This window comes from Limosilactobacillus sp. (assembly GCF_040772465.1).
Lineage (GTDB): Bacteria > Bacillota > Bacilli > Lactobacillales > Lactobacillaceae > Limosilactobacillus.
On the sequence record NZ_JAXGYB010000006.1, the window covers coordinates 1 to 115,343 of the forward strand.

A 115,343-nucleotide genomic window follows, 5' to 3' on the forward strand; every position below is an offset into this window, starting at 1 on the left:
CCATTGTTGTACTGTGTGTTCACTTTTTATCTATGTAATAGGAGTTATGTCACAGCCCCTTTTTTGCTAATTGCTTGTTTTTCCCTTACTTTACTTCATTCTTTGGCTGTTCACCATTCAAGATGCTCATCACGTCATCAAGAGCAATGTCGACCATGTTTTCGACGGCGACGTTGGTGTAAAAGGCAATGTGTGGTGTCAGAATGACATTGTCCATCTTATTGAGCTCGTCCACCAACGGCAGCTGATCAGCAATGCCTTCTTTGGAATGGTCTTGGGCAAAGATGGCGGCTTCGCCTTCGACTGTATCCAGGGCGACGGCCTGAATTTCGTGCTGCTTCAGTGCAGCTACTAGGTCTTTAGTCACGACGACTGGACCCCGGCTGGCATTGACCAGCGAGGCTGTTGGCTTCATCAAAGCGAAGTCCTTAGCCGTCATCAAGCCCTTGGAAGTGGGGTTGAGGTCGACGTGCAGGGTGACCACGTCAGACCGCTTTAGCAGTTCTTCTTTGGAAACGTACTGGACGATCCCGTCGAGATCGGTCCGTGGCTTGACGTCGTAACCGAGGACGGTGGCATTTAAGGCATGGAGCAACTTAGCGAGTGTGCCACCGATCCGGCCTACACCGATGATACCGATAGTGGCAGAGTGAATTTCCTTGGATTGGAGACCATGCCAACTGAAGTCATTGCGGGCAACTTGGTGATCGAAAGCGTAGGTGTGACGCAGCATCCGGAAAATTTGCATCAAAGCAAATTCGGCCACGCTCCGTGGAGAATATGCGGGAACGTTGGTTACCGTCAGACCGTGCTTGTGGGCAGCCTCCAGGTCAATCGTGTCGACCCCGGCAGTCCGTGTCGTCAGTTGCTTAATACCGTTTTGTTCCAAGACACCGTAGACGTCATCACTGACCTTGCCACGCTGCTGAATGACAACGCCATCGTTGCCTGGCACCAGGTCGAGGGCGTCATTGATTAACTTAGGTGTCGTATTAATCGTGATGTGGTGTTGCTCAGCATAATCATGGATAGCCGCCTGTTCATCGTCACGGACGCTAGTCATTAAAATACTAGTCAAAATAAGACCTCCTTAGTCCTTCAGCAACTTCGTAATCCGTTTAACACTTTCTTGGATGTTGTCCATGCTGGCAGCGTAGCTGATCCGCAGGTGACCCTTACCACCGGCACCGAAGAAGGAACCAGGGGTCGTGGCAACGTGAGCTTCCTTGGCCAGTTTAGTAGCAAAAGCGACATCGTCCTGGTTTTGGTCAGCCGGGATCTTGGCGAAGATGTAGAAGGCACCGGTTGGTTTAGTGACACCAAAACCAAGTTTCTGCAATGCCGGAGCGAGGTAATCACGACGCCGCTTGTATTCTTCACGCATGTCAGCGGTAGCCTGACGACCAGCCTTGGTGTCCATTCCGGCTGCAGCAGCGGCCATCGATGGATCGGCAGCGGCGGTAACGTCGAGGCTGTGGGCTAAGAAGGCTGGCTTGACCAGGTCTGCCGGGCCGGCCATCACACCGATCCGGTAACCGGTCATAGCACTGGACTTGGAAACACCGTTGAGGACGATGGTTTGGTCAGGAATGTACTTAGCGATGGAAGTGTGCTTGCCGTCATAAACCAATTCGGAGTAAATTTCGTCGGCTATGACCAGGACGTCGGTGCCCTTCAGGACATCGGCTAAGGCCTTAATCTGGTCATCCGTGTAGGTAACACCGGTTGGGTTTGATGGGTAGTTCAGGACCAGAGCCTTAACCTTGTCGCCGTACTTATCCAGGGCAGCCTGCAGTTTTTCTGGCGTCAGGATGAAACCATCATCGCTGGTGTCGAGTTCAACAGCCTTGCCACCGAAGAACTGGGCAACAGCCATGTACATCGGGAAGGTCGGTGTTGGGATCAGGAAGACGTCGCCAGGGTTAGCGTAACCGCCGATGGCAGTGAAAATTCCTTCGCTGGCACCGATCGTGATGGCAATTTCGCTGTCGGGATCATAATCCAAACCATAACGGTCCTTCAGGAAGTGGCTGGCAGCGACCCGCATTTTTTCGGAACCGACAGCCGGAGCGTAGTGAGAATCATTGTTGTTAATGGCGTCGATGGCAGCCTTCTTCATGGCGTCTGGAACGTTGAAGTCGGGTTCACCAATGGTTAACTTAATGATGTTTGGAATAGAACTGCACTGGGCGTCAAATTCACGGATACCGGTTGGTTGAACGGACTTAATGTTTTGGTTGAAACGAGCAGCAACTGATGGTTTTGCTTTTGACATCAGAAAAACTTCCTTTCAGAATCATAAAACAGGCAACAAAAAACCGGGTGACTGAGACAAATTCAGCACCCGGGTCGATTTCAGTTATATTTGGTGAAATGCTCCCGGATGAATAGCGTCCGAAAGCCACACGAAAAGGGACTAACGGAACGTAGGCGCTAGCCACCAATAGAAAGAATTCACTTTGTTAATAATCGTGTTCATCTTTTCACCTTCTGTTAATATCATACGCGAATGAAACCGATTTGACAATATAATATTAAAAAATAATTAGAGAGGACTAAGCAGGAAATTAAGAGCAGCGAGTCCCTAATCACGTGCAATCATTTGCCGGCCTCTTTGTCTGGAGCAATTTGTGTTTCAATCTTTAAGTGTTGGCAAACTGCATCATTGACCAACGGCGTGACCGGTCCATTGCTGATCATCGTCAGTTCGTGCATGGCCCGGCTAGCCATCGTGTAGAGAATACCAGTGAAGTCTTTGTCAGGCATGGTCTGCTTGGACACGTCGGGGATGACGACAGCATCGAATTCCAACCCTTTTGCTAAGTAGATTGGCAGAACAGCGATACCATCAGGGAGTTCGCTGTCTTTGTTGCTGAGCAGGTGCGCCGTAATGCCGTGCTGGTGAAGCTGACGGGTCACCGCGTGTGCTTCTTTTGCATCAACGGTCAGGACAGCAACGGTCTGTTGGCCATTGTCGAGTCGACGGAGTTCCTTAGCCATTAGTTCAGCGCTCGCGGAATCACTGTCAGCGACCAACAGGCGTGGTTTGGCACCGTGACGGGTAAAGGAAATGACCCGATCGCCGTCCGGCAAAAGAGCCTTAGCAAAATCGGTGATTTCCGTCGTTGAACGATAGGCCCGTCGCAGGACGATTAAGTTAGGTCGTTTAGCTTCGAGGGCGTTGCCGAGATTTTGCAGCAGGGTTTCCGGCAACTCCAGCGGGTTAAAGAGGGCTTGTTCACTGTCGCCCAGGATGGTAAAGCGGGCCATCGGGAAGGCATGGTGCAGGTAGATCAGCATAGCCGACGAATAGTCCTGCATTTCATCGATAAAGACGTACTGGAGTGCCCGGTTTTGACCACTGCCAGTGATTAGATCACGAAGGTAAAGCAGGGGAGCTGCGTGCATCAACGCTAATTTGTGATATTCCAGCTGTTGGTCATACTGCAGCATCATGTTGGACCACTCGCGTTGACTGATGTTTGAAGGTAAGTCGACCTGTTGCAGGAAGTCACGGTATTGTTCGTAAATATCAATGAAGTAGTTGTTGTAGATGGCATCGGCCACCGGACGCAAACGGTTCTTCGTGTAGCGCCGGGCGATATAGCGCTGGGCCGCTTTTTCGTCCTTGAAATCATCTAAGTGGTGCTTGCCATACAGACGGTGTAGCTGCAGGGTTGTCATGTCATCCATTTCGGCGGCAATCCACTTGCTACCTGATTCCTCTGTCACACGGTGCTGGAGTTCACGGATTAACACGTTTTTGGTGCGCACCAGCCGGTTAGTAATTGTCATCGCAGTCGGCTGCTGAGCGAAGATAGCAGCGATGTGTTTGGCAGAGAAGAATTCGTTGCCGTTAAAGGGGATGCTGATAAACCGCAGAGCAGATTTACCCGCTTGTAAGGATTGGAGGTACTGATGAACCGCACTCATCAGGTTCGGTTGTTCCATCCAGTCGGCAATTGGGTGATTCTGGTCATTGTTGTGTCGTTGTTCATAGCGATCAAAGAGCGATTCAACTTCTAGCCCTTCAAAACGCTTGCTTAAGAAACCAGCGAGGGTCACTTGACGCATGTTCCGTTCGCCCAGGCTTGGCAGGACGTCCGCGATGTAACGGGAGAAGAGCAGGTTAGGACTAAAGAGGACAATTTGGTCCGCATTCAGTGACTCACGAGAGTGATAGAGCAGGTAGGCAATCCGTTGCAGAATGGCGGAAGTTTTACCGGAACCGGCCACCCCTTGAACTAGTAAGAGGTCGCTCTTGGTATCACGAATAATATCGTTTTGCTCATGCTGGATGGTGGCGACGATGTTGTGCATCTGCCGGTCGTCGTGTTCACTGAGGGCCTGTTTTAGCATTTCATCGCCGACGAGTTCGTTGGTGTCAAACATGTGGGTGATTTTGCCGTGTTGGATGGTGAATTGACGCTTCTTAATTAGTGTTGTTTGTCTAGTGCCCGACGGGGTGTCATAGCTGCAAGGACCAAGGGTACCGTTGTAGTAGACGGCGGAAATCGGAGCCCGCCAGTCATAGACCAAAAAGTCCGTTTCGTCTTCGTTCATCAGGGAAGCCGTCCCGATGTAAAGCGAATCCGCAGATTTTTCACCAGGATCTTGGATGTCAATCCGTCCGAAATATGGGGCCTGTTGAAGCTGTTTCAGTGTCCGCAATTGCCGTTTCAAAATGGCTTCGTTTTCGACAGCTTGGTTAACCAGCCGCCGCTGTTGTTCGATCATCGCCCGTGATTCAGCAATATCATCGACTTCGTAACGGTTGATCGAGGCGTTTTCGCCATAGTTCTTTTCGACCGCCCGGGTTTCGTGGTGGGCATCAGCCAGCATTTTCTCTGTCTTTTTGATGCGCTTGTTGATCGTCGCCAAGACCATGTCGACCCGTTTTTGTTCACGAACTGAAACTTGAAAGCACGAAAACTAGCCGGAGCTGCGTCAGCTTCGGCTTTTCTCAGCCTAAATTAGACTTTTAGATGCCAGTATTCAATGCTTTTTGGATCGTTATTGGCAACTGAGCTATGAATCGATTAATGATGTTATCAATGTGATCAGTTAGGCTGAGCTCAGCTCGACCCAGTTCATGAAATAAGTAGACCAATGCGTCCATAAAACGAATATCTGGCAGTGCTTGATTCATAATGTAAAAGAGTCCACCAATTGTGCGATCATCAGTATTAAGTCGTTCTTGCCAAGCCAATAAGTCATAAGTAATCATGGTGACGGCAATATAACCACATTGACCGTCGTAACTTTGAATTTGTGATCGATTAAGAGCTAAATACTGCTTAGCAGCTTTGAAATAGGTCTCAATTTGCCAGCGGCGTCCGTACAATTGAATGATTTCTTCTGGCCGCATAGCTAAGTTAGTGGTCGCTAAAACTAGGTAGTCCTGACGGTGCCCCTTTTTGGATACAAAAACCACTTTTAGCGGAAACTGATGGCCATGATATTGGGCTTGAATGACACTGCTGTAAAGATAGTGATGCCGACAATTCATTTTAGAAGCTGCTAAACGTTGATAAAGACCCTTAATGCTATAGTGACGACCACGATATCGATAATAGACTTTTGCGCTGCGTTTGAGCATACCCACACCAAAAAGCTGAAGCTGAGCGAGTTGCCAAAACATCTTCGGCGAACTGTACCAAGAATCAAAAAGGACGTATTTAGCTGACACGCCTAGTGTTTGCGCTTGTCTAATCAATTCTAGAGCCACTTGGTTCATTGGGCGTTGAGCTTGAGCCCTTCTTTGACCGGCAATTTGACGTTGGTCAGTAATCTGCGCTAAGCATCCAATCAGATTAGCAGGCTGGTGAGTTGACATTAAAGCAAAATTAATAGGCAAAAAAGTATTACCATCACTCCAACCGAGAGTTAAGCCACGGTAACCATTTACATACTCGTGCTTATCGTGGTCATAGGTCTTGGCTAATAATTCAGTCTTTTGGGACCAACGACGTGCTAACAGAGTATCATCAAGCACTAATGCCAAACGACGTCGACCATCAATAAACGGGGTTAAGATGCGAATTAATTGAATCGCTACTAAACAGACTAATTTCTGCCAGTTAATACGGCCATCATTCAAAACATTCCGTGCCGTTCTTGGGGTAAAATGGCAATCTGGATGAGCACGATTGATCGAAAGACGCTCAAAATGAGCTGTCATTAACCAAGCTACGATCATTTTCAATGAACATAATGAGTGACGCTTAAAATTCACCCTGTGAGTTAGCTTAGCTAGACCAATTAGGCTTAAGAAGTGAGAAATAATGTTTTGAGAATCGTTTTCAGTACTGAAATGGTTTATAATTTGCATAGCGCAAGACTCTTTTCTACTTTGATTTTGACACTTAAAGTATAGCGTAAGAGTTCTTGCGTTTTTTATTTTTTTCGTCCAAAAGCCCTGAACCACAATGATTTCATTGCAATTCAGGGCTTTCAAGTTTCAGTTCACGAATTAGTTCTGCTTGATCGTTTGCCACGTCATTTTCCCTCCCTAAATTTGCTGAACTATTGTAGCACAGAAGCAGTCAAATGACTTCCCGAAAGCTTTCCGGTTTGCCAATGCAAAAAAATCGCTCAAATGCTTGTCTTATCCAGTGTGCAACGATGGTAAAAATGGTAATATTGATGTGAGTTTTTTAAATCAACAAATATAGCGGAGGCATTAACGATGAAAAACCTCGCAATTGTTGACTTGGGATCGAATTCTGCACGGATGGCAGTTAACGAAATTTTCCCGGACGGACGTTTCCGGGAAATTAAGCGTGTTAAGGAAAATGCACGGCTGTCAGAAGGGATGGGACGCGAAAAAATTTTGCAACCGGCCGCCATGGACCGGGTTATGTCCGCCCTTCACCGCTTTAAAAAAATTTATGAGCAATACCCGGGAGTCGAAGTCCGGGCAATTACGACGGCAGCAGTCCGTCAAGCGCGTAACCGTCAGGAATTCTTGGACCGGGTCAAAAAAGAAACGGGCATTGAATTACGGGTTCTATCAGGTAAAAAAGAAGCATATTACGACTATTTGGGGGTTATTCGCACCCTCAAACTCAACCACTGTCTGATCTTAGACGTCGGGGGAGCTAGTTGTGAATTGATTCTCGTTGAACACCGGCGGGCTAGTCATTTGATTTCGGTACCGATTGGCGCCGTCAACTTATCAGAACAGTTCCAGCTAGGCGGGTACGTCCGGGCTAACGACCTCTTTCGGGCCGAGGCGTCCGTCAGTCAGCGCTTCAACAAAATCCCGTGGCTGCACTATGCGACGCGGGTCCCAATCGTCCTGTTGGGTGGTGCCAACCGTACTTTGGCGCGGATGAGTCAGGCCCATCGTCAACTTCACCACCGTTCTATTCACGGTTATAAATTGACCTCGCGGGTGGTTTTTGCTACTTATCGCGAGTTGCTTAGCCGTAACTTGCGGCAACGCAAGCATATGTTGGGACTTGAGACCGACCGGGCAGACATCATTATCGGTGGAATGCTGCCCTTGGTGATCTTGCTGATGCGCAACCGCGACGGCCGGGTAATCTTCTCGGAGAGTGGCGTCCGTGAAGGGATCATCACCGAATACATTCAGATGAGGCAACACCATGAACAATAATTGGCAACACGGTTTTTACCGGCGCTCTACTCAAGAACGCCAGGAGATCATCAGCCGACAGCTGCACTTGGATAATGACCATCAACGATTGATGGCTGATCACGCGACATCATTGGGTAACCAGCTGATTGAAAATTATCTGACCGACTACCAGCTACCGGAAGGGGTGGCAGTCGGTTTGGTCGTCAATGGACGTGACTACACCGTGCCGATGGTAGTGGAAGAACCGTCGGTGATTGCTGCGGCTAGCAACGGTGCTCAACGGGTAGCCCGTTCTGGCGGTTTCACGGCATCAAATGAAGAACGAATGATGATCGGTCAGGTGGTTTTCAAAGATGTCGATGATCCGGCAGAGCTGAAAAAATGGGTTCATGCTAATTACCAGAGAATTCTCAGTACTGCTAATGCCGCGCACCCGTCCATGCAAAAACGCGGTGGCGGCGCCAAGGGTTTGCGTTTGCGTGAGGAACCACCGTTCGTCAGCTTGGATCTCCAAATCGACGTCTGCGAAGCGATGGGCGCTAACTGTGTCAACACGATGGCCGAAGCAGCGGCTGAGCTAATGCGCCAACATGGTTGGGAAGTCAGTGCGGCCATCCTCTCTAACCTGGCAACGGAGAGCTGCCAAACCGTAACGGCAAGGGTTGACTTTGACAATCTCGGTGGTCACGGCTTCAGTGGTGCCGAGACGGCTCAGGGCATTGCAGACCTGAGCACCCTGGCTCAGGTTGATCCGTACCGGGCAGCTACCCATAATAAGGGGATTATGAACGGCATCGACGCCGTGATGATTGCTGCCGGCAATGACTGGCGGGCCATCGAAAGCGGTGCTCACGCCTATGCTGCGCGCAATGGTCAGTATCGTGGCCTCAGCACTTGGCAAATCGAAGGGCAACAATTAGTTGGCCGGATGACTTTGCCGATGCCGACGGGGGTGGTCGGCGGTTCCATCGGTTTGAACCCGCAGACCAGGATGAATTACCAAATCAGTGGCATCCAAACTGCTCAGCAGTTAGCTCAAGTGGCAGCTAGCGTGGGTTTAGCGCAAAACTTAGCTGCGTTACGGGCGCTGGCGACTAATGGTATCCAAGCGGGACACATGAAACTGCAGTACCGTTCGCTGGCTTTAAGCGTCGGGGCCACTCCCAAAGAAGCACCGCTAGTGGCTGCTCAGCTGGCTAAAATTGAACATCCCGACAAACAACAAGCAAAAGAGATTTTATCGAAAATACGAAAGGATTGATCAGATGAGTGAAGAAGAGGCAATCAAATTAAACGACGATACTCAGGAGCTGCTGGATGAGGTCAACCGCCTCTACCCAACCCACGTTTTCGTTCAGTTTCACGGTAAAAAATCAGGCTATGTTCGCCATGACCAAGCAGAACAGAAGGATTTACCGGGTGGGTTATTCATTATCGTAACCGACTTAACAGAACCTAACTACACGGCAAGTCACGAACTGTTACACCTGCTGATGGTCCTCCGCGGCTTTCCGGAAATTTTCTTCGAACTGTCACTGGGCAGCAAAGAATTAAACGAACAGATGATGATCATGGCAACCGACTTGTACAACGTCATTGCCCACCGGGTGGTTGTCAGTGAACAGCGCAAACACAACCTAATTAACGAACGGATCGAGCAGGAGTACATGAAGGGAATTCTCCACACCCTGACCGATGAGGGCAAAAAGGATGATGAAGAACGGACCCTGCGCCTGCTGACAATTTTGGACGCCTTGGTCTTCTATGGCGATCACCTGCCACAATACGAGGGCCAATTGCAAGAACACTACCCAGAAGCCTTGGCAGCAGCCAAGAAACTGTATGCAAAGATTACTGAAAAGCCAGTTGATTCGCCATTTGGGATGCGCCGGATGGTTGTCAAACTTTTCCGCATCTTTGATGAACAGATGGAAGATTGGGGCCTGCCAAAGTTAAACAATAACGAGTACACGACCCTGTCCCCAGTTTTGTCCAAACGTCAACTGCGGTTAAACGTGGACCAGATTTATGATATCTACCACTCGGGGATGACTTCTCGGGAGACGGGGCGGAAAGCCTACGTTGGTTTAGCTAAGGGTGACCACCAAAATTCCTTTGTCATCTCAGCTCCGAAGGGTGACTATTCATCAAATGACATGCTGAAGTTCTACCACGAACCGGTAGAAACGTTGTTGAAGTACCTGAACGTACCGTACATTGTAAGGGAGTAATCAGATGGAAGAAGAAATTCAACAGCTATTCGATCAAGCTCAACACATTGTCTTTTTGACCGGGGCAGGTGTTTCAACTGCTTCGGGGATTCCAGATTTCCGTTCAGCTAACGGTTTATACACGAAGAACAAAAATGCTGAATACTACCTGAGTCACCGCTTCTTTACGAGTGATCCCGATGGCTTTTACCAGTACTGCAAGGAAAACCTGTACTTCCCAGACGCAAAGCCCAACGTTATTCACGAAAAGCAAGCAGCTTTAACGCAACAGGACCGGGCAACCGTCATCACCCAAAACATCGACAACCTATACGAACGTGCTAACACCAAACACTTGGTAGATTTCCATGGTAACCTCTACCACGTCTACTGTGAAAAGTGTGGCAAGGATGTCGACTGGCACGACTACTTGAAGAACCGGATTCACCAAGGCTGCGGTGGCCCGCTGCGTCCAGACATCGTTCTCTACGATGAGGGCATTAAGCAAGACAGCATCAGTCGGTCATTAGCTGCTCTGCAGGCAGCCGACCTCGTTGTGATCGTCGGTACTTCGATGGTGGTTTACCCGTTTGCTGGTTTGCTCGATTACGCGAACCCCCAAGCCAAGATCTTGGCCGTTAACCAGCAAAAGCTGAATCTGCCGGTTAAATTCACGATGATTCAGGATGACGCTGTGAAGTTCTTCGATGAATTACAAGTGAAGCCGCAATAAATTTATAAAAAAGCAAGGATGTTAAACAATCTTTGCTTTTTTTAAAATAAAATTTCATACTTTTTGGCTAAAATAAATTGCAAACTCACTTGTGGAGCAGAGGGGGAATTGAAAATGAAAAAGAAGAAGCGTGGTTGGCTGATTGCGCTTGTCGTGGTCATTGTCATCGTAGTGGCTGCGGCAGGCGGACTCTATGCTCATCACCAGGCCATCGTTCGCCAACAACAGCGGCAACAGCGCAATGCGCAGATGTCCACTAGCCACTTTATCAAGGCTGTTGCACCTGCTGCTCAAAAAGAACAGAAACGAACCGGCATTCCGGCAAGCATCATCATTGCTCAGGCTGGTTTGGAATCCGAATGGGGACGCAGTTCGCTAGCCCGGAAGTATAACAACCTCTTCGGTGTTAAGGCCACGAATAAGCGCCACCGGGTGAAACTGCTGACTACTGAATACCTTAACGGCAAGAAGAAGCACGTAAAGGTTTACTTTGCTACTTACAGTAGCTGGTCTGAATCGATTAAACAGCACACGAAGCTGCTGTTAGAAGGGACGACGGATAATCCAAATCGTTACCAGAACGTTACCAAGGCAAAGAATTACAAGGAAGCCGCTCGTGATTTGCAACAAGATGGCTATGCGACCGATCCGGACTACGCCAATAAGTTGATCAATGCGATCAAGAAGTTTAACTTAAACCAATATGACAAGTAAGAATAAGACTCAGTTGAGCGTATCAGACGTACAACTGGGTCTTTTCTTAATGGTGTAGAATAGGGGCATAAAGTTTGAGGAAGGGGATGAACATGGTGAAAGTGACACTTGGGCTGACCACCTGGAGTGAGCACCCGGCCTTTATCGATGGTGCGAGCCGACCGGTTCGGCTGAGTGAATACGCCCAGTACTTGCCGACCGTTGAAGTAGACACTGCTTTCTATGCGATTCCCCGGCAGTCGACGGTCATCAAGTGGCTGGGTGAGGTGCCATCGTCGTTTCAGTTCATCATCAAGGCCCACCGGGCAATGACTAAGCATCTCACTGGTTTTTCTGACCAGGAACCGCCACTGGCTGATATCTTTGCCCAGTACCGGGAAGCCATCGCTCCACTAGTTGCCGCCGGTCAGCTCAAAGCGGTGCTCTTTCAGTTCCCACCGTATTTCACGGCGATGCCAGATAATATTGACTATTTACAGACGGTTCGCCGTTTGATGGGGCAGCTACCGGTAGCGGTCGAGTTTCGTCACGTCAGCTGGCTGGCACACGGGGTTGCGGGACCGACTGCTGCCTTTTGTCGCGACATGGATTTTACCTTAGTTGCGGCGGATGAGCCCCACACAACGGCGACGAGCGTGCCATTTTACTTGCGCACCACTAATCCCAACTTGGCGATGATTCGCTTGCATGGCCGCAATGTTGAAGGCTGGAACCATCCCGGTAAGGAATGGCGGAGCCGGCGCACACTTTACCGTTATTCCCAGCATGAGTTAACGGGATTGAGTAAGTTGATTCACAAGCTGGAGCCACAACCAAAGGAACTGACGGTGATTTTCAATAATAACTCAGCCAAGGATGCCGCACCGAACGCCCTACAGCTGCAGAAAATTATGGGCCTGCACTTTGAAGGACTGAACCGGCGCCCGCCGAAACAGCTGTCACTATTTTGATACGATACGGTCCTGCTTATGAAAAAAAGAATGTATTAACAGCAGGATTTGTTATACTAGTTTTAATTATGAGTTTTTAATGAAAGAGGGGCCTCATATGGCTGAACAAAAACCAACTTTTTACATTACTACACCAATCTACTACCCATCGGGCAAGCTGCATATCGGGAATTCATATACGACCGTTGCTTGTGACGCGATGGCACGGTACAAACGTCTGAGCGGCTTCGACGTCTTTTTCCTGACCGGGACCGATGAACACGGTCTGAAGATCGAACAAAAGGCTGAAGAACTGGGCATGAAGCCAAAGGAATACGTCGACAAGATGGCTGCCCAGATCAAAAAGCTGTGGAAACTCTTGGATATTTCTAATGATAAGTTCATTCGCACGACCGATGATTACCACGAAAAGGCTGTTCAGAAGATTTTTGAAAAACTGCTGAAGCAGGGTGACATCTACAAAGGTGAATACACTGGTTGGTATTCAGTCGACGATGAAGAGTACTTTACCGATAGCCAATTGGCCGAAGTTTACCGTGATAAGGACGGTAACGTTATCGGCGGAAAGGCTCCATCTGGTCACGAAGTCAAGCTGGTCAAAGAAGAATCATACTTCTTTAAGATGAGCAAGTATGCTGACTGGTTGATGAACTATTACAAGGAACACCCAGATTTCATCGAACCACATTCACGGATGAACGAAATGATCAACAACTTCTTAAAGCCGGGACTGGAAGACCTGTCCGTTTCCCGGACTTCATTCAACTGGGGTGTGAAGGTACCATCTGATCCGAAGCACGTGGTTTACGTTTGGATCGATGCGCTGTCTAACTATATTACTGCCCTCGGTTACGGCAGCGACGACGACTCTCTCTTCAAGAAGTACTGGCCAGCTGACATCCACATGGTCGGTAAGGAAATCGTGCGTTTCCACACCATCTACTGGCCAATCATCCTTCATGCACTGGGTCTGCCATTGCCGAAGCACGTTATCGGTCACGGCTGGTTAACGATGAAGGACGGCAAGATGTCCAAGTCCAAGGGTAATGTTATTTACCCAGAAACCCTGGTCGATCGTTATGGCCTGGACGCTACCCGTTACTACTTGCTACGGGCAATGCCATTTGGCAATGATGGTGTCTTCAGTCCAGAAGACTTCGTGGACAAGGTAAACTTTGACCTCGCTAACGACCTCGGCAACCTCTTAAACCGGACCATTGCCATGATCAACAAGTACCAGGACGGCAAGCTGAATGGCAACCCGTCTGCGACTACCGATTATGATGATGACCTGCGCCAGACTGCAGCTAACAGCATTAAGAACTACCGCACTTACATGGATAAGACGCGTTTTGCCGACGCTTTAGCTGCCGTTTGGGAACTGGTATCACGGGCTAATAAGTATATCGACGAAACCGAACCATGGCAGTTGGCCAAGGACGACAGCAAGGCTGATGAACTCAGTGACGTCCTGACTAACCTGGCCAAGAGTTTGCGGGTAATTGCCTCATTGTTACAGCCAATCATGACCCACACCCATTCAGCCATGATGAAGCAACTCGGCTTGAGCGACGCTCCCGTAACGATCAACGACTTGCAATTTGACGACTTCCCAGCTTCCGTCACGGTCGTTAAGAAGGGAACACCACTCTTCCCACGTCGTGACAACAAGGAAGAAGTCGAATTCCTGAAGAGCAAGATGAGCAAGAATACCAAGGCAAAGGGTCGTAAGGTGATGGAAGAAGCTAAGCAGGCTGCCCGTGACAAGGAAGCTGAAGCCAATGGTGGCAAGAAGCAGATCCGGATCGAAGCCTTCGATAAGGTTGAACTGATGGTCGCTACCATCACGGAAGCTGGTCACGTCAAGAACGCCGACAAGTTACTGAAATTCCACATGGATGACGGTTCTGCCACCGGCCGGCAGATTCTGTCCGGAATTGCTAAATGGTATCCAGACCCATCCGTCTTGGTTGGCAAGAAGGTTCTGATCGTTGCTAACTTGAAGCCGCGGAAGATGCGTGGCGAGGTCAGTCAAGGGATGCTGCTGTCATCAGAACATGATGGTAAGGTCCAGGTTGTCACGGTACCAGAGAATCTAGTTCCGGGGTCCCACGTTGAGTAAGGGCTTCGACTATCAGGCAGCGATCAGTCCCGTGCGGCCGGTGATGAAAATTTATGATTCTCACACCCACCTCAATGACGACGCCTTCTACGATGATGTTCCGGCCTGGATTAACCGGGCTGAACACTTGGGCGTCGTGGAGATGAACATGGTTGGTTCTAACGAGAAGTTAAACGTGCGGGCACTGCGCCTGGCACATGACTATCCCCAGCTCCATGCCATCATCGGTTGGCACCCGGAAGATTCTAAGAACTATGACCAAGCGACCCAGGATCAGTTGATCGCGGATCTGCATCGTCCTGAGGTGGTAGGACTGGGAGAAATTGGCCTGGATTACCACTGGGATAGTTCGCCCCGTGAAGTTCAGCAACGCGTATTTGCCGAGCAACTCGATATTGCCCGGGAAATGAAGATGCCAATTTCCGTGCATTGCCGGGATGCCCTGGCTGATTGCTACCGCCTGCTGAAGGAAGCCCATGTGGGTGACTTTGGCGGGGTGATGCACAGCTTCAATGGTGGTCCCCAGTGGCTGCACAAATTTCTCGGCCTGGGGATGCAAGTGTCATACAGTGGTGTGTCAACTTTCCATAACGCCGAAGATGTGCAGGCTTCCGTCAAGGAGACGCCACTGGATCGGCTGTTGGTCGAAACCGACGCGCCTTACCTGACACCGGAACCTTACCGGGGTCAGCGCAATGAGCCGGCTTATACCCGCTATGTCGTCATGGGTGTCGCTAAATTGAAGAATTGTCAACCGGAGGAAGTTGCACAAGCTAGCTTCCGTAACGCAAAAGAATTGTTTCCGGTGAGGGAGCAGAATGAAGAAGATTAAAGAAGTCATCGTTGTCGAAGGCAAAGATGATACGAAGCAAATTCAAAAAGCTGTCAACGCCGACACCTACGAAACGCGGGGGTCGGCCTTGTCGGCTGTCGACCTCAAACGCTTGAAAAAATTACAGCAACGGCGGGGATTGATTGTTTTTACCGATCCTGATTTTAATGGTGAACGGCTGCGTAAAATGATTAGTCAGGCTGTCCCAGGAGTGAAGCACGCCTTCATTCGTCGTGACCAGGGGGTGCCAACGGAGGCTCACGGGAGTCTCGGTGTTGAACACGCTAGTCCTGAGACAATCCGCCAGGCTTTGGCTAACGTCTACACGGAAGAAACGAAAACTGAGAAACCGTTGTTCACCTATGGCGACCTGGCGCGTGCCGATCTTGTCAACGGGCCGACTTCGCGTCGTCGTCGGGAACGCTTGGGACAAATCTTAGGAATCGGCTATGGCAACGGTAAGCAGTTTTTACACCGTCTCAACCTCTTCCGGGTAAGTCGCGATGACTTTACTCGGGCACTAGCACAAATCGATGGGGAGGACCAGCATGACTGAAGCAATCGGTAATTTGAAGCGTACCCGGGCCATTATGAAGAAGTATGGTCTGCGTGCTAAAAAGGGCTATGGCCAAAATTTCTTGACCGATGCCCACGTTTTACAACGGATTGTGGACGCTGCCGGAATTTGTAACCATGATAACGTAATTGAGATCGGTCCTGGCCTTGGAGCATTGACCGAACAACTGGCCAAGCGTGCGGGGCAGGTGCTCGCCCTTGAAATCGATGAATCGCTGATTCCGGTGTTGAAGGATGTCTTGGCAGAATACCACAACGTCACTATTAAAGAACAGGACGTGATGAAGGCCAACCTTCAGCAACTGGTTAGTGACGAGTTCGATGATCCCAGCAAACCGGTTAAAGTCGTGGCCAACTTGCCTTACTACATCACCAGCCCAATCCTGATCAATCTGCTTTCCTCTTCAGTTCCATGGGCTGCTATCTGTGTCATGATGCAGCGGGAAGTGGCCGATCGTTTGACGGCGGTTCCGGGAACCAAAGCCTACGGAACGTTGACGGTGGCGGTCCAATCCCAGATGGATGCTCAACTGGCATTTGGCGTGTCGCGGCACTCGTTTGTTCCACAACCAAATGTTGATTCGGCGATTGTTCTATTAAAGCCACGCAAGGAAAATCTGCAACCGCAGCCAGTGTCCAATAAACTGTTTTCACGCGTTGTCCGTGGCTGTTTTGCTCATCGTCGCAAGAGCTTGCGCAACAACCTGCGCAGTTTGCTGGGCAAGAAAACGGACTTCCTTCCGGTATTGACGCAGTTAGGCATTGACCCGCAGATACGGCCGGAGCAACTGACAATTGCCCAGTTCAGCGAATTAACGAATGCCTTGGCAGATGCTGAACTAATTAAATAAAAATGAACCGGAGCCGTGGATAAATCGACCATAGCTCCGGCTTTTCTGTGTTTTGCAAGGGAATTTCATCTTCCTGAGTTGAAAGCGAAGGCAGGCACTTAGTATAATTAACTAAAACTACGAGAGGGGGCCAACAAATTGATAATCCACGAAAAAGCACCGGCCAAGATCAACTTGGCGTTGGATACGCCGATGCGCTATTTGGATGGCCTCCCGAAATGGGATATGGTGATGGCTTCGGTGGATTTAGCCGATTACGTGACGGTAGAAACTCACGATCGCCCGCAGACGATTAAGGTCTATACCGATAGCTGCTATTTGCCGAACGACCAACGCAACCTGGCCTTTCAGGCAGCCCATATCCTCAAGTCACGCTTTCATATTGCTGAAGGGGTGACGATCAAGATCCGCAAACACATTCCGGTGGCTGCGGGTCTCGGCGGTGGATCGAGTGATGCAGCTGCGGTCTTGCGGGCCCTCAATAATGTTTGGCGCCTTGGTTTACGCCAAAATGAATTGGCTCAGTTGTCGCTGTCGATCGATTCGGACGTTCCTTACTGTGTCTACGGGACGACCGCACGGGTGACAGGTCACGGTGAACGGGTGGAGGTCTTACCATCTTTTCCTCATTACTGGGCCGTGATTGCCAAACAAAAGATCAGTGTCTCAACACCATCCATCTTGCGGCAGATCAACTACGAAGAGCTGCATCACTTGCAAACAGATGCGCTCGTGGAAGCTATTCGTCAAGGTGATTGGCCGGAAACATTCCATTACATGGGTAATGTCTTGGAACCGTTGACGGCCGCGGAATTTCCCCAGATCAAGCGTATTAAGCAGCAGATGATCAAACTGGGTGCCGATGCCGCGCAGATGAGCGGGACTGGACCGACAATGTTTGCTTTATGTCACAACGAATCACGGGCCCGCCGTATCGAAAACGGCTTGCGGGGCTTTTGCCGTGAAGTTTATCGGATTATGTTGCTATAACTGAACGAAAGCGCGGCGCTACCACCATCGTTGGCGGTGACGACTGGCGCTTTTTTCATGAGGGAGTGCCTTTTGAAAAATCGAAAATTCTTTATTGGTGTCACAACTTTAATAGCTATCCTTGCCATAATTTTGCTTTTGATGGTGACCGACTGGCAACCGCGCCGCCAAGCGTCACGTCCCATTCGGGTGGTTACTAGCCTCAATTTTTATGGTGAAACTGCTCGGGCGGTGGCCGGTAAATACGGTCACGTGACTTCGATCATCAACGGAACGGCTGTCGACCCTCACGATTATCAGCCGTCGTCGTCACAAGCGGAAAAAGTTGCTAGAGCCAACGTCGTGATCGTCAATGGCTTAGGTTATGACCAGTGGCTGAGTCAGCTAGTGGCAGGCAACGACGAAAAGCAGACGGTGGTCAACGTAGCTCAACAGGTAGCAGGCAAAAAGGCTGGGGCCAACGAACATGTTTGGTACCGGCCATCAACGATGCCCCAGCTAGCGGATTTGTTAGCTCGCCGTTACGCCAAATTAGATCCATCACACGCCCATTATTACTATCGACGAGCACGGTTGTATCGCCATTCGCTCGCTAGCCTAAAGCATCAAATTAAGCGGGCACACGCTAATGCCCAACGTTCTTCGCAAAAGCAGGTTGACGTAACAGAACCGGTTTTTGACTATGCCCTGGACCACATGGGTTATCAGATTAATGACCGTCATTTTGCCAAGGCCATCGAAGACGGTAATGATCCTTCGCCGGCTGACATCAAAAATTTGCGGGATGATTTACGGAACCACCGGGTAGCCTTTCTAGTGGAAAATGTCCAGACAAGCGACCGGATGATCACTAATTTAGTGCGATTAGCAAAGCAAGAAGGCGTCCCGGTGGTCAAGGTCAGCGAAGCTCAACCGGCTAACGAAGACTATGTTCAGTGGATGAGCCGACAGTATCGTCAATTAATCAAAATTCAAACGGAGGGGAACAACCATCTCAATCATTGATGTGGACAATTTAACACTACGTTATGGTCACCGCACAATTGTCAGTGATCTGAGTTTTGCCATTACCGAGGGTGATTTCCTGGTCCTGATTGGTGAAAATGGGGTTGGCAAGACAACACTTGTCAGGGCTTTGCTAGGATTAAAAAAGCCTGCAGAAGGGGAAATTCACCGTCAAGTCGGTTTGCAGATTGGTTATGTACCACAATTTCGCAACCTCGATGCGGAATACCCCCTCTCGGTAGCCGACTTTGTGGCCCTTAATTTGCCACGAACGATTCGACCGTGGATCAACCGGAAAGAACGGCAACAACTCCACAAAATCTTAGATGCGACGTCACTGACGGAAATTGCTGATCGACCGATGGGACTGGCATCTGGCGGTGAAAAACAACGGGCTTACTTAGCGCAAGCCTTGCTCAACGATCCTCAACTGCTGATCATGGATGAATCAACTGCGAGTTTGGATAATGATATGAAATTTGACTTGCTCGACCTGGTAGCTAAATTTCAGCAGAACAACCTTAGCGTCTTATTCGTTACCCACGACTGGGAATTAGCAAAACGCTACGGAACCCGCTATCTCCACCTGGAACGCGGCGGACGTTTCAGCCAGGGACCGATCAATGAATTACCGAGTGAGCTGGAGGAGGATGACTGATGTTTACCTTAAGCTTTATGCGACATGCTTTCGTGGCCAGCACCATGATTGCCATGGTGAGTGGCGTCATCGGCGTCTTTGTCGTTGCCCGCAACATGTCATTCTTGACCCATACTTTGTCGGAAATCGGCTTTGCCGGGGCGGCTTTTGCTACCTTTGCGGGCTGGTCGCCGCTATCGGGGATGTTGCTCTTTACGATGCTGAGCTCCGTTTTAGTTGGACAATTTAGTAGTGACGAGTCGCGTCGTGAATCGGTCATCAGCGCGGTCTCGGCGTTATTTATCGGTTTGGGGATTCTCTTCTTGTCATTGAGCAACCAGAGTGCCAGTTCGGCGACGAGCATTCTTTTTGGTAGCGTCGTTGGGATCAGCTTAGCTGAAGTTCACCAGCTGATCATCCTTTCACTGATAGTTTTGGGCATAGTCATGTTGATATATCGCTGGCTGAAATTTGACTCCTTCGATGCTATCGGCGCCCGGGTGAACGGGGTCAGTGCAACAGCTATTTCGATTATCTTTTTGCTGCTATTGGCCTTGTCAGTCAGTGTTGCCGCCCAGATCGTGGGTTCATTGTTGATTTTTATTCTGCTGACTTTGCCGGCCGCAAGTGCGAAATACTTTACGCACGGGGTTGCGAAGATGATGCTGGTTGCCGTTCTTTTTGCTTTAATCGGCACCTGGTTAGGTCTCTATCTTGGTTATTTGACGAATTGGCCAGTCAGTTTCTTCATTGCAGCGATTGAAGTTGCCATTTATGTGTCAGCATTGTGGTACCGCCACCAAGACAAAGAATAATTGCGATTTTGTGAGGGTTAGTAGTAAAAGACGAACGTTTATGTTATGATAAGGCGGTGATTGTTCATATATTCGGAAAAAGAGGTAAGAAGATGAAAGTTCGACGCAGTAATCGCTTAGTGGACATGACGCATTACTTGATGGAGCATCCGCGTAAGCTGGTGTCTCTCAAGTTTTTTGGTGAACGCTTTGATTCTGCTAAGTCATCGATTAGTGAAGATTTAAGCATTATCCGGCGGACCTTTGCGGAAAACGGAATTGGTCGGTTGGAAACCTTACCGGGTGCTTCTGGTGGGGCACGTTACACGCCGATGTATTCCAAGGAGAATGCCGAAAAGTTGATCACTCAGCTTGTAGCCGCCGTTGCAGATGACAGTCGCTTGCTGCCAGGCGGTTATGTTTACCTGTCTGATTTGCTGGGTCGGCCAGATATCTTGCGGGCCGTTGGGCAGTTGATTGCCACCCAGTATGTTGATACGGACGTGGACGTAGTGATGACTGTTGAAACCAAAGGAATTCCGATTGCCCAGAGTGTCGCTATGTATCTTAACCGGCCGTTTGTGATTGTCCGCAATAGTTCACACATTACGGAGGGGTCGACGGTCAGCGTTAACTACGTATCTGGTTCTTCCCAGCGCATCAAGAAGATGGAATTATCGCGGCGGACACTCTCGGCTGGTGCTAACGTGGTGGTAGTCGATGACTTCATGAAGGGTGGTGGCACCCTGAATGGCATGTGTTCGTTAATTAAAGAATTCGGTGCTCATTTGACTGGGATGACGGTCTTTGCGGAAGGTCAGTTTGATGGTCAGCGCTTAGTGGATGATTGCACATCGCTGATTAAGGTGCATACGCCGGAGACAAATGGTAAAACGCTAGTAGCAGAACCTGGTAGTTACATGACAACAGTATTTGATTAGGAAGAAGAGAAAATAAATGGCTAACAGAAATGCAATTGTATTAGCAGCTGGTAAGGGTACACGGATGAAGTCCAAGTTGTACAAGGTGCTTCACCAAGTTTGTGGTAAGACAATGGTTGAGCACGTTGTTAACCAATTGTCTAAAGCTAATATTGATAACATTGTAACGGTTGTAGGATTTGGTGCTGATACCGTTAAACAAACTTTGGGTTCACGGACCAGTTTTGCTTTACAGCAACAACAGCTCGGAACTGGTCATGCCGTCATGCAGACCAAAGATTTGCTGGGCGATGCCGAAGGGGAAACCTTGGTTGTCAGCGGGGACACGCCACTATTCACGGCTGAGACCTTTAACCACCTCTTTGAATACCACGAACAACGTCATGCGGCAGCTACTATTCTGACTTCGGTTGCACCAGATCCTACTGGTTATGGCCGGATTGTCCGCAATGATGTGGGGATCGTTGAGCGGATCGTGGAACAAAAGGATGCCACTAAAGAAGAACAAGCTATTAAGGAAATTAACACTGGTGTTTACTGCTTTGACAACGCTAAATTGTTCGAAGCTCTGAAGAAGATCAACAATGATAACGCCCAAGGTGAATACTACTTGACCGACGTCATCGCCATTCTGAAGCAACAGGGCGAAGTCGTCACCGCATATCGTGACAATGACTTTAATGAGACAATGGGTGTTAATGATCGTGTGGCTTTGGCTCGTGCCAACAAGATTATGCAGGCCCGGATCAACAAGCATTTGATGCAACAGGGTGTTTCCATGATTGACCCATCAACTACTTACATCGATGCTGATGTTAAGATTGGCCAGGATACAGTTATCGAAGGTGGCGTTGTTATCAAGGGCAACACGACAATCGGTAGCGATTGCTTTATCGGTTCTGGCTCCCGGATTATTGACACCACAATTCATGATGGTGTAAAGGTTATTTCATCAACCCTTGAATCATCTGAAATGCACACGGGCAGCGACATTGGTCCTAACAGTCACTTGCGTCCAAATGCAGAAATTGGTAAGAACGTCCACATTGGGAACTTCTGTGAAGTGAAGAAGGCCTACATTGGCGACGGTACTAAGGTTGGTCACCTGACTTACATTGGGAATGCAACCCTGGGCAAAAACATCAATGTTGGCTGTGGTGTTGTCTTCGTTAACTACGATGGTTCTAAAAAGCACCATACCAACGTCGGTGATCATGCCTTCATCGGTAGCAATTCCAACTTAGTGGCACCAGTCAACATTGCAGCAGACTCGTTTATTGCCGCAGGTTCGACGATTACCGATTCAACTGAACGTTTTGACATGGCCATTGCTCGTCAACGCCAGACCAATAAACCGAACTACGCTAAAAAACTTCCATGGTAGACATTGCTTTTTCGCTCGTTTATCCCTATCATTAGAGCTGTAGGCTTATGATTTTCTTTTGGAGGACCCGATGAAACAACGATACTTTGATGACCGTCTCAAGATTTTTGCGTTGAATTCCAACCGTCCCTTGGCTCAAAAAATTGCCGATGCCGTGGGGGTTCAGCTCGGCAAGGTTTCTGTGGACCGTTTTAGTGATGGTGAAATTCAGATTAACATTGAGGAGAGTATTCGTGGTGACAATGTTTACGTCATCCAATCCACGTCAGCACCAGTCAATGACAATCTGATGGAATTGCTGATCATGATCGACGCCCTGCGCCGTGCATCAGCACATTCGATCAATGTTGTGATGCCTTACTATGGCTATGCACGTCAGGATCGGAAGACCCGTTCACGTGAACCAATTACAGCTAAGTTAGTAGCCAACATGATTCAAAATGCTGGTGCTGACCGGGTTGTAGCTCTTGACCTGCATGCTGCCCAAATTCAAGGCTTCTTTGATATTCCAGTGGACCACCTGATGGGGGCACCACTGCTAGCTGATTACTTTATCGACCAGGGCGTGGCAAAGGACGCTGTGGTTATTTCACCAGACCACGGTGGTGTTACCCGTGCTCGTCGTCTTGCCGAATTCCTGAAGGCACCGATTGCTATTATCGACAAACGGCGTCCGAAAGCTAATGTTGCTCAAATTATGAACATCATCGGTGACGTTAAGGGTAAGAAATGTATCATGCTAGATGACATGATCGATACTGCTGGTACAATTACACTCGGCGCTCAGGCTTTAATTGACCAGGGTGCTCGTGAAGTTTATGCTGCGGCTACGCATGCAGTCTTCTCTGGTCCAGCGATCGAACGGCTCGACAAGTCACCATTGAAGGAAGTTGTCGTTACCGACTCGATCCAGTTGCCAAAAGAAAAGCAATTGCCAAAGATCAAGCAAGTGTCAGTTGGACCACTGTTGGGTTCAGCTATTAAGCGGATCAATGAGAACCGGCCGGTTAGCCCGCTTTTTAAGAACCGCTTTACGCAGATGTCGGATTAAAATTGAGCTGAAAAATTGGAAGCGCGGACTGACTCGTAAGAGAGCCCGTGGCGTAACCTAGACCAAGGGCTGGCATTGAAAATGTCGGCCCTTTGTTCGTAGTTAGGCACTAGGGTTCTGAGTCAGGTAGCACGTTATCGTTTGTGCATTGTAATGGCTCTTTTTCGCAATATAGGAAGTGCGGACCGACTCTTAAGAGAGCCCACATATCAATCTAACAACGGGAGTTGGCAAGGCCAGCTCCCGTTATTTTGTTAACTTATTAAGATCCCTTAATAATTAGTCTTTCGCAAGCGCCTCCATGATAAAATATAGCTAAGCAAAGGGGGAGCGGATAATGAAGATGAAATTACATCAACGCCTGTTAGCAGGGGCCTTAGTAATTGCTTTGACTTTAACGGCAACTGCTTGTGGCAAGCAGGCCCAGTCTGTTAGTTCGACTTCGAGTAGTCAGACTAAAACGAGCGCGGCAAGCCCATCTGCTAAGGCGTACCGCGACGCCAAAAAGTTAATTAAAGAGGGACGTTACCAAACGGCTATGGATCGTTTGAATGACGTTGCTAATCCGTCTCAGCGGGTGCAAAATTTAAAGGGTGACCTGCAGAGTTATTTAAAGGCCCAGAAGGCTTACGATGGTCATGATTATCAGGGAGCTGTGTCAGCACTGAATAATCGGCAATCTAATAACCAACGTCTTAATTCAGCCATGGACACTTTGTCAGCACGAGCATCCGGAGCTGCCAATGGTGGCCAGGTGGCAACAAGTAATAGTTCTCAGACAACGCCAAAAAATACAAAAGCTAACAGCTCTTCCAGCAGCAGTTCTTCGCAAAGTTCTCAAGTGTCGGAAGATCAAGCAGTGGTGGATTTTGCCACGAAGATGGGCTTTACTGGCAGTGATTACCAAATTATTACCCAGTCTTCTAGTGGACAGAATTTCCACTTTGAGGTACGGCGTAATAACTCAGACAACACCGTGGCTAATATGGTTGGCATTTACTCGTACAACAGCCAAACGGGTACAGTAAGCAAGATTAGTTAGAATTACATTTATAAACATAAAAGCAGGACCAGAATTTTCGTTCTAGCCCTGCTTTTTCGATTGTTTAAGATTAATTCAACGCATATTTTTTAATGGCTGCCGCCACACCGTCGTGATTATTGTCAGTGGTGACTTCATCGGCTGCATCCAGGACGTCGGGAATGGAATTGGCCATCGCTACTCCAAGACCGGCTGACTTGATCATCGAAAGGTCATTACCACCGTTGCCGAGGGCCATCGTTTCGTTCTGCTTAATGCCTAGCTTTTTGCTCAGCTCCATGAGCGCGTTGCCCTTGTTAGCTTGGGGGTTGATAAATTCGATGAAGTACTCTTCACTGCGAATGATGTGGAATTTATGTTTAAAATCTTCAGGGATCAACGGGGTTACGCGGTCCAGCTCTTCCTTATGTCCGTCGATCATCAATTTGTAGATAGTTAGCTGGTTGCGCATCTTCATCAACTGATCCATGCTGCGGTAATGAAGTCCTAAGTTGGCCAGGTAAGCTTCATGGACGGTATAGTGGTTGATATCTTGATTAGGGGTATAAGCGTCTGCGGCTGTGTCGATGTGTCCCTGGACCCCAACTTTTCTGATAAACAGTTCCCAATCGAGGAAATCCTCAAAATGCAATGTGTAATCGGCAAGTGGCTTGCCACTAGTAGTTTGGGCACTTGCCCCGTTGAAACAGATAACGTATTGGTCATCACGATCGTCTAAGCTCAGCGTTTGGAGATAAGGACGAACACCTGTCATCGGTCGTCCTGTGCAGAGAACTACTTTGATACCAGCTTGAGTAGCAGCGTTGATGGCTGCTTTGACGCCGGGAGTAATTTCGTGCTGGTCGTTGTTGAGGGTTTGGTCGATATCGATTGCGATCATCTTAATTGCCATTGTTAGTGATCCTTTCTGGGATTGACGAGTTGATTATTTTGCAAATAGGATTGAAATTCATCATAAAGCGGTTGGAATAGTTCATCACCCTGGTTGCTAAGCATTTCGCGTGGGAAGAAGAAACGTTGGTCTCCTGCTTCTTTGCCGGATACGCTAGCCACTAAAGTGGAGACTTGGGTCAGCTCAATTTCGGTGCCATCCGGCTGACGTAATTCAATTTGCGTCTGCGGTGCCGAAGCCTGGGGATGGTACGTGTCATATGGCAACTTGTAGCTAGAATTGACAGCAGTGTAGTATTGGCTATCAAAGCCCGCACGGGTTGTGATTTGCCGTAACCGTGGTAAGAGCTTTGCGGTTTGGCTGTCGTATTCTACGGACTTGAATGGTCGCCGGTCTAAAAAGCGGTGGGCGAGATCACGCAAAATATCATCGTGAGCCGTTTTCCAGTGAGTAAAGTACGTTGTTAGCGAACCGTCATCCAGTGCCAGGTAATCCTGAAGGCTGAAGTGACCGGTAAAGAACGGCATCAACAGGTGGGGTGTAAATTCAGGCTCAGCCATCCGGGGATGCTGGTAGAGGTACTTTGCTCGCATCAGTAAGTGATCCAAAATGACTTCCATCGACCGGGTGACGGGATGAAAGTAAACCTGGAGATACATCTGCAGGCGGCTGATAATGTAATCTTCAACGGCGTGCATGCCAGACATTGAGAAGGCAATTCCGTTCTTCGTTGGTTGCATGACTCGCAAAACCCGGTCCAAGTCGAATTTTCCATAATTTGTTCCCGTGTAGTAAGCATCGCGTTGGAGGTAGTCCATTCGGTCAGCGTCGACCTGACTGGAAATCATTTGAACCACTTGTTTATTAGGATAGGTGTGATCGATCACACTGGCCACTTTTTGGGGGAAGTCCTTACCACACCGTCTCAGAATGTGGTTGACGTTAGTTTGCGGACTGGTAATCAGTTGCCGGGTAATAGCTTCGTGGTCCGTCTTAAAAATGTGTTCGAACGTATGGGAAAACGGACCGTGGCCCAAGTCGTGAAGCAGGGCGGCACACAGGGCAACTGGCCGTTCACGGTCATCCCACAAGCCATCACCAGGATGCTGTGTTGGATAATTGCGCTGAAATTGGTTGCACATACGGCGAGCAATTTCGTAGACGCCTAGGCAGTGACCAAAGCGGGAGTGTTCGGCCCCGTGGAAGACGAGGGAAGTCGTCCCTAACTGTTTGACCCGGCGTAAACGCTGAAATTCAGGGGTATCGATGAGGTCCAGAATGACCTGGTTGTCTACCGTGATCGTTCCGTGAATGGGATCTCGAAAAACTTTCTCGCGTGTTAAGCGTTCATCAGAAAAACTCATTTGAATCCTCGCTTGCTTAAGTTGATATCTTATATTATATCAAGTATTATCCACATCGTTAGTTAGTAGGGCAAAGTTACTGCATTTTCCCGGCAGAGTCGGTATAATGTGTGCCTGGAGGACGAAAAGCAATGAAAGAAATTACACCAGTTAAAGTTCATCTAACAACGACCATTACCCAAGATGGTCAATCACAAAAATTTCACTTTGACGAAAGCGGCCAACTGGTTCGTTTCAACGAACACCAACGCTACCTGCGTTACGTTGAACACCAGCATGGCATTGCAACTCCGGTTCAATTTAAGCTGTTGGAAGATGCCCTGCAGCTGACCCGGGAAGGCGAGCCCAAGACAAACCTGACTTTTGATCAAAATAAAACGACCGCAAGCCAGTATCAGACCCAGTATGGTCAAATTGATTTGGAAGTAGTGACCAAGCAACTGGAAAAAGAAGTTGACTGGGAAGAACACTCGGGTAAACTAACGGTGGCTTACCAGTTGCACTCGCAAGGGATGCTGGTTGGTGACTACGAGCTGGCATTGCAATTCAATGCTTGATATTGTATTATAAAGTTTAGACTTTTTCGAAGGGATGTGCACCAGTTTGGATTTGAAGGTATTTGATGGCCAGGATAAGTCAGAGCTGTCAATGGTTGAGGTGGCCCACGCCATCCTTAATGAGCACGGTAAGGCGATGTCTTTTGTTGATTTGACCAACGAAATTCAACAATACCTAGGCAAAAGCGATGAAGAAATTCGTGAACGTTTGTCGCAATTCTACACTGACCTGAATATCGATGGCAGCTTCATTTCCCTCGGTGACAACACCTGGGGCCTTCGTTCATGGTACCCATACGAATCAATTGACGAAGCCACTGTCGGTGACAATGACGAAGATGATGAAGAACGTCCAAAGAAGAAGCGTCGCAAGGTCAACGCCTTCTTAGCTGGGACTGACGATGACGACGACGTGATCGACTACGACAACGACGACCCAGAAGATGACGACTTAGACGACACTGATACCGACACGGACAGCGACGACGATTATGACGAAGACAATCCAGATGATGATAACGACCTGGGTGACGACAACCTCGAGGATCAATTGACCGAGTTGCACAACGACGCCGATGATGACAGCCTCGATGATGGCGATGAAGAATAAATAAATTGATAAGTGCTGAAAAGGGTTGACTAATTGTCTCCCGGCTTGTACTATTTTCCAAGGGCGCCTAAGAATTCTTAGGCCTAGACCTTGTTTAAATGTTCCCCGTTTCTATTGGAAATGGGGATTTTTTGTTGATTGTAGACCGTTTTTGCATTAAAGGAGAGTGCACATGACCAAGTATATTTTTGTTACTGGTGGGGTTGTTTCTTCCCTGGGCAAGGGCATTGTTGCCGCATCACTGGGCCGACTGCTGAAGAACCGGGGCTTAAAAGTTGCCATTCAGAAGTTTGATCCATATATCAACGTTGACCCAGGAACGATGAGTCCATACCAGCACGGTGAAGTTTTCGTCACTAACGATGGTACTGAAACTGATTTGGACCTTGGTCACTATGAACGGTTTATTGACAACGACCTTAACAAATACAGTAACGTCACTACTGGTAAGATCTATTCCGAAGTTCTGCACAAAGAACGGCGTGGGGATTACCTCGGCCATACCGTCCAGGTTATTCCGCATATCACTAACGCCATCAAAGACAAGATCATGCGGGCGGGCCAAAGCACGGACGCCGAAGTTGTGATCACCGAAATCGGTGGGACCGTTGGTGACATCGAATCCCAGCCATTTATGGAAGCCATTCGGCAAATGAAGAAGGAAGCCGGTGCTGATAACGTCCTCTATATTCATGCTACCCTGGTTCCTTACCTGCGGGCTGCTGGTGAAATGAAGACGAAGCCGACCCAACACAGTGTCCGTGAACTTCGTGGACTTGGCATTCAACCTAACATTTTGGTTGTTCGGACTGAGAAGCCGATCACTGAAGAAATGCGTAAGAAGATTGCTCTGTTCTGTGACGTTGATCCAAAGGCCGTTATCGAATCACTCGATGTTCATACCTTGTACGAAATTCCGTTGAACTTGCAGAAGCAAGGCTTCGACCAACTGGTTTGTGACCACTTCGGTATCGATGCACCAGAAGCCGATATGCGGGAATGGACTGAAATGGTTCATCATATTGAAAACGACCTGACAAAGACTGTTCGGATTGCCATGGTCGGCAAGTACACTAACTTGCAAGACGCCTACATTTCTGTTAACGAAGCTTTGCGTCATGCCGGCTACCCTGTTAACGCCAACGTCAAGATTGATCACTTCAATTCCGAAACGATCAACGACGACAACGTTGCAGAAAAACTGGGCAAGTATGATGGAATCTTGGTTCCTGGTGGTTTTGGCTCTCGGGGAATCGAAGGCATGATCTCAGCTATCAAGTACGCCCGTGAAAACGACGTGCCGTACCTCGGCATCTGCTTGGGTATGCAGACGGCTTGCATCGAATTTGCCCGCGATGTTCTGGGCTACAAGGATGCCAACTCAACTGAATTTAACCCGAACACCAAGCACAATATCATTGACCTGATGGCTGACCAGGAAGATGTTGAGAACATGGGTGGAACCCAACGCCTGGGTGCTTACCCTTGCAAGTTGAAGCCAGGAACGGTTGCTGCCGCTGCTTATGGCAATAAGAAGCAGATTAGTGAACGCCACCGTCACCGTTACGAATTCAACAACAAATTCCGTGATGCGATGGCTAGCCACGGAATGGTATTCTCTGGTACTTCTCCTGATGACCACCTGGTTGAAGTTGTCGAATTGCCAGATAAGAAGTTCTTTGTTGCTTCCCAATACCACCCAGAATTCCTTTCTCGCCCGAACCGTCCCGAGGGGCTGTTTGCTGCCTTTATCAAGGCTGCAGCCCAAGGCAAGTAATCAGAAAGATTGCGAAACGATTTACCAAAGACGGTTGTAATTATCTAGGAAGTTAATTATCATGATTATGACTGTTTTTCACAGTGACGTGAAACTTTATTTTTTGAAACGAGGACGTTGAGCGATGAAAAAGATGATCATTAAAGGGGGAAACCGTTTAAGCGGTGAAGTTACTATTGGGGGCGCTAAAAATTCCACAGTGGCGCTAATTCCTGCTGCCATTCTCGCAGATACTCCGGTCCGTTTTGACACTGTTCCTGACATATTGGACGTCCATAACTTGATGATTATTCTGCAGTCGATGAACGTTAAATCATCTTTTAGTCACGGGGTCTTGGACATCGATCCTACCCAAATCGTAGAAGCTGAATTGCCAAGTAAGGCGATCAAGAGTTTACGTGCTTCATACTACTTTATGGGCGCTCTGCTTGGTCGCTTTCACCGGGCAACTTTGACTTTTCCTGGTGGGGATAATATCGGGCCGCGGCCAATTGACCAACACTTGAAAGCTTTTAAATCTCTAGGTGCAACGGTTTCCGAAAATAATGGGACCGTTCATCTTGAGGCGCCAGATGGGTTACATGGCAACCGTATTTTTCTCGATGTCGTTTCAGTTGGGGCAACGATTAACGCGATTTTGGCAGCAGTGCGTGCTGAGGGAACGACGATTATTGAAAATGCAGCACGTGAGCCAGAAATTATTGACCTGGCGACCTTCCTTAACAACATGGGTGCTGAAATTCGTGGTGCGGGGGCCACACAGATTCGAATTACTGGAGTCGATACGCTTCAGTCAATGAACACCCATACGGTAATTGCTGACCGCATTGAAACGGGAACTTATCTTTCTTTGGCTGCAGCAATGGGTGATGGGATAATGCTGAATAACGTTATTCCTGAGCACTTGGAAGCTTACACCAGTAAGATGATTGAAATGGGCGTCAAGCTCCAAATCGACAGTGATAAGATTTTTGTGCCAAAATCTGATAATTTACACGGCGTGAAAGTTAAGACCAACCCATATCCGGGTTTTGCAACCGATCTTCAGCAGCCACTGACACCACTGATGGCGAAGGCAGCTGGGCAGAGTACCATTCAGGATACGATCTATCCAAAGCGGGTAGGTCATATTCCGCAATTACAGAAGATGGGTGTTAATATCAGCGTTGACCACGGGATTATCACTGTTAAACACTCGCCTGAATTACATGGTGCTGACGTTGAAGCTGGTGAAATTCGTGCCGGGGCAGCGTTGATGATCGCGGCATTGATGGCTCATGGTACAACCGTGATTCATCATGCAGGCAATATCTTGCGCGGCTATGACCGGATCGTTTGGAAACTCAACCGCTTGAACGCCGACGTTGCGATCTCTGACGAAGACGAGAAAGTGGACATCCATTAATTGCGCTTGCATCGTAGCTGGAATTATGCTATCATGCAAAAGTTGACTAAACGAAGAAGAACTATGTTTCAGGCAATGATTCATGGCAAAGGAGAAATTATTATGAAGCAAGGAATTCATCCAGATTACCACCTGGTAGTGTTTGAAGATTCAGCTACCGGTTACAAGTTTATTTCCGGTTCTACCGCTACTTCTAAGGAAACGACGAAGTGGGAAGACGGTAACGAATACCCACTGATCCGGGTTGAAGTTACTTCTGACTCTCACCCGTTCTACACCGGCAAGCAAAAGTTCAACAAGGCCGATGGTGCGGTGGACAAATTCAACAAAAAATATGGTCTCAAGTAAGACTAATTCAGCAGTGGTTGTTGCCACTGCTTTTTTATTGTCTTGGTGCTTTTGGGCGGTTATACTGAAGGCTGATTAATAATTTTTGAGGGGATATTGTGATGAAGCAAAGACGTCCGTGGCTTCGTTGGATCACCATGGCCATTCTTTTAGTGGTTGGCTTAGTGTTGATCTTTAATCAGCCAATTAAGGAACAAATTGTAGCGACCTACCGGCCAAAGGTGACGCGGCAATCTATTGCAAACAATAACAAGAAAAAAGGCACCTATAATTTCAGCGATGTCAAAGATTTGAATCTGCAATCTGCTGCACGTGCTCGTGCCAGTCGACAGCAGATTAACATCATCGGAGAAATTTCAATGCCTGAAATTAATATGACCATTCCGGTTGCCAAGGGTGTAGACAACACAACGTTGGCTTTGGCTGCGGGAACGATGCGTCCAGGCATGAAGATGGGACAAGGCAACTATGCGTTAGCTGGTCATAATATGGCTAACGGAAGTAAAATTTTGTTCTCACCGTTGTATTACCACGCCAAGGTTGGTCAAATGGTGTATCTGACTGACTTAAAGCGGGTTTATGAATACAAGATCTATAAGCGTACCTTTATCGCGGCTACCCGCGTGGATGTAGTTAACAATACGAAGCAACCGATCATCACGATGGTTACCTGCGACGCAACTGGGGCGCGGCGTTTGTTAATTCGCGGTCATTTGGTAAAGTCAGAAGTGTTTAAGTCGGCACCGGCTAATGTTCAAAAGGCTTTTAGCTCGAAATACACAAATGGACGCTAATGAAAAATGAGGTTGAGCACTTGCTGCCCAACCTCATTTTTTTACTTATTCAAATATTCCTTGCACTTATCCAGCCAAGATGGCAAAGCGGTTTCCAGACTGTCATAAGTGTCACCAAAACGGTGCGTGTACCACGGGTCAGGAATGGCTTGGCCCTTTAAATCCGGCAGTAAGTCAAAGATAGCAAAGATTTGAGCATGACTACCTTTTGGCGCCATCATCTTTAAATCTTCCATGTTCATGTCGTCCATGCCGACGATGAAATCAGCTGTTTTAAAGTCTTGGCGGTTAACCTGGCGGGCATGATGACCGCGACCGTCCATGCCGTGCTTCTTCAGTTCGCGGCGAGCACCTGGATGCATCGGGTGACCGTGTTCTTCATCACTGGTTCCGGCGGAGTCCACCGTGATTTTGTCACTGAGTCCCGCGTCAGCGACCATTTTAGTGAACATGGTTTCCGCCATTGCGGACCGGCAGATATTGCCGAGACATACAAACAGAATTTTCATTGCTAAATCCCCCTATGGAGTTGATAGATTCATTTTACATTAAATTAGGCTCGAATGCAGGAGATGGGTCTTAGTGTCGGCAAGATAGTATCTTTTACGATTTAAAACTGGTAAAATTGTTGGTACCAATTCAAAGGAGTGAACCGATTTGAATACAACGACGATTGTTATTCTGGTAGTAATTGTCTTGCTTATCGTGTGGGGCGTTTTGATTTACAACAACTTAGTCAATCAACGGACCCACGTCCAAGAATCGTGGAGTCAGATTGATGTTCAGCTGCAACGGCGTAACGACTTGATTCCTAACTTAGTAGAAACTGTGAAGGGATACAGTAAGCACGAAGCTGATACTTTGGAAAAAGTAACGTCACTGCGTGCTGAATTGACCCATGTTCCGGCTGATGATCACCAGCAAAAGATGAACGTAGCTAACCAACTGACGGGTGCACTGCAATCCCTGATTGCCGTTTCTGAAAATTACCCGGACTTGAAAGCCAGCACGGAATACAGTCAACTGATGGAAGAGCTGAGCAATACCGAAAATAAAATTGCCTACTCCCGCCAGCTATACAACACGACGGCAGCTAACTACAATGCTAAGATTCAGACCTTCCCGGCTAACATTGTTGCCGGTTTTGGCCACTTCACTAAGATTGACTTCTTGAAGGCTCCTGAATCAGCTAAGCAGGCACCTAAAGTTTCTTTTAACGATGTGAAGTAAAATGCTCTACGAACAGATTGCACGCAATAAACGAAAAACAGTGTTGGTGATGGCAGGATTCTTCCTGTTGGTGGCCGTCATTGGGGCGGCACTTGGGTATTGGTTTGCTGGTTCAGCAGTTGCCGGTATCGTCGTCGCGGCAGTGCTAGCACTGGTCTACATGTCCGTGATGATCGGCCAGTCGACCGATGTGGTAATGAACATGAACCACGCTCACGAGATTCATTCGGCGCAGGAAGCACCCGAATTGTGGCACATCGTCGAAGACATGGCGATGGTTGCCCAGGTGCCGATGCCACGAGTTTTCATTATCGACGATCCCAGTCCCAATGCTTTCGCAACGGGTAATAACCCAGAACACGCTGCGGTAGCGGCGACATCAGGCTTGTTACAGATGATGAACCGGGAAGAACTAGAAGCGGTCATGGGCCATGAAATGAGCCACGTCCGCAATTACGATATTCGTTTGCAGACGATTGCCCTAGCTCTTTCGGCGGTGATCACGGCACTAGTTAACTTTGCCGGAAACTTTTGGTGGATTGGTGGATCCCGCAACCGTGATGACGACAATGATTCAGGCATTGGGATCTTTGCCGTCATCGGTTCCATTTTGCTGGTTATCTTGGCACCGTTGGCAGCAACGATTGCTCAGATGGCGCTGTCGCGTAATCGGGAATATCTGGCAGATGCCGGATCGGTTGAATTAACACGGAATCCCCAGGGAATGATCTCGGCATTACGGAAATTGGAAAATGTGCAGCCGATGAAACAGGCTGATCCGAACAGTTCAGCATTGTACATCACTGATCCGGAGAAAAACGCCAAACACCGCCGCTTTTTTGCCCACTTATTTGATACTCACCCGCCGCTAGAAGACCGAATTAAGCGAATTGAAGAAATGTAGAATTATAAGCTGAGAATTGCCTACTCGGAACTCCGGGAAGGTGGATTCTCAGCTTACGTTTGTTTTAGTGGCATGGATTAGCAGTGGTGATATAATAGGGTAGTTAAACTTAAGAAATGGTTAAGAAGAGGAAATCATGAAAATGAAAATAGGGGAGATTGCTAAGGCAATTTCCGTACAAAATGATGTGACCCCGTGGGCCGACCAAACGGTCACCAGCGTTGCCTTTGATACGCGGCAACTGGAAGCCGGGGCCCTCTTTGTTCCGCTTCAAGCGGCACATGATGGTCACCAATACGTTGACAATGCTTTTGCTAATGGGGCTGTTGCTACGTTGTGGGCCAGTGACCACCAGCCGGTACCTGAGGATAAGCCGGTTTTGGTTGTTGACGACCCCTTAGCAGCCCTTCAACGACTGAGTAAGTACTACTTGCATAAAATCAATCCGCTCGTCGTGGCTATTACGGGTAGTAATGGCAAGACGACGACGAAGGACTTAACAGCTTCTGTTCTGAGTACGCAATATAACGTGACGAAGACTCATGCTAATTTCAATAACGAAATTGGCGTTCCGGTTACCTTGCTCAACATGAATGCCAATACGGAGGCTGTTGTCGTTGAAATGGGGATGGATCGTTTCGGCCAGCTCGACAAACTTAGTAAGCTGGTCACCCCTGACGTAGCGGTCATTACGATGATCGGTGAAGCCCATATTGAATTCTTCGGTACCCGTGATAAGATTGCGGATGCTAAGATGGAGATCACTCATGGCCTGAAGGAAGATGGGACCCTGGTTTATAACGGGGATGAACCACTTCTCAGAGACCGGGTTCAGAAGGTTTCACAGGACACATTGACTTTTGGGCGCCAACTCAAAAATGATTTATATGCTACCAATGTGGATACGGATGATGATCACATTGAATTTACTGTTAATCAGTGGCCGGACATCAAGTTTACGGTACCGTTGGTTGGTGAATACAATGTTGATAACGCGATGGCAGCCATCCTCGTTGGCCAGCGTCTGCACATTACACCTAAGCATTTGGCAGCCGGATTAGCTCATCCTCAACTGACGGCTAACCGGGCCGAATGGGTAGATGGTAAAGCTGGCGAAAAGATCCTGAGTGATGTTTATAATTCAAACCCGACTGCGGTCAAGGATGTTTTATTAACGATGAAGACTTTGCCAGTTCATGGACGCCGGATTGTAGTGCTTGGCGATATGCTCGAACTGGGTAAGGCTGCGCCGCGTCTTCACGCGGGTTTGGCCGCTTACTTAGACCACAATGCTTTTAGCGAAGTTTACCTGGTTGGTAGTGAAATGAAATCGCTGTTGGATAAGCTTAAGGATAATGGCTTCCCAACAGATGATTTGCATTACTACCAAGCGGACCAGTTAGATCAGTTGGCAAACGACCTGAATGCTGACGTTCAACCAGATGATGTGGTTCTTCTAAAGGCAAGTCATGGTATTCATCTCGAAAATGTGTTGGCACAACTGACCACACAAGAAAAATAGAAATACACTGGCGGTTGAGTGCCGCCAAGGAGGATTTTTTTGAAGTTTAGTGAATTAGGCTTATCCAAAAGCCTGTTAAAAGCGGTACAACGTAGTGGTTATGAAGAAGCTACGCCAATTCAAGAACAGACCATTCCGATGGTGCTGGCTGGTGAAGATGTGATCGGTCAGGCTCAAACGGGGACTGGGAAGACGGCCGCTTTTGGTTTACCGATTATCGAACACGTTGATAAACAAAATCCCGCTGTCCAAGCTCTTGTTATTTCCCCTACTCGGGAATTAGCTATCCAAACTCAAGAAGAATTGTATCGCTTAGGTCGTGATAAGCACGTCAAAGTGCAGGTAGTATATGGCGGAGCTGATATCAAGCGCCAAATTCGCAGTTTGAAGAAGGACCCGCAAATTGTTGTCGGCACGCCAGGACGTCTGCGTGACCATTTACGGCGTCACACTCTGAAAATCGACCACATCCAAACTTTGGTATTGGATGAAGCTGATGACATGCTAGATATGGGATTCTTAGACGATATCGAAGCAATTATCAGTGAAACGCCAAAGGATCGGCAGACCTTGCTCTTTAGTGCTACCATGCCGGATTCCATTCGCAAGATCGGGGTTCAGTTTATGAAGGATCCCCACACCGTGCGAATCAAGGCTAAGGAATTGACGACGGACTTAGTGGATCAATACTACGTGCGGGCTAAGGAAAGCGAAAAATTTGATATGATGACCCGTTTGATCGACGTGCAGGATCCAGATCTAACGATCGTGTTTGGGCGGACCAAACGGCGGGTCGATGAACTGTCGCGTGGCTTAATTGCCCGTGGTTACAACGCAGCCGGGATCCATGGCGACCTTAGTCAGGAACGGCGTTCTAAGATTATGCGGCGCTTCAAGGATGGCAAACTCGATATCTTGGTTGCCACCGATGTCGCAGCACGTGGCCTGGATATCTCCGGTGTTACTCACGTTTATAACTACGACATTCCATCGGATCCTGACAGCTATGTTCACCGAATTGGCCGGACGGGTCGTGCTGGACATCATGGTGTATCGCTGACTTTTGTCACGCCTAACGAGATGGACTACCTGCACGAAATTGAGAAGCTGACCCACGTCCGGATGTTGCCACTGAAGCCACCGACGGCCGAAGAAGCCTTTCGGGGACAAGTGGCCAGCGCCTTTAACGACATCAACGAAATGCTGGCAGATGAGAATAACGCCCGCTATGAAGAGGCAGCGGAAAAGTTGTTGCAAAAGCACGACGCAACTGAGTTAGTAGCAGCGCTGCTCAATACGATCACCAAGGATGATGCTTCCTCCGTGCCAGTTAAGATTACGCCCGAGAAACCATTGCCTAGACGGCGTCGTTATGGAAATCACCACCGTAATAGTGGTTACCGCCACCACTCACCTCGTGATTACCGTGGGCGTGGAAAGCGGGGATTCAATGGCCGTCACCATCGTCGTCATGACCACGACAACAATGATCGTCATCGCCACACCAAGCGCCATGCTTTTAGCATTCACCATACTCATCACGAATAAAAAAAGCTGCCCTTGCAAGGCAGCTTTTTTCACGTTATGCTTAAGGTTCTGAAAAGGGAGTGGAAATGTGATTGCTGGAATCGGAATTGATGTGACTGAGCTGGGGCGCATTAAGGATGCCATTGCCAAGCATCCGCAATTTGCTCAGCATGTGTTAACACCTGTTGAATTAAAACAGTACCAGCAGTTTCACGGGCAACGGGCCATCGAGTATCTCGGTGGTCGTTGGTCACTGAAAGAATCCTTCAGCAAGGCGATGGGGACCGGCATTGGTCGAACGGTCAATTTTCAAAACGTTGAGATCATTGACCAAGCTAATGGCCGTCCCGTTGTCACCAAGTCACCTTTTGATGGCCGGGTTCACGTTTCCGTCAGCCATACGGATAAAATTGTGATGACAGAAGTTTTATTAGAGGAGAAAATAGACAGATGACAGTTGGGAGTTTACGTGATGCACACCTACGGATTGATCTAGGTGCTCTGCAGCATAATATTCGTGCCCAAAAAGCACAGTTGCCAGAAAATAGCCATATCTTAGCGGTCGTCAAGGCTAATGCTTATGGTTGTGGTTTGGACCAAGTTGCCCACGCAGCTTTGAAAGCCGGAGTCGATGGTTTTTGTGTTGCCATTTTGGATGAGGCACTAGACTTACGCAACCAGGGCATCAATGACCTAGCCCTTGTTTTGGGTATCACGCCGGTTAAGTTTGCTCGTCGTGCTGCTGAAAATGGGGTATCTTTGGCCGTCGGTTCTGTCCAGTGGTTAAAGGATTACCAGGCACTAGCTCAGCGCAGCCACATCAAGCAGCCGTTGCGTATCCACCTGGCGCTCGATACCGGAATGGGACGAATCGGCTTTACGGACGTTGATGAATTTGCAGAAGCGGTCAAGCTGGCTGAAGCACCAGAATTTGACTTTGAAGGGATCTTTACCCACTTTGCGACGGCTGATAGTGCTGATGAGACTTACTTCCATCAGCAATACAAGCGTTGGCAGGAATTTATGGCAGTGGTACCGAAGAAGCCTAAGTATTGCCACGTTGCAAACTCGGCTGTCGGCATGTGGCACCACAAAGAAGTCGTCGGCAATACCGTCCGGATGGGCATGTCAATGTACGGTGGTAACCCTTCTGGACGGGCACTCCAACCGACCCTGGATCTGCGTCCCGTCATGAGTCTGGCTGCCCGCATTACCTTTGTTAAAAAACTTCATGCAGGTCAGTCCATCGGTTACGGCAAGACCTACACGGCCAAACATGATGAGTGGATCGGCACTTTGCCGATTGGCTATGCCGATGGTTATGCCCGGGCTATGCAGGGCTTTTACGTCTTGATCAATGGCCAGCGCTGCGAAATCGTCGGCCGCATCTGTATGGACGAGATGATGGTTCGTTTGCCAAAGAAGATGCCGGAAGGTACTTTGGCGGTCTTCTTAGGACGGTCGGGTGACGAAACGATCACGACCAATGACATTGCTGATTATTCTGGAACGATTAACTATGAAGTGATGACCCGGATGAGTCGTCGCCTTCACCGTCAATACATTACGGAAAACCAAGGTTTTCGTTATTAAAAGCAAATCAGGGGTTGGAGAACTGGTCTCCAACCCCTGATTTTTTCATTGACGCTTAATTAAAGTTGGTTGGGTGCAGGTCTTCGACCTCCTGCACCTTGAAATTCTTCTTGGCCAAACGTTTTTTAATGCGTTCGATTAAGGCTTCATCGACACCATCCGGTAGCGTGAACATCATCACCTTAGAGGAACGCCCCGGTTCAGGGATGTCCAACGAGATGACATTGGCAATCGCAGAGTAGTGGGTGATTTCCTTAGCTGCAGCGACGAGGTTACCTCGTTCGTCGTGTTCAGCAGTAACACTCAAGACATAACTGCCGTTCTTGACGTTCCAACCTTCTGCCAGCATTTTCAGCAGGCGGGAGTGGGTCAAGATGCCATAGAAGTGATTATCCTCGTCTAGAACGGTGATGTATGGCAAATCTTTAATCGTAAAGAAGACCTTGAAGAAAGCGTCGTTGATTGAGATAAATTTAGTCGCGTTCTTCAAGAGAGTGGTAACGGGCAAGTTCATGTTACCATTGCGTGACTTGTGACGGTAGATATGCAGTTTGTAGATGTTGCCCCGAAAGATCTTGCCAGACGGATCTAAAACCGGAATACAACGGTAGCCGGTCTTTTCAAGGAGGTCGAGGGCCTCGTTTAAAGTGGCACTTTCTGGTAAAGTGGTGAGTTGATCTTTTGTTTTAATTAAGGTTTTAAAAATCATTGTTTTATCCCCAATAAATATTGAAACTTGTTTATGACCTCAACAATGATAGCATACTTTTAAATAAGATTGTTAGAATTAGATTAGAAAATTCGTGAATCTCCTTACCGATGCCTTTAGGTTGGGTTTGATTCTAAACTACGGTATAATAATAGCGGTTTGCTGGACGGGTGAAAGCCCCGTGCAGCCTTTTTGCGTTCTCATGGAAGGGAGAAATTTTAGATGAAGATGATTGTAGGTCTTGGTAATGTTGGCACCCGTTATGATGGGACTCGCCATAATACCGGCTTTATGGTGGTTGAACAGTTGGCACGTGATTACCATCTCGGCGCTTTCACTCATGCCAAGGTGGAGGCCGTCACCGTCAGTGGCATTATCCACGGTCAAAAAGTGATGCTGGTTAAGCCGACGACCTTTATGAACGATTCCGGCCGGGCCGTCAAGCCACTGGTTGATTATTACAAAGTAGGTTTAGACGACCTAGTCATCGTCAATGATGACCTAGACATGCCAGTAGGCAAAGTACGTTTAAAGACCCATGGCGCTTCGGGTGGTCACAATGGTTTGAAGAGCATTATTCACTACCTGGGGACCAAAGACTTTAACCGGATTAAGCTGGGTATTGACCATCCTAAACAGGGGACTGTTGTTTCCCACGTTTTGGGACGCTTTACGACTGAAGAACGACCGAAACAAGACGCAGCTATCGAACGGGCAGAACATGCCCTAGAAGATTGGATTCAGGGGTCAAACTTTGCGGAATTGATGAACAAGTACAACTAGGAGGCGATCAAGGTGCGGTTAACTACTTTGTTAGAGCAAAGCAGTCAGTTTAAACAGATCCTGTCTAGCTTGCAAAAGGGTCAACATCAACTGGTGACGGGGAGCGAAGGCGCTGCCCAGACTTTATTGTTCGTGGCCCTGCACCAGCACCTGCGTCACACCCAGTTAGTCCTTGTTGACAGCATGTTTCATCTGGAGGAGCTCAGCAACGACCTAACTAACCTCCTGCCTGAGGACCAGGTCTTGCCATTCCCGGTGGAAGAAAATTTGGCAACGGAAATCGCGACAAGCTCGCCTAACTACCGTTTGCAACGTGTACAAGCTCTTGACGCGCTGATTCACGATCGTCCAGCCATTGTCATTGCGACAGCTGCAGGATTGCGACGCAACCTTGTCGATCCGCAGGTGTTCGGTCAGGCGGCTGTCACGATTAAGCGCGACGGTGAAGTCGATCCGGAAAAAATGCGCTCCCAACTGAGTCTGATGGGCTATACCCGGCAAAAGATGGTATTGCGACCAGGTGACTTTGCAATCCGTGGTTCAATTATCGATGTTTACGCTTTGAACACTGACAATCCGGTGCGCATCGACCTCTTTGATACCGAAGTCGATTCGTTGAAGTACTTTGATGCCAGCAGCCAGCGTAGCATCAACAACGTGGACGAAGTGACAATTTTGCCGGCTACTGATTTGCTGATGGCAGCTGACGATACCAAGCGTTTGAGCAAAGATCTGCAAGACGAATATCAGCAGGTCGTTGCCGGCCTGACCGATCAAGATGACCAGCAGGCACATGACTTAAAGACTCGTTTTGACGACTTGATCAGTGCAGTTAACAAGCACGAACTGCCAAATGATCTGCTGGCTTATAGTAACTTACTATATCCCCACCATCATTCATTAATCGATTACCTGTCCGATAAAGGCTGTCTCTACATTAACAACTGGCAGCGCATCGGTGAAGCATTGAAGCGGATTGATGGGGACGAGCATGATTGGTTGACGGCTAAGGTTGAGGACCACCAGGTTAGCTCCACCAAGAGTCTTGGTAACGACGTCGAAGCTATTCTAGAAAGGGCTCCTCAGGCACAGATGTTTCTGGCCCTCTTCAAAAAGGGGATGGGCCGGCAGCGCTTTGACCAGCTTGTTGACTTGACAAGCCGGACAATGCAGCGCTTCTTCGGCCAGATGAAGTTGTTGCAGACGGAACTGCAACGCTGGCACGAGCAGAAGCAGACGGTAGTGCTAATGGCTAATAGTCAGGAGCGCCGTGATAAAATTGCTCAAACGCTGGCTGATTTTAAAATTCCGGTCGTCGAAACGAGCCTTGATAAGTTGCAGCCTGGTCAAACTCAACTGGTGGCTGCTAACTTGGCTAATGGCTTTGAATTGCCGGCCGCTAAGCTCGTTATCATTACCGAAGGCGAGATGTTTAAACAGGTTAAGAAGCGTCATCACCGCCAGCAGAAGTTAGCCAACGCCGAACGGATTAAGTCTTATACAGATTTGAAGCCTGGTGATTATGTCGTGCACGTTAACCACGGTATCGGTCTCTTCAGTGGTATTAAGACGATGGAAGTCGACGGTGTTCACCAGGACTACATTGTCATTAATTACCGTAATAATGCCCAGGTCTACGTCCCGGTTACCCAGCTGCACCTCGTCCAAAAATACGTGGCCAGCGAAGGTCGCCGCCCACGGCTAAACAAACTGGGCGGTAACGAATGGGCCAAGACAAAGCGGCGGGTCTCTGCTAAATTGGAAAACATCGCCGGCGAGTTGGTCGATCTCTACGCTAAGCGGCAAACGGAAAAGGGTTATGCCTTCCCCAAGGACGACTATCTGCAGGATAAGTTTGACAACGAGTTCCCGTATTCGGAAACCCGTGACCAGCTGCGGAGCATCAAAGAAGTCAAGACCGATATGGAAAAGCCCCAACCAATGGACCGCTTGCTCGTTGGTGACGTCGGTTTTGGTAAGACTGAAGTGGCTTTACGGGCGGCCTTTAAAGCCGTCACGGGCGGTAAGCAGGTGGCTTTCCTGGTGCCCACGACGATTTTAGCCCAGCAGCACTTTGACACGATGAGCGCTCGTTTTGCTGATTTTCCGATCAAGATCGCGCTGATGTCACGGTTCAAGACCAATGCGGAAATGAAGCAGACGGAAAAAGGTTTGGCGGACGGCTCAATTGACATTGTCGTCGGTACCCACCGAATTTTGTCCAAGGACATTCATTTTCACGATCTTGGTTTGCTGATCGTCGATGAGGAGCAACGCTTCGGGGTCAAACATAAGGAACGCTTGAAGCAGATGAAAGCCAACGTGGATGTGCTGACCCTGACGGCGACGCCAATTCCGCGGACGTTGAACATGTCGATGCTCGGTGTTCGTGATTTGTCCGTCATCGAAACCCCGCCTGCCGGGCGTTACCCGATTCAGACCTACGTGATGGAAGAAAATGCGGGTGCCATCCGTGATGGGATCATGCGTGAAATCCAGCGTGGCGGCCAAGTCTACTATCTTCACAACCGGGTTCAGGATATTGAACGAACGGTTAGTGACCTGAAGAAATTGGTGCCAGAAGCGCGGGTTGGTTACATTCATGGTCAGATGACCGAACAGGAGCTGGAAGGTGTGCTCTACGAATTTATCCGTGGGGACTATGACGTTCTGGTAACGACGTCGATCATCGAAACCGGGGTGGACATACCTAACGTCAACACCCTCTTCGTGGAAAATGCTGACCGGATGGGTCTCGCCCAGTTATACCAGATTCGGGGACGGATCGGCCGGTCTAACCGGGTGGCATACGCCTACTTCATGTACCAGCGGAATAAGGTCTTGACCGAGCAGGGTGAAAAACGTTTGGCTGCTATCCGGGACTTCACGGAGTTAGGCAGCGGTTTTAAGATCGCAATGCGTGACCTGTCGATCCGTGGTGCCGGCAATTTGCTTGGCAAACAACAACACGGCTTTATCGATTCGGTAGGCTACGACCTCTATTCCGACATGCTGGCTGAAGCTGTCGCTAAGAAGCGTGGTAAGAAAGTGGCAGCCCACACTAACTCTGAAATTGAATTGGGCGTTGAAGCTTACTTGCCCGATGACTACGTCGATGACCCCCGTCAAAAGATTGAACTCTACAAACAGATCCGTAAGGCACGAACTGATGATGAAGTGATGGACATCGAAGATGATCTGATGGACCGCTTCGGTGACTACGGACCGGCGGTGGCCAACCTATTGAAGATTTCTCAGATTAAGAACTCTGCAGATAGCGCGATGATCGATAAAATCAACCGGCAACGCGACCAGATCCACTTACTGTTTAGTAAGACAGGCAGTACGTTGATCAGTGGACGCGACGTGATCAAGGCAATCAGCGAGACCGGTTTTAAAGCAACACTGGGTGAAGGTAAAGATGGCGCCATGAAGGTGCGCTTAGTTATCCAACCCAAGATGAAGCAGGACGACTGGCTGGATCAATTGCAACAGTTGGTAGACAGCTTAGCCGAGAAGGTACAGGGTGCAAGTAATGAAAAAGAAGCAAGTCCTGCCTAAGGTATTAACGGGCACACTAATTTTATCGATAGCCGGATTGATCAGTAAGATCCTGAGTGCCGTCTACCGGGTTCCTTTCCAAAACTTGGTTGGCGATGTCGGTTTTTATACCTACCAACAGGTTTATCCCTTTTACGGTCTGGAAGTGACTTTAGCATTAAGCGGTCTGCCAGTCTTCATCTCAAGGCTGATCGCGGAACAGGAAAGTGAAGAGCGACAGCGTGCAGTGGCCCAGCGGTGTTGGTGGATCTTAGCAGTTGTAGGCGTTATTTTGACGCTTCTTTTAGCATTAGGCGCACCATGGCTGGCTGTGGCTATGGGTGATCCAAATTTAAAAATGGTTATCCGTGGCGTCGCTCCGGTGTTCTTATTGATGCCATGGCTGGCAGTGGGTCGTGGCTTTGCTCAGGGACAATTGGAGATGCGTCCCACTGCTTTTTCACAGGTCGGTGAGCAAGTGGTCAGGGTGACGATTATCATTGCTGTAGCCATTTTAGCTTGGCAGAACCACTGGAACGTTTACCGGATGGGGATGCTAGCGATGAGCAGTGCACCGGTTGCTGCCGTGGTGGCATTACTGATATTAATCCCAATCTGGCGACAGATTTGGCAACCAGTTGATAATAAATGGCGCCCGGCTTGGCAGCCACTGGTCAGTCGACTCTTGCGTGAAGGCGTGCTTTTGTGTTGGCTGGCTTCGATCATGGTAGTCTTACAGCTAGTGGATTCTTTTACCGTTAAGCGTGGTTTAGTAGCTGATGGTTTTAGTATTGTCACTGCTAATGCTTTAAAGGGAATCTTTGACCGGGGACAGCCATTGGTGCAACTAGGAATGGTGGTGGCAACATCATTTTCAGCAGCCCTATTGCCGACTTTGGCAGAACACTGGCAAAAACACGAGTTCACAGCTTTTAGCACGACTTACCACGTCTTAAATCACGTTGCTATCGTGATGGCAAGTCTAGCGACTGCTGGCTTAGTCTTTTTAATGCCGCAGATCAACCAATTGCTGTTTGTATCGCGTCGTGGCAGTGGTGCTTTAGCAATCATGATGCTGAGTATTCCGCTGGTCACAGTGATTTCGATGGATTGCAGTGTTTTGCAAAGTACCAATCGCTTGCGTCCGATGGCGATCTCTTTGCTAGCGGGTCTGGTTAGCAAATGCCTGATCAACTTTATTTTGGTTGATCATTTGGGTATTGTTGGTGCTAGTTTAGGAACTGTGATCAGTCTAGGAATTACTGCTGTCATCACACGAATGTCATTGCCTGAAATTTTGAAACAACAACGTCAAAGCAGATTTGACGGGATGGTGTTAATGATTGCTCTCGTCATGGGAATCATTGTCTATGGACTAGCTCATCTGCTGGGACTTTGGCTGGGGACTAGTCGTCTTGCGATGATTGCAATACTGGTGATCACTATTCCGATGGGCGTTGTTATTGCGGGCTTTTTGACGTTGAAAACTAACTTGTTGTCCCCAGAAGAATGGATGGTTCTTCCTGGAGGGCATCAGGTTATGTCAATGAAAAAGAAATGAGGTTAAATTAATGAGATTAGATAAGTTTTTGAAGGTTTCGCGGATCATCAAACGGCGGACGGTTGCTAAGTCAATTGCCGACCAAGGACGGATTTTAATCAATGATAAGCAAGCTAAGTCCAGTAGTAGCGTGGCTGCTGGGGATGTGCTCACTATCAAGTTTGGTAATAAGACTGAAAAGGTTAAGATCAACAAAGTGGTCGAAACGACGAAAAAAGCTGAAGCTGAGCAGATGTACTCGATTATCGATGAACAATATGCTCACGATTACAGCAATCCTTTCTAAAAGATTGTTACATTTGTGTAATACCTGTCTAGAAGCTCTAGACAAAAGATCTGGCGGGTTGTTATACTGCCATTAGTGCAATTTTTTAGGAACGGAGGAACGATTGATGGCACGTTCATTGGGGCACGTTTCACAAATTAATACGCCTTATTCTCAACAAAAACAGGCTCAGGCGGCTGTGAATGCCCGCTACGCGGCACGAGTTCATGCCAAAAGGCGGCGGGTTATTGTCGGTGTTACTTTGCTTTTGGTGCTGATTTTTGGTTTTCAAATTATTAGTACCCGACATTCATTAGCACAAGTCAATAGCCAGATTACGCAAACTCAGCGTAGCCTCAAGCAAAAACAATCCACCAATCGCCAGTTAAAGGGACAGGTTAAATCACTGCATAACCCTGATTATCTCCAACAAGTATTACGTTCTAAGTACAATTATGCTAAAAAGGGTGAAACCTTATATAACTTAGGCAACTAAAATTGAATGATTTAAAAGAAGCTGGGAAGATGAATTCTGGGCTTCTTTTCTTTTTACACAACGTTTTCGTATCATTTGAGATAATTGTTATGTTATACTCAATGTATTATCAATTAGTTAAGAAAAAGGATTAGGAGGACCTTGTAAGTTCATGGCAGTAGAAGTTGGCGAGAAAGTAAGTGGCAAGGTTTCGGGTATCACAAACTTTGGTGCCTTTGTCGATTTAGATGACAATCAGACCGGACTTGTTCACATTAGTCAGATCTCAGATAGTTTTGTTAAGGATATCCACGACGTGTTATCTGTCGGTGACACAGTAACGGTTAAAGTAATGAAAATCGGCGACGACGGAAAAATTGCCTTGTCGATGAAGGAAGCTTTGCCAAAAGAAGAACGGCATCATGAAGGCCATGGTCATGAACATGGTTTCCACCACGAGCGGCGGAATGATTTCCATCATGATCACGAATATCATTCGCATGGCCGCTTCCATGACAACCATGGACCACGGGGTGGTTTTGGTGGTCGGCAACACCACCAGCAAAACGAAGACTTTAACGACATGTTAGGCGATTACATGAAAGAAAGCGAAACACGTTTGTCGACTTTGAAGCGACAAACAGATGGCAAGCGTGGTGGCCGTGGCGGTCGGCGTCGTTAATGACAGATATTTTTAATAGAATGAAGCGGGACCTTTTAGGGGACCGCTTTTTTAATAGGACGCCAGTCGTGATTGTTGCCGTGTCGACAGGTGTCGATTCGATGGTTCTTTTAACGATGCTGCAAAAAATGGGGACGGCTTGTCCCAGGATAGTCGTCGCTCACGTCAACCACGAGTTGCGGGACCAAAGCCGGGAAGAGGAGTCATTTCTAAAAGATTATTGTCGGCAGCACCATTTGGTTTGTGAGGTGCGTCATTGGCCTCGAGGCGAACACCCGCAGCACGGGATTGAAGCTGCTGGCCGGCATATCCGTTACCATTTTTTTGCCGAATTGATGAAGAAATATGGTGCATCGGTCGTCATGACTGCTCACCATGCCAATGACCAAGCTGAGACTATTTTGATGAAGCTGACACGTGGTGGTGAATTGGACCAAATGCTGGGATTACGTTATCGACGTCCCTTTGCCAGTGGTTACCTGATTCGTCCGCTGCTAAATATCACAAAGGCTGAATTGCGCAATTATGCAGAGCATCACCAGATCAAATGGTATGAAGATGCCACCAACGCTGATTTGACGATTCAACGCAACCGCTATCGTCACAAGATTTTGCCGGCTTTACAACGCGAAAATCCACAAGTGATTGAACACCTTGGCCAATTTCATAGCCAACTCAGTCTCTTAATGCAATTTCGTGATGAACAAGTGGGACGCTTGTTAAAGGAATGCACTTGTGAGAAGGGTTTGCAGCTGGGAAATTATTTAAAATTAAGTGGTAGTGCCCAACAGTTAGTCTTATTAGCTTGGTTGAAGCAGATGGGAATAGTAGATTTAAAAGAAGGACTGGTCACTGAAATTACGCGTTTAATCCGTAATGATGGTAAACCACAAGCCCGCCTATCCTTACCAGTTGGCCGAGTGCTGGTCAAAGACTATTCACACTTGATGGTGGTTGTCGCTGATAAACCAGAAAAAAGGACCCAACAAAGGGAAGGGGCTGTGGTAAAATTAGGCCAATGGTTTTCCACGAGGAAAGGTCAGGTGGCCGTTTCACCTGGTGTTCAACCTGGTGAAAATACGGAACTAGTAGCGAAAATGTGGCTGCGTGATTCGCAATTTCCACTGCGATTAAGGATCTGGCACAGCGGCGATCGCTTGCGTTTGCGCAGCGGACATCATCAACGGGTTAACCGCATCTTGATTGATGAGCACGTTCCGTTAAAAGAACGTGCTAGGCAGTTGGTATTGGTAGATAGTCACGGCGCTGTGCTATGGGTTATTGGCCGCAAAACTGCTTGGTACGATTATCCCAGTGCGGGCACTGTGGGTGGTCACAACTATTTCCTTGTGAGACGATCGAACAAACGGGAGGATCAAAGACAGAATGAATAACGACATTGAACGCGTCATTTACAGCGCGTCGGCAATTCAAAAACGGGAAAAAGAACTAGCTGCTCAACTGAGTGATGAATACCGTGGCAAGAAACCGGTCATCGTTTCGGTTCTGACGGGGGCTATTCTTTTTACCGTCGATGTTTTTGATAATATGGACATCTTTGCCCAACTTGATTTCATTGATGTGTCTAGCTATGGTGGTGGCACCCAATCCAGTGGCCATGTCAAGCTTGTACATGATTTAAAGAATGATATTAAGGGCCGGGATGTTCTCGTGATGGAAGACATCGTGGATACTGGTAGGACTCTTAAGTTCCTCGTCGATTTGTTGAAGGATCGCGGTGCCAATAGCATCAAGGTTTGTTCGATGTTGGATAAGCCTGAGGGACGTGTTGTGGACGTGAAGGCTGACTATGTCGGTTTTAACGTGCCGAATGAGTTCTTAGTTGGCTATGGCTTAGACTACGATGGTTATTATCGGAACCTACCATACGTAGGTGTTTTAAAGCCATCAGTTTACCAAAAATAAGCTAGGTAAATTATTGGTCAACGTTGGTCAGGTATGCTATTATAATGAGCGTTCAACTGATTTGAACGACGTTTGCTGATAGGAGGTTGTTATGAACAACAATCGCAGAAATAATGGATTTACTCATAACGTCCTTTTCTATTCAGTGATCTTCTTGTGCATCATGGGAATTGCCTACTTCTTCTTTGGTGGCAATAACAATTCGGGTCAAACTAAGACCGTATCCCAAAGCGAGTTCATCACCGAATTAAAAGACAATAAAGTTAAGAGTTTCCAAGTTCAACCAAACGGCGGAGTTTACAAGATCACTGGGACTTATCGTAAGGCTCAGACGATGAATAACAGCTCTAATACCGGTATTTCATTAACTGGCAATCGGGGCAGCAGTACCACCCAGTTCCAAAGCTCTGTTTTGCAGAGTGACGTAACGGTGGGTCAACTGCAGCGTTATGCAAATCGTGACAATGTCAGAATTACGACACGGGCCGAAGAATCGAACAGTGTCTGGATGAACCTGCTTCTGACGGTCGTTCCACTGGTCATCATGATTTTCTTCTTCTACATGATGATGGGCCAGGCGGGACAAGGCGGCCGTGGTGGCGGTGGTGTGATGAACTTTGGTAAGTCACACGTTAAACCTTCAAACGCTAAGAAGAATAAGGTTCGTTTTTCCGACGTCGCTGGTGAAGAGGAAGAAAAACAAGAACTGGTCGAAGTTGTTGAGTTTTTAAAGAATCCGAAGAAATTCTCCCGTTTGGGTGCGCGGATTCCATCTGGTGTTCTGTTAGAGGGGCCTCCGGGCACTGGTAAGACCTTGCTTGCTAAGGCCGTTGCTGGTGAAGCCGGTGTGCCATTCTATTCCATCTCTGGTTCTGACTTTGTCGAAATGTTCGTCGGTGTCGGTGCCAGTCGTGTACGTGATTTGTTTGATCAGGCCAAAAAGACCGCTCCATCGATTATCTTTATCGATGAAATCGATGCGGTTGGTCGGCGGCGTGGTTCTGGCGTCGGTGGCGGTCATGATGAACGTGAACAAACGCTGAACCAATTGCTGGTTGAAATGGATGGTTTCAATGGTGATGAAGGCGTCATTGTCATGGCGGCCACTAACCGTTCTGACGTTTTGGACCCGGCTTTGCTGCGTCCAGGTCGTTTTGACCGGAAGATCTTAGTTGGTCGTCCTGATGTTAAGGGCCGTGAAGCTATTCTGCGTGTTCACGCTAAGAATAAGCCACTCGCTTCTAATGTTGATTTGAAGGAAATTGCTAAGCAAACGCCGGGCTTTGTCGGTGCCGACTTGGCTAACTTGCTGAACGAAGCTGCCTTATTGGCTGCTCGTCGTAATAAGGATCAAATTGATGCAGCCGACTTGGATGAAGCTGAAGACCGGGTTATCGCTGGTCCTGCTAAGCATGATCGTGTTGTTAGCCCACAAGAACGGGAAACCGTCGCTTACCACGAAGCTGGACATACGATTGTTGGTTTGGTCTTGAACGATGCTCGGGTTGTTCACAAGGTAACCATTGTTCCGCGTGGTCGTGCTGGTGGGTATGCGATTATGCTGCCACGTGAAGACCAAATGCTGATGTCAAAGAAGAATGCGGAAGAGCAAATTGCCGGCCTGATGGGTGGGCGTGCTGCCGAAGAAATCATCTTTGGCTCACAGTCTTCCGGTGCATCGAACGACTTTGAACAAGCTACACAGATTGCGCGTGCCATGGTTACCCAGTACGGGATGAGTGACAAGATTGGACCGGTAGAACTTGTTTCTAGCGGTGGTATCACTCCAGAACAGTCCTATGGTCAACAGCCGTACTCTGAGCACACTCAGGCCATTGTCGATGAAGAAATTAAGCGAATTCTGAACGAAGGCCACATGCGGGCTTACAAGATCATTCAGGCGCACCGTGAACAACACAAGTTGATTGCGGAAGCACTGCTTAAGTACGAAACCCTGGATGAGAAGCAGATTCTTTCACTGTACAATACTGGCAAGATGCCAGCAGGTGATGAAAAGGCGGCGGACGACGAACACCGTGCTGCTACCTTTGAAGAATCAAAACGTGAGCTGGAGCGAAAAGAAAACGCTCGTCACGATGAGACCGTTAATGAAGAAGACGCACATCGTCATGATGAATCTGACTCTAATAACAGCCATTCCGACCAAGACCATCATGATGATGAAGATTAATAAGATAAAGCAGTGTGGCGAATGCCCGCTGCTTTTTTTGAAGGAGAGCTAATATGAAATCAACTGACTATTTAGTAAAAAGCATGACCAAGGACGGCCAATTTCGGGCATACGCTGTTAATGCAACACAACTGGTCAATCATGCCCACCACGTTCAAGATACCTGGAGTACTGCGTCAGCAGCCTTTGGTAGGTCGTTGATTGGCACCCTATTACTTGCAACCTCTGGTTTGGATAAAACTCAAGCTATGACAGTTAAGATTCAGGGTGATGGACCTTGTGGAGCAATTGTATGTGATGGAACTGCCAATGGGGATGTCAAAGGCTATCTACAAAATCCTCATGTTAACTTACCTGCTAATGCGAAAGGCAAATTAGACGTTAGTGGCGCAGTGGGCAAACACGGGACGTTAACAGTCACAAAGATGAGTCCAGATGATAAGGCTCCTTATAGCGGGGAGGTTAACTTAGTTTCAGGTGAATTAGGTGATGACTTTACATACTATTTGGCGCAATCTGAACAGATTCCATCGGCAGTAGGACTTTCTGTTTTTGTCGATACTAAGGATGAAGTGACGGCTGCTGGTGGATTTTTAGTGCAAGTCATGCCGGGAACTAAGGATGATGCTATTGCTAAATTGGAGAAGTCCATTAAAGATTTGCCACTAGTATCGAAGATGCTACGTGAGGATTTGACACCTGAGCAGATTTTGGAAAAGATCTTTGGCAAAGGCAAGCTGGACTTTTTGCAGACAATGCCAGTTAACTACCGTTGCGATTGCAGCCGTGATCGTTTTGCTAAGGCGTTAGAAGGGTTGCCATTGAAACAGCTTAAGACGCTTTATGACGAGGATCATCACGCTGAAGCAGTATGTCGTTTTTGCGGAAAAAAATATGAGTTTAGTGCTGAAGATTTGAAGATGATGATCGATTCAAAAGAAAATCAAAAAAATTGAAATAAATATTTTGTACGGAATCACTTGGTGTAGACCACGCCAAGTGGTTTTTCATTATGATTTATGTTTGAATACGCGAACTAATTTGAGAAACATACTTTTTCTTGTTCGTAATTTAGCTAAAACTGTGACAAAAATTTGCAAAAATAGATTTGACTTCAACTGGTTTTGTCTGTATATTTAATACCGTTGTCACGGAGGTTAGTTAATCGCCGCTGATGACAAACAAGAAATAAAAAAAGTTCTTGACAGCTTAAATTGTTCTTGTTATAATTTTAAATGCTGTCGCTGCTAAAACGATAGCATTTAAATGGTAGACCTTTGAAAACTGAACAAAGTTTCGACAAAACAAATGTGCAGGGTCCTTGATCACTTCGGAGATCAAGGCAAAAACATTTGCGAAGTCAATTCGCTTAATTACTTTAAATTAGAGCTATTCAAAAGCTCATATTTAATATGAGAGTTTGATCCTGGCTCAGGATGAACGCCGGCGGTGTGCCTAATACATGCAAGTCGAGCGCACTGGCCCAACTGATATGACGTGCTTGCACTGATTTGACGATGGATTACCAGTGAGCGGCGGACGGGTGAGTAACACGTGGGCAACCTGCCCTAAAGCGGGGGATAACATTTGGAAACAGGTGCTAATACCGCATAACAATCAAAACCACATGGTTTTGATTTCAAAGATGGTTTCGGCTATCACTTTAGGATGGGCCCGCGGTGCATTAGCTAGTTGGTAAGGTAACGGCTTACCAAGGCGATGATGCATAGCCGAGTTGAGAGACTGATCGGCCACAATGGAACTGAGACACGGTCCATACTCCTACGGGAGGCAGCAGTAGGGAATCTTCCACAATGGGCGCAAGCCTGATGGAGCAACACCGCGTGAGTGAAGAAGGGTTTCGGCTCGTAAAACTCTGTTGTTGAAGAAGAACGTGCGTGAGAGTAACTGTTCATGCAGTGACGGTATTCAACCAGAAAGTCACGGCTAACTACGTGCCAGCAGCCGCGGTAATACGTAGGTGGCAAGCGTTATCCGGATTTATTGGGCGTAAAGCGAGCGCAGGCGGTTGCTTAGGTCTGATGTGAAAGCCTTCGGCTTAACCGAAGAAGTGCATCGGAAACCGGGCGACTTGAGTGCAGAAGAGGACAGTGGAACTCCATGTGTAGCGGTGGAATGCGTAGATATATGGAAGAACACCAGTGGCGAAGGCGGCTGTCTGGTCTGCAACTGACGCTGAGGCTCGAAAGCATGGGTAGCGAACAGGATTAGATACCCTGGTAGTCCATGCCGTAAACGATGAGTGCTAGGTGTTGGAGGGTTTCCGCCCTTCAGTGCCGCAGCTAACGCATTAAGCACTCCGCCTGGGGAGTACGACCGCAAGGTTGAAACTCAAAGGAATTGACGGGGGCCCGCACAAGCGGTGGAGCATGTGGTTTAATTCGAAGCTACGCGAAGAACCTTACCAGGTCTTGACATCTTGCGCTAACCTAAGAGATTAGGCGTTCCCTTCGGGGACGCAATGACAGGTGGTGCATGGTCGTCGTCAGCTCGTGTCGTGAGATGTTGGGTTAAGTCCCGCAACGAGCGCAACCCTTGTTACTAGTTGCCAGCATTCAGTTGGGCACTCTAGTGAGACTGCCGGTGACAAACCGGAGGAAGGTGGGGACGACGTCAGATCATCATGCCCCTTATGACCTGGGCTACACACGTGCTACAATGGCCGGTACAACGAGCAGCTAACCCGCGAGGGTGTGCAAATCTCTTAAAGCCGGTCTCAGTTCGGACTGCAGTCTGCAACTCGACTGCACGAAGTCGGAATCGCTAGTAATCGCGGATCAGCATGCCGCGGTGAATACGTTCCCGGGCCTTGTACACACCGCCCGTCACACCATGGAAGTTTGCAATGCCCAAAGTCAGTGGCCTAACCATTTTGGAGGGAGCTGCCTAAGGCAGGGCAGATGACTGGGGTGAAGTCGTAACAAGGTAGCCGTAGGAGAACCTGCGGCTGGATCACCTCCTTTCTAAGGATTTAATCGGAACCTGCACATTGGTTGAAACTTTATTCAGTTTTGAGGGGTTTACCATCCCAAGAGCTTATCTGGGCCTATAGCTCAGCTGGTTTAGAGCGCACGCCTGATAAGCGTGAGGTCGATGGTTCAAGTCCATTTAGGCCCATTTGGGGAATTAGCTCAGTTGGGAGAGCACCTGCTTTGCAAGCAGGAGGTCAACGGTTCGAACCCGTTATTCTCCATTGTTAACCGCAAGGTTAACAAACTTGTACTTTGAAAACTAAACAATATCAATTATTTTCTTTATTCACAAATAAACCGAGAACACCGCGTTATTTGAGTTTTTTAATGGAAACATCGCATACTCAATTAACTTGGTGAACAACGAAGTTGTTCATCTAGGTTAAGTTATGAAGGGCGCATGGTGAATGCCTTGGTACTAGGAGCCGATGAAGGACGGGACTAACACCGATATGCTTCGGGGAGTGGTAAGTACATTTTGATCCGGAGATTTCCGAATGGGGAAACCCAATCAGCTTAGTCGCTGATTACTTGGCCAGTGAATTCATAGCTGGCAAGTGGCATACGCAGTGAACTGAAACATCTAAGTAGCTGCAGGAAGAGAAAACAATAGTGATTCCCTCAGTAGCGGCGAGCGAACGGGGAAGAGCCCAAACCAACGAGCTTGCTTGTTGGGGTTGTAGGACTGAACATTTGAGTTACCAAAGTTCGACGTAGTCGAAATAGCTGGGAAGCTATGGCAGAGAGGGTGATACCCCCGTAGACGAAACGTCAGAACCCTCAGTTCAGGATCCTGAGTACGGCGGAACACGTGAAACTCCGTCGGAAACCGCGAGGACCATCTCGCAAGGCTAAATACTACCTAGTGACCGATAGTGAACCAGTACCGTGAGGGAAAGGTGAAAAGCACCCCGGAAGGGGAGTGAAATAGTTCCTGAAACCATGTGCCTACAAGCAGTCGGAGCCCGTTAATGGGTGACGGCGTGCCTCTTGCAGAATGAACCGGCGAGTTATGATTGCATGCAAGGTTAAGGTAGAAAAACCGGAGCCGTAGCGAAAGCGAGTCTTAAATGGGCGTAAGAAGTATGTAGTTATAGACCCGAAACCAGGTGACCTACCCATGTCCAGGTTGAAGGTGCGGTAAAGCGCACTGGAGGACCGAACCCGTGTCAGTTGAAAATGGCTGGGATGAGGTGTGGGTAGCGGTGAAATTCCAAACGAACTTGGAGATAGCTGGTTCTCTCCGAAATCTCTTTAGGGGGAGCCTTGAGGAAAAGAATCGTGGAGGTAGAGCTACTGTTTGGACAAGGGGCCCGTCATGGGTTACCAACTTCAGATAAACTCCGAATGCCATCGATTTATCCTCAGGAGTCAGACGATGAGTGATAAGATCCACCGTCGAAAGGGGAACAGCCCAGATCACCAGTTAAGGTCCCTAAATATATGCTAAGTGGAAAAGGATGTGGAGTTGCATAGACAACTAGGATGTTGGCTCAGAAGCAGCCACCATTTAAAGAGTGCGTAATAGCTCACTAGTCGAGTGATCCTGCGCCGAAAATGTACCGGGGCTAAGCATATTACCGAAACTGTGGATGTGCACTACGTGCACGTGGTAGGAGAGCGTTCTAAGGGCGGCGAAGTCAGACCGTGAGGACTGGTGGAGCGCTTAGAAGTGAGAATGCCGGTATGAGTAGCGAAAGACAGGTGAGAATCCTGTCCACCGAATGACTAAGGTTTCCTGGGGAAGGCTCGTCCTCCCAGGGTAAGTCGGGACCTAAGCTGAGGCCGAGAGGCGTAGGCGATGGATAACAGGTTGAGATTCCTGTACCAGTTGAATGCGTTTGAATGATGGAGGGACGCAGGAGGCTAAGCGAACCGCATGATTGGAAGAGTGCGGCCAAGCAATGAGTCAGTAACTGAGTCAAATGCTTAGTTGCGGGTTGACGAGTTGTGATGGGGAGTGAAATTATAGTAACGAAGTCGCTGATGTCACACTGCCGAGAAAAACTTCTAGTGAGTATTCAACTGCCCGTACCGCAAACCGACACAGGTAGTCGAGGAGAGAATCCTAAGGTGAGCGAGAGAACTCTCGTTAAGGAACTCGGCAAAATGACCCCGTAACTTCGGAAGAAGGGGTGCTGGCCGCAAGGCCAGCCGCAGTGAAAAGGCCCAGGCGACTGTTTATCAAAAACACAGGTTTCTGCAAAATCGTAAGATGAAGTATAGGGGCTGACGCCTGCCCGGTGCTGGAAGGTTAAAAGGATGGGTTAGCTTCGGCGAAGCTCAGAATTGAAGCCCCAGTAAACGGCGGCCGTAACTATAACGGTCCTAAGGTAGCGAAATTCCTTGTCGGGTAAGTTCCGACCCGCACGAAAGGCGTAACGATCTGGGCACTGTCTCAACGAGAGACTCGGTGAAATTGAAATCCCTGTGAAGATGCAGGGTACCCGCGACAGGACGGAAAGACCCCATGGAGCTTTACTGTAGCTTGATATTGAGTGTTTGTACTGCTTGTACAGGATAGGTAGGAGCCATAGAAAGCGGAACGCTAGTTTCGCTGGAGGCGTTGGTGGGATACTACCCTTGCATTATGACCACTCTAACCCGCAGCACTAAGCGTGCTGGGAGACAGTGTCAGGTGGGCAGTTTGACTGGGGCGGTCGCCTCCCAAAAGGTAACGGAGGCGCCCAAAGGTTCGCTCAGAATGGTTGGAAATCATTCGCAGAGTGTAAAGGCACAAGCGAGCTTGACTGCGAGACAGACAGGTCGAGCAGGGACGAAAGTCGGGCTTAGTGATCCGGTGGTTCCGCATGGAAGGGCCATCGCTCAACGGATAAAAGCTACCCTGGGGATAACAGGCTTATCTCCCCCAAGAGTCCACATCGACGGGGAGGTTTGGCACCTCGATGTCGGCTCATCGCATCCTGGGGCTGTAGTCGGTCCCAAGGGTTGGGCTGTTCGCCCATTAAAGCGGTACGCGAGCTGGGTTCAGAACGTCGTGAGACAGTTCGGTCCCTATCCGTCGCGGGCGTAGGAAATTTGAGAGGACCTGTCCTTAGTACGAGAGGACCGGGATGGACATACCGCTGGTGTACCAGTTGTTCCGCCAGGAGCACCGCTGGGTAGCTATGTATGGATGAGATAAACGCTGAAAGCATCTAAGTGTGAAACTCACCTCAAGATGAGATTTCCCATTCCTTTATGGAAGTAAGACCCCTTATAGACGATGAGGTAGATAGGGTGGAAGTAGAAGCGCCGTGAGGCGTGGAGCGGACCACTACTAATCGGTCGAGGACTTAACCAAGGAAAAAGCTGGTGAGTCCGGTTGAAAATGGATGGAGGATATGATATTGTTTAGTTTTGAGAGCGCAAGTTCTCAGTCCGAGAGGACGAAGTGCGGTGGCGATGGCCTGAAGGATACACCTGTTCCCATGCCGAACACAGCAGTTAAGCTTCAGCGCGCCAAAAGTAGTTGGGGGATCGCTCCCTGCGAGGATAGGGCACTGCCGCGCTTTATTATTCCGGCATAGCTCAGTCGGTAGAGCACCTGACTGTTAATCAGGTTGTCGTCAGTTCGAGTCTGACTGCCGGAGTTATTAAGGGATAGGTATTGGCATTCGCTAGTATCTGTCCTGTTCTTTTTGCCGACATAGCTCAGTTGGTAGAGCAGCGCCTTCGTAAGGCGAAGGTCGGAGGTTCGAATCCTCTTGTCGGCACTATTTAAGTGTGAAAAGCCGTTGAAAAGCGAAAGCTTTCAACGGCTTTATTTTTAATATTTATAAGATTAGTTTGAAATAACGCGCGCAAATGTAAGAATGCAGTGTATAATAATAACTATAAACACTATATTTATGCAGAAAGAAGCGTTTACATTGAACGACGAATCAGAGCCAAAAATTGATACAAAGATCGGTCTTGGCAGTCTTGTCTTGATGATCTTTTCAGCTATTTTTGGCTTTAGTAACTCTCTGAATGCATATTACCAGATGGGATATGCAAGTATTATTTGGTATGTATTGACTGCCATTCTCTTTTTCCTTCCCTCAGCGATGATGTTTGCTGAATATGGATCTACTTTTAAAGCAGCCAAAGGTGGTATTTTCTCTTGGTTACGAGGTTCTGTTGGTGAGAAGACGGCTTTTATTGGTACCTTTATTTGGTTAGCCGCTTGGGTTGTTTGGTTAGTTTCATCAACACAGTTCTTTTTTGTTTCAGTTTCGACGATGATCTTCGGATCTGATAAAACACAAGGATTGCATCTTTTTGGACTGAGTTCCAAACCAATCACTCGGTTTATGTGAAATTATCTTTTTATTCTTAGTAACCTTAATTGCAACGCACGGTGTTGGTAAGATCGCCAAAGTTGCTTCGGTTGGTGGAATCTTTGTTTTAGGAATTTGTGCCCTATTTATTCTTTTTAGTATCATTTTATTAGTAATGGATCATGGCCAACTTGCTCAGCCTTTGACGGGTGCGAGCCTGATTCACTCACCTAATAAAGCCTTTGTATCGCCGATAGCCGTTGTTTCCTTTATTGTTTATGCTTTGTTTGCCTATGGTGGTTTGGAAACCATGGCTGGCATTACCGACTCACTGAAGAAGCCAGAAAAGACCTTCCCGCGTGGCATTATCATTTCCATGGTGATTATGACCATCCTCTATGTCTTGCTAATTTTCCTCTGTGGTTTTGCTGCTAACTGGTACTCAGTCCTGGGTGGCAAGAGCGTTAATATTGCCAACTGTGAATATGTTTTGATCAACAACTTGGGTGTTAAATTAGGACAACACTTTGGTGCGTCCCATGCAACCGCAATTGTTATCGGTCAGTGGTTTGCCCGCTTTAGTGGTTTAACCGATGTTCTTTCCGGTTTAGGTGCGGCCTTCGTTATGGTTTATTCACCAGTGAAGTCATTCATCGAAGGCTGTGATCCACGTCTGTTGCCAAAGCGGATGACTAAGCTGAACAAGGCTCAAATGCCTGCATTTGCAATGTGGATCCAGTGCCTGATTGTCTGCATCATCGTGGTATTTATTTCATTTGGTGGCGACGCTGCCAATCGCTTCTACACTATTTTGATGGATATGATGAATGTTTCATCATCAGCTCCGTATCTATTCCTGATCGGTGCTTTCCCATTCTTTAAGATGAAACAAGGCTTGGATCGGCCGTTTGTCTTCTACCATAGTCAACGGACTTCATGGATTGTTTCCATCATCTTATGGCTCGTCATTGCGATTGGGATTCTGTTTACCGTTATCGAACCATGCTTGACTGGTGATTACATGACCGCCTTCTGGACGGCCTTTGGTCCAATCTTCTTCGGAATCGTAGCTTGGGTCTTCTACACGATTGCAGAACACAACCACGTTCTGGACGACTAAGTTGGGAAGTACGATTATGAAAACAAAACAGTATGAAGTTACCAGCAAAGATTTTGACCTCAGCCAGATGCCGACGGCGCCTGATCAGGATCTCGGTGACGACAGTCAACTGAAAAAGAAGCTGCAGGCTAACATCAAGCCACTGAAGAATCTCCAAAAGAAATTATTTGCTAACCACACTTATGGTGTGCTGATGATTTTACAAGGGATGGACGCAGCAGGTAAAGACAGTTTAGTTGCTCATATGTTTGCTGGTATTAATCCGGCTGGCTTTCAGGTGGCTAGCTTTAAGCACCCATCGCATCGCGAATTGGCTCATGATTATCTCTGGCGGGTCAATTTAGAATTGCCCCGTCGGGGTGTTCTGGGTATTTTCAACCGTTCTTACTATGAGGACCTTTTAGTTCCCCAGGTTCACCCAGAAATTCTGCTTGGTGAAAACTTGCCAAACATCAATCAAGTGAGCGATGTTACTGACGACTTCTTTAAGCAGCGTTTTCACGATGTGGTGCACTATGAACATTATCTGAATCACTGTGGCTATCTGGTATTAAAATTCTTCCTTCATATGTCGAAGGCAGAACAAAAAAAGCGTTTCTTAGCACGTATTGAACGTCCAGAAAAGAACTGGAAGTTTTCGCCTGATGACATTAAGGAACGGCAGTACTGGGATCGATATCAAGCGGCCTATGAAAAGATGATTCGTCATACGGCCACTAATGCTGACCCGTGGTACATCATACCTGGTGATGATAAGTGGTACGAACGTTTGACGGTGTCTAACATCTTGATTAAAAAGCTAGACGAATTAAAGCTGACATATCCGAAAATGAATGCTGAACAGACGGCCCGCTTGAACGAAGCGATGAATCGTCTGGACGAAGAAAAAAAGTAAATGAAAAGGAGCTCCATCGGTTTGGCCGATTTAGGAGCTCCTTTTGCTGTGTTCTAAAAATTAATTAATTTCTAGTTGTTGAGTCTTCGGATTCAGTGCGTCTTTGAAGCGTTGAAAGTCGATGTTGACTTGCTTAGCATATTCGAAACACCAGTCGGTTAAAGCACTGTCCAGTTGCTTTTGACCCTTGACGTAGCCATAAATAATCGGTGCGGTGGGACTCTGGAAGTGTGCTTTGGCGAGCAGCAAAGCACACGTTTCGGTGTAAAGAGCGAAGCCGTCAAGGTCGAGCTTAGCAGTGTTGATGGATTCTTTCATGTCCCGGAATTGACGAATGTAATAAGAACGATTGCCAAAACGAGTAGAACCTAGGAAGGGGTCAGACGCAGACTGCAAAACTTTTTGGGCGGTCACAATCCGTTCACCGGCATTGCGACTGCGTTTAACTGCCTCCACGATTGGCAGTGACAGCAAGTTATAACGCAGTGGCATCGATTCCTTGATCTGCAAGACAAGGTGCGAGCCATCGACACCAGTTAATAGCATCAGGTAACACCGCGTTCCGAAACTGCCGACACCGACACTGTAACGAATAATATCAGAGATGTTGAAGTTGGCAAGAAAGACGCGCACGTCGGAACGAACTTGGGAACGGTAACTGTAGTAGCCGTTAACGATTTCCTGGTAAATATGTGGAGTTACGTGGCGGGCACGTGGTGGATTGTCCACAAAGACCCGTTTGCCATTCTTATCCAGCTTGGTCATCTTATTAGTGATGGTTTCTGAATTAGACTTGCTGCTCTTGACCAAGATCTTGTTCAAAATTTTGTTAAAGCTGGAATTGCTGACGTGACCATCAGCTGAGTCCTTTAACTCCTGCATCATGTCGTTAATTTCAAACGATGAGTAGAAGTTGCTAGCTAGACTTTGGTGATAATCATATTTCACACTGCGTCTGTATACTTTGACGACTTTTTTCAATATTTTTCGTAGGTCATCATCGTCAAAGCCGTTGACGCGGCCGGCAAGAATGATGCTGACCATCAGACGCTTCAGGTCGCTTTCCCAGTTACCGATACGGGCTTCATCGAAATCGTTAAGATCAAAGAGCAACTTACGTTCAGGGGATGCGTAAAAACCATAATTATTGACGTGGGCATCACCACAGATGATTGCAAGAATACCACTTTGGTTTTGCTGACGGAGATCGGCCTCCATCAATTCAGCGGTTCCGCGGAAAAACGTAAAGGCATTGACGCCCATCCGTTGGTGACGCAGTGGTAGCAATTCCGGTATCATATTACCTTCCGTCAGTTTAATCATTTCGATGGCGTCACGACGCACCGGTGTATATGTACCTAGTAGTTCTGGCTTAACTTTTTGACGCTGCATCTTACCGACTTTTTTCAGCTCGTGCTGGGACTGATGGATACTGATCCGATCCAGGTTAAAGAAATCTAGTGGTAATCTATTCATAACAAATTCCCTTCCTTACGTAATCAGGTTAATTGTATTGGAAGACAGTCTAAAGTTCAAATGAACTCTTGTGTGTTGGATGTGCATAGCATAAAAGTTGGTTATAATGGGGAAGTAAGCGCTTGTTCGCCATTTTATATCGTCGAGGAGCTAACAAAATGAAAAAGTCAAAGCAGTTTCAAATGCCATCTTTTGGTGAATTTGTTGATGAAGCCACTTTGGGGGAATGGCACTGTAAAACAGGTGACCACGTTCAAAAAGGACAGGATTTGGTTCAAGTAGAAACAGGAAAAGCGGTGGAAGAATTAGCTGCTCCGTGGAGTGGAACACTAAAAAAAGTCTTGGTAGCTAGCGGAGATACTGCAAAAGTGGGTCAAGATCTAGCAGTCATTGAAGTCGATGCCGCGGCCCAGACGGAAGAGGCAAAATCTCAAGATGAGGAAAAGAAGCGTCAGCAGCCGGTTAATAATTCAGCTGCTCCTGCTCAGGATAGTCATACAAATCTTGTTGAGCCGGGAGATGAAACGATCGAGGATTTGCTCAACGGCGGTCAACCGCAAAGCACCCCTTCGACTACTTCTTCTGACCACTTAGATACAGTGGTGATCGGTGCAGGCCCTGGTGGCTATGTCGCAGCCATCCGGGCAGCGGAGCTGGGACAAAAGGTAACGGTAGTTGAAGAGCAATATTTGGGTGGTGTTTGCCTGAATGTCGGTTGTATTCCTTCTAAGGCCCTCGTCCAAGCGGGCCATAACCTGCAAACGGCATTTCATTCCCGCAAAATGGGGATCCACGCTGATGACGTCACGTTAGACATGGGACAGTTGCACCAGTTTAAGAACCAAACGGTCAAAACAATGACCGATGGAGTGGCATCACTTTTTCGTAAGCACCATATTCAGGTGATTTGGGGGAAGGCTGCTTTTCAAAGTTCGCACCACATTATTGTCAGTCACGATGGTAAGCAGCAAAGCTACAGTTTCAATCACGCCATCATCGCAACGGGAAGTCGACCAGTAGCACTGCCTGATATTCCGATTAAAGGCCACGTCTTGGACTCCAGCGGTGCCCTGGACCTTGAAGAAGTTCCGGCAAGTATGGTTATCGTCGGCGGTGGTTATATCGGCTGTGAATTAGCGGGAGCCTATGCCAACTTTGGTACCCGGGTCACGATTTTAGAGGCTCAGTCGCGGATTATGGCCAACTTTGGAGACGATTTGGTTCAAACGGTCCTCGATGACTTTGCCCACCATGGTGTTAACATCATGACCAATGCCCGATTGAAGCAGGTTTCTGAGAAGGCAGGCAATGTTGAAATTGGCTACACCATCGACGGCCAGCTGCATTCAATGACGGTGGATGATGTGGTCATTGCTGTTGGAAGACAACCGAACACGGATCAACTCGGTTTGCAGCATGCTGGCGTGATGAAAGATGATCATGGCTTGATCGAAGTCAATAATCAATGTCAGACTAATGTCCACAATATTTACGCCATCGGGGATGTCGTCGCTGGACCTGCTCTTGCTCACAAAGCCTCGTACGAAGGAAAAATCGCGGCGGCAGCAATCGCCGGACACGTGGTTAAGCGTCAACCAGCGACGATCCCTGCTGTTTGCTATGTCAATACGCCGATCGCAACGACTGGATTAACGGCTCAGCAGGCACGTCAACAGGGCTTCAAAGATGTTGAAACGGCTAAGTTCCCGTTCCGTGCTAATGGACGAGCAGTCACGATGCAGGCTACGCAAGGTTTTGTCCGTTTAGTCTATCACGGGCAGGCTAAGTGGCTGGTCGGGGCCCAAATTGTTGGCGCGGCTGCTGCTGATTTGGTTGGTGAATTAACGTTAGCGATTAATAGTGGTCAGACAGTGGAAGACGTCGCAGATACAATTGCACCGCACCCGAGCCTGGGCGAAGCAGTGATGGACTGTGCTGACCTCGCCTTGGGATTGCCAATTAACATTTGAAAGAGTGATTATGGTGCAGTACTACATCATGAAAAGTCGGGACATTCGGGATAACTTAGCCACAGAGCAGTATTTGATGAATAGTCCCAAGATAAAACTGCCGATGATGCTTTTTTATATTGAAAAACCGTGTATTATCGTCGGGCGTAACCAAAATACCGTCGAAGAGATCAACCAAGCTTATTGCCAGGAGCATGACATTACAGTGACGCGTCGTCTGTCCGGTGGCGGGGCGATGTACCAGGATTTAGGAAATCTTTGTTTCAGCATGATTATGCCGGCAGACCAAGCGCGCTTTGGCAACTTTGCGCAGTTGGTCCAACCAGTGCTGCTTGCCCTTCACCGGATGGGCGCGAAGAAAGCGACTGTCACCGGGCGCAATGACATTGAAATTGCTGGCAAGAAGTTCTCAGGTAATTCGATGTACACGCGCCAAGGACGAACCTTTTCACACGGAACCTTGATGTACCGCGTAGATACGACGGCAGTGGCTCAAGCCTTACGGGTGCCCCACGATAAAATTGCTTCTAAGGGCATCAAATCAGTGCGTTCACGAGTAACGAATATTGAACCTTATCTTGACCGACAGTACCGGGGGCTCAGCACGGATCAATTTCGCGATGAATTAGTGAAGCAAATTTGGCAGGTCGGTGATCTAGGACAAATTAAAAAGGCTGCTTATGAATTAAGTGCGGCTGATAGAAACGCTATCGCGGAGTTGCGGCGGCGTTTCTATGACAACTGGGACTGGGTTTATGGTCGATCACCTATGTTTACCGTCCAAAAGCGGCGGCACTTTACTGCCGGCACCATCGATGCACGCTTTTTAGTGGAAGATGGGTATATTCAATCCGTGAAAATTTATGGTGATTTCTTTGGCACCAGAGATGTCGTTGAAGTGGCCGAAGCTTTAAAGGACGTTCCTTACCAGCCCGCAGCTATTAGCCGAACTTTGCAACAGTTGAAACTGAATGATTATTTCATGGGTATTCCACAGAATGAGGTCATTGAATTACTTGCCCAGCAGCATTAGTGAACCTAACTTGGCATTCAGAATAATGATATAATGACGCTATTATCACTGAATTTTGGCGGAAAACCGCAGAAGGGTGAACATCATGGCAAATTTAGCAGATAGTTACGACGTAGTGGTCATCGGTGCAGGCGGTGCTGGTATGACGGCGGCTCTGCAGACTGCAGAACTCGGTGCCTCTGTTGCGGTGGTCGAGAAAGAAGATCAGATCGGTGGCAATACCAGCCGCGCATCATCAGGGATGAACGCCGCTGAAACAATGGTTCAGCTTAACCACGGCGTGATCGATTCGATGGCTAACTTTTATTGGGAAACCATGAAGGGTGGTGGCCGATTGAATGACCCCCAGTTGTTGAACTTCTTCGTCCATCACGCCAACCTGGCAATTGACTGGTTGGCGAGTCACGATATGCCATTAACTGGTTTGACAATTACCGGTGGTATGAGTCGGCAACGGACCCATCGGCCAGCTTCGACCGCACCAGTGGGTGGCTACCTTGTTAAGGGCCTGGCTCAGCAGCTGCGCAAACATAACATTCCGGTGTTTACCGGATGCAAAGTGACGCAGTTGCAGTCAGAAATCATCAACGGTCGTCATCGGGTCAATGGATTGACGGTCCAGACGGGATCAAGTTCCCAGCAAGTTGAGGCTAAGGTTGTCATCATCGCGACGGGTGGTTTTGGTGCTAATGCCCAGTTGATCAGCAAATTACGTCCTGACTTGACCGGCTATGCCACGACTAACCAGGCTGGTGCGCAGGGCGATGGCCTGAAGCTCGGCCAAGCTGTTGGTGCCGCCACGCGGGACTTGTCATGGATTCAGGTGCACCCAACGGTCCAGCAAGATGGTTCCCATGCTTACCTGATTGCAGAAGCAGTGCGTGGTGAAGGGGCTATTCTGGTCAATAAGAAGGCTCAGCGCTTTGTTAATGAGCTGACGACGCGGCGGGTGGTCAGCAATGCTATCACGGCTTTGCCCGAACACAGTGCTTACTTGATCTTTGACCAAGGAGTTCGTTCGCGTGCCAAGGCGATCGACTTTTACGACAAAGCCGGGCTGGTGCAGAGCGGTTTATCCATTGAAGAATTGGCAAAGAAGGTAGAGCTGCCGGTTGAGAATCTCCAAAATTGTCTTCAAGGCTGGAACAAAGCTGTTGATGCTGGGACTGATGCGGACTTTGGTCGTCAGTTGACGATCAAACATCGTTTGGACCAGGGACCCTTCTACGCTATTCACGTGGCGCCAGCCGTTCATTACACGATGGGTGGTCTGCACATTGATCCCCAAACGCGGGTGCTCGATGCAAATGGCAATATTATCCAGGGGCTTTTAGCTGCTGGTGAAGTAACCGGTGGGTTGCATGGTAACAACCGGATCGGTGGAAATTCCATTGCTGAGACGGTGGTCTTTGGCCGCCAGGCAGGTATCCAGGCTGTCAAGATAACGCGTAAATAACTACCAACTATAAAACTCCATTCGGCTCACAAGGCTGAATGGAGTTTTTATTTAGATTAAGTGTCCCGGATTACCAACGACCGTGCGGTATGGCGGGACATCATTGAGCACTACCGCTGCAGCACCTACTTTAGCGTGATCGCCAACGTGAACGTTGCCAAGCAGTTGGGCATGAGCACCGATAAAAACGTGATTTCCGATTTGGGGATGACGCGGCTCTCCCGGATTGCTCGATGGGCGTCTACTACCGAGAGTGACACCGTGCAGGATAGTGACATAATCACCAATGACGGCAGTTTCGCCAATCACCGTTCCGTAGCCGTGGTCAATGAAGACGTGGTGACCAATCTGTGCTCCTGGGTGGATCTCGACTTTGGTGAAAAATTTACCAAAGTTAGCCACGATGGCAGCTAAGAGGTGGAGGTTGTGCTGATATAGCCAGTGGCTAATTCGGTACCATCCGAGAGCGTGAAACCCAGCATAGGTCAGGATAACTTCCCACGGACTGTGGGCTGCTGGATCGACTGTTTGAATATATTTAGCTGCGTTGTACATCTTGATCACTACTTTCATTTTAATTATTCCAGCTTAGCTAGTGCTTGTTTCAGGTCGTCCAGAAGGTCTTCCGGATCTTCCAAACCGACGGACAGGCGAATTAATTCGTCTTTGATTCCGTCCTTCAAACGAATATCCCGTGGGATCGAACCGTGAGTCATCACGGCAGGAACTTCGATCAGGCTTTCAATGCCGCCTAAACTTTCGGCGAGACTGATCAGTTGTAGACTATCGACAAATTTCTTAGCGGATAGCCCTGGCTGCAGTTCAAATGAAATCATTGCGCCGTAATGTTTCATCTGCTTTTTTGCAATCTCATGACCAGGAAAATCTGCTAGGCCGGGGTAGTAAACTTTAGCAACTTCGGGAGACTTCGTCAGAAAATCGACAACCGCTTGGGTGTTTTCCAGGTGGACACGCATCCGGGCGGCTAGTGTCTTGATGCCCCGTTGAAGAAGCCAGCTGTCATCAGGACCGAGTTGACTGCCGATGGAATTCTGCAAGAAGGCAAATTGGTCGGCCAATTCCTTACTGTTGACGACGGCTAGGCCAGCGACCAGGTCAGAGTGACCGCCCAGGTACTTGGTTGCTGAGTGCAAGACAATGTCAGCCCCAAGTTTTAATGGCTGTTGGTTATATGGGGAAGCAAAGGTGTTGTCGACAATGGTCAGTAAGTCGTGACTCTTGGCAATCTCTGAAATGGCTTGGATGTCGGCAATTTGGAGCAGAGGGTTTGTTGGTGTTTCAAAGTAAATAGCCTTGGTGTTGTCTTGGATGGCATTCTTAACGGCGTCTAAATCGCCCATGTCGACGGTCGTGAACTCAAGACCAAAGCGCTTCAGTACTTTATTGATTAGTCGGAAGGTTCCGCCATAGACGTCCTTGCCGACGACGATATGATCACCAGCGGAGAAGAGGGTAAAGGCTGCGTGAATTGCAGCGGAACCGGAAGCAAAAGCAAAACCAGCCACCCCGCCTTCGAGTTGGGCAATCAGCTTTTCGAGGGCTAAACGTGTCGGGTTACCTGTCCGTGAGTATTCCCACTTTGGATTGCCACCGAGTTCTTTTTGGTGGAACGTTGATGCCCGGTAGATTGGCATGGAAACTGCGCCGGTTGCTGGATCTTCACTGATGCCGCCATGAATGAGTTGAGTGTTGAATTTCATAATTGATTTCCTCCTATTATTGGTTAATTCTGTTTATTTATTGAAATGATTAGTGTGAAATTTAGTTGTAAATACCTTCGCCAAGGTAGCGGTCGCTACCGTCAGGGAAGATGGTCACGATAGTAGACTTCGCTGGCAGATGTTGGGCTACGTTGAGGCTGGCTTGCAGAGCTGCACCACTAGAACTGCCAATTAGTAATCCTAAGTCGCTAGCTGCCCGTTTGACTTGTGCAAAGGCGTCATCATCAGAAATGGTTTGCACTTCGTTAATCTTTAATCCCTTAAAGAATGGCGGAATCATTTCCACCCCGATTCCTTCAGTTCGGTGCTGGTGCTCAGGACCACCATTGAGAATTGATCCTTCAGGTTCCACTGCCACGGCTTGGACATCAGGGTAGGCAGCTCGTAAAGCCCGTGCTGTTCCGGCAAAGGTACCACCGGTTCCGGCCCCAGCGACGAAGGCAGTCAGTGGTTGGCCAGCTAAGTCTGCGATGATTTCTGGACCGAGTGTTCGTTCGTAAGTCAGCGGGTTGACTGGATTGGTGAACTGCATCGGAACGTAAGAATCAGGAGTTTGGTCAGCCAGTTCCTTAGCTTTAGCTGAGGCACCTTTCATTCCTCCGTTTGCAGGGGTGTTAACGATTTTGGCACCGAGTGCTTTCATAATCATTTGTTTCTCCGGGCTGAACTTGTCAGGAACGACAAAGACAACCGGTAGGTGATATTTTTGGGCAGCTAAGGCAATGCCAATTCCCGTGTTACCTGCAGTTGGTTCGATTAATGTGGTTTTTTCGGGGATGATGTGACCTTGGCGAATTCCTTCTTCGACCATTTCAAGACCGAGACGATCCTTGACACTGCCACCAGGGTTTTTCATTTCAAGTTTGGCGAGAATGCGACTGCCGTTTGGGACATCGATGTCCAGGTCCAACAGGGGCGTGTGTCCGATTAATTGGTAAACTGAATGGTAAATCATGAGCTGATCCTTTCTGTGTACGTGCGATGAATGAGAAAATGAGTAAACAAAAAGACGCATCTTTCGCGATTAACGAAATCTGCGTCTTATTTGATCCACTGTCTTTGGCGTGGTTAATTAAATTTATTTAGCCCGCTGGGGGCACGCCAAAATGATGGGTCGCGTAAGACGCGATCCACAACAACAGTAGCTGTTAAGTTTGACGTTGTTGTTAGTCATTTGACTGCCTCCTCTGTGAAATTGATTTTATTTTAGACAAACAATTAAAAACTGTCAAGGATAAAATTTGAATTTTCTCATAATCACTATGACTCCATTTTTGAACAGCATTAACGTGTGGTAAGATTAAGTCACTAAGTTTAGTAAAGGAGCTGTCGACCATGCTAAAGATTTACAATACCCTCACGCGCAAAGAGGAAGAATTTCACCCACTAGTTCCCGGAAAGGTATCGATGTATGTCTGTGGTCCGACAGTCTACAACTACATTCATATCGGTAATGCCCGCAGCGCCATCGCATTTGATACGGTGCGCCGTTATCTCGAATTCTTGGGTTACGAAGTTCGTTACGTCTCTAATTTTACTGATGTTGACGATAAAATGATCCGGGAAGCTCACGAAGAAAACACAACGGTTCCGGCATTGGCCGAAAAATACATTGCGGCTTTCATGGAAGACACCAAGGCTTTGAATATCGAGCCGGCTACCATGCATCCACGAGCAACGCAAAATATTCCGGAGATCATCAATTTTGTTAAAACATTGATTGAGAAGGGATATGCCTATGAAGTTGATGGAGACGTGTACTACCGTGCCCGGAAATTCAAGCACTACGGTGAGCTTTCTGGTCAGTCGCTCGATGATCTCGAAACTGGGGCCAGTGAACACGTCAGTGCTGATGAAGTGCAGAAGAAGGAAGATCCGCTGGACTTTGCTCTGTGGAAGGCAGCCAAGCCCGGCGAGATCTCATGGGAATCACCATGGGGTAAGGGCCGTCCCGGCTGGCACATTGAATGTTCGGTGATGAGTACGCGCTATCTTGGTAAAACCATTGATATCCACGGTGGCGGGCAAGACCTGGAATTCCCACACCACGAAAACGAAATAGCTCAGTCAGAGGCAGCAACGGGGCAGAAGTTTGTTCGTTACTGGATGCATAACGGCTTTGTGACCATTGGTAAGGATAACGAAAAGATGAGTAAGTCCTTGCACAACTTCATTACGGTGCACGAAATTATTCAGCACGTTGATCCTCAGGTACTACGTTTCTGCATGTCAACCACCCAGTACCGCCGGCCAATTCAGTATAGCGATGATACGTTGGAAGATGCGGCTAATAACCTGCGTCATATTAAGACTGCTTTGCAAAATCTGACTTACCGGCAAAGTGACGCTGTCGATGGTGCTGATAAAGAAGTTAGTCAAAAAGTGAAAGATTTTGACCAGCAGTTTCGTGATGCGATGGACGACGACTTTAACGTCCAAAACGGGATTGCCGTAGTTTATGAACTGGTTAAGTACGCTAACGTTTATGCGCAGCAAGGCACGGTCTACCGAGCAGGCTTAGTTGCGTTGACGAATAAAATCGAACAATTGATGAGCATCTTTGGGATTGATCTGGACGCAGCTAGTCAGGAGACTAGCATTGACGATGAGCACATCCAAAAATTGATTGCGGAACGCGACCAAGCACGAAAAGACCGCAACTTTAAACGAAGCGATGAAATTCGTGACGAATTGAAGAAGAAAGGGATTATCCTGGAGGATACCCCTCAGGGAACCCGTTACAGAAAGGCTTAAGATGACAGTTTTTGATTACCAGCAGCTTAATGGTATTGCCCTCGCTTACCTGGGCGACGCCGTGTACGAACCATTTGTCCGCCAGCACCTTCTTGAAAAGGGGTTAACGCGACCAAATAAACTTCAACACGCGGCAACTCATTTTGTGTCGGCCAAGGCCCAAGCAGCTTTAATTGCGTTGATGGAGGAAGACGACTTGCTTGATGAGACTGAGTGGTCCTACTTTAAACGCGGGCGGAATGCGAAGAGCTACACCCACGCTAAGCACACGAGTGTTTTGACATACCGGATTTCAACTGGTTTTGAAGCACTCTTTGGCTATCTTCAGTTGGCAGGTAAAAATGATCGTTTAGCGCAGTTGGCACACTGGTGCATTGACCAAGTAGAAGCGGGGCGGACACAACATGAAGAATAATCAACAGACGGAACACGAACATGACTTTATCATTGGACGCCACCCGGCCGTGGCCGCTCTGAAAGCTAAAGATCAAGAAATTAACAAGGTCTTTATTCAGGAGGGACTTCGTTCAGACGCAATCGGTGAAATTATCCAGTTGGCAAAACGCCGTCGCTTGGTAATTTCAACCGTTCCGAAGACCAAGCTGGACCAGATGAGTGATCACCAAAACCACCAGGGTGTCATCCTGGCGGTGGCTGCTTATCATTACGCTTCGCTCGACGACTTATTTGACCGTGCAGAGGAACGTAACGAAGCGCCATTCTTCTTGATTCTCGATCAGTTAGCGGATCCTCACAACTTGGGTTCCATCTTACGAACGGCGGACGCCGCCGGAGTTCATGGTGTGATTATTCCTAAACGTCGCGCAGTGGGTTTGACGGAAGTGGTTGCTAAAACTGCTGCTGGTGCCATTGAACACGTGCCTGTAGCCCGGGTCACTAACCTGGTACAAACAGCTAAAGAGCTGAAAACCCGTGGTGTGTGGCTATTCGGAACCGATATGAAGGGGACGGATTACCGGCACTGGGATGCTAAGGGAGCTGTAGCTTTGGTGATTGGCAATGAAGGCAAGGGCATTTCAAAGCTGTTGAAACAAAGCTGCGATGAGATGCTGACGATTCCAATGATTGGTCACGTCCAAAGCTTGAATGCCAGTGTGGCAGCTAGTTTGCTGATTTACCAAGGATTTAATTCTCGTCACCCTCTTTGAAAAATAATTCCATAATTAGTTTCCAAAATGACCGCAAGTTATCTTGCGGTTTTTATTTATGGATCGTTGGAAATTGTTTTTAAAATACCTTGATTCTGTTAAAACGTTTTGATAATCTATGAATTAAGCAATTGTAAAGTATTTGTGCCAACAAAATAAATATACGCAATTTGCTGGCATAGCCATTGAAATTTGTTTGCATTTTTTTAAAACAATAACGGCTAATGCTGCAAGGCTATTTTGGGGGACTTGTAACATGGAGCTTGAAAAATTTATCCGTGAAAATCAAGAAGAATTAACGTTAATTACTGGTGCTAAGTTTGGTGACAATGATTGTCTAGAGAAGCTTTTTAACAAATACGTGCCCTTGATAAAGAATATTTGGGCACTTTACTTTATTCCGGGTTTAGAATACGAGGACTGGTCACAAGAAGCGATGCTGACACTTATTCGATCCATTGCTTCCTACCGTGCTGAAACACGGGTGCATTTTTGCTGGTTTTACAAACGGGCGCTGGGTAATCGGTTGCGTGACTTATACCGCATCCAGTCAGCAGACAAACGTATTCCAGTAAATCAAATGTCGGAACTCAGTAAGGTGCATGAAGAGACTTTGCCGGATGTCAATGTTAGGGCGGCAGTCCATGAGCAAGCAGAATGTCTCAGTATATATCGACAATTACAGGATGATTGCTCGGTTTTTGAGAACCAAGTTTTTTCCCGACAGACGCAGGGATTTAAGATCAATGAGATCGCTGATGCTCTGCAATGCTCGCCTAAAAAAGTGATGGGCGGCTTGGAACGCGCGCACCGTAAATTGGCACGTTTGGCGGAATGATCAACTTGCATTTAACTGCTATTTCACTTAAATTGATCATGCGTGATTAAGTTATGCGGCAATTGGCAGATTAGTTGACCAATTCACCACCTTAGTTCATATTATTTTTACAAAAGACAAATTTATGTGATTTGAGGCTGGAGATAAATTCTGGCCTTTTTCTTTTGGAGGTTTGAGGTATGGAAGAAAGATATACGCACGAAAATGTCACAACAACGCCACCATTTCCCGTTCAGGTGGGTTCTTGGGATAGTTATGCCGGCAATTATTATGTTGCTCCACATTGGCATCAGGCAATTGAAGTGAATTATATTCGGCAGGGGACGATTCAGGAATTTACGGTAATGGACCAGCATTATTGCCTTAGAAGTGGAGATATCTTTATCGTTAATTCGCGTGAACTTCATTCGGTGCGTAGCGTAATGAAAAAAGAAGATCATGGATTAGTGATTCTTTATCCATACACTTACGTTAGAGGTCTTTTTCCGGAGATTGATAAATATCAAATAGATTTGAATTTGACAGAAAAGCTTAACCAGCTTCAAAAACAAAAATACATTGATTTACAAACAAATCTAGCTAAGTTAGATTTAAGTTTGAATGAAGATGGAGCTTATCAGAATTTGCAAAAATCTATGTATATTTCAACGATTTTGTTACTATTGTTAAAATACTTCACAGTGAAACGGGAAATGCACAATGTTAATGCAAAAAAAGATTATCAAATAGAACGTCTTTTAATTCTTACTCAAGCAATTAGTATGAATTATCAAGAAAAAATGACTTTAGATGAACTTTCTCAAAAAGTCGGGGTAACTAAACAATATTTAACACGTTTCTTTAAACATATGATGGGCATTACAGTCGGTGAATATATTGGCAATGTCCGTGCTCAGCATGCTTATCAAGAAATATGTGAAGGCAAAGGGAATTTGACTGAACTTGCTTTAGATAATGGTTTTAGTGGTATTCGGACGATGAATCGTGCAGTCAAAAAGGTTTATGGAAAAACCGCTTCAGAAATTTATCATCATACAAAAAATAATCAAGAAAATTAGTTTTATTTACGCCAATATTAGATTAATCAATAATGCTAATTCATATGATACATATTACTAAATAGCTTTTTAGACACACTAATGCGAACAAAAACGGGATCGAACAAGTGGCTAATTAACGCCACTTTTTTGTTTTTATCGATATTGTAAGCGCTATCTCCCAATCATATTATTATTCATGTAAGGTAATCGTCATTGATTGGAGGAAGCTAAAATGCAATATAACAATGTAGGACAAAAAATGAGCCTAGGATTTTCTAAAATTGATCGTTTGCGATTTGCGTTATCGTATTTTATTTGTTCATTGCTTTGGATGAGTGGACTTGGCATGATTGGCTCTGTCTTGCTCCCGCAGCATTTGAAGGATATAGTTGGTGGAACTAAAGCTACAGCTATTTTTGGTTTAATTAACGCCATTTCTGCAGTGGTGTCTTTGATTGCTAATTTGGTTTTTGGTAATTTATCCGATCGTACACGTTCACGTTTTGGACAGCGTACACCGTGGATTATCGGTGGCGGATTAGTTGGTGGTATTTCGTTGTTCTTGAGTGGTGTATTCACTAACATTTGGGCAATGGGAATTTTTTATTGCATTTGTATGTTAGGACTTAACGCCATAGTTGCACCAGTAATTGCAACTATGTCTGACCGAATTCCTAAAGATGCCCGAGCAACGATGTCGGCTTTTAATTCGGCTGGTATCACTATTGGAACATCAGTGGGAACGTTGCTCGGTGCACATTTTATCTCTGTGCAGATTCCGGGATTTGCTGCTGCTGGTATTTTGATGGCTTTTGCCGGTATTGCCACAATTATTGTTTGGCCAAGTGAACAATCATCAGAAAATATGCAGCCTGTTGAAGGCGGCTTAAAAGAATTTGTATTTTCTTTTCGTCCTCCAATTAAAGGCGCCCGAGATTTTTGGTTAGCTTTCGTTGGCCGCAGTTTATTGCTATTTAGCTATTACATGATTCTGAATTATCAACTTTATATTTTGGAAATGTATATTGGACAAAGCAAACAAGCCGCAGCTAAAACAATTTCTATCATGTCCGTTATTATCATGGTTGTTGGATTAGTTGGTTCACTAGCTTCAGGTGCAATTTCTGACAAAATAGGTCGACGCAAATTACCAGTAATCTGTGCTTCATGCTTATTGGCTATTGGTTATTTAATCCCATGGGTATTTAGAACTGCTACGTCAATGCTGTTCTTTGCAGGTTTTGCTGGTTTAGGGTTTGCTGTGTATGGTGCAGTTGACCAAGCTTTAAACGTGGATGTCCTGCCTTCTAGGAGTAATGCTGGCAAGGATTTAGCAATCTTGAATATTGCCACTACTCTTGGACAAACAGCTGGACCAATTGTAGCTAGTGCTTTGGTTAGTGTTGCGGGATATAAATTAGTTTTCCCAGTTGCTATTATCTTTGCAATCATTGCTTGTGCTTTTATCCAATTGATTCGTTCTATAAAGTAAACGACATAGTGTGTTGGAAGAGGATAGGTGATTGCAGTGAAGTATTCACAAATAAAAATTCAACAATTACGGCAAGAATGGAAGAAGGGCGATGATTTAAGGGATGCAGGATTAGACAAACATCCCATGAATGTTCATCGTTTAGATAATCTGAGTTATGGATCTCATGGCAAATATAATTTATTAGATCTCTATCTCCCAAATAAGTTAAAGGGGCCTTTGCCAGTAATTATTAATATTCATGGTGGTGGTTATTTTTATGCCACTAAGGAAACTTATCAATTTTATGGGTTAATGATGGCTCAAAAAGGGTTTGCTTTTGTTAATTTTAATTATCAATTAGCACCTGATGTTCAGTACCCAAGTGAAATTAACGAGGTCAATCAGGTATTTCAGTGGGTAGCAATGCATGGTAAAGAATATAATCTGGACCTTAATAACGTTTTTGTTGTTGGAGATAGTGCCGGTGGTCAAATGGCTGAGCAATATCTCGTTGCTTATTCCAACCCGGTTTATAGAGGGATGATGAGATTCTCTAAGCCTAATCTGACTATTCGTGCGGGTTTACTTAATTGTGGCTGTTATTTTTTGCCTCAATTATTGGCACAGCCTAGCTTGATTGATATTTATTTTTCACCTGTTGCAAAGAAAAGATACCAACAACAGTTAAGAGTTGAGGATTATGTTACAGAAGATTTTTTGCCGGTTTTTATAATGACCGCAAATAATGATTTTCTTCGTGATGTAGGTATTCATTTTGATAAGCTTTTAAATGCTCGTCGCATTGAACATGAGTTTAAAATATATGGATCTCCTGATCATTCTCGTAACCATGTTTTTCATTTTAATTTAAAGAATGATCCGATTGCTAAGCAATGTAATGATGACGAGATAGCATTTTTATTACGTCATATCAATAAATAATTTGTTCGATATTTATAGAAAGGATTGCCAATAATTATGGTTAAAATTGATTTATCTTTTGTTGAAAATCTTACTCTTAAAGAACGAGCTGCCCTTGTTTCAGGAAAAGATTTTTGGTTCACTGCAAAGGCTCCACAAGTTGATCGGATGATGGTATCAGATGGACCTTCTGGATTGAGAAAACAAAATATTGATGATCCAAGTATCAAAGATGTTAATAACTCGGTTGAAGCGGTTTGTTTTCCATCATCAGCTCTAACAGCTAGCTCATTTGATGATCAAATGCTGTATCAGCTTGGCCATCACTTAGGTGTTGCAGCTAATGCTGAACACCTAGGAGTATTATTGGGACCAGGTGTCAACATTAAGAGAAGTCCACTTGCTGGTCGTAATTTTGAATATTTCTCCGAAGATCCACTCTTAGCTGGAAGAATGGGAACTGCCTATGTAAAGGGAGTTCAAGATGAAGGGGTCGGAGTTTCAGTTAAACACTTTGCAGCTAATAATCGAGAAAGCCAACGTTTTACTTCTTCATCTAACATAAATGAGCGTGCCCTTCGTGAGATTTATTTGTCGCAGTTTGAACGAATTGTTAAATTAGCACATCCGGCAACGATTATGTGTTCTTATAATCGCCTTAATGGCACCTTAAATTCACAAAATCAGCGTTTATTGACGGATATTCTTCGTAATGAGTGGGGATTTGAGGGATTAGTAATGTCTGACTGGGGTGCCGTAGAAAACCATGTAGCAGCGCTAAAAGCTGGATTAGACCTAGAAATGCCTGGTAAAGGTCAAGAATCTGTTGATGAAATTGTTGCTGCAGTTAAGAATGGACAATTGCAAGAGTCAACACTGAATAGATCCGTTTTAAGGGTTCTTCAAGTAGTTGAAAAATGGGGTAAAAAAGTTACTAAAGCAAATGATTATGATAAAGACAAACAACATGAATTTGCCCGCCAACTTGCTGATGATAGTATTGTGCTACTAAAAAATTCTGATAATCAGCTGCCACTAAAAGATGACCAGTCATTAGCTGTAATTGGGGAATTAGCACAAAAGCCACGCTTTGAAGGTGGAGGCTCTTCTCACGTTAATGCTCACCATGTAGTTACACCATTAGATGCAGCACCTAATAATGCTCACTTTGCTTTAGGATATCGGTTAACAGATGATTCAGAAGATAATCAATTGGAAGAACAAGCTCTTAAACTAGCCCAAAATAACGATCGAGTTGTCTTTTTTGCTGGCTTTCCAGAAAATATGGAAACAGAAGGGATTGACAAGGAAACAATTTCATTGCCTTCAAACCAAAATACCTTGTTAGAGAAGGTAATTAAAGTAAATCCTAATGTTACGGTGGTTCTTCAAAATGGCTCTGTTCTTGAAATGCCATGGGCAGATAAAGTTCCTGCCATTGTTGAAACTTATTTAGCCGGGGAAGCAGTTGGTGAAGCTACTTGGGACATCTTAACCGGGCTAGTAAATCCATCTGGTAAATTATCAGAAAGTTTTCCATTGCGTTTAGAAGATAATCCAACTTATGGAACTTTTGGTAAGGATCCAGAGAACGAAGATTATCATGAAGGAATTTTTGTTGGTTATCGCTACTATGACCTACATAAAATTCCTGTTCGTTTCCCATTTGGCCACGGCTTAAGCTATACGCAATTTGGATATAGCGATTTGACAGTAGTCGAAAATAATGATGACGTGAAGATTAGTTTTAAATTAACCAATGAAGGTAAAAGGTCTGGCAAGGAGGTCGCGCAACTTTATGTATCTAATCACGTTAGTCGAGTAGAAATGCCTGCTAAAGAACTTCGTGATTTTGCTAAGGTAGAATTAGATCCTGGTGAAACTAAGACTGTTACCATGGTGTTACCTAGAAGAGCATTTGCTTACTATGATGTTAATAAACAGCAATGGAAAGCTGATAATGGCGATTATGAGATTATGGTAGGCAGTTCTTCACGTGATATTCGTTTAACTGCTAAGTTCGAGTTGACAATTGGGACTAGTCCGTTAGGACCCATTACTGATGAAAGTTATGTTGGCGATGTTTGGAATAATAATGATTCTAAGGTCCAAAATGCACTTCACGACTCAGGACTATATGATGTTTTAGAACCAATGATGGCTGATAAACAATGGGTTGCAATTTCCTCCAATGTTCCTTTAAGATCATTAGCTCTTGCTGGTATATCAAAAAAAGTGCATGATAAATTTTTTAAGTTGTTAGAACAGTAATAGGCTAAGATGCAGACTTACTCATGATAGATCCAGCTATTTTTTAGTTGCTTTAAAAGACGCATTCGTGCTAGTCTATTATGGTATGGAGGTGGTTGCGTGACTAAGAAAAAGGTCGCTCTCGAATGCTCCAAATGCGGAGCCCGCAACTACACGACGACAGTCAATCCTAACCGTGAGAAGCGGTTGGAGTTGCGTAAATATTGTAAGCACTGCGGTGAGTACACTATTCATCGTGAAACGCGGTGAGCGGGGGTAGTTTGATGAAGTTTATCAAGAGTGTTTTTCATGAAATGCATCTGGTCATTTGGCCTACAGCAAAAGAAAACCGGCGTGATACCAGTATCGTCATTACGCTGACACTGTTCTTTGTGGTTTTCTTTGCTATCGCTGATTGGCTGATCCACTCATTGATGCTGTGGTTTGTTAAGTAAGACTGGTAGTTGCTGGTCAATTTTGTTATAATCTTTATGGCTGAAAACTTCGTGCAAAGCGAGGTTTTTTATTTTAGGAAAATTCAGGTTGAACGAGGAGAATAAACGTGGAAACAAATGAAAAACGCTGGTATGTGCTGCACACGTATTCCGGCTACGAAAACCGTGTTAAGAGCAACCTTGAATCACGTGTTCAATCGATGAACATGCAGGACTACATCTTCCGGGTAGTTGTACCAGAAGACACGGTGCGGACTGTCAAGGACGGGGATGCCAAGGAAACCGTTGAGAAGACCTTCCCTGGCTACGTGCTAGTAGAAATGATCATGACTGACCGGGCTTGGTACATTGCACGTAACACGCCTGGTGTTACTGGCTTCTTAGGCTCACATGGTGGTGGCTCTAAGCCAACCCCATTGCTGCCTGAAGAAGTGGACCGCATCCTCAAACGGATGGGCGATGATGTTCCGCAAACCGACATCAACGTCAACGTGGGCGATGAAGTGAAGATTATTGCGGGGGCCTTTGCCGACTTAAATGGGAAGGTCACTGCTGTCGATCACGAAAAGATGAAGTTAAAGGTTGATATCGAAATGTTCGGCCGTCAAACTTCAACAGAACTGGGCTTTGACCAGGTTGATACCGTTGAAAATTAATTGATCATCTTATGTTGATTTAGGCGTTTGGTGCTTGCCATCAGACGCTTTTTATGTTAACTTATCCTAGTATGCGTTTGTCATACTGTGGGAGGGGCAAATTTCAATACCCCATCATTACCACAACACGGACTAAGGAGGTTTTGTCTCGTGGCAAAGAAAGTAGCGAACGTTGTCAAGTTACAAATCCCTGCCGGTGCTGCTACACCAGCTCCACCAGTAGGTCCTGCATTAGGTCAAGCAGGTATTAACATTATGGGCTTTACGAAGGAATTCAACGCCCGGACCGCTGATCAAAAGGGTATGCTGATCCCAGTTGTTATCACGGTTTACGAGGATCGTTCATTCACCTTCGTTACTAAGACTCCGCCTGCTTCAGTATTGCTGAAGAAAGCCGCTGGTGTTGAACATGGTTCCGGTGAACCTAACACTAAGAAGGTTGCTAAGGTAACCAAAGATCAGGTTAAGCAAATCGCCGAAACTAAGATGCAAGATCTAAACGCTGCGGACGTTGAAGCCGCAATGCGCATGATTGAAGGTACTGCTCGTAGCATGGGCTTCGAAGTCGAAGGCTAAGCTCGGTCAGACCGGGTGACGGGTTAAAGTTCGTCACCTCACGTGGGAGGTAAACTCCGTTAGACCACATTTGCAAGGAGGAAACAACAGATGGCTAAAAAACGCGGTAAGAAATACCAAGAAGCGCTGAAAAAGGTTGACAGCAAGAAAGAATACGCTGTTAACGACGCGGTTCAATTAGTTAAAGATATTGATTTTGCTAACTTCGACTCCAGTGTTGAAGTAGCATTTAACCTGAACGTGGACACTAAGCAAGCTGACCAACAGCTGCGTGGTGCCGTTGTTCTGCCAAATGGTACTGGTAAGGACGTCACGGTAATCGTCTTCGCTAAGGGTGAAAAGGCAAAGCAGGCTCAGGACGCCGGTGCTGACTTTGTTGGTGACGCCGACCTGGCTAAGAAGATCCAAGACGGTTGGATGGACTTTGACGTCGCAATCGCAACGCCAGACATGATGCCGACTGTTGGTCGCTTGGGTCGTATCCTTGGACCTAAGGGCTTAATGCCTAACCCGAAGACTGGTACGGTGACGATGGATGTTGCCCAGGCCGTTTCTGACGCCAAGGCTGGTCAGGTTACCTACCGGACTGACCGTGACGGCAACGTTGCTGTTCCATTCGGTAAGGTTTCATTTGACACTGACAAGCTGGTTCAAAACCTTCAAACTATTGAAGGCATCGTTGCTAAGGCTCGTCCAGCTTCAGTTCGTGGTACTTACATCAAGCACGCTTCAATTGCCTCAACATTTGGCCCAAGCGTAACGCTTGATTTGAGTAGTTTCTAAACTCGATCACGATTATAAGGCAGTGGCTGCTTTGCAACCACTGCTTTTTTTATAGGAGAAATCAATATGGAAGACTTACGGGGGAGAATCACACGAGCAGCGAAGGAAATGCGCGGCAGTAACCAGCGGATTGCCATTTACATGCGAGATCATTATGATGATCTGGCTATGAAGCCCATTAACCAGTTGGCTCAAGCCGCAGGAGTATCGCAGTCGACGGTTTTTCGCTTTGCCCAGGCAATGGGCTATTCGGGTTATCCGGACATGAAGGTGCAACTATCCATGCAGTTACAGCGGGAAGAGAAACCAACTAAAAAGTTGGAGATTGAGCCAGGAGAAAGTTCTACCGCTATCAACCATAAGTTGGCTGGACGCTACAAGATCGTCGTCGACGAGACTAGCCGGATGCTCGATGACAAATTGGTTGCCAAAACTGTCAAAGCTTTTGCTGAGACTAAGCAAATTATTATTTATGGTGCAGGTGCATCATCAATTGCTGCCGATGCGTTAGCACTTAAGCTGACCCGGATCGGACGGCAAGCTGTTGCTGTCCGCGATTTGCATATGGCAATGATGCGGGTGGTTACCGCGGATCCAGACACTGTCTTTGTTGTGATTTCTAACTGGGGGCAAACTCGCTCAGTCTTAGATTTGCTGCAGGAACTGAAAAAACGTGAGATGACACGCATTGTGCTCACTGCGCGTGCCAAATCCAAAGCGGCTCGCTTATCTAGTTGGACCTTGCTGACCCAAGATGTGGGTGAGGCTCATTCACGAGCTGCTGCGACGACGTCACTGGTCAGTCAAATGTACACGATTGACCTTTTGATGTTTGATTATGTAGCTCAGTATTATGATGAAGTGACGCCGATTATCGGTCAAACAGCCGCTGCGGTGAAACGCTTCCAAAGAAGAAAATAATAATTCCACCGATCCCCACATATTAAAGGTTTTCCACCATTTCTAGGGGTTGACAATTAGCCCCGAGACAGGTACATTTAAACCAATGAACCTTTAACGTTGGTCCCGTGAGGCTAGCAAGGGGATTTCGGTGAAAATAGGTGGGATGGGCCCACCCTGTAAACACCTCGCTCCTTCACGGGTTAGCGGGGTGTTTTTTTGTGGCTTGGATGAATCCTAAGGAGGAAATATCATGGATGACCGTCACTATGCTGCCTTTAAAAACTTTGTGAGTGTTGAAAATCTGCAGCCTGATGAAGTGCAAGCTTTGATCGATCGGGCAGAGTACTTCAAGCGCGGCGGGGCTGTACCAAAGCTGACCAGCCCAGTTTACGTTGCCAACCTTTTCTTTGAAAATTCCACACGAACCCATAACAGTTTTGGCATGGCAGAACGGAAATTAGGGTTAACTGAATTGCCAGTAGACACAGCTCATAGTTCAATGAGCAAGGGTGAAACGCTGTATGACACCCTGCTGATGCTCAATGCTATCGGTGTTAACTTAGCGGTAATGCGCCATTCGGATAATGCTTATTATGAGCCACTGATCCACACCAAGCCTTACCAGCACCTCGACATGGGAATTGTCAATGCCGGTGACGGTTCTGGTCAGCACCCATCACAATGCTTGTTGGACATGATGACTGTTCACGAACACTTTGGTCATTTCAAGGGTTTGAAAGTGGCAATTGTCGGTGACATCAACTACTCCCGGGTTGCTAAGAGCAACATGGAGATGTTTAACAAGCTGGGCGCCGAAGTTTACTTCTCTGGTCCTGAGTACTGGTACGACCACAAGTTTGATAAGTATGGCAAGTTCTTGCCAATTGATGAACTGGTTGACAAGGTTGACGTCCTCAACTTGCTCCGGGTTCAACACGAACGCCACGCTGGTGACCCCAACGAAGCCGGCTTCAGTGAAGAATCTTACTTCAAGAAGTATGGGATCAATCACGACCGTTATAACCGGATGAAGGACAATGCTGTGATTATCCACCCAGGTCCGATCAACCACAACGTTGAACTGGCTGGTGATTTGGTGGAATCACCAAAGTCACTCTATGTTACCCAGGTTGTTAATGGTGTCTTCATGCGGATGGCGATGCTCGAAAGTGTTCTGCGCGGTCGTCACTTAGGAGGACTGGAATAATGGCAGAGAAAGCAGAAACCATTCTGATCCATGGCGGAACGGTTGACATCAACGACCGCTTGGTCAAATGTGATGTTTTAATTAAGAATGGGCGGATCGCTGCTTTGGGACACGATCTGGCTGATCCATCAACGGTTGATTGCGACTTTGATGCGACTAATTTACTGGTGACACCAGGGCTGATTGATGTCCACGTGCACTACCGCGAACCCGGTCAGACATATAAGGAAACCATCCATACTGGAACTTTAGCTGCTGCCCATGGTGGTTTTACGACTGTCGGTGCGATGGCCAATGTTGACCCAACGCCAGATAATCCAGAACAGATGCAAAAACAATTAGCACTGAATGCCAAGGAAGGCGTTGTTCACATCAAACAGTATTCGCCTGTTTCGGTTGGCCGCGCTGGTCAGGAGACCGTTGACTTTAAGCAGCAGCTGGCTGCTGGAGCTTTCGCTTTTTCTGATGATGGCAGTGGGATCCAGCACGCTGATGTGATGTACCATGCTCTACAACAGGCAAAGGCTAATAACACAGTGGTGGCAGCCCACGTTGAAGAAAATTCGCTCTTGTTCGGCGGTGTCATCAATGCCGGTAAAAAGGCGGAAGAGCTCGGTGTACCGGGGAAGATTAACGCCAGCGAAAGTGCCCAGCTGGCCCGAGACTTAATGCTCTGCGAAGCGACGGGTGGTCACTACCACATGTGCCACGTTTCAACGCGGCAAAGTGTGGAATTGATTCGCCAGGCCAAGGCCCATGGGTTGAACGTCACGGCTGAAGCAGCACCACACCACTTGCTGTTAGCCGATAAAGACATTGTCGGCTGCGACTCTTACTACAAGATGAACCCACCGTTGAGAAATGAAAAAGACCGGCAGGCCTTGATCGAAGGTCTGTTAGACGGCACGATTGACATGATTGCCACCGATCATGCACCCCACGCCGCTAAGGAAAAACCACATGATGACTTAATCCATGCGGCTAACGGGATTACCGGCAGTGAAACTTGCTTTAACAAGTTGTATACGGAATTTGTTGAAAAAGGCGTCTTTACTTTGACCCAGTTGCTGCACTGGTTAACGGTGGCACCGGCTGAAGCCTTTCATATCCAACATGCTGGTTTCTTAATGCCTGGTGAACCAGCGGATGTAGCGGTCTTTGACCTGCACACTCCGCGGAAACTAGAAGAGGCAGATTACCGATCAAAGGGTAAGAATACGCCATTTACTGGCGATACTGTTGACTGCACAACGATGTTGACCCTTGTGGATGGCAAGGTTGTTTACCAGAGGAGGTAGACTTGATGAAGCGATACTTAATCTTGGAAGACGGGACGGTCTTTGCCGGCGAAGCTTTTGGTGCTGACAAAGAGACTAATGGTGAAGTCGTCTTTTCAACGGGGATGACTGGTTACCAGGAAGCCATTACCGACCAGTCCTATGCTAACCAGATCCTGGTCTTTACTAACCCCTTAATTGGTAACTACGGGGTTACTTTAGAAGACTATGAATCAATGCAGCCACATATTCGTGGCGTGATCTGCCGCGAAGTGGCTCACCACCCGTGCAACTGGCGGATGCAAGACACACTGCCCAACTTCCTGAAGCAAAATGATATTCCCGGCTTGAAGGGTATCGATACCCGTCAACTGGTTCGTAAACTGCGCACACACGGAACTTTACGTGGCCGTCTGGCAGATAGTCCTGATGATGCAGAAAGCATTGCTGCTAAGTTGCGTCAAAAGAACCTAACGAAGAATATCATTTCCGAAGTTTCAACGAAGACGCCATTCCCTAATCCAGGGACTAAACGTAACATCGTGTTGATCGACTTTGGCTTTAAGAACAGTATTCTGCGTGAGCTCGCTCGGCGCGATTGCAACGTCATCGTGATGCCTTATGACACGACGGCAGAGCAGGTCCTCAACCTCAAACCAGATGGGGTGCTTTTGAGTAATGGCCCTGGTGACCCGAAGGACATGGCTGCCGCCTTCCCAATGGTGCGCGAAGTTGAGAAGCACTTGCCACTGTTTGGGATTTGCATGGGACACCAAGTCTTCGCCTTAGCTAACGGTGCCGATACTTACAAGATGAAGTTTGGCCACCGTGGCTTCAACCACCCGGTTCGTGACATCGCAACGGGGCGGATCGACTTTACTTCACAAAACCACGGTTACGCGGTTGATCCGAAGTCGATTGATCCAAACAAGTTGATGGTCACCCGGGTTGAGATCAACGACGGCACGGTCGAAGGTTTGCAGCACCGTCAGTACCCAGCATTCTCGGTTCAATTCCACCCGGACGCTGCTCCTGGCCCGCACGATGCCGTTTCGATTTTTGATGACTTCATGTCGATTGTTGACCAACGCAGAAAGGAAGAGAGCAATGCCTAAGAGAACTGATATTCATAAGATCATGGTGATTGGGTCAGGCCCAATTATCATTGGCCAAGCGGCGGAGTTCGACTATTCCGGAACCCAAGCCTGCCTGGCTCTGCGTGAAGAAGGTTACGAGACGGTGCTGGTTAACTCCAACCCTGCAACCATCATGACCGACACGGAAATTGCTGATAAGGTCTACATCGAACCACTGACGACAGAAAGTGTTTCACGGATCATTCGGCAGGAATATCCGGACGCAATTTTGCCGACCCTGGGTGGTCAAATTGGTTTGAACCTGGCCGTTTCGCTTTCCAAGACCGGCATTCTGGATGAATTAGGCATTGAACTGCTCGGTACCAAGCTGGATTCAATTGACCAGGCTGAAGACCGGGAAAAGTTTAAGGAGCTGATGCTTAAATTAGGCGAACCAGTTCCGCCTTCGAAAACGGTCAACACGGTACAGGGTGCCGTAGACTTTGCCGAACAAATCGGTTACCCAGTCATTGTGCGGCCAGCCTTCACCATGGGTGGTACCGGTGGTGGGATGTGTAACAACCGCGAAGAGCTGGAACGCATTGCTGCCAATGGTCTGGACCTCTCACCGGAAACTCAGTGTCTGATTGAAAAATCTATTGCTGGTTACAAGGAAATCGAATTTGAAGTTATGCGGGACGCCAGTGATAACGCGATGATCGTTTGCTGCATGGAAAACTTCGATCCAGTTGGGATCCACACTGGTGACTCAATCGTCTTCAGTCCTTCCCAAACCTTGACCGACCGTGAATACCAGATGCTTCGTGACTGTGCCCTGAAGCTCATTCGGGCCCTGAAGATCGAAGGGGGATGCAACGTCCAACTGGCCCTCGATCCAAACAGCTACCACTACGACGTCATCGAAGTTAATCCTCGTGTTTCGCGGTCATCTGCCTTGGCCTCGAAGGCCACTGGTTACCCAATTGCCCGGATGGCTGCCAAAATTGCGGTTGGCCTGAACTTGGATGAAATTAAGAACCCGGTTACGGGAACGACTTACGCCGAATTCGAACCAGCACTTGACTACGTTGTCTGCAAGATTCCACGTTGGCCATTCGATAAATTCACCCGTGCTGATCGCCGCCTCGGCAGTCAAATGAAGGCAACCGGGGAAGTCATGGCGATCGGGCGGAGTGCCGAAGAAGCTCTTCAAAAGGCTGTCCGTTCCCTTGAAATCGACGAAAAGGATCTCTTCAGTCCGAAAGCTCATGCTGCTAGTGACGAAGCCCTGGAAGCTAAACTGGTTCACCCCCAGGATGACCGACTCTTCTACTTGGCCGAAGCATTCCGTCGCGGGTACACGCTAGATAACGTTCATGAACTGACGAAGATCACACCGTACTTCCTCGACATCGTTCAGCACCTGGTTAAGATGGAGGGGCAGTTGGAAAAGGCTCCCCAAGATGTGGACATGCTGAAGACTGCTAAGCGTTACGGCTTTTCTGACCCGACCATTGCTCGCTTGTGGAAGACTACCCCTGATAAAGTACGGGCCTTCCGGAAAGAAAAGGGTATCGTGCCGATTTACAAGACGGTCGACACCTGTGCTGCCGAATTTGACTCCAAGACGCCGTACATGTACAGCTCTTACGATGTAGAAAACGAAAGCAGCCAATTGTCAGATAAATCCGTCTTGGTTATCGGTTCTGGTCCTATTCGGATCGGCCAAGGGGTTGAATTCGACTACGCTACCGTTCACTCCGTTCGTGCCATTCAGCGGATGGGCTACAAGGCCATTGTCATCAACTCTAATCCGGAGACCGTTTCGACTGACTTTACAATTTCCGATAAACTGTACTTTGAATCACTGACATTGGAAGATGTTCTGAACGTTATTGATCAGGAACACCCACTAGGTGTCATCGTTCAATTCGGTGGTCAAACAGCCATTAACTTAGCTGCCGGTCTAAAGAAACACGGCGTCAAGATCCTCGGGACGACGGTTCATGACCTTAACCTGGCCGAAGACCGTGAAGAATTCGACGAGATTATCAAGCGCCTTGACTTGCGTCAACCAGTGGGTATAACTGCTACTACCCACCAGGGTGTTATCGATGCTGCCCACAAGATCGGCTTCCCAGTTCTGGTACGGCCGAGCTACGTTCTCGGCGGGAAGGCCATGGAAATTGTCTATAACGACGACGAACTGGAAGACTACCTCAAACAGAACACCAACATTGACGTTGATGGACACCCGATTCTGATCGACTCCTACTTGGACGGAACCGAATGTGAAGTCGATGCTATCTGTGATGGTGAGCGTGTTCTTTTACCAGGGATTATGGAACACATCGAACACGCCGGGGTTCACTCTGGTGACTCGATGGCCGTTTATCCTTCCCAGAACTTTGACGATAACATTAAACAACAGATCGTCGACGCGACTAAGAAGTTGGCGATCGCACTGCGGTGCATCGGGATTATGAACATCCAATTCATCGTCTCCAAGGGCCAGGTTTACATCCTCGAAGTTAACCCACGGGCTAGCCGAACGGTACCATTCCTGAGTAAGATTACGGGTATTGAGATGGCCCAAGTCGCCACCCGGGTTATCCTTGGTGAATCCTTGAAGGATCAAGGTTATCCAGATGGTTTGGCACCAGAACCAAAGCAGGTTTACGTCAAGGCACCTGTCTTCAGTTTCAACAAGTTGTCCGACGTGGACTCTTACCTGGGACCAGAAATGAAGTCCACCGGTGAAGTGATGGGCTCTGACAAGACCTTCCCGAAGGCTCTGATCAAGGCCTTCGCCGGTGCACGGATGCAAGTACCTGATAACGGAACGGTCTTGTTGACGATCGAAGATAATGACAAGGAAAAGATCCTGCCATTAGCTCAGCGCTTTGCCAACATCGGCTACCGGATCATGGCGACTGCCGGGACGGCGGCCTTCTTGAAGCAACACCATCTTCACGTTACGACCGTCACTAAGGTACACGAAGATGAAGGCCAAGCCGACAACATCCTGCAGACAATCAAGGACGGTAAGGTTGACCTCGTTATCAACACGATGGGCCATGACATTGCCCAGACGTCGGATGGCTTCATCATTCGGCAAATCGCTATTTCCCACAACGTGCCACTGTTAACGGCACTGGATACGGTTCGCGCTTTGCTGACTGCTCTGGAAAACCGTTCCTTCAGTACGCTGCCAGTTGATACTGGTCGTCACAGTTAAATAATAAAAAATCCCTAATGACCGATTGCAAAAGGCTAGCAGTTGTGTTATTCTATTGTAGTTGATTTAAATATGACTCTGCCTAAGACTCAGGTGGCGCAAGCCTCAATTTACCTGCCGAGGAAGAATAAAATTCCTTCTCTATGTCTGCGGTCATAGGGATTTTTTTAATCCTAATCTTCAATTTTACATTCAGGAGGTGAAATCGATGAGTGAAGCAGCTATTGCTAAAAAGGCCGAAATCGTTAAGCAAACCGCTGATGAATTGAACGCCGCTGAATCTGCAATCGTCGTTGACTACCGTGGCCTGACGGTTGAAGAAGTTACTGACCTGCGTAAGCAGCTTCGTGACGCTGACGTTTCAATGAAGGTTATTAAGAACAAGATTCTGGACCGGGCTGTTGAAGGTACGGACTACGAAGATCTGAAGAGCACTTTCGTTGGTCCTACTGCTGTGGCTTTCTCAAACGAAGACCCAATTGCCCCAGCTAAGATCCTGAAGAAGTTGTCTGACGAACACGACCAACTCTCCATCAAGGGTGGTTTCATTGAAAAGAGTGTTAAGACTCTGGACGAAATCAATGAATTCGCTACGATGCCGAGTCGTGAAGAACTGCTGTCAACCTTGGTATCTTGCCTGCAGGACCCTGTTCGCAAGGTTGCACGTGCCGTCAAGGCAGTTGCCGACAAGGGCGACGACGAAGCCGCATAAGGCTATTCTTCATCTTACCGATTACCGAATTAAAAAAGTACAATACATTGGAGGATTATAAACATGGCTTTTGATAAGGATGCTATCATTGCTTCTCTGAAGGAAGCATCAATCTCAGACCTTAACGACCTGGTTAAGGCTATCGAAGACGAATTTGACGTTTCTGCAGCTGCTCCAGTTGCTGCTGCCGGTGCTGCTGGTGGCGACTCTGCTGCTAAGGACAGCTACACTGTTGAACTGACTGAACCTGGCCAATCCAAGGTTAAGGTTATCAAGGCTGTTAAGGACATCACTGGTGCTAGCCTGATGGACGCTAAGAAGCTTGTCGACGCTGCTCCTTCCGAAATCAAGAAGGATGCTAAGGAAGACGAAGCAAACGACATCAAGTCCAAGCTGGAAGATGCCGGTGCTACTGTTACCCTTAAGTAGTTACAGCTTCATTCAAAATAAAAAACTGTCAGCTGTTTGGCTGACAGTTTTTTTGTACAGAAAAACCGCTGATTTAACGTTTGTGCAACGTTTGGTCAGCGGTTTTGTAGTTAATGTGTAATCTTACTTCTTTTCGTTTGGATCCTTGACGTGGTAGTCATCAGAACTCATTGCTTCAACGGCACCTAAGCGGTAACCATTCCCAACTTGACTGAAGAAGTCGTGGTTGGAAGTTGTAGTGGAGATACCATTCATGACGATTGGGTTGACGTCAGAACTAGTGTCAGGGAAGAGAGGTTCTTGTCCGAGGTTCATCAGAGCCTTGTTAGCGTTGTAACGGATGAATGTCAAGACATCATCAGTCCAGCCAACGGTGTCATAGAGCATGTGGGTGTACTTTTCTTCGTTATCATAGAGTTCATATAAGAAGTTGTACATCCAGTCTTTCATGTCTTGTTGCTGCTTTTCAGTTAAGTCGTGCATACCGACTTGGAACTTGTAGCCGATATATGTACCATGAACTGATTCGTCCCGCAGAATCAACTTAATGATTTCGGCCGTGTTGTTCAATTTGTTGTGGCCCAGGTAATAGAGTGGAGTGTAAAAGCCGGAGTAGAACAAGAAGGTTTCCAAAAAGACATTAGCAATCTTCTTCTTTAACGGGCTTTCTGCTGGGTCAGTGTAAATGTTAGCGATCCGGACAGCCTTGTTTTGCAGGTAGTCTTCAGTATCTGACCAATTGAAGATTTCACGAATTTCATCAGGCGTATTAAGGGTGGAGAAAATCGTGGAGTAACTCTTGGCGTGGACTGATTCCATAAACTGGATGTTGTTGAGAACCGCAGTTTCATGCTGAGTCTTAACATCCTGCTTTAAGGCGGTCATCCCCACTTCGGATTGCACCGTGTCCAGCAAAGTCAAACCACCAAAGACGTGACCTACCAGCCAACGGTGGTCGTCATCGAGTGAACGCCAGTCATCCATGTCGTTGGAAACAGGAATCCGGGTGTCGAGCCAGAATTGTTCAGTAAGCTTTTCCCAAGTTGCTTTGTCGATCATATCGGATACTTCGTTCCAATTGATCGCTTTATAGCTCTTCAATGCCATATTAATTTTGTCTCCCTAGTTGTTAAATCTAATTCGTTTTTAACTATTATATTATGGCGCGACTGATTAAATTACGCAACTTTCACATTGGTTAGCGCCAATCTCAGTGTTGTCGTCCGTAAAGGTCCGAACATAGTAAATTGACTTGATGCCACGTTGGAAAGCATAATGCCGTAAAATATTCAGGTCACGCGTCGTCATCTTGTCGGTGCGGCCCTTCTTCCATTCGTACATCCCTTCTGGAATAGTGGAACGCATGAAGATAGTCAGACTCATCGACTGGTCGACGTGTTGTTGGGCAGCAGCATAAGTGTCGATAACCTTCCGCATGTCGATGTCGTATGCGGACTGGTAGTAAGGCATCGTTTCGTTGCTCAGGTATGGGGCCGGGTAGTAAATCTTGCCGATCATCTTTTCCTGTCGTTCTTCGATTCGGTTGACGATCGGGGTCAGGCTGGCAGTCGAATCATTGATGTAAGAAGTTGAACCGTTTGGTGCCACGGCAATGCGGTAACGGTTGTATAAGCCGTCTTTTTGGACGGCGGCCTTTAACTTCTTCCAGTCATCGATTGATGGGATTGTAATGTTGGCGTCGTCAAAGAGTTTCTTTACGCGGGCTGACTTCGGTCCCCAGTCTTTGGTAACGTATTTATCAAAGTATGAACCATCAGCGTACTTGCTCTTGTCAAAGTCCTCAAAGGTTGTATGACGTTCACGTGCGATTTCGTTGGAAGCGACCAGGGTCCAGTAATTCAGCAGTAAGAAGTAGACGCCGGTGAATTCGATAGCGTCAGGACTGCCGTATTGAATTTGGTTCTTAGCCAGGAAGCTATGCAAGCCCATGGCACCTAAGCCCACGGCATGTGAAGCTTTGTTACCAGCCTTGATTGAAGGTACGACGTCGATGTTTTCAATATCGGAGATGTGGGTGAGGGCCCGCATCATGGCCTTGACGGAACGTCCAAAGTGAGGTCCTTCCATCATGTTGGCAATGTTAGTGGAACCAAGGTTGCAGGAGACGTCGGTTCCGAGAACGTCGTAAGACTGATCATTAGCAACGACGGATGGTTTTTGCACTTGGGCAATTTCTGAACAGAGGTTGCTCATCACGATCTTGCCGTCAATTGGGTTGTCGCGGTTTTCCGTGTCGATGTTGACGATGTATGGGTAGCCGGATTCTTGCTGGAGTTTGCTGATTTCATCTTCCAGTTCGCGGGCGTCGATCTTCTTTTTACGGATGTTGTCGTTGGCGACCATCTTGTCGTATTCCTTGGTGATGTCAACGTATGAGAATGGCACACCATATTCGCGTTCAACATCGTAGGGACTGAAGAGATACATCTCTTCACCCTTTTCGGTCAATTCATAGAACTTATCAGGAACGGTAATTCCCAGTGACAAAGTCTTAACCCGCACCTTTTCGTCGGCGTTTTCCTTCTTGGCCCCTAAGAATTCCACGATATCTGGGTGGAAGACGCTAAGATAAACCACGCCCGCACCTTGCCGCTGACCCAGTTGGTTAGAGTAGGAGAAGCTGTCTTCCAGTAGTTTCATGACGGGAACAACACCGCTGGCCATGCCTTCAATCTTTTTGATGGGGTCACCGGCGGCACGCAGGTTGGAGAGGTTGATCCCGACACCGCCACCGATCTTGGACAACTGGAGTGCGGAGTTGATCGTCCGCCCGATAGTGTTCATGTTATCGGTGGTTTGGATTTCAAAACAGGAGACAAATTCGCCACGGCGTTTCCGACCGACGTTTAAGAAACTAGGTGTTGCCGGTTGGTAGCGCTGGTGAACGATTTCGTCAGCGAGGTCCATCGCTAAGTCTTCATCGCCGTCAGCGTAGAAGAGGGCGTTCATGGCTACCCGGTCGATGTAGTTTTCCAGGTAGTATTCGCCGTCGTTAGTCTTCATCGCGTATTGGGCATAGAACTTGTAAGCCGCCATGAAAGAATGAAAGTGGAAGTGTTGGTCTTCTAGGTATTTGTAAAGCTTCTCGATAAATGAATCGGAGTACTTATTCATAAATCCCGCTTCAACATAGTCGTTTTTAATCAGCCAATCATAGCGATCCTTTAACGAAGCGAAATGCTTAGTGTTTGGCTTGACGTTGGTTTCCAGGAAATTAGCTAAAGCTTCCTGGTCCTTGTCGAGTTGAATTTTCCCGTCTTTAGGGATGTTCAATTCGTTGTTCAGGTCGTAGTACTTGGTTTTGGTAATATCAATTTTCGATAGTGCCATAATTAACTCACTTTCGTATAAAAATTCCATAAAAAAAGACCGAAAATCGATCGGTCTTGCAGTGCCCGCTATCCTGCCTGGGTCAATTTGCTTGGCGCTTAAGCCAATTGTTGCAGCTTGTCAGGACGGAAGCCGGAAAAAGCGTCACCGTTAGGGGTTTTGACAACCGGAGCGGCAAGGAAACCTTCTGCCTTAAGCTGGTCGGCAAACTTGGGCTGTTCATCAATGTTATGTTCTACAAAGTCCACGTTGTGTTGCTTTAAGAACTTCTTTGTCATCTTGCATTGGATGCAATTATTTTTAGAAAAGACTTCAACCATTGGTCTGACCTCCTTCGTCTTGCGTTGATGTTTTCTAGTATACCTGGCTAGAACTAAAAATCAAGAAAATTAGGCACAAGATATGGGTATAAAAATAGTTCTAGCCACAAGATATAGTGGTGAACGGCGAAAGTGCTCTCATTTTTGAATTGATTATTCAGGCCATTTTTTGGTATGATCTTTTGCTCATTTGAAGCTTACTCGCGTGAAAGCATTCTGTAAATCGGTTAAAATGATGTTATCAAAAGTAACGGAGAGGTTGGCAAAATGAACGAACAGCATTGGATGGAAGAAGCATTATTCGAAGCGCGGGCAGCCGAACGAATCGATGAAGTGCCGATTGGGGCAGTGGTTGTCAAAGATGGTCAGATTATCGGTCGGGGCCATAACTTGCGGGAACATATGCAAGAAGTTTCGATGCATGCGGAAATGATCGCAATCAGCGAAGCATGTCAGGCTCTCCGCAGTTGGCGTTTAGAAGATTGCGACCTCTACGTTACGCTTGAGCCATGTATTATGTGTAGTGGTGCCATCATCAACGCCCGAATAAAAAATCTTTACTATGCTTCTGCCGACCCCAAGGCTGGAGCAGTTGACAGCCTCTACCATTTGCTAAGCGATTCGCGGTTAAATCACCAGGTAAATGTACATGCGGGTCTTTGTGCTGATGAGAGCAGCCAACTGCTGCGTAGCTTTTTTAGGCGGGTGCGACGCCAACGTAAGGAACTCAAGCGGCGATTAAAGTTGCAAAATGGTCAATCGACTAGCCAAAAGCAATAATTTAGTGTATGATGTTAATTGCCGTAAGGCCTTAGGACAAAGGCGCACTTACGAACCGTGTCAGGTCCGGAAGGAAGCAGCACTAAGTTTGTTGAGCCCTGTGTCCTAAGTTGATTAGTAAATAACGTGAGGCTGAGAAAACTCTGTTTTTCTCAGCCTCTTATTATATTTTCAGTTCTAGCTTATTTTTATTGGCGCCTGATAAAAAACTTGTATAATATAGAAGACTATCCTAAAGAAAGGAAGAGCACGATGAGTTACCAGGCACTTTATCGGGTTTGGCGTCCCCAACGCTTTGATGAGATCGTTGGCCAACAGGTGATCACCCGGACCTTGAAAAACGCGATTATCACCAAACAGATCAGCCATGCTTACCTGTTTGCGGGTCCCCGGGGCACCGGTAAGACTTCTGCAGCCAAAATTTTTGCCAAGGCAGTTAACTGTCATCATGCTAAAGACGGTGAGCCTTGTAACCAATGTGAAACTTGCAAGGCCATTACTGCAGGCCGCCTAAACGACGTGATTGAAATCGATGCGGCTTCTAACAACGGGGTCGAAGAGATTCGTGACATCCGTGATAAGGTCAAGTACGCGCCAACACAGGCCGACTACAAGGTTTACATCATCGACGAAGTGCACATGCTTTCGACGGGAGCTTTCAACGCTTTGCTGAAGACGTTGGAAGAGCCACCAGCTAACGTGATCTTCATCTTGGCAACAACGGAACCCCATAAGATTCCGCTGACCATCATCTCCCGGGTTCAGCGCTTTGACTTCAGACGAATCAGCGCTCAGGATGCCTTTGACCGGATGAAATATATCCTGGATCAAAAACACGTCACCTATGAGGAAAAGGCCTTGTGGGTAATCGCTAACGCTGCGGAAGGTGGTATGCGGGACGCCCTCAGCATTTTGGATCAGGTGCTTTCCTTCTCGGACAACCACGTTAAATTGGATGATGCCTTGCTGGTGACGGGCAGTGTTGCCAAGCAACTACTCAAGAAGTATTTCTTGGAAGTGACCAAACCTGATAGTGCAGCTGCTTTGAAGAGCTTGAGCGGACTGCTTGCTTCAGGTAAAGATGGTCAGCGCTTCATTGAAGACCTCATCTCATTCATTCGCGATCTCTTGTTATATCAGGAGTCACCATCGCTGGTCCACGTGGAGAGCACTGGCCTCAGCGATGACGACTTTAAGCAGCTGAGTGCTGCTGCTAATGCGACGACACTCTACGACATGATCGACGTGCTTAACGAAACCCAGGATGAGATGCGCTTTACGACTCACCCGGATGTTTACTTAGAAGTGCTGACGGTCAAATTGTGCCAGGTTGGCAAAGATCAAGCTCAACCCAATACAGCAAACTTGGGCGCGGCCCAAGAAACCATCGATCAGCTGAGTCAACAGGTAAGTAAGCTGCAAAATGAAGTCAATCAGCTGCAAAAGCAAAAAACTACGGTTGCTCCAGCGGTAAGTTCAACTACAGCCAAGAGTCATCATGCTCCCAAACGAACGAGCAGTCATGGCGGACAGACGCGGGTCAACCTTCACCAGGTTTACCAAGTGTTGGAAACTGCGACCCGTGCTGATCTAGACGAAGTTAAGGATTGTTGGTCTGATCTATTGACGATGCTGTCCAACATGGAGCGTGGGCTCGTTGAATTGGCCACGCCAGCAGCTGCTGGACCTGAGAGCATGGTCGTCTCTTTTCAGCAGCCATTCCTGCTTCAGCGAGCAAGTGGTGGTGATCTTGGCGAGGTCCTCCAAAAAGACTTGCAGCAGTTGTGTGGCAAGAACCGACGCGTCACCTTCGTGCCAGCAGACAAGTGGCCGCAGATTCGGATGGACTTCTTAAAAGAACACGGTTATGCCGTTAAGGGAAAGGCTAAGCCAAAGCCACAAAAGTCCCAACCACGGCAGAATCCGGTATCGGCAAAGCCAGCACCGCATCCGCAATCAGGAGGTCAAGCTGGTGGTGCGCAGCCAGCTGCTGCGGGTCCAGAGCCACCGTTGCCGGATGAACCGCCAACACCTGGACCTGCTAGTGATGAAAATCCAGTAGTCAGCAAAGCAGAAGAATTATTTGGTAGCGACGTCGTCAAAATTGAAGATAACTAAAGAAAGACAGGTTAGATATCATGATGAACGGAATGAACATGCAACAGATGATGCAGCAGGCACGCAAGCTGCAAAAGAAGATGGCTAAGGAACAAAAAGAATTGGCTGCCGAAAGTTTTACTGGCAAGTCCCCAGATGACATGGTGGTCGCAACGTTCAGTGGCGATAAGCAGCTGACTGACCTCAAGATCAAGCCCGAAGCAGTTGATCCGGATGATGTGGACATGCTCAGTGACTTGGTCATTGCAGCCGTCAATGACGGTTTGAAGAAGGTTGACAGTGCTACCCAGTCCAAGATGGGTAAGTACACCAAGGGACTCGGATTATAATGAGCAGTCTTCAGTATCCTGAACCGATTGCCAAGCTCATTGCTAGCTACATGAAGCTACCGGGCATTGGCGAGAAAACCGCAACGCGGCTCGCTTTCTATACCCTGGGGATGGACAGTCGCGATGTCGATGAATTTGCTAAGTCTCTGCAATCGGTCAAAAAAGATCTGCATTATTGCAGCATCTGCGGTAATATCACTGCTGATGATCCCTGTGATATCTGCAAGGATCCTAACCGTGATCAGTCCCAAATTGTGGTGGTCGAACACTCGCGCGACATTATGGCGATGGAACGGATGAATGACTACCATGGCCTGTATCATGTGTTGCACGGCACCATTTCGCCAGCTGACGGGACAGGTCCGATGGATATCAATATCCCATCACTGCTGAAACGCCTGAAAAACAACCAGAAAGTTAAAGAAGTGATCGTCGCCACTAACGCTTCGGTCGATGGCGAAACAACGGCGCAGTACCTGGCTAAATTAATCAAGCCGGCAGGCATCAAAGTTACCCGCTTGGCCCACGGTTTGTCAGCTGGGGCTGATATCGACTACACGGATTCATTGACGTTAATGAAAGCAATTCAAGGACGGACAGAACTCTAGGGGGACTAGCGATGCCGTTATTTAAAAAAGATCCACACCAGGTGAAAAAATATGGTGATTATCGCTTGATGAATACGATCTATGACGTTAAAGCAAGTTGGAATCATGCCCTGGAAACGGAGCAAGCCGTTTATGAAGGCCATACTGATAGCGAGCTATATTACCGGGCTAAGCTACAGGAAAAGAAGTATATGTATCTGTATGAAAAGGCCCGTAAACGCAATGCGCACGGCCAACTGAATCCGGGAGTGATCCAACAATAAGAGGTGGAAAGTTGTGAAGGGACATTTTATTTCATTTGAAGGCCCGGATGGTGCTGGTAAAACCAGCGTTTTAAAAGCTCTGGTCGGGCAGTTGCAGCCCCTCTTGGGTGAGCGGTTAGTAGTAACGCGCGAACCAGGTGGCGATCCTTTGTCGGAACAGCTGCGACGGGTCCTCTTTGATGACCGCAATAAGGGGATGGATGACCGCACCGAAGCCTTGCTCTTTGCAGCGGCCCGCCGCCAACACGTCGTTTCGGTTTTGGAGCCGTCGCTGGCAGCCGGTAAGATTATCTTTAGCGACCGCTACGTTGACAGTTCGGTCGCTTACCAGGGTGGCGGACGCCAACTCGGCGAACAAGCTGTGTGGGATATCAATGCCTTCGCAACGCAGGGAGTGATGCCCGAGCTTACCCTTTACTTTGACGTTCCTTCCGAAGTTGGAATTCGGCGCATTGCCCAACACCGACAAAACCAGGTGAACCGCTTGGACAGGGAAGCCTTGTCTTTCCATCACCGGGTTCGCCATGCTTACCTGCGTTTGCTGGACCAATACCCTGAACGAATTAAGAAAATTGATGCTACCCAGCCACTCGACAAGGTGATTGCGGATGCCAAGCAACTGCTGAACCGCGTCGAACCAGGCTTGTTTGACAGCCATTAAGGAGGCCTTTGCCAATGAAATTAATCTTTGCCATTGTTCAACCAAAAGATGCCAAGCGAGTACGCAATGCCTGCATTGATGCTCATTTTGGGGTTACCCAGATGAGTTCAGTCGGTGGTTTCTTGCGTGAAGGCAACACGACCTTTATGATTGTTTCAAAGGATGAGCGGGTGGATGAAGCCCTGAAGGTGATCAAGGAGCATGCCCAGGCACGGCGCCAATACTTAACGCCGGGGAACGGCATCGATAATGGTGTTTCTTCGTACCCAATCGACGTTCAAGTCGGCGGGGCTATCTGCTTCGTCGTTCCAGTTGAACGTTACATGGAATTTTAAACGGGAGCGATTTGATGGTGGAGAAAGTCATCCAACGGGCAGAAGACTTACAACCAGCCATTATTTCCCGCTTTCAGCGTGTTATCGCTGCCCATGAACTGGCTCATGCTTATTTATTAGTAGGCCCTAGTGGTTCAGGCAAGAGTGCGATTGCGGACTGGCTAGCCATGAGACTTTTTTGCCAACATCCAGAGGACAATGCCCCGGACGGTACCTGCCCGGAGTGTGAGCGAATTCTAAGTCACAACCACCCGGACGTGATCATCGCCCGTCCAGCTGGTCGTCAATTAAAAGTGGACCAATTGCGTCGGCTGAAGGCTGAATTCACTAAGAGCGGAATGGAAGGCTCTCGCAAGGTTTTCATCATCAACGACGCGGAGAAGATGACGGTTAACGCCGCCAACAGCTTGCTGAAGTTTATCGAAGAACCGGGACCGGGTATCTACATTTTGATGCTGACGACCAATAAAGCGGCAATTCTTCCCACGATCCAATCGCGTACCCAGGTGGTGGAGTTGCAGCCACTGGCGCCGGCCAAACTCACGGAAGAGCTAGCCAATGCTGGAATCAGCAAAGGTTTGCAGCCGATCGTCCGTGGTTTGACTGATTCCGTTACGGATGCTGAAGCTTTAACTGCTGACGATTGGCTGGCCAATGCGGTTCAGACAACTGTTGACTGGTATAAGCAAGTGGTAGCTGGTTCGTTGCTTTCTTTTGTGATGATTCAGACGGATTGGCTAAAACTGGCAACGGACCGTTTGCGTCAACAAGTTTTACTTGACCTGCAGACGATGATTTGGCGTGATACGCTTTTATTGGCTAATGGCATTAGTGAAACAGAGCTGCATTTTCAAATTGCGAAGCAAGACATTGATAAGACGGTGCAGCGTTATTCAAAGCGGCAGTTATTAGCCGCTAGTGAACTGACACTGAAAACCCGACGGATGCTGGATGGCAACGTCTCTTTTCAAAATGTCAGTGAGCAACTGACTATTCGCTTACATAATGTTTTAAAAGCACGGGGGAATCAAAATGGTTGAACGAATCAATAAAAGTGAACTCTACGACCACTTCGCCCGGTTAAACCAGCAAACCCAGGACTTAGTGGCTAATATGAAGCTCCTTCAAGAAGAAGTTAACGCCGTTCTGGAGGAAAATGCAGAGTTGTCCATTGAAAACGAACACCTGCAGCAGCTGGTTAGCCAGCAAGCTGCCAAGGAAGCCGCCACGGCTGCCGGTGGCGAATCGGGTAAACTGACCCCGTCACGTGAGAACCTGAAGAAGTTATACCAGCGGGGCTTTCACGTCTGCAACGAATACTTTGGTAAACGGTTAGATGAGGGCGAGTCGTGTACATTCTGCTTGGATACAATCTATGGTGATCATTCAGCGGGAGCACCGAAGGGTGGTGGCAGGTAATGGCTGTTAAGGCAACGCAGAGTTTTGAAAAACACCAAACAGGAACTCTTTACCTGGTGCCCACGCCGATTGGCAATTTGGATGATATGACGATGCGGGCCATCAATGTGCTGAAAGATGTGGACGTGATTGCGGCGGAAGACACACGTCATACCCAGATGCTGCTCAACCACTTTGGCATTCAGACACACGCCCTGAGTTTTCATGAACATAATACCGAAGCACGTTTACCGGAATTGCTGAAAAGACTGCGTGAAGGGCAAAATATTGCTCAGTGCAGCGACGCGGGGATGCCATCCATTTCCGATCCGGGTAAAGAATTAGTGGCAGCGTGCGCCCAGGAGGGTATCGCCGTTGTGCCTTTACCTGGTCCTAATGCTGGACTGACGGCCTTGATAGCTTCTGGATTGTCACCACAGCCTTTCACCTTTTACGGCTTTTTGGACCGTAAACCCCAACAGCAAGCCGCTGAACTGGCACCCCTGGTCAACCGACCGGAGACCTTGATCTTTTACGAAGCACCCCACCGCTTGAAAAGAACGTTAAAGTCGATGGTGGCTGCTTTTGGGGCGGATCGGCGAGCAGTTTTGGCCCGCGAATTAACCAAACGTTATGAAGAATTCTTGCGGGGAACTTTAGCTGACCTTTATGATTGGGCCAGCAATGCCAAGGTTCGGGGAGAATTTGTCGTTTTGGTCAGTGGTAATCCGCATCCAGACGATGTTTCAGCTGGGCCTGCTGTCACCGACTTGCCGCTAGTTGAACAGGTGCAGTTATTGATTGAGAACCAGCACTTAGCGCCTAACGTGGCTATTAAAAAGGTAGCCCGCACGAATCATGCTAACCGGCAGCAGCTTTACCGGGAATTTCACCACTTAGACGGGAAGGATTAATCGATGGAAAATCCACAAGAATACACGATACGTCATCATTTGGCATACTACGAATGCGACCAGAGCTCGCACCCTAGCCTTAGTATGCTTGTAGCCATGGCCGTCCTCGTTTCGGAGCGTCATGCAGAAGAAATGGGTTGTGGACGAGCTGCTGGCTTGAAGCACAATGGTGCTTGGATCATCTTGTCTTATGAGGGACAGTTATCCGCAGAACAGCCTGTGTTTGGTGACGAGATTATTCTCGGTACCAAAATGGTGGGCGTCAACCGTTTCTTTGCCCAACGGGAATTCTGGTTAGCCGATTTGGCCGGTCACCGCTTTGCGACGATGACGGGTCAGTTGAGTTTTGTGGATTTGACGAAGCGCCGCATCCAGGCTATTCCTGATGAGTTAGTCGCACCATTCCATGCACCAAAACTGAAGGGACTCACCCGCCCGCGGAATCAGGAAGAATTGACAAAAGAGACGGCGGACCGGCAGGCAGGCTACCAAGTGCGCTATTTTGATATTGATGGTAATCACCACGTCAATAACACTCGTTACTTCGATTGGATGCTGGATCCTTTAGGTGCCGACTTCTTGAACCGACACCAGTTGCGTCGCTTCAATATCTCATACAAAAATGAGGTCCGTTATCCTGACCAGGTCATCAGTCGCTATAAACTACAAACTAGTAGCAAGGACGAAGCCAAATCAATGAACCAGATTTTTGTAGGTGATAAACTCTGTGCCGATGCTAGTTTTCTGTGGCAAAAGAGAGAAAATTAACACGATGATTAAGAAGCTGGAATAGCTGTCAGGTCGGCAGTGAAACCAACTTCTTTTTTTAGTTTCGGAAATGAAAACGGATTTCATTTTCTCGCTCAAAATTCACAAAGGCTCTTCAAAAGGTGGTATTCTGAATGTGTATTACTAGTCGATAGTAGCAAAGAAGAAGCGAGAATCGATAGGAGTGTTTAGTCGTGAAAAACAAAACGTTTGGCTTAATTTACCTTGAGCCGGATGAGCTGATCCTGCAAGTGTTTGAGCGGCCTTCGATGAAATTGATCACTGAAGTCCGGTCGGCAACGATGCAAGTCGGACTTCATCCGGTTGCCAACTATGCACATAATTTGTCAGCCATTGTTAATAGTTTGACTGGCTTTCAGCGAGTCTTAGCTGATTATGGGGTAGAAGACGCTCAATTTTACGGAAACCGTGAAGATCTGAACCCAGTGGCTGCTCGGTACGTATCTGATCAGGTGGAAGTGCGGACGGGGATGAAGATCCACTGGCTCAATACCAACCAGTTGATTGCTGATACTTTAAGCCGGATTATGACCAAGCTGCCGGAGTTTGATGAGTTGAGCAAAAAGACCCTCTATGTCCTTAGTATGGGCCTTAACACATCAACGTTGGCATATTTCCGTCATGGCAAGTTCCAAATGTCTTGGGATATCGACCTCGGTGGGGCGCGACTGAGTCAACTTGTCACTACGTTGCGTCAGACGACCACTAACCCGAGTGAAATTATCTTGGATTACATCTCCAGTAAATTGGAGTACTTGGTACCCGAACTTCGTCACGTGAAAAAATCCAAATTGTTGATCCAAAATGTACGTACGCTTGCGCAGAGTTTTGTTCCTAAGGGGGCCCAGCTGGGTGAGGTTCCACGGGAAGACTTTGACAAACGTTACCAGAGTCTGATTACGGCCACGGACCAGTACATTATGAGCCACTATGACGTTAACGAACAAAGTGTTAACTGGGTATTGCCTAACTACTTGGTAGTTGACCAGGTAGTTCATCTCCTCAACGCTAAGCATATTTACACCACGAATATTTCAGTTTTGGACGGGGTGACGACAGCTGCTAGTGGTGGCCGACAACTGATTTCCCAGATGATTCGTACCTCAGCGGATAATCTGGCCCAACGCTACGGTGCCGATTCAAAGCATAATGCTTTCGTAGCGGATCTGTCTGTCAAGTTGTTTGATGCCTTACAACCGATTCACCGTCTGCCAAATCACGCTCGTTTGCTGTTGGAGATTGCCAGCAAGGTCGATGATATTGGGAACTTCATCAATCCCCAAGCCCATTACCGTCATTCGGCCTATATCTTGGAAGCCAATCCGTTGATCGGTCTGTCTGACCGCGACAACCATATCGTTGCCGAAGTAGCACGTTATCACAGTATGGAAAGTCCCCATATTAACGGTCGCAGCAATACATCATTGGATATTGACAGCCAGATTGTGGTAGGTAAGCTCGCTGCTATTCTCCGGATGGCTGATTCATTGGATGATTCACGGCAGCAAAAGATTAAACAAGTCCGTCTGCGTTTACATGACGATCAACTGCAAATTATCGTTAATGCTGATGATGACCTTGTCGTTGAACAATGGGCATTCCAGAAAAAAGCACAGTTATTTAAAGCAATTTACGGCCTTGAACCGGTTTTGATCACGAAGGAGGAAGACTAGCGATGCCAAATTACAAGGAGTTTTACCAACCGCAAAACTATGTCAATCGTGAACTGAGCTGGATTGACTTTAACGGTCGGGTACTGGAAGAAGCTAAAGAAGAGGCAAATCCGCTGCTGGAACGAGCTAACTTTTTGGGAATTACCCAGAGTAACGTTGACGAATTCTTTATGGTGCGGGTGGCCTCACTGCACAAACTGATGGCTGCTAACGTCACAACAACTGATGCTTCGGGGATGACGCCTGAAGAACAGCTGACAGCGGTGAACGAAAAAGAACACCGGATGGTTGAACAACGTTATCACGTGTACAATGACGTGATCCTGCCAGCTTTAGCCAAGCATCAAATTAATATTGTTCACTTTGATCAACTTGATGAGAAGCAACATAATTTCTTGCACCGATATTTTCGGGAAGAACTGCTTCCTGTACTGACGCCGATGGCTGATGACAGTTCACGGCCGTTTCCGTTCATCTCTAACAATTCGCTGAACATTGCCATTAAGTTGGAACGTGACCACAGTGAAGCAGATGAGGAAACTAAGCAGAAGGTGCTGGAAGGTGACCAGGAAGTCGAACGGCGTCCGCAAGAACCTCATGATGACCGTACCGAGGGCGAAGAAAAATTTGCAACCGTTCGTGTGCCAGCTATCTACAAGCGTCTGGTGAAGTTGCCGCACGAAAACACCTTCGTTTTGCTGGATGAAGTGATTAAGCAGTATCTGGACGAACTTTTCCCAGGCTACCGGATTATTGCCACCGGGACCTACCGGGTCAGCCGTGATATGGACCTGGACGTGGCCGAAGAAGATGCTTCTGACTTGCTGCGGGCGGTTCAGCACCAACTGCGGGCCCGGGAACACGGTTCGGTTATGCGGATGGAAGTTGAAGCTAAGACCGATTCATGGTTGGTCAACCACCTGGTCGACAACCTTGGTGTCAGCGACATGAGCTTGTACCGGGTGGACGGACCGGTTGACCTGACCTTCTTAAAGAAGTTGTCGGGGATGGTTGAAGGTCACGACGATTTGCGTTACAAGCCATTCCACTCTTACTTGGATCCTAACTTCTCAATGGATCATGATATCTTCAAGACCATTCGGCAGAAGGATCACCTGGTTCAACACCCGTACGATAACTTCCAGGCAGTTGTCAACTTTATCCACCAGGCAGCCACAGATCCCCAAGTCTTAGCCATTAAGATGACCTTGTACCGGGTTTCAGGCAATTCACCGATCATTAAGTACCTCGGCCAAGCTGCGCAAGCTGGCAAACAGGTCACTGTTCTGGTCGAAGTCAAAGCCCGTTTTGATGAGCAAAACAACGTTCGCTGGGCACGACGGCTCGAGCGGATGGGTTGCCACGTTGTCTACGGACTGGTTGGCTTGAAGACACACTGTAAGCTGGCCCTCGTTATTCGGCGCGATGATGACGGCATCCGTCGCTACATGCACTTGGGTACCGGTAACTACAACGATGTTACGGCCCACTTTTACACCGACATGGGGCTATTCACTTGTGACTACGAAATTGGGGTCGATATGACCAACCTCTTCAATATGTTGTCAGGCTTCGCTCGGCCACGTTACTTCCACAAGCTGCACATTTCTCCACACGGTATTCGGAACTTTATCAACGCTAAGATTGATGAGCAGATCGAAGTTGCCAAGAGTGGTAGTCCGGCATTAATTCGGATGAAGATGAATTCGTTATCTGATAAGCAGATCATTGCTCACTTGTACGAAGCGGCAGCGGCTGGGGTGAAGATCCAGCTGCTGGTCCGGGGGATTACTTGTCTCCGCAATGACCTGCCGGCTCTGCAAGGCAACATTGAGGTACACAGTATTGTTGGTCGTTTCCTGGAACACTCGCGGATTTATTACTTCAAGTCCAACGGTCACGAGGAGATCTATCTGGCCAGTGCGGACATGATGACGCGTAACCTGAACCGGCGGGTAGAGGAACTCTTCCCTGTCCTAGAAGATGACACCAAGAAGCGGGCTATTCAGATCTTCAACGACATGTGGCGTGATAACGTCAACACTCGCGTTCTTCACGGAACGGAATACGAAATGATAGATCGTGGCGACGCTCCTGCCTTCGACTCCCAGCAGCATTTTGTGGATGAAGCGATGGCACAGCAATCAGCAGAAAAACGGCAACGAAAGAACCGCCGTCATATGTCGACAGTCTTTGAAACCCTGACGCGTCATGTGTCTAAATTGCGTCTGAACGACCCAAGCAAAGGGGGCTCGCATGACTAATTTAGCTGTTATTGACCTTGGCAGTAACTCCGTTCGCTTGCGCATCACAAAATTATTAGAGAACGGCCAGTACAAGGTCTTAGCTTACGAAAAAGAATATGTGCGACTCAGTGCCAACATGGGCCCTGAAAAATTACTGAAGCCCGAACCGGTAGCGCGAACCATCAAGGCACTGAAAAGGTTTAAAAAAATTTGCCAGAAGTTTGATGATATCCAACTGATTTCGGTGGCTACGGCAGCTGTTCGTCAGGCTACTAACCAGGCAGAATTTTTGCAGCGGGTGGAAAAAGAAGCTGGCCTGCACATCAACGTCATTTCTGGTGAACGGGAGGCTTACCTTGATTATGTCGGGGTGACGCGGAGTTTGCCGATGAAAAACGGCCTGATCTTGGACACTGGTGGGGCCAGTATGGAACTAATTTTGGTTGATGATGGTCATGCTGAAGAAACGGTCAGCATCCCAGTTGGTTCAGTGCTCCTGTCCCAGCAGTATCATTTGGGTGACGTGATTGATCCGGCTAACTTATATGACGCGATCATTCAAGTAGATGAATTGTTGGCCAGCCAACGGTGGTTAAACCGAGCTCGTCATAGCCGGATCGTTGCTCTGGGTGGTTCTAACCGGGCACTAGCCAAGGCTTATCGCTGGCAACATTTTGCTGATGCGTCAACAGTGCCGTCGGTTCATGGCTTGACGATGGCGACGGCTGATGCTTATGCGATGATGCACCAATTGATCAGTGATAATCGGGAACAACGGGCGGCCATGCACGGAATCGCTGCAGCTCGAGCAGATGTGATCGTCGGTGGGCTTCTTCCGTTGATGGCCCTCTTACGGCAATTGAGTATGAAGCAACTGATGTTCAGTAATAACGGTCTCCGGGAAGGGTTGATGTTTAAGTACATCGACCACAAACTCAGTGCCGAGAGCATTCAGCATCTGCAAGACAAGTGACTTTGTGATACAATTTTGGATGTTAATTAATCAATCGATTTGAAGGAGAAGAATTATGTCAATCTTAGTTGCCGGCGGTGCTGGCTATATCGGTTCACATATGGTGGCCGATTTGGTAGAAAAGGGCTATGACGTGGTAGTTGCAGATAACCTGTCTACAGGTCACCGGGCTGCCATTAATCCGCAAGCAAAGTTTTACGAAGGCGACATTCGTGACCGTGCTTTCCTGGATAAAGTTTTTAATCAAGAAAACATCGAAGCGGTTGTTCACTTTGCTGCTTTTTCACTGGTTGCTGAATCAATGAAGAAGCCTCTGAAGTACTTTGATAACAATACTGGTGGTATGATCACCTTGCTGGAAGCAATGCATGATCATGGCATCAAGTACATTGTCTTCTCTTCGACTGCCGCAACTTATGGGATTCCTGAACACATGCCGATCAAGGAAAGTGATCCGCAAGTGCCAATTAATCCTTATGGGGAAAGCAAGTTAGCCATGGAAAAGATCATGAAGTGGTGTGACAAGGCTTACGGTATTCATTTCGTTGCTCTGCGATACTTTAACGTGGCTGGTGCCAAGCCAGATGGAACGATCGGTGAAGACCACCATCCAGAAACTCACTTGGTACCGATTATTCTGCAAGTCGCTGAAGGTAAGCGTAAAGAGCTGTCCATCTTTGGTGATGACTACAACACTCCTGATGGCACCAATGTACGTGACTATGTTCACCCAATGGACTTAGCAGATGCCCATATTTTGGCTATCAAGTACTTGCAGGCTGGTAACCCGTCGAACGCATTTAATCTCGGTTCTTCAACTGGTTTTTCTAACAAGCAGATGCTGGAAGCAGCCCGTGAAGTGACTGGCAAGGAAATCCCTGCTAAGATGGCTCCGCGGCGCCCCGGCGATCCCGATGCACTGGTAGCAGCCAGCGACAAAGCACGGCAGGTATTAGGTTGGAAGCCACAGTACGATGACGTTAAAAAGATCATTGCTACGGCTTGGAAGTGGCATTCAACTCACCCGAATGGTTATGATGACCAAAAGTAGGATTTAAGTAAACAAATATCAAGGGCTGACGGATAGTTATGATTACGTCAGCCTTTTCCTTTGTTGACAGAGACTATAGTATTTTCAATTATCCTTATTTAGGGTTATCATTAAATCATTAATGAAGAAGAAAGGAAGGCTCTTCGGATGAAAATTTTGGCGATTGATACTTCTAACCACCCAATGACGGTTGCCTTGCTAGATGATCGACAACTGCTGGCATCCACAACCTTGAACATGGTGCGCAACCACAGTATCTATTTGATGCCGACTATCGATGAGTTGATGCAGCGCGTTAAGTGGCGTCCCAGTGACTTGGAACGAATCGTAGTTGCCCAGGGCCCTGGTTCGTATACGGGGGTTCGAATTGCCGTCACGACGGCGAAAGTTTTGGCTGCGACCTTAAAGATTGGTTTGGTAGGTGTTTCGAGTTTATCCGTCCTAGCCGCTAACGTGCCACCAATTAATCAAGCGTTGATTGCTCCATTCTTTGATGCTCGCCGTGGCAATGTGTATGGCGGTGTTTACCAGTGGAAGGATCAGCAACTGGTAAATGTGCAAAAGGATGCCCACCTCGCGATGACTGAGTTTGTGGAACAGTTGGGCAAACTCAAGCAGCCGGTTATCCTAGTTGGCCAGTTAACGAAGCGGATTAACCAGCATTTTGATGGTCAATTGCCTGACAACGTAACGCTTTTATCAGCCGGTTATGCCATTCCCGATCCACAAAAATTGGCTCTTCTTGGTGCTGATCAGGATGCGGTGACAGACCTGGATGCTTTTGTACCGCATTATCTTTTGCTGACAGAAGCAGAAGTAGAATGGAAGAAACAACACCCGAACGCCCCACATCGCAACTATGTTCGCGAGGTTTAAGCGTTATTTTTGGGATTCTTGGGGATTGACCCAACGCCAGATCAATTACTCGCCGACACGTAAACATTGTCGTTACCACTACTATTTATTTACTACGGCGCGGGATGAAGATATCCCGGCGATGGTGGACATCGAACGACAAATATATGGTCGTGCTCCCTGGAATCGATTAGCATTCGAAGAGGAATTAGGCCGTGCCAATCGTCTGTATCTAGTAGTTAAAGATGATGATAAGGTTGTGGCCTATGCTGGTTGTGATTATTATTGGCGACGGCGTGACGCTCATATTACTAACATTGCCGTTATGCCAACTTACCAGCACTGTGGTATTGGCACAGAATTGATGATGACGCAGATGGAAGTCGCGAGCCGCTATCAATTAGAGACAATGAGTTTGGAAGTTCGGGTAGAAAATGCAGCGGCAAAGCGGTTATACCACCGACTCGGCTTTCGGGATGGTCGGGTCAAGTACCACTATTATGATGACGACCATGGCGATGCACTCGACATGGTGGCAAAATTAGAGGGAGGATCAAATTTTGACAAAGCGGACTTTAATACTGGCTTTTGAGTCTAGTTGTGATGAAACCAGTGTGGCGGTTGTAGAAAACGGAACGAAGGTCTTGTCCAACGTAGTGGCTACCCAGATTGCCAGCCACCAACGTTTTGGGGGTGTCGTGCCCGAAGTAGCCAGCCGTCACCATATTGAACAGATTACTAAGTGCACCCGTGAAGCATTGGATAGAGCGGATGTCGATTATGATCAGATTGCCGCCGTTGCCGTGACGTATGGCCCGGGGCTGGTTGGGTCATTGCTCGTCGGGGTGACTGCAGCCAAGGCCATTGCTTGGGCGCATCACTTGCCATTGGTTCCAGTTAACCACATGGCGGGGCACTTGTATGCCGCTCGTTTTGTTGGTGAATTTGTTTATCCGCAGCTGGCCCTCTTGGTCTCTGGTGGTCACACGGAGCTAGTCTATATGCCAGTGGAGCACGAGTATGAGATTATCGGTGAAACGCGTGATGACGCGGCTGGTGAGGCCTATGACAAGATCGGTCGGGTGATGGGTGTGAACTATCCGGCCGGCAAGACTGTTGATGAATGGGCTGCTAAGGGTGAAGATACCTTCCATTTCCCACGGGCCATGGAAAAAGAAGCTAATTACGACTTTAGTTTTAGTGGTCTGAAGAGTGCTTTTATCAACGTCGTCCATAATGCACACCAGCGTGGTGAAGAGCTCAGCAAGATCGACCTGGCCGCTAGCTTCCAGCAGAGCGTGGTCGACGTGTTAGCCGAGAAGACGGAGCGGGCACTGGATCGCTACCCTGCTAAACAGTTTATTTTGGCCGGTGGGGTGGCCGCTAACCACGGTTTGCGTAACCGTTTGAGCCACGATTTGAGCAAGAAGTTCCCAGATCTCAGTGTCCTGCAGGCACCGCTGAAGTATTGCGGTGATAATGCTGCGATGATCGGGGCAGCTGGTTACATTAACTATCGTTATGGCGATCGCGCTGGTCTCGACCTCAATGCGGAGCCGAGTTTGATGTTTAGGCATATGTGATTAAGCTGGTAAACCACCTCCTCGGAGCTCCGGTAAGATAGCCTAGGACAGGCGTTGGCGCGGTACGCGTCGACGTCTGTTCGTAGCTATCTCTAGGAGCTCGGTGGTTTACCGCGATTACTAGTGTGAGGAGGAGTTGGCGCAGAATGCGTCGGCTCCTCCTTCGTAGTTAGATACTGAGGGCTCTGAGTGGTGGAGCACGTTATCTTGTGTGATGACAGGCGTTGGCGCGGTACGCGTCGACGTTTGTCCGTAGCTATCTCTAGGAGCTCGGTGGTTTACCGCGATTACTAGTATGAGGAGGAGTTGGCGCAGAATGCGTCGGCTCCTCCTTCGTAGTCGGTGGTTACAAAAAAGGGGCTGGATTTTCCAGTCCCTCTTTTCGTTATTGTTGGTCAAATTCTTCTAGCTTTTCAGCTGCTTCCGTCCAATCTTCTTCGGCTTTATCTGCCTTACTTGTCAGTTCATCGAGCTGCTTTTGGAGGTCGGTCAGTTTGCCAATATCGGTCGCAATTTCCGGCTTGGCCATTTCTTCCTTGATGGCCTCTTGTTTTTCTTCTAGATCGTTCATCAGCTTTTCAGCAGCATCGACTTGTCGTTGGATCTTCCGACGAGCCCGTTGGTTGGCTTTGCTTTCTTGATACGATTGTTGTTTAGCGGACTGCTTGTTGGAACCGCCCTTAGTTTCGTTGTTGTTCCCTTGTTGACTTTGCTGACGCTGTTGTTGCGCTAAGAAGTCATCATAATTACCTTCATAGTGCGTGATGCCATCAGCGTGCATGTCCAGAACGTCAGTTGCCACCTGGTTGATGAAGTAACGGTCGTGGGAGATGAAAAGCACTGTTCCATCAAACTCGTTAATAGCTGTTTCCAGTACTTCCCGGCTGTCAATGTCCAAGTGGTTAGTCGGTTCATCGAGAATTAGAAAGTTAATGGGGATGAAGGCTAGTTTGGTTAATTCCAAGCGGGCCTTTTCGCCACCAGAAAGGTCGTGAATTGGCTTGAAGACGTCGTCACCGACGAAGAGAAATGATCCCAGCAGAGAACGAATCTGTGCTTCTGGAACTTCTGGGTGATCGTCCCAAATTTCGTCTAACACGTTTTTATCGTCGTGCAAGGTTTGCTGCTCTTGGTCGTAGTAGCCAATTTCCAAATTAGCGCCCATCTTGAATGTTCCCGCAATCGGTGGGATTTGCTTCAGTAAGGTTTTGAATAGCGTTGATTTGCCGATCCCGTTAGGACCGATGATGCCAATTCTTTGCCTCCGGTGTTCATTAAAGGAAAGGGGACCAGCGAGAACAGTTTCGTCGTACCCGACTTTCAGTTGCTTGACTTCCAATACCTCGTTGCCACTTTGCTTGTCGCTGTGAAAAGAGAAGTGGATGGAAGCGTCGTCCGTCGTTGGCCGATCCATCCGGTCCATTTTTTCGAGCTGCTTACGCCGAGCTTGAGCTTGTTTGGTTGTCGACGCGCGTACCAGATTTTTATTAACGAAATCTTCTAGCTTAGCGATTTTTTGCTGTTGCTGATGATAATGCTTCATTTCAGTAACTAGCCAGGCCTGCTTTTGTTTGGTAAAGGCCGAGTAATTGCCTCGGTAGTGACGAAGGGTGTGATTATCGAGATCGTAAATTTCGTTGACGACCCGATCCAGGAAATAACGGTCGTGTGATACGACTAACAAAGCGCCTGGATAGGATTTAAGATAATCTTCTAGCCATGATAGGACGTTCATGTCCAAGTGGTTAGTCGGTTCGTCGAGAATTAATAATTGTGGTTGCTGAAGTAAAATTTTTGCTAGTGCTAGCTTGGTCTTCTGACCACCGGAAAGGGAGTTAACTGACAGGTCATCCATGTCTTTGCTAAAACCAAAACCGGTCAAAACGCCACGCATCCGTGAGCGATAATCGAAGCCGCCAGCATCCTTAAATCGCTGTTGCAAATGATCATAAGTGCTCATGGTGCGCTCGTAATTGGGGTCAGTCTCTTGCAAATCAGCTAGTTTATTTTCGATATCTTTAATTTGACTACTCAGTTTGTGAAGTGGGGTAAAGACCGTGTCTAATTCGTGCCAAATGGTGTTTTGACTGTCTAATCCCTGGTCTTGGGCAAGATAGCCAATTTTGAGGCCCTTGACTCTAGTAATGGTACCTTCGTCGGGGGTTGTGATATTGGCAATCATTTTTAGGAGGGTGGTCTTCCCAGCTCCGTTGCGGCCAACTAATGCTACCCGTGCGTGCTCATTGATTTGTAAATTAACATCGTGAAACAAAACGTCTGCGCCAAAGCGACGCAAAACGTTGTTGGTTTGCAACAGTAACATTGTATTTCCTCCTTAGACATTCCTTTTATTTTATCATATTTTGCTTTAAAATTAGGAGACAAGCGTCTTACTTTTCTTGAAAAAACATTCACAAAGATTCGCTTCATTGTTATAATATACATAAAGACAAATTCACAATTGATAGATCGGGGGAACGCATATGGCAACGCGCAAGATACCGCGGGCAACGGCAAGACGGCTACCAGTCTATTACCGTTACTTAAACGTTCTAAAAAACGCCAATAAAGATCGCATTTCGTCAACAGAATTATCTGACGCCGTTCAAGTCGACTCTGCCACTATTCGGCGTGACTTTTCCTATTTTGGCGAACTGGGAAAACGTGGTTATGGTTATGATGTAGCAAAATTACTAAAATTCTTTAAGGGTATTCTCAACCAAGATAAGTTGACTAGTGTGGCCTTGGTTGGAGTCGGTAGTTTAGGTAGTGCTTTGATGAACTACAATTTCCACCAAAACACCAATTTACGAATTAGTGCAGCCTTTGACAACCGTCCTGAACTAGTTAACAAGGTCAAGAGTGGCATTCCGGTATATCCAATGTCCGAACTCAAGAAGCAGTTGCGTGACCAACAAATCGATGCGGTTATCTTGGCCGTGCCTTCTGATGCATCCCAACTGGTTGCTAACCAGCTAGTTGATGCCGGAATTCACGGAATCCTTAACTTCACGCCTGTGCGTTTGCAGGTTCCTTCATCCGTTCAGGTTCAAAATATTGATTTGACGAATGAACTTCAAACATTGATCTACTTTATTGAAAATAATCGTCAAGATGATGATGAAGATTAACGAGGTAGATTATCAATTTTCATACCTAGGTTTGCGACAGTGACGGCTGTTTGGCGGACCTAGGTTTTTCTTTTAGGCGTAAAATAGTCAAATTTGGTCAAATTAATTGTTGCAATCTGGAATGAGCATGGTATAGTAGATCATGTAATTAGCACTTGATGCAGTTGAGTGCTAAATCTGCTAATGCTGATAACGACAAACAATCTTTAAAAAAGTAATTGGAGGGATTCACGTGTTAAAACCATTAGGTGATCGTGTTGTTCTGCAGGCTGAACCAGAAGAAAAAGAAGTTGGCGGCATCGTCTTAGCTTCAAATGCTAAGGGCAAGCCAACTACTGGGACGGTTGTTGCCGTTGGTGCTGGCCGGACTTTGGACAACGGCAAGGTTGTCGCTCCGGTTGTTAAGAAGGGCGACAAGGTGATGTTCGACAAGTACGCCGGCAACGAAGTGGACTACGATGGTGAAAAGTACCTGATCGTTCACGAAAAGGACATCGTTGCTGTTGTGGACTAATCTTTCCACGCATAATAAATGTACGTTGAATCTATAAAAAATAAATCAAATTTTGAGGTGACAAAATAATGGCAAAAGAAATTCGTTTTGCTGAAGATGCTCGTTCACGTATGCTGAAGGGTGTTGACAAGCTGGCTGACACTGTTAAGACGACGATTGGTCCTAAGGGCCGTAACGTTGTGCTCGAACAAAACTACGGTGCACCAACGATCACTAACGACGGTGTAACGATTGCTAAGAGCATTGACCTGGAAGATCATTTCGAAAACATGGGTGCCAAGCTGGTTAGCGAAGTTGCTTCTAAGACTAACGACGTTGCCGGTGACGGTACTACGACTGCTACTGTTTTGACACAGGCTATCGTTAACGAAGGCATGAAGAACGTTACTGCCGGTGCTAACCCAATCGGTGTTCGTCGTGGGATCGACAAGGCTACCCAAACTGCTGTGGAAAGCCTGAAGAAGATGTCTGTTCCGGTTAAGAGCCGTGACGACATTGCACAAATTGCTTCTATTTCAGCTGCTGACAGCAAGATCGGTCAACTGATTGCTGACGCCATGGAAAAAGTGGGCCACGATGGTGTTATCACTATCGAAGATTCCCGTGGTGTACAAACCAGTGTTGACGTTGTCGAAGGGATGAGCTTCGATCGCGGTTACATGTCACAATACATGGTTACCGACAACGACAAGATGGAAGCCGACCTCGACAATCCTTACATTCTGATTACTGACAAGAAGATCAGCAACATCCAAGACATTTTGCCATTGCTGCAAGAAGTTGTTCAACAGGGTCGCGCTCTGCTGATCATCGCTGATGACATTACTGGTGAAGCTCTCCCAACTCTGGTTCTTAACAAGATGCGTGGTACCTTCAATGTATGTGCCGTTAAGGCTCCTGGCTTTGGCGACCGTCGTAAGGCACAGCTGGCAGATATCGCCGTTCTGACCGGTGGGACTGTCATCTCTGATGACCTTGGCATGAACCTGAAGGATGTTTCAATTGACCAATTAGGCCAAGCTAACAAGGTTACTGTTACTAAGGACACCACCACAATCGTTGACGGTGCTGGTAGCAAGGAATCAATTGACGAACGGGTTGACCAAATTAAGAAGTCAATTTCTGAGACTTCCTCAAGCTTTGACAAGGAAAAGCTTCAAGAACGTCTGGCTAAGTTAGCCGGTGGTGTTGCCGTTGTTAAGGTCGGTGCCGCAACTGAAACCGAACTGAAGGAACGCAAGTACCACATCGAAGACGCTCTGAACGCCACCCGTGCCGCTGTGGACGAAGGATTCGTTCCTGGTGGTGGTACTGCACTGGTTAACGTCATTCCTGACCTGCAGAAGCTGGAAGACAAGTCCGAAGGTGACGAAAAGACCGGTGTTAAGATCGTCAAGGCTGCTCTGGAAGCACCTGTACGTCAAATCGCTGAAAACGCTGGTGTTGAAGGTTCCGTCATTGTTGACCATCTGAAGAGCGAAAAGCCTGGTATTGGTTACAACGCCGCTGTTGACAAGTTTGAAAACATGGTTGACGCCGGGATTGTTGACCCAACCAAGGTTACCCGTTCAGCTCTGCAAAACGCCGCTTCAGTATCATCATTGCTGTTGACGACTGAAGCCGTTGTGGCTGACAAGCCTGAACCAAAGGATAACA

The 115,343-nt window shown here is 47.5% G+C and carries 100 protein-coding genes, 4 tRNA genes, 3 rRNA genes, 1 other RNA gene, 3 pseudogenes and 1 other annotated feature (1 of these 112 running past the window's edge); of the genes and pseudogenes, 95 read left to right on the forward strand and 16 right to left on the reverse strand.

The window, feature by feature from the left end:
* Positions 1 to 85: 85 nt before the first annotated feature.
* The 4 genes and pseudogenes from AB3114_RS06555 to AB3114_RS06570 all read right to left on the reverse strand — a co-directional run bounded on the left by AB3114_RS06555 (position 86) and on the right by AB3114_RS06570 (position 6,331).
* Positions 86 to 1,078, reverse strand: a complete 993-nt coding sequence (locus tag AB3114_RS06555) for an NAD(P)-dependent oxidoreductase (protein WP_367342466.1) — start codon at positions 1,076 to 1,078, stop codon at positions 86 to 88.
* Positions 1,079 to 1,090: 12 nt separating this feature from the next.
* Positions 1,091 to 2,275 (reverse strand): aminotransferase class I/II-fold pyridoxal phosphate-dependent enzyme, encoded by a 1,185-nt coding sequence (locus tag AB3114_RS06560; RefSeq protein WP_367342467.1) that lies wholly within the window; start codon positions 2,273 to 2,275, stop codon positions 1,091 to 1,093.
* A gap of 323 nt (positions 2,276 to 2,598) precedes the next feature.
* Positions 2,599 to 4,905, reverse strand: a pseudogene (gene helD, locus AB3114_RS06565) (RNA polymerase recycling motor HelD); the annotation flags it as partial.
* Between the two features lie 76 nt (positions 4,906 to 4,981).
* Positions 4,982 to 6,331: a transposase gene (locus AB3114_RS06570; protein ID WP_169490189.1), complete on the reverse strand. Its 1,350-nt coding sequence runs from the start codon at positions 6,329 to 6,331 to the stop codon at positions 4,982 to 4,984.
* 357 nt (positions 6,332 to 6,688) lie between these two features.
* On the opposite strand from AB3114_RS06570, the gene AB3114_RS06575 reads away from it, so the two are divergent.
* The 18 genes from AB3114_RS06575 (at position 6,689) to AB3114_RS06660 (ending at position 24,435) form a co-directional block, all read left to right on the forward strand.
* Positions 6,689 to 7,621, forward strand: coding sequence for an exopolyphosphatase (locus AB3114_RS06575; protein ID WP_367342468.1), 933 nt, complete (start codon positions 6,689 to 6,691; stop codon positions 7,619 to 7,621).
* Positions 7,611 to 8,864: a hydroxymethylglutaryl-CoA reductase, degradative gene (locus tag AB3114_RS06580; RefSeq protein ID WP_367342469.1), complete on the forward strand. Its 1,254-nt coding sequence runs from the start codon at positions 7,611 to 7,613 to the stop codon at positions 8,862 to 8,864. Before AB3114_RS06575 ends, AB3114_RS06580 begins: the two co-directional genes overlap by 11 nt.
* A gap of 4 nt (positions 8,865 to 8,868) precedes the next feature.
* Positions 8,869 to 9,834, forward strand: coding sequence for an IpaB/EvcA family protein (locus AB3114_RS06585; protein WP_367342470.1), 966 nt, complete (start codon positions 8,869 to 8,871; stop codon positions 9,832 to 9,834).
* Between the two features lie 4 nt (positions 9,835 to 9,838).
* Positions 9,839 to 10,546, forward strand: coding sequence for an NAD-dependent protein deacylase (locus AB3114_RS06590; protein ID WP_367342471.1), 708 nt, complete (start codon positions 9,839 to 9,841; stop codon positions 10,544 to 10,546).
* Positions 10,547 to 10,660: 114 nt separating this feature from the next.
* Positions 10,661 to 11,260: a glycoside hydrolase family 73 protein gene (locus AB3114_RS06595; protein ID WP_367342472.1), complete on the forward strand. Its 600-nt coding sequence runs from the start codon at positions 10,661 to 10,663 to the stop codon at positions 11,258 to 11,260.
* 95 nt (positions 11,261 to 11,355) lie between these two features.
* Complete coding sequence (locus tag AB3114_RS06600; RefSeq protein ID WP_367342579.1) at positions 11,356 to 12,210, forward strand: DUF72 domain-containing protein; 855 nt, start codon at positions 11,356 to 11,358, stop codon at positions 12,208 to 12,210.
* 97 nt (positions 12,211 to 12,307) lie between these two features.
* Positions 12,308 to 14,332 (forward strand): methionine--tRNA ligase, encoded by a 2,025-nt coding sequence (gene metG / locus AB3114_RS06605; RefSeq protein ID WP_367342473.1) that lies wholly within the window; start codon positions 12,308 to 12,310, stop codon positions 14,330 to 14,332.
* Between the two features lie 43 nt (positions 14,333 to 14,375).
* Positions 14,376 to 15,164 carry a TatD family hydrolase gene (locus AB3114_RS06610; RefSeq protein ID WP_367342580.1) on the forward strand — a complete coding sequence of 263 codons (789 nt, stop codon included), beginning with the start codon at positions 14,376 to 14,378 and terminating at the stop codon, positions 15,162 to 15,164.
* Positions 15,151 to 15,720, forward strand: a complete 570-nt coding sequence (gene rnmV / locus AB3114_RS06615) for a ribonuclease M5 (protein ID WP_367342474.1) — start codon at positions 15,151 to 15,153, stop codon at positions 15,718 to 15,720. Before AB3114_RS06610 ends, rnmV begins: the two co-directional genes overlap by 14 nt.
* Positions 15,713 to 16,591: a 16S rRNA (adenine(1518)-N(6)/adenine(1519)-N(6))-dimethyltransferase RsmA gene (rsmA, locus tag AB3114_RS06620; protein WP_367342475.1), complete on the forward strand. Its 879-nt coding sequence runs from the start codon at positions 15,713 to 15,715 to the stop codon at positions 16,589 to 16,591. Before rnmV ends, rsmA begins: the two co-directional genes overlap by 8 nt.
* A 138-nt stretch (positions 16,592 to 16,729) precedes the next feature.
* Entirely contained in the window at positions 16,730 to 17,581 is an 852-nt protein-coding gene (gene ispE / locus AB3114_RS06625; protein ID WP_367342476.1) for a 4-(cytidine 5'-diphospho)-2-C-methyl-D-erythritol kinase, read from the forward strand.
* Positions 17,582 to 17,653: 72 nt separating this feature from the next.
* A complete protein-coding gene (locus AB3114_RS06630; protein ID WP_367342477.1) occupies positions 17,654 to 18,586 on the forward strand; it encodes a zinc ABC transporter substrate-binding protein in 933 nt (310 codons plus the stop codon).
* Positions 18,573 to 19,244, forward strand: a complete 672-nt coding sequence (locus tag AB3114_RS06635) for a metal ABC transporter ATP-binding protein (RefSeq protein ID WP_367342581.1) — start codon at positions 18,573 to 18,575, stop codon at positions 19,242 to 19,244. The genes AB3114_RS06630 and AB3114_RS06635 overlap by 14 nt, the downstream gene beginning before the upstream one ends.
* Positions 19,244 to 20,038: a metal ABC transporter permease gene (locus tag AB3114_RS06640; protein ID WP_367342478.1), complete on the forward strand. Its 795-nt coding sequence runs from the start codon at positions 19,244 to 19,246 to the stop codon at positions 20,036 to 20,038. Before AB3114_RS06635 ends, AB3114_RS06640 begins: the two co-directional genes overlap by 1 nt.
* A 92-nt stretch (positions 20,039 to 20,130) precedes the next feature.
* On the forward strand, positions 20,131 to 20,958 hold the full coding sequence (gene purR / locus AB3114_RS06645; protein ID WP_367342479.1) for a pur operon repressor: 828 nt from the start codon (positions 20,131 to 20,133) through the stop codon (positions 20,956 to 20,958).
* Between the two features lie 16 nt (positions 20,959 to 20,974).
* The gene (gene glmU / locus AB3114_RS06650; protein WP_367342480.1) at positions 20,975 to 22,342 is read left to right on the forward strand and encodes a bifunctional UDP-N-acetylglucosamine diphosphorylase/glucosamine-1-phosphate N-acetyltransferase GlmU; all 1,368 of its coding nucleotides are present in this window, start codon (positions 20,975 to 20,977) and stop codon (positions 22,340 to 22,342) included.
* A gap of 70 nt (positions 22,343 to 22,412) precedes the next feature.
* Positions 22,413 to 23,393 (forward strand): ribose-phosphate diphosphokinase, encoded by a 981-nt coding sequence (locus tag AB3114_RS06655; protein ID WP_367342481.1) that lies wholly within the window; start codon positions 22,413 to 22,415, stop codon positions 23,391 to 23,393.
* Between the two features lie 337 nt (positions 23,394 to 23,730).
* Entirely contained in the window at positions 23,731 to 24,435 is a 705-nt protein-coding gene (locus AB3114_RS06660) for a hypothetical protein (RefSeq protein ID WP_367342482.1), read from the forward strand.
* Between the two features lie 70 nt (positions 24,436 to 24,505).
* Here AB3114_RS06660 and AB3114_RS06665 read toward each other — a convergent pair whose 3' ends face one another.
* Together AB3114_RS06665 and AB3114_RS06670 are read right to left on the reverse strand one after the other, a co-directional pair.
* A complete protein-coding gene (locus tag AB3114_RS06665) occupies positions 24,506 to 25,327 on the reverse strand; it encodes a Cof-type HAD-IIB family hydrolase (RefSeq protein WP_367342483.1) in 822 nt (273 codons plus the stop codon).
* Positions 25,328 to 25,329: 2 nt separating this feature from the next.
* Positions 25,330 to 26,691: an HD domain-containing protein gene (locus AB3114_RS06670; RefSeq protein ID WP_367342484.1), complete on the reverse strand. Its 1,362-nt coding sequence runs from the start codon at positions 26,689 to 26,691 to the stop codon at positions 25,330 to 25,332.
* Between the two features lie 131 nt (positions 26,692 to 26,822).
* On the opposite strand from AB3114_RS06670, the gene AB3114_RS06675 reads away from it, so the two are divergent.
* The 6 genes from AB3114_RS06675 to AB3114_RS06700 all read left to right on the forward strand — a co-directional run bounded on the left by AB3114_RS06675 (position 26,823) and on the right by AB3114_RS06700 (position 32,182).
* A complete protein-coding gene (locus AB3114_RS06675; protein WP_367342485.1) occupies positions 26,823 to 27,248 on the forward strand; it encodes a DUF1934 domain-containing protein in 426 nt (141 codons plus the stop codon).
* Between the two features lie 46 nt (positions 27,249 to 27,294).
* Complete coding sequence (rpoE, locus tag AB3114_RS06680) at positions 27,295 to 27,858, forward strand: DNA-directed RNA polymerase subunit delta (protein WP_367342486.1); 564 nt, start codon at positions 27,295 to 27,297, stop codon at positions 27,856 to 27,858.
* 172 nt (positions 27,859 to 28,030) lie between these two features.
* Positions 28,031 to 29,635, forward strand: a complete 1,605-nt coding sequence (locus tag AB3114_RS06685) for a CTP synthase (protein ID WP_367342487.1) — start codon at positions 28,031 to 28,033, stop codon at positions 29,633 to 29,635.
* A 124-nt stretch (positions 29,636 to 29,759) separates the two neighbouring features.
* Positions 29,760 to 31,040: a UDP-N-acetylglucosamine 1-carboxyvinyltransferase gene (locus AB3114_RS06690; protein WP_367342488.1), complete on the forward strand. Its 1,281-nt coding sequence runs from the start codon at positions 29,760 to 29,762 to the stop codon at positions 31,038 to 31,040.
* Positions 31,041 to 31,142: 102 nt separating this feature from the next.
* The gene (locus AB3114_RS06695; protein WP_283582823.1) at positions 31,143 to 31,388 is read left to right on the forward strand and encodes a type B 50S ribosomal protein L31; all 246 of its coding nucleotides are present in this window, start codon (positions 31,143 to 31,145) and stop codon (positions 31,386 to 31,388) included.
* Positions 31,389 to 31,489: 101 nt separating this feature from the next.
* Positions 31,490 to 32,182, forward strand: a complete 693-nt coding sequence (locus AB3114_RS06700) for a class A sortase (protein ID WP_367342489.1) — start codon at positions 31,490 to 31,492, stop codon at positions 32,180 to 32,182.
* Between the two features lie 41 nt (positions 32,183 to 32,223).
* On the opposite strand, the gene AB3114_RS06705 is transcribed toward AB3114_RS06700, so the two are convergent.
* Positions 32,224 to 32,691 carry a low molecular weight protein-tyrosine-phosphatase gene (locus AB3114_RS06705; protein ID WP_367342490.1) on the reverse strand — a complete coding sequence of 156 codons (468 nt, stop codon included), beginning with the start codon at positions 32,689 to 32,691 and terminating at the stop codon, positions 32,224 to 32,226.
* Between the two features lie 148 nt (positions 32,692 to 32,839).
* Here AB3114_RS06705 and AB3114_RS06710 point away from each other — a divergent pair, with 148 nt between their 5' ends.
* From AB3114_RS06710 to alr, 6 genes are all read left to right on the forward strand, one after another.
* On the forward strand, positions 32,840 to 33,412 hold the full coding sequence (locus AB3114_RS06710) for a LemA family protein (RefSeq protein WP_367342491.1): 573 nt from the start codon (positions 32,840 to 32,842) through the stop codon (positions 33,410 to 33,412).
* A gap of 1 nt (position 33,413) precedes the next feature.
* A complete protein-coding gene (htpX, locus tag AB3114_RS06715) occupies positions 33,414 to 34,316 on the forward strand; it encodes a zinc metalloprotease HtpX (RefSeq protein ID WP_367342492.1) in 903 nt (300 codons plus the stop codon).
* A 136-nt stretch (positions 34,317 to 34,452) separates the two neighbouring features.
* Entirely contained in the window at positions 34,453 to 35,838 is a 1,386-nt protein-coding gene (gene murF, locus AB3114_RS06720; RefSeq protein WP_367342493.1) for a UDP-N-acetylmuramoyl-tripeptide--D-alanyl-D-alanine ligase, read from the forward strand.
* A gap of 39 nt (positions 35,839 to 35,877) precedes the next feature.
* Complete coding sequence (locus AB3114_RS06725) at positions 35,878 to 37,386, forward strand: DEAD/DEAH box helicase (protein WP_367342494.1); 1,509 nt, start codon at positions 35,878 to 35,880, stop codon at positions 37,384 to 37,386.
* A 67-nt stretch (positions 37,387 to 37,453) separates the two neighbouring features.
* On the forward strand, positions 37,454 to 37,819 hold the full coding sequence (gene acpS, locus AB3114_RS06730; RefSeq protein WP_367342495.1) for a holo-ACP synthase: 366 nt from the start codon (positions 37,454 to 37,456) through the stop codon (positions 37,817 to 37,819).
* Positions 37,816 to 38,958 carry an alanine racemase gene (alr, locus tag AB3114_RS06735; RefSeq protein WP_367342496.1) on the forward strand — a complete coding sequence of 381 codons (1,143 nt, stop codon included), beginning with the start codon at positions 37,816 to 37,818 and terminating at the stop codon, positions 38,956 to 38,958. The genes acpS and alr overlap by 4 nt, the downstream gene beginning before the upstream one ends.
* Before the next feature lie 55 nt (positions 38,959 to 39,013).
* Here the strand turns inward: alr and cbpA are convergent, their stop codons facing one another.
* Positions 39,014 to 39,667: a cyclic di-AMP binding protein CbpA gene (cbpA, locus tag AB3114_RS06740; protein ID WP_367342497.1), complete on the reverse strand. Its 654-nt coding sequence runs from the start codon at positions 39,665 to 39,667 to the stop codon at positions 39,014 to 39,016.
* 222 nt (positions 39,668 to 39,889) lie between these two features.
* On the opposite strand from cbpA, the gene pth reads away from it, so the two are divergent.
* The 19 genes and pseudogenes from pth to AB3114_RS06835 all read left to right on the forward strand — a co-directional run bounded on the left by pth (position 39,890) and on the right by AB3114_RS06835 (position 60,360).
* On the forward strand, positions 39,890 to 40,450 hold the full coding sequence (pth, locus tag AB3114_RS06745) for an aminoacyl-tRNA hydrolase (RefSeq protein ID WP_367342498.1): 561 nt from the start codon (positions 39,890 to 39,892) through the stop codon (positions 40,448 to 40,450).
* A gap of 12 nt (positions 40,451 to 40,462) precedes the next feature.
* A complete protein-coding gene (mfd, locus tag AB3114_RS06750; RefSeq protein ID WP_367342499.1) occupies positions 40,463 to 44,011 on the forward strand; it encodes a transcription-repair coupling factor in 3,549 nt (1,182 codons plus the stop codon).
* On the forward strand, positions 43,986 to 45,551 hold the full coding sequence (locus AB3114_RS06755; RefSeq protein ID WP_367342500.1) for an oligosaccharide flippase family protein: 1,566 nt from the start codon (positions 43,986 to 43,988) through the stop codon (positions 45,549 to 45,551). The genes mfd and AB3114_RS06755 overlap by 26 nt, the downstream gene beginning before the upstream one ends.
* Before the next feature lie 10 nt (positions 45,552 to 45,561).
* Positions 45,562 to 45,837: an RNA-binding S4 domain-containing protein gene (locus AB3114_RS06760; RefSeq protein ID WP_367342501.1), complete on the forward strand. Its 276-nt coding sequence runs from the start codon at positions 45,562 to 45,564 to the stop codon at positions 45,835 to 45,837.
* Between the two features lie 106 nt (positions 45,838 to 45,943).
* Positions 45,944 to 46,312: a septum formation initiator family protein gene (locus tag AB3114_RS06765; protein WP_367342502.1), complete on the forward strand. Its 369-nt coding sequence runs from the start codon at positions 45,944 to 45,946 to the stop codon at positions 46,310 to 46,312.
* Positions 46,313 to 46,463: 151 nt separating this feature from the next.
* Positions 46,464 to 46,973 (forward strand): S1 domain-containing RNA-binding protein, encoded by a 510-nt coding sequence (locus AB3114_RS06770; RefSeq protein ID WP_367342503.1) that lies wholly within the window; start codon positions 46,464 to 46,466, stop codon positions 46,971 to 46,973.
* Complete coding sequence (tilS, locus tag AB3114_RS06775; protein ID WP_367342504.1) at positions 46,973 to 48,367, forward strand: tRNA lysidine(34) synthetase TilS; 1,395 nt, start codon at positions 46,973 to 46,975, stop codon at positions 48,365 to 48,367. The genes AB3114_RS06770 and tilS overlap by 1 nt, the downstream gene beginning before the upstream one ends.
* Positions 48,360 to 48,899: a hypoxanthine phosphoribosyltransferase gene (gene hpt, locus AB3114_RS06780; protein ID WP_367342505.1), complete on the forward strand. Its 540-nt coding sequence runs from the start codon at positions 48,360 to 48,362 to the stop codon at positions 48,897 to 48,899. The genes tilS and hpt overlap by 8 nt, the downstream gene beginning before the upstream one ends.
* Positions 48,900 to 48,990: 91 nt before the next feature.
* Positions 48,991 to 51,090: an ATP-dependent zinc metalloprotease FtsH gene (gene ftsH, locus AB3114_RS06785; RefSeq protein WP_367342506.1), complete on the forward strand. Its 2,100-nt coding sequence runs from the start codon at positions 48,991 to 48,993 to the stop codon at positions 51,088 to 51,090.
* A 53-nt stretch (positions 51,091 to 51,143) separates the two neighbouring features.
* A complete protein-coding gene (gene hslO / locus AB3114_RS06790; RefSeq protein WP_367342507.1) occupies positions 51,144 to 52,046 on the forward strand; it encodes an Hsp33 family molecular chaperone HslO in 903 nt (300 codons plus the stop codon).
* 452 nt (positions 52,047 to 52,498) lie between these two features.
* Positions 52,499 to 54,074, forward strand: a 16S ribosomal RNA gene (locus AB3114_RS06795).
* 79 nt (positions 54,075 to 54,153) lie between these two features.
* A tRNA-Ile gene (locus AB3114_RS06800) sits at positions 54,154 to 54,228 on the forward strand.
* A gap of 3 nt (positions 54,229 to 54,231) precedes the next feature.
* A tRNA-Ala gene (locus AB3114_RS06805) sits at positions 54,232 to 54,304 on the forward strand.
* Positions 54,305 to 54,463: 159 nt separating this feature from the next.
* Positions 54,464 to 57,387: ribosomal RNA gene (locus AB3114_RS06810) — 23S ribosomal RNA — on the forward strand.
* Between the two features lie 91 nt (positions 57,388 to 57,478).
* Positions 57,479 to 57,595 (forward strand): 5S ribosomal RNA (gene rrf, locus AB3114_RS06815).
* The 16S, 23S and 5S rRNA genes sit together here with 4 tRNA genes alongside, the layout of an rRNA operon.
* An 8-nt stretch (positions 57,596 to 57,603) precedes the next feature.
* Positions 57,604 to 57,676 (forward strand) — tRNA-Asn (locus AB3114_RS06820).
* A gap of 50 nt (positions 57,677 to 57,726) precedes the next feature.
* Positions 57,727 to 57,799: transfer RNA gene (locus AB3114_RS06825), tRNA-Thr, on the forward strand.
* A gap of 216 nt (positions 57,800 to 58,015) precedes the next feature.
* A pseudogene (gene yjeM / locus AB3114_RS06830) lies at positions 58,016 to 59,465 on the forward strand (glutamate/gamma-aminobutyrate family transporter YjeM).
* A gap of 16 nt (positions 59,466 to 59,481) precedes the next feature.
* A complete protein-coding gene (locus tag AB3114_RS06835; RefSeq protein WP_367342508.1) occupies positions 59,482 to 60,360 on the forward strand; it encodes a PPK2 family polyphosphate kinase in 879 nt (292 codons plus the stop codon).
* A 60-nt stretch (positions 60,361 to 60,420) separates the two neighbouring features.
* On the opposite strand, the gene AB3114_RS06840 is transcribed toward AB3114_RS06835, so the two are convergent.
* Complete coding sequence (locus AB3114_RS06840) at positions 60,421 to 61,836, reverse strand: DUF2252 domain-containing protein (protein WP_367342509.1); 1,416 nt, start codon at positions 61,834 to 61,836, stop codon at positions 60,421 to 60,423.
* A gap of 182 nt (positions 61,837 to 62,018) precedes the next feature.
* Here AB3114_RS06840 and AB3114_RS06845 point away from each other — a divergent pair.
* From AB3114_RS06845 to AB3114_RS06860, 4 genes and pseudogenes are all read left to right on the forward strand, one after another.
* Positions 62,019 to 62,216: pseudogene (locus tag AB3114_RS06845) on the forward strand (lipoyl domain-containing protein); the annotation flags it as partial.
* 156 nt (positions 62,217 to 62,372) lie between these two features.
* Positions 62,373 to 63,806, forward strand: coding sequence for a dihydrolipoyl dehydrogenase (gene lpdA / locus AB3114_RS06850; RefSeq protein ID WP_367342582.1), 1,434 nt, complete (start codon positions 62,373 to 62,375; stop codon positions 63,804 to 63,806).
* A 13-nt stretch (positions 63,807 to 63,819) separates the two neighbouring features.
* Entirely contained in the window at positions 63,820 to 64,839 is a 1,020-nt protein-coding gene (locus tag AB3114_RS06855; protein WP_367342510.1) for a lipoate--protein ligase, read from the forward strand.
* An 85-nt stretch (positions 64,840 to 64,924) separates the two neighbouring features.
* Positions 64,925 to 66,295, forward strand: a complete 1,371-nt coding sequence (locus AB3114_RS06860) for a flavocytochrome c (RefSeq protein ID WP_367342511.1) — start codon at positions 64,925 to 64,927, stop codon at positions 66,293 to 66,295.
* A 51-nt stretch (positions 66,296 to 66,346) separates the two neighbouring features.
* Here AB3114_RS06860 and epsC read toward each other — a convergent pair whose 3' ends face one another.
* From epsC to AB3114_RS06875, 3 genes are all read right to left on the reverse strand, one after another.
* Positions 66,347 to 66,850, reverse strand: a complete 504-nt coding sequence (gene epsC, locus AB3114_RS06865; RefSeq protein WP_367342583.1) for a serine O-acetyltransferase EpsC — start codon at positions 66,848 to 66,850, stop codon at positions 66,347 to 66,349.
* A 23-nt stretch (positions 66,851 to 66,873) separates the two neighbouring features.
* Complete coding sequence (locus tag AB3114_RS06870) at positions 66,874 to 68,016, reverse strand: PLP-dependent aspartate aminotransferase family protein (protein WP_367342512.1); 1,143 nt, start codon at positions 68,014 to 68,016, stop codon at positions 66,874 to 66,876.
* Positions 68,017 to 68,077: 61 nt separating this feature from the next.
* Positions 68,078 to 68,992, reverse strand: coding sequence for a PLP-dependent cysteine synthase family protein (locus AB3114_RS06875; protein WP_367342513.1), 915 nt, complete (start codon positions 68,990 to 68,992; stop codon positions 68,078 to 68,080).
* A gap of 380 nt (positions 68,993 to 69,372) precedes the next feature.
* Here AB3114_RS06875 and cysS point away from each other — a divergent pair, with 380 nt between their 5' ends.
* From cysS to rplL, 20 genes are all read left to right on the forward strand, one after another.
* Positions 69,373 to 70,791, forward strand: coding sequence for a cysteine--tRNA ligase (cysS, locus tag AB3114_RS06880; protein WP_367342514.1), 1,419 nt, complete (start codon positions 69,373 to 69,375; stop codon positions 70,789 to 70,791).
* A gap of 1 nt (position 70,792) precedes the next feature.
* Complete coding sequence (locus tag AB3114_RS06885) at positions 70,793 to 71,206, forward strand: Mini-ribonuclease 3 (protein WP_367342515.1); 414 nt, start codon at positions 70,793 to 70,795, stop codon at positions 71,204 to 71,206.
* Positions 71,196 to 71,960: a 23S rRNA (guanosine(2251)-2'-O)-methyltransferase RlmB gene (rlmB, locus tag AB3114_RS06890; protein ID WP_367342516.1), complete on the forward strand. Its 765-nt coding sequence runs from the start codon at positions 71,196 to 71,198 to the stop codon at positions 71,958 to 71,960. The genes AB3114_RS06885 and rlmB overlap by 11 nt, the downstream gene beginning before the upstream one ends.
* 256 nt (positions 71,961 to 72,216) lie before the next feature.
* Entirely contained in the window at positions 72,217 to 72,798 is a 582-nt protein-coding gene (locus tag AB3114_RS06895; RefSeq protein WP_367342517.1) for a sigma-70 family RNA polymerase sigma factor, read from the forward strand.
* Between the two features lie 179 nt (positions 72,799 to 72,977).
* Complete coding sequence (locus tag AB3114_RS06900) at positions 72,978 to 73,856, forward strand: AraC family transcriptional regulator (protein ID WP_367342518.1); 879 nt, start codon at positions 72,978 to 72,980, stop codon at positions 73,854 to 73,856.
* Positions 73,857 to 74,070: 214 nt separating this feature from the next.
* Positions 74,071 to 75,330, forward strand: coding sequence for an MFS transporter (locus AB3114_RS06905; RefSeq protein ID WP_367342519.1), 1,260 nt, complete (start codon positions 74,071 to 74,073; stop codon positions 75,328 to 75,330).
* Positions 75,331 to 75,357: 27 nt separating this feature from the next.
* On the forward strand, positions 75,358 to 76,254 hold the full coding sequence (locus AB3114_RS06910; RefSeq protein ID WP_367342520.1) for an alpha/beta hydrolase: 897 nt from the start codon (positions 75,358 to 75,360) through the stop codon (positions 76,252 to 76,254).
* Positions 76,255 to 76,290: 36 nt separating this feature from the next.
* Complete coding sequence (locus tag AB3114_RS06915) at positions 76,291 to 78,504, forward strand: glycoside hydrolase family 3 C-terminal domain-containing protein (RefSeq protein ID WP_367342521.1); 2,214 nt, start codon at positions 76,291 to 76,293, stop codon at positions 78,502 to 78,504.
* 99 nt (positions 78,505 to 78,603) lie between these two features.
* Entirely contained in the window at positions 78,604 to 78,753 is a 150-nt protein-coding gene (gene rpmG, locus AB3114_RS06920; protein ID WP_367342522.1) for a 50S ribosomal protein L33, read from the forward strand.
* A gap of 14 nt (positions 78,754 to 78,767) precedes the next feature.
* Positions 78,768 to 78,938, forward strand: a complete 171-nt coding sequence (gene secE / locus AB3114_RS06925; protein ID WP_367342523.1) for a preprotein translocase subunit SecE — start codon at positions 78,768 to 78,770, stop codon at positions 78,936 to 78,938.
* Between the two features lie 107 nt (positions 78,939 to 79,045).
* A complete protein-coding gene (gene nusG, locus AB3114_RS06930) occupies positions 79,046 to 79,594 on the forward strand; it encodes a transcription termination/antitermination protein NusG (RefSeq protein ID WP_367342524.1) in 549 nt (182 codons plus the stop codon).
* A gap of 150 nt (positions 79,595 to 79,744) precedes the next feature.
* Positions 79,745 to 80,170, forward strand: a complete 426-nt coding sequence (rplK, locus tag AB3114_RS06935) for a 50S ribosomal protein L11 (RefSeq protein WP_367342525.1) — start codon at positions 79,745 to 79,747, stop codon at positions 80,168 to 80,170.
* 90 nt (positions 80,171 to 80,260) lie between these two features.
* On the forward strand, positions 80,261 to 80,953 hold the full coding sequence (gene rplA / locus AB3114_RS06940) for a 50S ribosomal protein L1 (protein ID WP_367342526.1): 693 nt from the start codon (positions 80,261 to 80,263) through the stop codon (positions 80,951 to 80,953).
* Between the two features lie 66 nt (positions 80,954 to 81,019).
* Positions 81,020 to 81,874, forward strand: a complete 855-nt coding sequence (locus AB3114_RS06945; RefSeq protein ID WP_367342527.1) for a MurR/RpiR family transcriptional regulator — start codon at positions 81,020 to 81,022, stop codon at positions 81,872 to 81,874.
* Between the two features lie 232 nt (positions 81,875 to 82,106).
* On the forward strand, positions 82,107 to 83,063 hold the full coding sequence (locus tag AB3114_RS06950; protein ID WP_367342528.1) for an aspartate carbamoyltransferase catalytic subunit: 957 nt from the start codon (positions 82,107 to 82,109) through the stop codon (positions 83,061 to 83,063).
* Positions 83,063 to 84,361: a dihydroorotase gene (locus AB3114_RS06955; RefSeq protein WP_367342529.1), complete on the forward strand. Its 1,299-nt coding sequence runs from the start codon at positions 83,063 to 83,065 to the stop codon at positions 84,359 to 84,361. Before AB3114_RS06950 ends, AB3114_RS06955 begins: the two co-directional genes overlap by 1 nt.
* A 5-nt stretch (positions 84,362 to 84,366) precedes the next feature.
* Positions 84,367 to 85,455, forward strand: coding sequence for a carbamoyl phosphate synthase small subunit (locus AB3114_RS06960; protein WP_367342530.1), 1,089 nt, complete (start codon positions 84,367 to 84,369; stop codon positions 85,453 to 85,455).
* Entirely contained in the window at positions 85,448 to 88,654 is a 3,207-nt protein-coding gene (gene carB, locus AB3114_RS06965; RefSeq protein WP_367342531.1) for a carbamoyl-phosphate synthase large subunit, read from the forward strand. The genes AB3114_RS06960 and carB overlap by 8 nt, the downstream gene beginning before the upstream one ends.
* 63 nt (positions 88,655 to 88,717) lie before the next feature.
* Positions 88,718 to 88,831: a sequence feature (ribosomal protein L10 leader region), on the forward strand.
* 31 nt (positions 88,832 to 88,862) lie between these two features.
* Positions 88,863 to 89,366, forward strand: coding sequence for a 50S ribosomal protein L10 (rplJ, locus tag AB3114_RS06970; RefSeq protein WP_367342532.1), 504 nt, complete (start codon positions 88,863 to 88,865; stop codon positions 89,364 to 89,366).
* A 63-nt stretch (positions 89,367 to 89,429) separates the two neighbouring features.
* Positions 89,430 to 89,795, forward strand: coding sequence for a 50S ribosomal protein L7/L12 (gene rplL / locus AB3114_RS06975; protein ID WP_367342533.1), 366 nt, complete (start codon positions 89,430 to 89,432; stop codon positions 89,793 to 89,795).
* A 123-nt stretch (positions 89,796 to 89,918) separates the two neighbouring features.
* Here the strand turns inward: rplL and nrdF are convergent, their stop codons facing one another.
* The 3 genes from nrdF to nrdH form a co-directional block, all read right to left on the reverse strand.
* Positions 89,919 to 90,902 carry a class 1b ribonucleoside-diphosphate reductase subunit beta gene (gene nrdF, locus AB3114_RS06980; protein ID WP_367342534.1) on the reverse strand — a complete coding sequence of 328 codons (984 nt, stop codon included), beginning with the start codon at positions 90,900 to 90,902 and terminating at the stop codon, positions 89,919 to 89,921.
* A 66-nt stretch (positions 90,903 to 90,968) separates the two neighbouring features.
* On the reverse strand, positions 90,969 to 93,146 hold the full coding sequence (nrdE, locus tag AB3114_RS06985) for a class 1b ribonucleoside-diphosphate reductase subunit alpha (protein WP_367342535.1): 2,178 nt from the start codon (positions 93,144 to 93,146) through the stop codon (positions 90,969 to 90,971).
* Positions 93,147 to 93,244: 98 nt separating this feature from the next.
* Positions 93,245 to 93,466, reverse strand: coding sequence for a glutaredoxin-like protein NrdH (gene nrdH / locus AB3114_RS06990; RefSeq protein ID WP_367342536.1), 222 nt, complete (start codon positions 93,464 to 93,466; stop codon positions 93,245 to 93,247).
* A gap of 267 nt (positions 93,467 to 93,733) precedes the next feature.
* On the opposite strand from nrdH, the gene tadA reads away from it, so the two are divergent.
* The 19 genes from tadA (at position 93,734) to tsaD (ending at position 110,042) form a co-directional block, all read left to right on the forward strand.
* On the forward strand, positions 93,734 to 94,246 hold the full coding sequence (tadA, locus tag AB3114_RS06995) for a tRNA adenosine(34) deaminase TadA (protein WP_367342537.1): 513 nt from the start codon (positions 93,734 to 93,736) through the stop codon (positions 94,244 to 94,246).
* 23 nt (positions 94,247 to 94,269) lie between these two features.
* An RNA gene (gene ffs / locus AB3114_RS07000) (signal recognition particle sRNA small type) lies at positions 94,270 to 94,368 on the forward strand.
* A gap of 130 nt (positions 94,369 to 94,498) precedes the next feature.
* A complete protein-coding gene (gene dnaX / locus AB3114_RS07005) occupies positions 94,499 to 96,364 on the forward strand; it encodes a DNA polymerase III subunit gamma/tau (protein WP_367342538.1) in 1,866 nt (621 codons plus the stop codon).
* Between the two features lie 20 nt (positions 96,365 to 96,384).
* Positions 96,385 to 96,693, forward strand: coding sequence for a YbaB/EbfC family nucleoid-associated protein (locus AB3114_RS07010; RefSeq protein WP_367342539.1), 309 nt, complete (start codon positions 96,385 to 96,387; stop codon positions 96,691 to 96,693).
* Positions 96,693 to 97,301 carry a recombination mediator RecR gene (gene recR, locus AB3114_RS07015; RefSeq protein WP_367342540.1) on the forward strand — a complete coding sequence of 203 codons (609 nt, stop codon included), beginning with the start codon at positions 96,693 to 96,695 and terminating at the stop codon, positions 97,299 to 97,301. The genes AB3114_RS07010 and recR overlap by 1 nt, the downstream gene beginning before the upstream one ends.
* An 11-nt stretch (positions 97,302 to 97,312) precedes the next feature.
* Positions 97,313 to 97,564, forward strand: a complete 252-nt coding sequence (locus AB3114_RS07020; RefSeq protein WP_367342541.1) for a YaaL family protein — start codon at positions 97,313 to 97,315, stop codon at positions 97,562 to 97,564.
* 13 nt (positions 97,565 to 97,577) lie between these two features.
* A complete protein-coding gene (tmk, locus tag AB3114_RS07025) occupies positions 97,578 to 98,225 on the forward strand; it encodes a dTMP kinase (protein ID WP_367342542.1) in 648 nt (215 codons plus the stop codon).
* Positions 98,226 to 98,239: 14 nt separating this feature from the next.
* Positions 98,240 to 98,560 (forward strand): cyclic-di-AMP receptor, encoded by a 321-nt coding sequence (locus tag AB3114_RS07030; RefSeq protein WP_367342543.1) that lies wholly within the window; start codon positions 98,240 to 98,242, stop codon positions 98,558 to 98,560.
* Between the two features lie 14 nt (positions 98,561 to 98,574).
* Positions 98,575 to 99,600: a DNA polymerase III subunit delta' gene (gene holB / locus AB3114_RS07035; protein ID WP_367342544.1), complete on the forward strand. Its 1,026-nt coding sequence runs from the start codon at positions 98,575 to 98,577 to the stop codon at positions 99,598 to 99,600.
* Positions 99,593 to 99,979, forward strand: coding sequence for a DNA replication initiation control protein YabA (locus tag AB3114_RS07040; protein ID WP_367342545.1), 387 nt, complete (start codon positions 99,593 to 99,595; stop codon positions 99,977 to 99,979). Before holB ends, AB3114_RS07040 begins: the two co-directional genes overlap by 8 nt.
* Positions 99,979 to 100,872 (forward strand): 16S rRNA (cytidine(1402)-2'-O)-methyltransferase, encoded by an 894-nt coding sequence (gene rsmI / locus AB3114_RS07045; RefSeq protein ID WP_367342546.1) that lies wholly within the window; start codon positions 99,979 to 99,981, stop codon positions 100,870 to 100,872. The genes AB3114_RS07040 and rsmI overlap by 1 nt, the downstream gene beginning before the upstream one ends.
* Positions 100,873 to 100,875: 3 nt before the next feature.
* Complete coding sequence (locus tag AB3114_RS07050) at positions 100,876 to 101,640, forward strand: acyl-[acyl-carrier-protein] thioesterase (protein ID WP_367342547.1); 765 nt, start codon at positions 100,876 to 100,878, stop codon at positions 101,638 to 101,640.
* A gap of 269 nt (positions 101,641 to 101,909) precedes the next feature.
* The gene (locus AB3114_RS07055) at positions 101,910 to 103,334 is read left to right on the forward strand and encodes an exopolyphosphatase (protein WP_367342584.1); all 1,425 of its coding nucleotides are present in this window, start codon (positions 101,910 to 101,912) and stop codon (positions 103,332 to 103,334) included.
* Positions 103,335 to 103,336: 2 nt separating this feature from the next.
* Positions 103,337 to 105,598, forward strand: coding sequence for an RNA degradosome polyphosphate kinase (locus tag AB3114_RS07060; protein WP_367342548.1), 2,262 nt, complete (start codon positions 103,337 to 103,339; stop codon positions 105,596 to 105,598).
* Entirely contained in the window at positions 105,591 to 106,553 is a 963-nt protein-coding gene (locus tag AB3114_RS07065; RefSeq protein WP_367342549.1) for an exopolyphosphatase, read from the forward strand. The genes AB3114_RS07060 and AB3114_RS07065 overlap by 8 nt, the downstream gene beginning before the upstream one ends.
* Before the next feature lie 55 nt (positions 106,554 to 106,608).
* On the forward strand, positions 106,609 to 107,604 hold the full coding sequence (gene galE, locus AB3114_RS07070; protein WP_367342550.1) for a UDP-glucose 4-epimerase GalE: 996 nt from the start codon (positions 106,609 to 106,611) through the stop codon (positions 107,602 to 107,604).
* Positions 107,605 to 107,751: 147 nt separating this feature from the next.
* Positions 107,752 to 108,480 carry a tRNA (adenosine(37)-N6)-threonylcarbamoyltransferase complex dimerization subunit type 1 TsaB gene (gene tsaB / locus AB3114_RS07075; RefSeq protein WP_367342551.1) on the forward strand — a complete coding sequence of 243 codons (729 nt, stop codon included), beginning with the start codon at positions 107,752 to 107,754 and terminating at the stop codon, positions 108,478 to 108,480.
* A 25-nt stretch (positions 108,481 to 108,505) separates the two neighbouring features.
* Entirely contained in the window at positions 108,506 to 109,051 is a 546-nt protein-coding gene (gene rimI / locus AB3114_RS07080) for a ribosomal protein S18-alanine N-acetyltransferase (protein ID WP_367342552.1), read from the forward strand.
* Positions 109,020 to 110,042, forward strand: coding sequence for a tRNA (adenosine(37)-N6)-threonylcarbamoyltransferase complex transferase subunit TsaD (tsaD, locus tag AB3114_RS07085; RefSeq protein WP_367342553.1), 1,023 nt, complete (start codon positions 109,020 to 109,022; stop codon positions 110,040 to 110,042). Before rimI ends, tsaD begins: the two co-directional genes overlap by 32 nt.
* A 385-nt stretch (positions 110,043 to 110,427) precedes the next feature.
* Here tsaD and AB3114_RS07090 read toward each other — a convergent pair whose 3' ends face one another.
* A complete protein-coding gene (locus AB3114_RS07090) occupies positions 110,428 to 112,365 on the reverse strand; it encodes an ABC-F family ATP-binding cassette domain-containing protein (protein ID WP_367342554.1) in 1,938 nt (645 codons plus the stop codon).
* Between the two features lie 160 nt (positions 112,366 to 112,525).
* On the opposite strand from AB3114_RS07090, the gene AB3114_RS07095 reads away from it, so the two are divergent.
* The 3 genes from AB3114_RS07095 to groL all read left to right on the forward strand — a co-directional run.
* Positions 112,526 to 113,173: a redox-sensing transcriptional repressor Rex gene (locus AB3114_RS07095; RefSeq protein WP_367342555.1), complete on the forward strand. Its 648-nt coding sequence runs from the start codon at positions 112,526 to 112,528 to the stop codon at positions 113,171 to 113,173.
* Between the two features lie 232 nt (positions 113,174 to 113,405).
* A complete protein-coding gene (groES, locus tag AB3114_RS07100) occupies positions 113,406 to 113,687 on the forward strand; it encodes a co-chaperone GroES (protein WP_367342556.1) in 282 nt (93 codons plus the stop codon).
* A gap of 68 nt (positions 113,688 to 113,755) precedes the next feature.
* On the forward strand, positions 113,756 to 115,343 hold the 5' portion of the coding sequence (groL, locus tag AB3114_RS07105; RefSeq protein WP_367342557.1) for a chaperonin GroEL. Its footprint extends 50 nt past the window's final position; only the first 1,588 of its 1,638 coding nucleotides appear in the window; the start codon lies at positions 113,756 to 113,758; its stop codon lies beyond the right edge, outside the window.

Bases quoted from the DNA above. Each gene is read 5' to 3' on its own strand.
- AB3114_RS07090 (WP_367342554.1), bottom strand. From the start codon at position 112,365: ATGTTACTGTTGCAAACCAACAACGTTTTGCGTCGCTTTGGCGCAGAC.
- AB3114_RS06660 (WP_367342482.1), top strand. From the start codon at position 23,731: ATGAAGATGAAATTACATCAACGCCTGTTAGCAGGGGCCTTAGTAATT.
- AB3114_RS06570 (WP_169490189.1), bottom strand. From the start codon at position 6,331: ATGCAAATTATAAACCATTTCAGTACTGAAAACGATTCTCAAAACATT.
- AB3114_RS06945 (WP_367342527.1), top strand. From the start codon at position 81,020: ATGGAAGACTTACGGGGGAGAATCACACGAGCAGCGAAGGAAATGCGC.
- AB3114_RS06900 (WP_367342518.1), top strand. From the start codon at position 72,978: ATGGAAGAAAGATATACGCACGAAAATGTCACAACAACGCCACCATTT.
- AB3114_RS06835 (WP_367342508.1), top strand. From the start codon at position 59,482: ATGAAAACAAAACAGTATGAAGTTACCAGCAAAGATTTTGACCTCAGC.
- AB3114_RS06765 (WP_367342502.1), top strand. From the start codon at position 45,944: ATGGCACGTTCATTGGGGCACGTTTCACAAATTAATACGCCTTATTCT.
- rplA (WP_367342526.1), top strand. From the start codon at position 80,261: ATGGCTAAAAAACGCGGTAAGAAATACCAAGAAGCGCTGAAAAAGGTT.
- AB3114_RS07040 (WP_367342545.1), top strand. From the start codon at position 99,593: ATGGTTGAACGAATCAATAAAAGTGAACTCTACGACCACTTCGCCCGG.
- AB3114_RS06885 (WP_367342515.1), top strand. From the start codon at position 70,793: ATGACAGTTTTTGATTACCAGCAGCTTAATGGTATTGCCCTCGCTTAC.
- nrdH (WP_367342536.1), bottom strand. From the start codon at position 93,466: ATGGTTGAAGTCTTTTCTAAAAATAATTGCATCCAATGCAAGATGACA.
- recR (WP_367342540.1), top strand. From the start codon at position 96,693: ATGAGCAGTCTTCAGTATCCTGAACCGATTGCCAAGCTCATTGCTAGC.
- rnmV (WP_367342474.1), top strand. From the start codon at position 15,151: ATGAAGAAGATTAAAGAAGTCATCGTTGTCGAAGGCAAAGATGATACG.
- AB3114_RS06690 (WP_367342488.1), top strand. From the start codon at position 29,760: ATGAAAAAGATGATCATTAAAGGGGGAAACCGTTTAAGCGGTGAAGTT.
- AB3114_RS06675 (WP_367342485.1), top strand. From the start codon at position 26,823: ATGAAAGAAATTACACCAGTTAAAGTTCATCTAACAACGACCATTACC.
- AB3114_RS07095 (WP_367342555.1), top strand. From the start codon at position 112,526: ATGGCAACGCGCAAGATACCGCGGGCAACGGCAAGACGGCTACCAGTC.
- tilS (WP_367342504.1), top strand. From the start codon at position 46,973: ATGACAGATATTTTTAATAGAATGAAGCGGGACCTTTTAGGGGACCGC.
- epsC (WP_367342583.1), bottom strand. From the start codon at position 66,850: ATGTACAACGCAGCTAAATATATTCAAACAGTCGATCCAGCAGCCCAC.
- AB3114_RS07065 (WP_367342549.1), top strand. From the start codon at position 105,591: ATGACTAATTTAGCTGTTATTGACCTTGGCAGTAACTCCGTTCGCTTG.
- AB3114_RS06705 (WP_367342490.1), bottom strand. From the start codon at position 32,691: ATGAAAATTCTGTTTGTATGTCTCGGCAATATCTGCCGGTCCGCAATG.
- AB3114_RS07020 (WP_367342541.1), top strand. From the start codon at position 97,313: ATGCCGTTATTTAAAAAAGATCCACACCAGGTGAAAAAATATGGTGAT.
- AB3114_RS06770 (WP_367342503.1), top strand. From the start codon at position 46,464: ATGGCAGTAGAAGTTGGCGAGAAAGTAAGTGGCAAGGTTTCGGGTATC.
- AB3114_RS06560 (WP_367342467.1), bottom strand. From the start codon at position 2,275: ATGTCAAAAGCAAAACCATCAGTTGCTGCTCGTTTCAACCAAAACATT.
- AB3114_RS06655 (WP_367342481.1), top strand. From the start codon at position 22,413: ATGAAACAACGATACTTTGATGACCGTCTCAAGATTTTTGCGTTGAAT.
- AB3114_RS06665 (WP_367342483.1), bottom strand. From the start codon at position 25,327: ATGGCAATTAAGATGATCGCAATCGATATCGACCAAACCCTCAACAAC.
- AB3114_RS07060 (WP_367342548.1), top strand. From the start codon at position 103,337: ATGCCAAATTACAAGGAGTTTTACCAACCGCAAAACTATGTCAATCGT.
- glmU (WP_367342480.1), top strand. From the start codon at position 20,975: ATGGCTAACAGAAATGCAATTGTATTAGCAGCTGGTAAGGGTACACGG.
- rlmB (WP_367342516.1), top strand. From the start codon at position 71,196: ATGAAGAATAATCAACAGACGGAACACGAACATGACTTTATCATTGGA.
- hpt (WP_367342505.1), top strand. From the start codon at position 48,360: ATGAATAACGACATTGAACGCGTCATTTACAGCGCGTCGGCAATTCAA.
- dnaX (WP_367342538.1), top strand. From the start codon at position 94,499: ATGAGTTACCAGGCACTTTATCGGGTTTGGCGTCCCCAACGCTTTGAT.
- tadA (WP_367342537.1), top strand. From the start codon at position 93,734: ATGAACGAACAGCATTGGATGGAAGAAGCATTATTCGAAGCGCGGGCA.
- AB3114_RS06950 (WP_367342528.1), top strand. From the start codon at position 82,107: ATGGATGACCGTCACTATGCTGCCTTTAAAAACTTTGTGAGTGTTGAA.
- hslO (WP_367342507.1), top strand. From the start codon at position 51,144: ATGAAATCAACTGACTATTTAGTAAAAAGCATGACCAAGGACGGCCAA.
- secE (WP_367342523.1), top strand. From the start codon at position 78,768: ATGAAGTTTATCAAGAGTGTTTTTCATGAAATGCATCTGGTCATTTGG.
- murF (WP_367342493.1), top strand. From the start codon at position 34,453: ATGAAAATGAAAATAGGGGAGATTGCTAAGGCAATTTCCGTACAAAAT.
- ftsH (WP_367342506.1), top strand. From the start codon at position 48,991: ATGAACAACAATCGCAGAAATAATGGATTTACTCATAACGTCCTTTTC.
- rplJ (WP_367342532.1), top strand. From the start codon at position 88,863: ATGAGTGAAGCAGCTATTGCTAAAAAGGCCGAAATCGTTAAGCAAACC.
- cysS (WP_367342514.1), top strand. From the start codon at position 69,373: ATGCTAAAGATTTACAATACCCTCACGCGCAAAGAGGAAGAATTTCAC.
- AB3114_RS06695 (WP_283582823.1), top strand. From the start codon at position 31,143: ATGAAGCAAGGAATTCATCCAGATTACCACCTGGTAGTGTTTGAAGAT.
- AB3114_RS07055 (WP_367342584.1), top strand. From the start codon at position 101,910: ATGAAATTGATCACTGAAGTCCGGTCGGCAACGATGCAAGTCGGACTT.
- AB3114_RS06700 (WP_367342489.1), top strand. From the start codon at position 31,490: ATGAAGCAAAGACGTCCGTGGCTTCGTTGGATCACCATGGCCATTCTT.
- AB3114_RS06595 (WP_367342472.1), top strand. From the start codon at position 10,661: ATGAAAAAGAAGAAGCGTGGTTGGCTGATTGCGCTTGTCGTGGTCATT.
- AB3114_RS07010 (WP_367342539.1), top strand. From the start codon at position 96,385: ATGATGAACGGAATGAACATGCAACAGATGATGCAGCAGGCACGCAAG.
- alr (WP_367342496.1), top strand. From the start codon at position 37,816: ATGACAGTTGGGAGTTTACGTGATGCACACCTACGGATTGATCTAGGT.
- AB3114_RS07050 (WP_367342547.1), top strand. From the start codon at position 100,876: ATGGAAAATCCACAAGAATACACGATACGTCATCATTTGGCATACTAC.
- galE (WP_367342550.1), top strand. From the start codon at position 106,609: ATGTCAATCTTAGTTGCCGGCGGTGCTGGCTATATCGGTTCACATATG.
- pth (WP_367342498.1), top strand. From the start codon at position 39,890: ATGAAGATGATTGTAGGTCTTGGTAATGTTGGCACCCGTTATGATGGG.
- AB3114_RS06575 (WP_367342468.1), top strand. From the start codon at position 6,689: ATGAAAAACCTCGCAATTGTTGACTTGGGATCGAATTCTGCACGGATG.
- AB3114_RS06870 (WP_367342512.1), bottom strand. From the start codon at position 68,016: ATGAAATTCAACACTCAACTCATTCATGGCGGCATCAGTGAAGATCCA.
- carB (WP_367342531.1), top strand. From the start codon at position 85,448: ATGCCTAAGAGAACTGATATTCATAAGATCATGGTGATTGGGTCAGGC.
- AB3114_RS06840 (WP_367342509.1), bottom strand. From the start codon at position 61,836: ATGAATAGATTACCACTAGATTTCTTTAACCTGGATCGGATCAGTATC.
- holB (WP_367342544.1), top strand. From the start codon at position 98,575: ATGGTGGAGAAAGTCATCCAACGGGCAGAAGACTTACAACCAGCCATT.
- AB3114_RS06590 (WP_367342471.1), top strand. From the start codon at position 9,839: ATGGAAGAAGAAATTCAACAGCTATTCGATCAAGCTCAACACATTGTC.
- AB3114_RS06960 (WP_367342530.1), top strand. From the start codon at position 84,367: ATGAAGCGATACTTAATCTTGGAAGACGGGACGGTCTTTGCCGGCGAA.
- rsmA (WP_367342475.1), top strand. From the start codon at position 15,713: ATGACTGAAGCAATCGGTAATTTGAAGCGTACCCGGGCCATTATGAAG.
- nrdF (WP_367342534.1), bottom strand. From the start codon at position 90,902: ATGGCATTGAAGAGCTATAAAGCGATCAATTGGAACGAAGTATCCGAT.
- AB3114_RS06905 (WP_367342519.1), top strand. From the start codon at position 74,071: ATGCAATATAACAATGTAGGACAAAAAATGAGCCTAGGATTTTCTAAA.
- nrdE (WP_367342535.1), bottom strand. From the start codon at position 93,146: ATGGCACTATCGAAAATTGATATTACCAAAACCAAGTACTACGACCTG.
- metG (WP_367342473.1), top strand. From the start codon at position 12,308: ATGGCTGAACAAAAACCAACTTTTTACATTACTACACCAATCTACTAC.
- AB3114_RS06915 (WP_367342521.1), top strand. From the start codon at position 76,291: ATGGTTAAAATTGATTTATCTTTTGTTGAAAATCTTACTCTTAAAGAA.
- AB3114_RS06760 (WP_367342501.1), top strand. From the start codon at position 45,562: ATGAGATTAGATAAGTTTTTGAAGGTTTCGCGGATCATCAAACGGCGG.
- purR (WP_367342479.1), top strand. From the start codon at position 20,131: ATGAAAGTTCGACGCAGTAATCGCTTAGTGGACATGACGCATTACTTG.
- cbpA (WP_367342497.1), bottom strand. From the start codon at position 39,667: ATGATTTTTAAAACCTTAATTAAAACAAAAGATCAACTCACCACTTTA.
- AB3114_RS06875 (WP_367342513.1), bottom strand. From the start codon at position 68,992: ATGATTTACCATTCAGTTTACCAATTAATCGGACACACGCCCCTGTTG.
- AB3114_RS06580 (WP_367342469.1), top strand. From the start codon at position 7,611: ATGAACAATAATTGGCAACACGGTTTTTACCGGCGCTCTACTCAAGAA.
- htpX (WP_367342492.1), top strand. From the start codon at position 33,414: ATGCTCTACGAACAGATTGCACGCAATAAACGAAAAACAGTGTTGGTG.
- AB3114_RS06685 (WP_367342487.1), top strand. From the start codon at position 28,031: ATGACCAAGTATATTTTTGTTACTGGTGGGGTTGTTTCTTCCCTGGGC.
- rplL (WP_367342533.1), top strand. From the start codon at position 89,430: ATGGCTTTTGATAAGGATGCTATCATTGCTTCTCTGAAGGAAGCATCA.
- AB3114_RS06670 (WP_367342484.1), bottom strand. From the start codon at position 26,691: ATGAGTTTTTCTGATGAACGCTTAACACGCGAGAAAGTTTTTCGAGAT.
- AB3114_RS06610 (WP_367342580.1), top strand. From the start codon at position 14,376: ATGAAAATTTATGATTCTCACACCCACCTCAATGACGACGCCTTCTAC.
- AB3114_RS06585 (WP_367342470.1), top strand. From the start codon at position 8,869: ATGAGTGAAGAAGAGGCAATCAAATTAAACGACGATACTCAGGAGCTG.
- AB3114_RS07030 (WP_367342543.1), top strand. From the start codon at position 98,240: ATGAAATTAATCTTTGCCATTGTTCAACCAAAAGATGCCAAGCGAGTA.
- AB3114_RS06955 (WP_367342529.1), top strand. From the start codon at position 83,063: ATGGCAGAGAAAGCAGAAACCATTCTGATCCATGGCGGAACGGTTGAC.
- tsaB (WP_367342551.1), top strand. From the start codon at position 107,752: ATGAAAATTTTGGCGATTGATACTTCTAACCACCCAATGACGGTTGCC.
- AB3114_RS06860 (WP_367342511.1), top strand. From the start codon at position 64,925: ATGGCAAATTTAGCAGATAGTTACGACGTAGTGGTCATCGGTGCAGGC.
- AB3114_RS06895 (WP_367342517.1), top strand. From the start codon at position 72,217: ATGGAGCTTGAAAAATTTATCCGTGAAAATCAAGAAGAATTAACGTTA.
- AB3114_RS06640 (WP_367342478.1), top strand. From the start codon at position 19,244: ATGTTTACCTTAAGCTTTATGCGACATGCTTTCGTGGCCAGCACCATG.
- AB3114_RS06755 (WP_367342500.1), top strand. From the start codon at position 43,986: ATGAAAAAGAAGCAAGTCCTGCCTAAGGTATTAACGGGCACACTAATT.
- rsmI (WP_367342546.1), top strand. From the start codon at position 99,979: ATGGCTGTTAAGGCAACGCAGAGTTTTGAAAAACACCAAACAGGAACT.